This is a genomic window from Dictyoglomus sp. DH (assembly GCF_055181375.1).
The window spans coordinates 1786935-1894323 of the sequence record NZ_CM143706.1 but is presented as its reverse complement, the minus strand read 5'-3'; the positions used below and the strand labels follow the sequence as shown (position 1 = coordinate 1894323).

Sequence of the window (107389 nt, the reverse complement as noted above, 5' to 3'; positions counted from 1 at the left end):
GAGAGAGTTTCTCCTTGTAATTCTTTTTAAGATACAAATGTAATTTTAGCAAATATACCCTTAATATACAAATTGATAAAATTTTTTCTATGATATATAACAATTAGTTTTTATCTTAATCTGAAAAATGGCAATTTAAAGGGTAAGAGTTAAAAATAATGTGGTTTTTAATCCTTTATTATTATATAATTGAATTATGGATTTGAAGGAATTTCTTAAAAGGGTCCCTATATTTTCAGATTTTTCTGAAGAAGAATTAAATAAGCTATTAGAGATAGCTAAGAAAAAAGATTTTAAAAAAGACACTGTCATCTTCCAAAAGGACGAAACGGGTAATTTCTTCTTTTTGATATGTTCTGGAAAGATAAAGGTTATTTTAGAAACAGAGGAAGGTAAAGAAGGAATTCTTTCTATTCTTTATCCTACTGAGTTTTTTGGAGAGATGTCTCTTCTTGATGGTGAGCCAAGGTCTGCTACTGTAGTGGCTTTAGAAGATACATCGGTAATGATAATAAATCGAGAAGATTTCTTAAATCTACTTTATAATCATCCTCAAATAGCTCTTAAGATATTGAGAACTCTCTCTTTAAGATTGAGAAAGGCTAATAGGCAGATTGAAACTCTAATGTTTCTTGATGCTCCAGGTAGAATAGCAAGAGTGATAATTGATATAGCAATGGAAAGAGGTCATCCTATAAAGGATGGAATACTTATTGATTTAGATTTTACAAGACAAGAACTTGGAAATATTGTGGGTATTTCTCGAGAAACAGCAATTAGGGTGCTTAAATCTTTTGAAGATGAGGGTATAATTGATATAAAGAAAAATCATATTCTTATAAGAGATGTCTCTAAGCTTAGAGAAAAAATATATTAATCAGGAATGGTAGAGTATCAACTCATAGTAGAAAATAAGGATGAAATTGATAGAATAGATAAGTATTTAGTTAAAAAAGTTCATCTTTCCCGTTCTCAGATTCAAGTTCTTATAGATGAAGGTTATGTAAAGGTTAATGGATTTATAGTTAAAAGCAGTTATAAGGTTAAGCCTGGAGATATTATTAATGTGATAATTCCTCCTCCTGAAAATACTGAAATTATACCTAAGGATATACCCATTCAGATAATTTACGAGGATAATGATCTTTTGGTTATAAATAAGCCACGAGGAATGGTTGTGCATCCTGCCCATGGTCATTATCAAGATACCCTTGTAAATGCTCTTTTGTATAGGGTAAAAGATCTTTCAGGAATAGGAGGAGAACTAAGGCCTGGAATAGTGCATAGATTAGATAAAGATACGACAGGACTTTTAGTGGTAGCTAAGAATGATTTTTCTCATCAGAAATTATCTGAGCAATTAAAGAATAGAACTCTAAAAAGGCTATATTGGGCTTTATGTGAGGGGGAGATTCCTTGGGATGAAAAAAGGGTAGAACTTCCAATGGCAAGGCATCCAGTTTACAGAAAGAAAATGGCTATAGTTTATAATGGTAAGATATCTATTACTAATTTTAAAGTTTTAGAAAGGTTTAAGGGATATACTTTGGTATCTGCAAGTTTAGAGACAGGAAGAACTCATCAAGTTAGATTACATTTATCCCATTTGGGCTTTCCAATTGTAGGTGATGAGACTTATGGTAGGATTGATAAGAGATTTGGTGTGAAAGGTCAGCTTCTTCATGCAAAGGAGATTTCTTTCATACACCCACGAACGTATGAAAGAATGAGTTTTTCTGTCCCTTTACCATCTGACTTTGAAAGAGTCCTTAAACTCTTGAGACAAAAATATTAAGGCTTCTTCAGGTTTGGCAAAAATGGTTTTTTCATTTTTATATATTACAAAACCTGGCTTAGCTCCTTTAGGTTTTTGCAAATATCTTCTGAAGGTATAATCAACAGGTACATAGGTGGAATTTCTTCCTTTACTAAAGTAGGCAGCTAAAGCTCCTGCTTCATATAAAGTGCTATCTGGAACTTCCTTATCTTGAGCCTTGATTATCACATGAGCACCTGGAATTCCTCTGGCATGTAACCATATATCTTCAGGCTTTGCTAAATTAAAAGTTATATAATCATTTTGTTTATTGTTCTTACCGACATAAATTTCAAAACCATCGGAGCTTATAAATTTGTAAGGTTCCGATTTTTTGATTTTCTTTTGGCTTTTCTCTTTCTTTTCTTTTATATATCCTTCCTTTTCAAGTTCCTCTTCTATTTCCATTAGTTCTGAGAGGGAATTTGCATTTTCAATAGAAAATTCAATAGAATTTAGATAAAACAATTCTTCCTCTAATTTACTTTTATAATCTTTCAAAATAGAGATTCCTCTTTTAAGTTTTTTATATTTTTTAAAATATTTTTGGGCGTTTTCAATAGCAGATAGACTTGGATCTAATTCTATTTCTATATATTCATTAGGATTATAGGGATTAAGAAAGGTTACTTTTTCAAGCCCCTTTCTTATTGAGCTTTGGTTAAGAATAAGAATTTCTCCTTTTATTTTAAAGATTTCTGAATCTTCGCCTTCTTTTATTTGAGAATCTAACTCTTTTATTTTTTCCTCAACCTTTTCTATATTGGTTTTTATAATTTCCAACAATCTATTTTTTTTCTGAGTGAATAATGCTTTTTCAAAGGCATAAGAATATATATAGTCTACCAATTTATAGACCTTATCAAACTCTTTTTTCTCTAAATCTTCATACTCTTTGAGGGGAAAAAGGGAGAAAGTAATAGGTTCACCATTTATTAGATAGGCTGTAGGTTTGAATTCTCTTCGTAATATTTTTTCTTTGATATTTAAAAGTCTTTCTTTTAATATATTCTTCTCTGTTAGAGTAAGTATATTTGCCATCTTATTTCCTATATCTTCTATAATTTCATTTACTATATGAGGATTCATATGGGATATTTCTTTTAGTATGAGATCTCTTATTGGGATGTCCTTATTTAGAAGACTCTCAAGTTTGTCTTCTGTTAATTCTGAGATAGGTATCTTTATGCTTTTAGGGGGATAAATATAGTTTGCTCCAGGTATGACTTCTCGAAATCTGTTTATCTCACTTGGAACATGTTTTATGGCATCTATTATTATATTATTCTCATTTACCAGTATGAGATTACTATATTTTCCCATAAGTTCTAATATTACCTTTTTACTTTCTTCAGGAAAGGTTTTAATCTTAAATTCTATAATTCTTTCTTGGGGTATTAGGTAATAATCTAAGATTCTTCCCCCCTCCAAATGTTTTCTTAAAAGCATAGAAAAGGAGGGAGGTTTTGATGGGTATGGGAAATTTTTTCTGGTTAACTGTATTCTATATAATTGGGGATGAACAGAGAGAACTAAATTATATCTTCCATTATGAGGAGAATAAATTTCCCAAAATATGTCAGTGCTTCCTATCTGATATATTTTTTCAATGATAGAATCAATTATTATATCTTTTGTCTCCTCATAAAAAACTTCTAATGTTAGTAGATCAAAGCTTACTTTTAAGTTCATTTTTTATTTAGGTGCATTAGCAAGAATCTTTTCTATTTCGTCTAAAACATCAGGAGATAAAGTAATGTCACCTGCTTTTAATGTTTCTTTAAGTTGTTCAGGTCTTGTGGCACCTACTATAGCGGAAGTTATTTCAGGTCTTCTTAATATCCAAGCTAAAGCAAGCTGGGACATAGTTATTCCTATTTCTTGGGCTAATTTTGTTAATTTTCTAACTTTTTCTATATTTTCTTCATTTAGTTCATTCTTAAGCCAATCGCTCCATTCTGCTCTGCTTCCTGCAGGGATTCCATTATTATATTTTCCAGTTAATATTCCTTGGGCAAGAGGAGAAAATACTGTAATACCTATTCCGTGTTTTGCACATGTGGGTATGATTTCTGGCTCTATATGTCTATCCAGCATATTGTAGCGAGGTTGTTCTACTTGAGGTAAGTAAGCATTGTATTTAATGGCAGTACCTACTGCACTTTCAATTTGGGCAGCTGTCCATACACTGGTTCCCCAATATAATATTTTACCTTGATGAACAAGATCATCCATAGCTCTTAAAACTTCATCGATGGGAGTTTCAGGGTCAAATCGGTGACAGAAATATAGGTCTAAATAGTCTACTCCAAGTCTTTTTAGAGATCCATCTATAGATTCCATAATGTGCTTTCTTGATAGTCCCCGATCATTAATATTATCACTCATAGGCCAGTATACTTTACTGGAGATAACAAGATCTTGTCTTCTAAAGTCCTTTAATATTTTACCAACTACTCTTTCTGCTTCTCCTCTTGCGTATACATCTGCAAGATCTATAAAATTTACACCATTATCTATCGCTGTATATATACATTCCCTTGTACGGTCATAATCTACCTTCTCTCCAAAGGTAAGCCATGCTCCAAGTCCAATTACGCTTAACTTTATTCCTGCTCTACCTAATTTTCTATATTGCATTTTTGATAACCTCCTATTATGAATTTTTTATTTCTAAAATTTCTCCATTTTCGGTTTCTTTTAAAAGTATACTCCAGTTTGGTGAAAACTCAATATGTAGTCTCATTAAGTTGGGACATTTTGTTCCTAATACATCTTTGTATAGATCATATTTTATAATCTGATCCGTTTCCCCAAATTCAGGATTTGCTTCTTCCTTAGGTCTTATTCTTACATCTATGATTTCTCCACATCTTTTACATTTTACTGATACAATGAAACTTTGAGATAGAGTGGTTGTGGAAGAGAAAAGTTTTTTAAGCCAATTAAACATTTCTCAAAGACCTCCATTTTTATTCAGATTTTTCATATTTCTATTTTAACATTAACAAAGATATTATTGACAAATTAAACAGATTGTTGTTAAATTATAGTAGAATTATTTTCAATGAGGAACTAATAGAAAGGAAATTAGTATTTATGGTATTTATAAGGACAGGAAGAGGCGGTAGAGCGAATCAGCAAAGGGAAGTTAATAAAACTATAGTTTTAAATGCTTTTTTGAGATGTAGAAATATCTCTCGTACAGAACTTGCCAGAAGGTTTAGTCTTAGTAAAAGTACAATTACAAGGCTTATAAACAGTCTTATTTCTGAAGGAATGATTGTAGAGATTCAACCTTATGTAACCAAGAGGATTGGTAGAAGGGCTATAATGTTAGGGTTAAATCCTGATTATCGGAATGTTATAGCTATAAAAGTAGGTGTTACTCATTCTACCATTGCAAGGGTTGATTTCTCTATGAAAATAAGGTCTGTAAAAAGTTTTGTAACGCCCAAAAATCCTAATGAGTTTATAGATAAAGTAGTTCAATATACAAAGGAGCTGTTCCCTGATGGTCTTGGTAAGACTCACGCTATGGGTATAGGAATTCCTGGAATAGTGGATAATACTTTTAAGAATGTAGTAGTAGCTCCCAATATTAATTGGAGGAATTTACCCCTTGGAGATATGATAACAGAAAGATTCAGAAGGGAATTTTCTGTTGATATTACTGTGAAAATGGATAATGAGGCAAATATGGCAGTGGTTGCAGAAGGAATGTTGGGGGAAAGAATAGAATTATCTGATGCAAATATTGTGTACATATTTATAGGAGAAGGTGTTGGAACAGGACTAATATTAGAGGGGAAACTCTATCGTGGGAAGGCAAATACAGCAGGTGAATTTGGGCATATGACAGTAAGTAGGGATGGAATAAAGTGTAAATGTGGAAATTTGGGATGTTGGGAGAGATATGCATCTTTGGGAAGTGATAATGCGAAAAGAGCTGGATTTGATCTTGAAAAAGAATTTGCAAAGATTCAAGATGAGAAAGTTTTAGATTCTTATATTGAGGATATAAGTATTGGAATAATAAATATAATAAATGGTCTTAATCCTGATGTAATTATCCTAGGTGGTCCACTTATAAAGAACGATACAAAGGAGATTTGGGAAAATATAAGACAGAAACTGGTTGATATAGTAAGGCGGAAAAGTATAACTGAAGATGCTGGCAAAGTTAAGATAGAGCTCACTTCTTTCCTGGAATATCCTGCAGAGCTTATTGGAGCAGGTATTTGGGCTTTCTGGGATATATTTGAAGGGCCTGTACTCTCAACTGTGTAAGATAATGTATATTTAAACTCCACAAAAAAAAGGAGGTGTCTATCCTAATATCCTTTATCCTTAGATTCTAAAATTCTATTTGGGGGGAGGTTTTATTATGTATCGTAAAATTTTAAGTCTTTTGTTAATCTTTTTAGTATTATTGACTTTTACATCCATTGCTCAATCAAAAGGTAAATTAGAAATTTTTAGTTGGTGGACTGCAGGAGGAGAGGCTGAGGGACTTCAGGCTTTGATTGAAATTTTCCAAAGAAAGTATCCTGGTGTAGAGATTATTAACGCTACAGTGGCAGGAGGAGCTGGTGCAAATGCAAAGGCAGTTCTTAAGACAAGAATGTTGGGTGGAGATCCACCAGACACATTCCAAGTTCATGCAGGTCATGAGTTAATAGATACATGGGTAAAAACAGGGTTTATGGAGCCTATAACCTTTCTCTATAAGCAAGAAGGTTGGGAGAAGGTAATGCCAAAAGGTATACTTGATATTGTGTCTTACAATGGGCAGTATTGGTCTGTGCCAGTAAATATTCATAGAGCTAATGTATTATGGTATAACAAAAAGATTTTTACAGAGAACAATTTAACTCCACCTAAGACTTTTGGCGAGTTCTTTAAAGTAGCAGAAGCATTGAAGAGTAAAGGAATTACACCTTTTGCTCTTGGAACAAAAGATGGATGGGAAGCTGCTCATATATTTGAGACTGTATTGATTGGAAAACTTGGTGCTGAGGGATATAAGGGATTATGGAATGGAAAAACAAAGTGGTCCGATCCTAAGGTGACTGATGCTTTAGAAACCTTTAAGAAAATGTTAAGTTATGTAAATTCTGACCACTCAGCAAGGACATGGGATGAGGCTTGTGCATTAATTGTAGATGGTTCTGCAGCTATGACTATCATGGGAGATTGGGCTGTCGGTTATTTCTATGCTAAGGGATTTGAAGATTTTGGATGGGTTCTTGCTCCTGGTAATGCTGGAATTTTTGACGCTTTATCTGATAGTTTTGGACTTCCAAAAGGAGCTAAAAATAGAAATAATGTTATAGCCTTCTTGAAAGTTCTTGGATCAAAAGAAGGACAAGAAGCTTTTAACCTTAAGAAAGGATCTATTCCAGCAAGAACAGATGTTGATAAATCTAAATTCCCAGCTTATCAGAGATCTTGTATGGATGATTGGTTAAAGCATAAGATAGTTCCAAGCGTAATGCATGGTGCAGCCGCCTCTGAAGGATGGGTAACAGAATTTAAGGATGTGATTTCCCTCTTTGTGGTAAGGCCAGATGTAAAGACTACTCAGAAGGCTCTTGTTAATGTGGCTATTAAAAATGGAGTAAAACAATAAGAGAGTTTTTAAGGGGGAGAGTTTTACTCTCCCCCTTGACAACTTTTAAGGGTGGTGAAGATATTGCAAAAGGATAAATTGTATTCTTTTCTTTTTATTCTTCCATCAATCATATTGATAGCTATTTTTGTGTATTTTTTTATTTTTTGGACTGGATTTATTTCTCTTACTGATTGGAATGATATATTCCCAAGTTTTAATATCATTGGATTGAAAAATTATATAGAACTTTTTCAGAATTTTCGTTTTCAAATATCTATGAAAAATACACTGGTTTTTACAGCTCTATTTCTTATATCATCTTTAATTTTAGGTTTTCTCCTTGCCATCTTTTTAGATCAAAGGATAAAAGAAGAAAACGTATTTAGAAATATTTATCTATTCCCCATGGCTATATCTTTTGTAGTAACAGGTGTTGTTTGGAGATGGATATTAAATCCTGGTACTATAAATAATCCTATTGGGCTAAACCAAATCTTGGATAAAATTGGGCTTTCTTTCTTAAAAAGTGGCTGGTACACAGATCCCAAAATAGGAATAAAAGCTGTAGTTATTGCTGCAGTATGGCAAATGTCAGGATATGTAATGGCTATGTATTTAGCTGGAATGAGAGGAATTCCAAATGAATTATTTGAGGCAGCTCAGGTAGATGGAGCTAACATGTGGCAAGTTTATCGATATATTGTTTTACCTCTCTTGAGGCCAGTAACCTTGGGTGCCATAATAGTTTTAGGCCATATATCTTTAAAAATTTTTGATTTGGTTGTTGCAATGACAGGTTCTGGAGCAGGTTTTTCTTGTGATGTTCCTGCTTTATTCATGTATGATACTACCTTTAGAGGGAATCATTTTGCGCAAGGGGCAAGTATAGCAATAATTCTTCTTTTAATGGTGGGGGTTTTGATTATTCCTTATCTAAGATATAGCCTCAAATCGGAGGTTAAAAGATAATGAGATTAGGAAGATTATTAATATATTTTTTCCTTATACTTTTTGCAATCTTTTACTTGACACCCGTATATGTGCTTGTAGTTACAAGTCTAAAAAGTTTTGTAGAAGTTGATCTTAAGACCATGTGGAGACTTCCCAAAACTATTAGTTTTGAAAGTTTTATACAGGCATGGAAAGGAGATCCAAAGAGAGGACTTAGGGGGCTTGCACAGAATTTTATGAATAGTGTGTATTTGGTTATTCCTGCTACTATTCTTTCTGCCTTCTTGGGTTCTATGAATGGTTATGTACTTACAAAATGGAGATTTAAAGGAGCAGATATAATTTTTCCTTTGCTTTTATTTGGTATGTTCATACCTTATCAAAGTATTCTTATACCTTTAGTGCAGGTATTACAGAAGATAAAACTTTATAGTACTATTCCAGGTCTTATTTTTGTGCATATAGTATATGGTATTCCAATAACTACCCTTATTTTTAGAAACTATTACTTTACTATTCCTTCTGAACTAATAGAAGCTGCTAAAATAGACGGAGCTGATTTTATTGGTATTTATAGGAGAATTATTCTTCCTGTTTCCATGCCTGCATTTGCTGTGGTTATGATATGGCAATTTACTTCCATATGGAATGATTTCTTATTTGGACTTGTAGTTGCCCCTAATCCTTCTGTTCAGCCTATTACAGTAGCTTTGAATAATCTTGCAGGGAGTTATTTTGTACAATGGAATATTCAGATGGCAGGTGCTTTAATAACAGCTTTGCCCCCTCTTTTAGTATATATATTTCTTGGTAGATATTTTATGCGAGGCTTGCTATCAGGCTCTTTGTCAGGTGTTTAATAAGAAAGGGAGGAGCCTTTAATATAAAAGCTCCCCCTTTTATTTATCTATTTTTAAAATATGCTTCTGTAATATATCTCTTCATCATCCTATGCGTATTGAAGTATGAGGCTAAATTAGAGATAGAGTTTTTCATGATTTTAATCCAATCATCGCAATGATGATAATAGGTTGGTAAAATTATATATTCAAGCTTATTATATAAATCATCAATTTCTTCTTGAACATGATTTTCTAAGCTTTTTTCCTCCAATGGTGAGGGACCAATGGACCAACCAGTATATCCTTCTACATGGCCTTCTATCCACCAGCCATCCAGTACACTAAAGTTAATTACACCATTATGAGCAGCCTTCATTCCACTGGTGCCAGAAGCTTCTAATGGTCTTTGGGGGGTGTTTAACCATACATCTACACCTGCTACAATCTTTTTAGCCATGTCCATATTATAGTCTTGTAAATATACGATTTTGATATCTCTTTCTAATTCTTTGATGTATTCATATATTTCTTTAATTAGTTTTTTACCTTCTATATCTTTGGGATGAGCTTTACCAGCATAAACAATCTGAATAGGTCCTTTTCTTTTTACCTTTTTAAGTCTATTAATGTCAGAAAATAAAAGGTGAGGTCTTTTATATGCTGTAGCTCTTCTTGCAAAACCTATTGTTAACACGTTTTCTTCAAATTTTACTCCTGTTTGGGCATATATATAATCTATAAGATCCCTTTTAGCTCGTTGATGGGCAAGCCAAATTTCCTCGCTTGGAATAAATTGGGCTCTTGTAAGAAGTTCGGGTTCAGTTGCCCATCCTGGAATATATTTGTCGAAAAGTTCTCGAAATGGAGTAGAAGTCCAAGTAAAGGAATGAACTCCGTTAGTTATGGCATATATTCTATGGCCAGGGAACATGGAAAGAGATATTTCTTGATGCCTTTTTGCAACACCATTTACATATCCGGAAAGATTTAAAGCAAGAAGAGTCATATTAAGAACATTTTCTCCTGCGAATTTTTTAATTAAATCTATAGAGATATAATTTCCCAAAATTTTTGAAACAAGATCATATGTAAATTTATCATGTCCAGCCTCTACAGGAGTATGGGTTGTAAAAATACATTTCTCCTTGACATTCTCTACTACTTCTTCTAAGGATTTACCATTATTTAATTCATCTTTTAAAAGTTCTAAGGTGAGAAGAGCAGAATGTCCTTCATTTAAATGATATTTTCTAATTCTAAGTCCTAACTCTTTTAATACTTTTGCTCCTCCTATTCCCAATACTATTTCTTGCTTTAGACGGTAAGATAGATCGCCACCATATAGGATATCAGTAATAGTTTTATCTTCTTCAGAATTTTCTGGTAGATTGGTATCTAAGAATATGACAGGTACAACATGTCCGTGAATAGACTTCCAATAGTATACCCAAGGTTGAATATATACTTTTCTACCTTCAATTTCAACAAAGGTTTTAATTGGAAGAGGAGACATATATTTTTCTGGATCCCAGGTAGCTGGTTGTTCTATTTGAGTACCATCTTCTTCTATTACTTGTTTAAAATATCCTTTTCTGCTTATCTGAGTAACCCCAATAAATGGAATGTTTAGATCAGCAGCTGTTCTTACTGTATCGCCTGCTAGAACACCTAAGCCTCCACTGTATGTTGGTATATCAGAAGTTAAAGCTATTTCCATAGAAAAGTAGGCAATAACCTCTTCTTTTTTTAAACGGTCAAATATGGCTGTATTCAATCTCTCATACCTCCCTTTTTTTGTTTTAAATTCTTCTTAATAATATAACAAAAATCATGCGACTTCAAATAGATAAAATTAAACGAATATTAGAAGATAACAGGTTTTATTAATTCTTAACACATGTTAGTTATATATAAAATATTTTACTTTTAGTAAAATATGATAAAATTAATAGATCTTAATATTGAAAAATATAAAATTTTATTTTATAATTATTAAAAATCTATATTAATAAATGGAGGTATAAGGAATATGGATGATGAATTAAAAAGAATTTTAAAACTTTTAGAAGAAGGAAAAATAAAGGCTGATGAAGCTGAGAAACTTATTGAGGCTCTTGAGGAAAGGAAAGAATCAAAGAGGAAGGATAAATTTGGGTTTGTTAATATAGGAGAGATTGTAACCGATGCTTTAACTTCTGCTTTTTCCATCATACCGGGCGTTATAGTAAATAGTATGAAGGGAATAAAGCATGTAGATGAGGAATATGAATGGTCAGAGGATAAACCACTATTTTTAGAGATTACAGCAGGTGATTTAGAGGTAGATGTTTGGCAAGAAGAAAAGATAAGGATAAGGGGAGAAGGTGTATTCATTTTAGAAGATAATTTGTTTAAATTTTCTGCAGGAGATTTTAATTTGAATTTACCAAAATTAAACACGGTTAAGATGAAAGTTTCCGCAGGAGATGTAAAGGGAAAATTAGTTGCGAAGGAAAGTGAGATTCTCATAAAAATGGGTGATGGTGATTTATATATAGAGAGTGAGAAATTTAGGGCTGAGGTAAATATGGGAGATTTGGATATTGTCTTTGCTAAAGCTCCCTCTCAAGGAGAATTAATTTGTAATACTGGAGATATGTCCATAGTACTTCCTGATGATTTTGATGGAAAATTAGTAGTAAAAGTTACGATGGGTGAAGCATCTGTCGAAAGAAGGCCAGATATGATTGTGAAAGGTGATACATATATATATGGGAATGGTGAGAAATCAGAAATTATTATAAGATGTTCAATGGGTAATATAAATATTAAATGAATTTATTATCCTAATACTCCCCTAAGGAGATTTTGATTTTTACAAGTTAATAAGTTATACTAAACAAAATTTTTATACCTTAGGGGAGGATTTTTAGTTATGGATGTCATTAAATTAGATGGTGAATGGGAGTTTAGAAATACAAAAGAGAGAAAATGGCTTAAAGCTAAAGTACCAGGTTGTGTTCACTTAGATTTAATGGATAATAATTTAATACCAGATCCTTTTGTGGGGGAAAATGAACTTAAGGTTCAATGGGTAGAGGAAGAAGATTGGATATATAGGAAAAAATTTAATATAGATAAGGATTTCTTAAAGCATTCTGCTATAGAATTGGAATTTGAAGGAATTGATACTTTTTCTGAAGTTTATCTCAATGGGAAGAAAATAGGAGAAACAGATAATATGTTTATTCCTTGGTGTTTTGATGTAAAAAATATATTAGTAGAGGGGGAAAATCTTCTTGAAGTGAAGCTTTTGTCACCTACAAAAACGCTTAAAGAAAGAGCAGATAATTATCCATATAAACTTCATGGGGGAGATTTTTCTCCCCGAGTTTTTGGTAGAAAGGCTCAATATTCCTTTGGATGGGACTGGGGACCAAGACTTGCTACTTCAGGTTTGTGGAAATCAGTAAAAATAAAGGGTTGGGATAAAGCGAGAATTTTAGATGTATGGGTTCCTTTGAGGAATTTAGGTAATCCTGCCCATATAAATCTGGAGCTTGATATAGAGCTTCAACAAGCTATGAGTGTAGATGTAGCGTTTAGGATCTCACATAAAAAGCCTGTTTTGGAACAAAGATTAAGATTTACTCTCCCAGAAGGAAGAGTATTTTTAAAGATACCATTAATTATAAAAGATCCTAAACTTTGGTATCCGCAAGGATATGGTGAACAGAACTTGTATAAAATACAACTGATTCTTTTGGATGAGAAAGGTGAGGTTTTAGATAAAATAGAGGAAACTTTTGGAATAAGAAAAGTAGAGCTATATACAAAAGAAGACGAAAAAGGTGAATCTTTTATTTTCAAAGTAAATGATGTACCCATCTTTGCTAAGGGGGCAAATTGGATACCAGCGGATAGTTTTCTTCCAAGATTAAGAGAAGAAGATTATAGATTTCTTCTAACAAAAGCTAAAGAAATGGGAACTAATATGCTTAGAGTTTGGGGTGGTGGAATATATGAAAATGATATATTTTACGACTTGTGTGATGAACTTGGCATAATGGTTTGGCAAGATTTTATGTTTGCATGTGCGGAATATCCAGATGATGAGAAATTTTTAGAAGAAGTACAGAGGGAAGCAGAATTTGTTGTTAAAAGATTAAGAAATCATCCTTCTATTGTTTTATGGTGTGGTAATAATGAGAATAATTGGGGCTATGTAGCAAAATGGTGGGGTGAAAGAGATAAGTTCTGGGGAGAAGAGATATATAGTAAAGTTTTGCCAGATGTATGTGCCAGACTTGATTTAACAAGGCCATATTGGCCAAGTAGTCCTTATGGTGGAAGGTATCCAAATAGTGAGGAGGCTGGAGATAGACATAACTGGGATATATGGCATGGATGGAAAGACTTTAAAGAGTATCTTAAAGATAATTCCAGATTTGTAAGTGAGTTTGGAATGCAGGCTCCTCCTGTTTCAGAGACTATTAGAAAGTTTATTACTTCTGAGAAAGAATATCATCCTCAAAGTAGGGAAATGGAATTTCATAACAAGGCTTATGAGGGTACAGAAAGAATTATAAGGTATATTTCTGGTTATTTTAAAATTACATCTGATATGGATGATTACATATATCTTTCTCAAATCATCCAAGGATTAGCGTTAAAAACAGGAATAGAACACTGGAGAAATAATAAGTTCCATACTGCAGGAGCACTGATATGGCAACTTAACGATTGTTGGCCAGTAGTGAGTTGGAGCATAATTGATTATTATAAAAACTTGAAACCTTCTTACTATTTTGTAAAAAGGTCTTTTAAGGATCTGAAAGTAAATATAGAACCAAGAGACGGTAAACTTTTAATCTTTGTAGTTAATGATACCTTGCAACATTTTGAAGGTAAAATAGAATATGCATTTAGTACTTTTAAGGGAAAAAGAAGAGGTAAGAAGGAAACTACTCTTGAACTTTCTCCTAATACATCTCTAAATGCTATAACAGTTCCTTTGGAAGAGGTAGATAAATATGGAGAATTTTTCTATGTACAACTTTTTGATGAAAAGGGTAACTTAGTAGATCAGAACGAATATTTCTTTGTTCCATTTAAACATTTAGAACTCCCTAAGGCAGAAGTTATTTATACTATAGAGGAGCTTGACAAAGAAATATATAGAGTACTTTTGGAAAGTGATTTCATTGCTTTATTTGTAGCATTGGAACTTCCAAATGCGGAATGGGAAGATAATTATTTTACTATTTATCCAAAAGATAAATATGAGGTAATTTTTAGAGCTCCCTATACTCTTAAAGAGATAGAAGAAAATTTAAAAATTAAAGGATTGAATTTAAAAAAGGTAAGAAAGGCTTAATTTACAAATAGGACAGAAATTATAGCTTTTTCTATCGGTGTCTGATATAGAATTAGAAAAATGCATGACACACTCTGGGTTTGGACAATGGGAGAGACCCAGAGTGTGTCCAAGTTCATGGACTGACTCTTTTAAAGTGCGGATATATAAAATTTCTCGATTTTTCGGTAATCTGTAGAAACTATTATCTAATCGTGCTATACTTACTAAGGCTTCTTTTCCATTAAGTTTTGCTTGCCCAAATATAAAATTAAGTCCATGGGTATATAAATCCACATTTGTTATTCCAAGGACCCTAAAACTGTCGGGTATCTTTAATTTGGTAAGTATGTCAAGAAAAGGTAAAGAAAGATATTGATTTCTTTCAGGATTATAAGTATTGCTGGGAATAGGTAAGTTAAAGTATGTTTTTACAGGAAAAGGAATAATCTTAGGAAGATTTGCTGAAAGGAAGTCTAAAATATCTTTATCTATATTATCAAAAGGAACCAAATATATAAATTTTTCCATTTTTTATAAAGAGGGAGAGGAATTACTCTCCCTCTTTTTATTTTTATTCATATTTTATTCCATCTTCTTTTAGAAAATCAATTATCTCATCCACATATGCAAAGGCAAGAGCAACTACTGTATCTGCACCGCCATAATAGATGGCAAGCCTACCTGTGTCAGCATCACATAAGGATGCACAAGGAAATGCTACATTAGGTACATCTCCTACACATTCATAATATTCTTGAGGGGAAAGTAGATAAGAACGAGCTCTATATTTTACTTTCCATGGTTTTTCTAAATCTAAAAGGGCAGCACTAAAGCTATATACATAACCATTACAAGAAAGTAATACTCCATGATAGATTAAGAGCCAACCCTCACTAGTTTCTATAGGAGTAGGACCTGCTCCTATTTTAAGGGATTGCCATCCAGTAAGTCCTGCTGACATAACAAATCTATGACAACCCCAATGGATCATGTCTGGACTCTCGCTATAGAATATATCCCCAAAAGGTGTATGACCTCTGTCAGAAGGTCTGCTTAACATAGCATATTTGCCATTTATTTTTCTTGGAAAAAGTACTCCATTTCTATTGTAAGGTAAGAAGGCATTTTCTAATTGATAAAATTCCTTAAAATCAAAGGTATATCCTACCCCTATGGTTGGTCCATGATAACCATTACACCATGTAATATAATATCGATCTTCAATAAAAGTAACTCTTGGATCATATTTGTATTCACTTACTAATGGATCCTTAGTTTCTTGTATGAAGTTAATAGGTTCTTCTTCAATAGTCCAATTAATTCCGTCATCGCTAAATCCAGCGTGCAAGTTCATTGATCTTGCTTTGTCGTCAACTCTAAAAACTCCTGCAAATTTTCCATTGAATGTAACTACTGCACTGTTAAATATGCTGTTTGCTCTTTTAATATGGTTCCTTTTGATGATGGGATTCTTAGAATATCTCCACACTACATCATTACAACCTTTTGGGCGTTCTTCCCAGGGTAAATTTGGAATCTTTTCTCCAATAATTTGGACTTTACCCATAATTTAAAGCCTCCTTTTTTTCTATTTATGTTAACTTAGATGTTCTATTAAGTCAATAAATATCAGTGAAAATAGTAACATAAAAAATGGGATTTTGATAGTTGAAATTAATAATAAATTAGATTTAATTTATGGGGATAATAATAAAAAATTGGCTCCTCGGGCAGGATTCGAACCTGCAACCCGCCGGTTAACAGCCGGCCGCTCTACCGTTGAGCTACCGAGGAGCGAATAAGTTATTGTTGTAAAAAATTATATAAAAAACTTTTTGGAAAATCAAGTACTATATATTTTTTTTAATTATTACCCTCTTTTCAAAAACTTTTTGCTTTAGTAATATATCAAGGGTTATATATAGACTTTTAAAGAAGGAGGATAAGAGATGCAAGAACTGTTATTTCCTAAAGGATTTTTATGGGGAGCTGCAACAGCGTCTTATCAGATAGAGGGGGCTTGGAATGAGGATGGAAAAGGAGAAAGTACTTGGGATAGGTTTTCTCATACTCCAGGTACTATTTATCAGAATCAGAATGGAGATGTGGCGTGTGATCATTATCATCTGTGGGAGAAAGATGTGGATTTAATGAGTTATATTGGGCTTAAGGCTTATAGATTCTCCATTTCGTGGCCAAGAATTTTTCCAGAAGGAAAAGGGAAGGTGAATCCAAAAGGTATAGCCTTTTATGATAAGCTTATTGATAGACTTCTCGAGAAAGGAATAAAACCTGCTATAACTTTGTATCACTGGGATTTACCTCAAACTCTTGAGGATATTGGTGGTTGGTTAAATAGAGATGTTGCAAAATACTTTTCTGAGTATGCTTCTTTTTTGTTCTATAAATTTGGTGATAGGGTTGATTTATGGATTACACTAAATGAGCCTTGGGTAAATGCATTCTTGGGTTATGGTTGGGGTGTACATGCTCCAGGGAAAAGAGATATGAAAGGGGCATTTATTGCAAGCCATAACTTTCTTTTAGCTCATGGTTATGCTGTCCAGATTTATAAAGAAGAAGGATATAAAGGAAGTATCGGTATAACTATTAATGTTGCTCCTGTATACCCTGAGAAAGATACAGAGGAGAATTTAATAGCTGTAGAAAGGCATGATGCTTTTTCAAATAGATGGTTTTTAGATCCTATTTTCAAAAAGTCTTATCCTGAAAGTGCTTGGAAGGTTTTAGAGAAAACACCTTGGGTTTTTAAAGTTGAAGAAAGAGATTTTGATATTATATCTCAACCTATAGATTTTATTGGAATTAATTATTATACCAGAAGTATTGTAAAAGCAAATTCTGAAGATCCTTATACAGGAATAAGTAGGGTTCAAGGTGATGGTGAAGTTACTGCTATGAACTGGGAAATATATCCTGATGGGCTTTATGACATTTTAGTTCAGCTATATAGTAGTTATAAAATTCCAATTTACATTACTGAAAATGGGGCAGCCTTTGATGATATCTTGCAGAATGGTAAAGTTAATGATATTAAGAGAGTTAATTATTTGAGAGAACATATTAAGAGAGCTTATTTTGCTATCAGAGATGGTGTAGATTTAAGGGGATATTTTGTATGGTCTTTAATGGATAATTTTGAATGGGGGCATGGATTTAGTAAGAGGTTTGGAATTATATATGTTAATTATGAAAATCAGGAAAGAATATTAAAAGAAAGTGCTTATTTTTATAAAAGGATAATTGATCGAAATGGATTAGAAGATTAGCAAGTTAAAAGCCCTTTCTCAGAAAAGAGTAAGTTGATTTTTAGAAGAGGAAGGGCTTTTTCCATTTATAAGAATGAAATTTTTGCACTTTTCTATTGAAACTCCTATTTTCTTTAATTCTTTTAAATCTTTTATCTTATTTTCTCTTCTTGCTTTGATTATTCTTGAAGCAAAGACTGGACCTATTCCAGGAATTCTTATGAGTTTATCATATGGTGCAGAGTTTATCTCTATAGGGAAAAATTCAGGATGATTTTTAGCCCATATTGCTTTAGGATCTTCATCCGGAGGTAAATTTCCATTCTCATTAAACACAAGTTCTTCTATATCAAAACCATATTTTCTTATTAGAAAATCAGCCTCATATAGTCTTACTTCTCTCCAAGTAGAAGTAGGTGGAAGGTCGGATAAAGGAGTAAGGGGAATAGGCTGAAAAGCGCTAAAATAGGCTCTCGATAAATGATAATTTTTATAGAGATTGAAGGTAAGGTTGAGAATTTCTTTGTCCCTTTCTTGTGATGCACCAACTACAAATTGAGTTGTAATACCTGCTTTTGGCCTTAACCCCTTTTTATATAATTCTTTTAAAGTTTCCAATTTTTGAAGAAGAAAATTAAAATTCTTTTCAGGCGCAATTTCTTTTAGATATTTTTCTGATGGGGCTTCCAAATTTATAGAAATTCGATCTGCATATTTTATAGCGGTCTCTATATACTCTAAAGAAGATTCTGGAAGTATTTTTAAATGAATATATCCTTTAAAATTGTGAACTTCTCTAAGTATTTCTACCGATTTTAGCATTTGTTCCATAGTATATTTAGGTGATTTAGTTATTGCGGAACTTAAAAATAATCCATCTACCAAATTCTTTCTATGAAGTTCTAAGAATAATCTAACAAGCTCATCTGCTGTAAGAGTTATTCTTTGAAATGGTCTATTAGCTCTGTTAGCACAATAATAGCAGTTATGAATACAATCATTTGAGAGTAAAATTTTTAAAAGTCTTACTGTCTTTCCATCAGGAAGAACTGTAGGATAGATCCAACCGCTTATGGATGGCTTTCTTTTTATGGCTTCTTGAGAACATAAAAAGGACCCACATAGATCGAACTTTGCTGATTCTGCTAATATTTCGATTTTATCGCTTATATGCATTTTGTCATCTATGAGGGTCCTTTTTTAAAATAAAAAAATATCAATTAAGCCTTTTTAAGTTCTTTTAAAAGTAGCTTTAGCCTTTCCTTTTTCCTTTTTTCTCTTGCCTTTCTTCTTTTCCTCTTAAGTATTACCCTCCATTGTTTTCCCATTTCTTTCACCCCTGCTATAAGTTTAGTTTTATCAAATGATATTATATCAAAATACTACTTTTTAAAAAGATCTATTATTTTATCCCAAAGATTTTTCTCTTCTTCTTTTTTCTCAATTATTAGGATTGGCTCTTCATTAGGTTTTGCCATAAAAAGTTTTTCTCTTGCAATTTTCTCTATTATATATGGATCATCTGTATTGTAAGCTATCTCTCTTAATTCTTTAACTTTTTTTTCAAGGACTGATTTTCTTTGATAAAGTTCCTTTAGTTTTTGGGAATAAGTTATATAATCTCTAATCCCCATATATATAGATGGGCTTAGATATAGAAAAAAAAGAACTAAAAGTATTTTGCTTATAGGATTTCTTTTCTTTCTGTCCTTTTTAAGATATTCTTGCCACCCCACGGTATATTACTCCTCTTTCAGGGTCTATAGTTATAATCTCATTATCTCTTAATTTTTCAAAGAGATTTTTGGCTCCAACTATTATACCTAATCCCTTACTTCTCCATGGGATTAATGATGGTGGAATTTTTTCATCTTCAATAACAAGACCGACTAATTTGTCAAAGAGAGGTTCTATCTCAAGATCATAAGACTTTATCAGTAATATAGCTCCATCTATCTCTTTACTAAGAGCTTCCTTAGGGTTTTGAGCTAATATAACCTTGGCGGTTTTGGAATCTCCACCAAGTCCATGTCCTTGTCCTATGATATCACTTATTACATGTACCTTTATAAGATTTGTCATACCAGAGATTCCCATGGGTATACCAGCAGTGATTACAACTGTGTCTCCTCTTTTAACATATTCTTTTTGAAGAAGTAACTTTGTAGATTTTTCAAACATTTCATCAGTAGTGTAAAAAATCTCAGTTAAAAGTGGAATTACACCCCAAGATAGGTTGAGTCTTCTTCTTACTTCAGAAAAGTGGGTAATGGCAAATATGGGAGCATTGGGTCTATATTTTGATATTTGTCTTGCTGTAAAACCACTATGAGTAGCTGTTACAATTGCTGAAGCTTTTATTTCTTTGGCTATTTGGCATGTGGAGAAGGTTATAGCTTTAGTTATAGTAGTATTACAATCTGTTTCTTTTAAGAAATCGTCATATGGAAAGCTTTCTTCAACTTTCTTTGCAATTTTATCCATCATTTTTACGCTTTCTATGGGATATTTACCCATTGCAGTTTCGTTTGATAACATAATAGCATCTGTACCGTCTAATATGGCATTTGCCACATCACTTACTTCTGCCCTTGTGGGAGTAGGATTACTTACCATAGATATTAACATCTGGGTGGCTGTAATTACAGGTTTTCCTGCTAATCTTGTTTCCTTTATTATTCTTTTTTGAATTAAGGGAACCTCCTCATTTGAAATCTCTATTGCCAAATCTCCTCTTGCTACCATTATAGCATCTGCTACTTCTAATATTTCTTTAAAATTATTTACTGCTTCTCTTTTTTCAATTTTGGCTATTACAGGAATTTTGGCATCATGTAATTCAAGGAATTCTTTTAACTCTATTATATCTGAAGCTCTTTGCACAAAGGACAATGCAATGTAGTCTACCTTGTTTTCTATGCCAAATATGGTATCTTTTTTATCCTTCTCTGTAAGAGGGGAAACTCTTAATTTAGAGTCTGGGAAATTAACTCCTTTTCTTTCTGAAAGATAACCCCCATGAATAATTCCACATACTAATTTGTCTTCTTTTTTATCCACAACTTTCAATTCTATAAGTCCATCATCTATAAGTATTCTATCTCCAATATTCACATCCTCTAATAGATAGGGGTAGTTAACATAAAGAATTTTCTCGTTGCCTATAGTTTCCTTAGGAGTAAGATAGATTTCTTCTCCATCTTTGATAAATATTTTGTCCTTTTCTAATTCTCCTATCCTTATTTTAGGTCCTTGAAGGTCTTGAATAATAGGAATTGGTTTGTCTAATTCTTCTGAAAATTTTCTTATAAGTCTTATTCTTTCTCCATGGACATTATAATCTCCATGGGAGAAGTTTAATCTTGCCACATCCATTCCTGCTCTAATAAGTTCCTTTAATACTTCTTCTTTTTCACTGGCAGGACCTATTGTACATACTATTTTGGTCTTTCTAAACAACTTTTTTCCCTCCTTTGTTTAATATATATTTTAGTATTATCTGAGAGCGCTCCTTCTAATCCAATCTCAAAACCATCTTCATTAACAACAATATACTCCCCATCTATGCATTTTTTATAGATATCCATGTCATAAGAAATCAGGGCATGCTTTACTTGCATGCCCTGAAATACTTCTATCAATTTATTATTTACAAAAACCTTAATCTTTTCTTTCAAATTACTTTATAATTATACTCCTTCCTTCCACCTTTGGATTTATAGGAGAATGTTTTTTCAAGTATTCTACAAAAACATCTCTTAACATATCTCCGTAGATAATATTTTTGCCTCTTGTGAAAGCTGTAAACTTGTCTCCACCCGCAGCAAGAAAATCATTGGTTACTACTCTATAAACCTTGTTTAAATCTAAGGGGTCATTCCCAACAAAGACCTCTATCACCCTTGATCCTATAGGCCTTGTCATATTATATTTTACTCTAATTCCTGAAGTTTGTAAAATACCCTTTTCTAAAGTAGCGCTTTGTTCTAAAAGATCTAATATGTCTTTTCCGGTTAGATCCATTGTTACCAGTACATTATCAAAGGGAAGTAGAGTATATACTTGTTCCATTGTTATTTTACCCTTAGGGATATCTGTTCTTATGCCACCGCTATTTTGGAATGCAATTTGGGCATTACTTGCTTCTAACATTGCATCACATATTACATTACCTACGTTTGATTCTTCATTATAATTTCTTACAAGATCCACAAGAGTTTCCCCTACAATTTTCGAAAATTCTTCTTTAAGTTGAGCATTATATTTGTCAATTATTTCGGCTACAACAGGATCATATTTATCCTCGGGTCCCGCAAAAACAGTTTTTAGTTCTTTTTCTTTTGTAAAACCTAAAATTAAACCAGTTTCAGGTTGTACTTTTAAATCTAAAACCCCTAAATATATACCATTGTATCCTGCTTGTACAATAATTGTTCCTCTAACTATTACAGGATCTGTAACTACTGTATGGCTATGTCCTCCTACTATTACATCAATTCCAGGAACCTTTTCTGCAAGAGCTTTGTCTGCATCATAACCTAAGTGGGATAATACTATTATTAAATTGGCTCCTTGGTTTTTTACTTCCCTAATTAAATTAGGGAGTACTTTTTCAGGTTCTATAAAAGTTAAATCTTTAACATAATCAGGTTTTACTATATAAGCAGTTTCAGTAGTTGTAAGTCCTATTATTGCAATTTTAAAACCTTTTCTCTCAATAATGATATAGGGTTTAACATTTGGAAGATATGTTTCATCTTTTAATATATTTCCCGCTAAAAAGGGAAAATTGGAGGATTTTATCCATTGTTGCAGAGTATCTTGTCCCCAATCAAATTCATGATTTCCAATGGTCATGGCATCAAACTTAAGATAATTCATTATTTTAATAACGGGTTCTCCTTTAAATATATTTGATATAGGAGTACCTTGGAACATATCTCCAGCAGAAAGAAGTATGGTGCCTTCTGGATTCTTAGCTCTTTCTTCGTTTATCATATAGGCTAAATAGGCTCCGCCACCTACTGGAATTTTCTCACTAATGCTTTTCACAATGTATGGTAGAAGTCTTCCATGAAAATCATTGATGTGGAGTATCTTTATATCTATTAAATTGGAAGTTTGGGAGAAAGAGAGACTAATAAGAAGAAATAAAATCAACAGGAGAAGGAGAGTTTTTTTTAAATACCTCATTGTTTTTTAATCCTCCTTTAGAAAGATTATGTTTTAATTATATCATAAATCTTATAAATATGAAAATCCCAAGTGAAATTCCACTTTTCATTATATACTTGTAAACTTTATTCCAATCAGCATTAAAATATTCCCTTGTAAGAACTAAACAAAGATGCATAGGAGATACCATTACTCCTAGATATCCGCTTAAGAATGCCAATAAGATGTATTTTAATGGATTAACATATGGAAGCATTCCCACTAATATTGGAAAGCTAATTCCAATAGAAGCAGAGGTAACTCCAGTTAATATGCCAACTATAAAGGGTATCAAAAAGAAAATAAGAGGGGTTGGAATGAAAGAAAAGTTAAGTAAATAGGCAATATCTGATACTGCTCCTGTAACTTCTAACATTTTTTTGAAGATCATTACCCCTAATATCAAGATTAGATTCTGTGGTTTTATTGAAGTCTTTAATGTATTAAAAATTTGGTGTGTATCAAAACGAAATATGACAAAAAGCAAAATAACAATTCCTAAAAGAACATATAAAAGATCAAAATGAAGAAAGATTACAGCAAAGATTAATATCAAAATAGGTAGGAAGGAGATTATAAAATCTTTAATGGGATTTTGAGAAATTGATATACCTTGGTTTTCTAAATTTTGATCTTGAGCTTGTTCTAAGGAATCGATCTCTTTAGAAGGCATTTTATAAAAGGAAAAAAGTAAACCTATAGCAAGTACGAATAATCCATATGGTAATGCTTCTTTTACAAGAATGTTTATAGGAGTTTGGGTTAGAGCTGAAACCAATATAATTCCTGGATATATAGGTAGAAATGGTTCCCATATATGCCTAAGCCAATAATTTATATAGCTTTTTCTTTCAGGTTCTAAATTATCATTGTCTGTTGATTCTTCTATGAAAGGTGCAGAAAAAAGAGCTCCGCCTACAGATGGAAGAAGGCCCATTATGATTGGCATGGATATCAAACGAATTTTATCGTCTTTAATCAAAGTTTTTAGCGAATTAACCATTTTTTTTAATACTTCTTTTTCTTTTAATATGGATTCAAATACTGCTATGAGATATAGGATTAAAAGAAGACTAATAGTATTCCAGTCTTTAACTGCTTCAAAAAAGGATTTTAAAATAGTATTTATGGATAGGCCAAAGCTTATACCCATAATTATGCTTCCACCTAAAAGTGCCCAATGAAGAGGGAATTTTTTGGATATTAATACTACAATAATACCAAAAATAATGGTTACCTTTAAGAGAGCTATCATCTTATATCACCCCTATCCATAAGTTTAATGTGATAAGAGAAATTAATGTGGAATAAATTATTACATGGGAGGCAAAAACAGAGTCCAAATCAAATTGTAAAGCAAGCACTAAGGCTGTTAGCATGGATGGCATAGCAGATTCTAATACAGTGACTTTATAGGGTACATCGGTTATTCCTAATACTCTTGAAAAGATTAAAGCAAGAAAGGGAAATAAAAGAAGTTTTAAGGTAATACCTGAGATAATACCTAATGTGGATTTATTGTTTTTTTGTGGTTTTGAAAAGGATAAACCTAAAAGAAACATCATGAGTGGTGTTGTGGCTTTTCCTAATATGGAAAGACTATCAATTAAAAAATCAGGAAGTTTATAGGGAGAAAGTATAAATCCTAAAATTAATCCCCATAAAGGGGGATTATTTACTACTTTTTTTATTGTAAAGTTAAGATTTACTTTCTGAACACTTAGCAAACTTATCAAGATAATACCTATTGTGTATATAAAAATAATCATACCCAATTGATCATAAATGATAGCAACAGTTAAACCTTGATTTCCATAAAGTTTCTCCATAATAGGATATCCAAGAAAGGTTACATTACCACCCACACTTACAAGAAAAAGGCTTCCAATAGTTTTTTTGTTTAGATTTAATCCAAAACCTATAAGTAGAGCAAGAATACCAGTTATGATACTAACTATCCATTCTACAATTACTACTTTATATAATGAAATTTGTGGGGGGTTAGTGTAGATAGAATAAAATACTAAAGCAGGTAAAGAAAAGTTGTATACGAATTTTGAAAATATTTCTCTATCTTCTTCTCTAAATATCTTATATTTAGAGATAAATCCTAAAAAACTAATTAAAATCAGAGTTATTAATGTTTTTGACATTTTTCTTGGGATCCTCCACTTTATATACGAAATATAGAATATTTATTATTCCTAAAATGAGTAAGCAATGAAAAAGAAAGTAATATCCTTTTGTATCTGCGACTTTTCCTGCCCAAATAGGAGCTATAAAGGAAAAAGGTGCAAAAATAAGGTTGATAGATCCTAAATAAAGTTCTCTTCTTTGGGAAGGAGAAAGATCAAGTATGAAGGCTAAATCTCCAACATAGAAAGCACTATTTATAATTCCGATAAAAATATAAACCATATAGAAAGAAATTATATTATTTGCAGTTAAGAGAAGAATAAGAGATATTATTGTTGAAATTCTTCCCAAAAGGAGGGTTATCTTGTGACCAAATTTATCTCCTATGGGGCCTATGATAAAGGATGAAAGAGCTTGAGAAATTAAAAGGATACCTGTAAAATCTGCAACTATCTTATCTGGAATTTTAAATTGTTTTACAGAAAATACTGACACAAAACTGATGAAGGATAACGAAAAGGTGTTTAGAATTCTTGAGATTGTATAATTTCTAAAATTTTTATCTTTAAAGACTATCTTTATACTTTTGATATACTCAGTGAGGGATGTATCTTGAACTTCATTTTCGTCAGGTTCCTCTCTGGTCAAAGATAGGAAAACGAAGGATATTAATAGAGCTATTCCAGCACAAAGGAAAGAATAGCCAAAGTTTATTGGAAATTGATAGGTGGAAAGGAAATATCTCGCTAAAAAAGCACCTCCAATCCCCATTATAGCTCCTAAACCATTTCCCATTGCGAAAAAGGTTCCTCTTTTACTTGGATGTATTACCTTACTTATCATGCTCATCCAAGGAGGTCCTAAAAATCCCATTGAAAATGTTGCAATGGCAAGTAAAAATAATGACAGATATAAAGAAAGTTTTGGAAAAGGAGATGCTAAAAAGAAGGCTATAAAAGACATAAAAAGATATGGAAGTCTTTCTCCCATGGTTACTTTTAATACTAATTCTATTTTTCTTTTATATCTTTCTGAAGCTCTTGCACCTAATATGGCTGGAATTGCCCATCCTAAGTTTGCAATTGCAGGAATTAATCCAATCTCAAGATTTCCAGCACCTAAATTCTTGGCAAATAAGGGTAAGAGGGTCTGAATAGAACCAAAGGTCATTCCCAAATTAAAGAATGCATTATCTATGGCATTGACTATAAAGTTCCAGCTATAATCCTTTTCTCTTAGACTCATAGCTTTTATAATATCAAATTTTTAATCTTCAGATAAGACTAATATTAAATGAAAAATTTAATGTATAATTTAAAATCAAGAAAATAATTATTTGTTGGGAGGATCACTTTTATGGGATATATGAAGGGAAGAGATCTACTTTCTATTTTGGATGTTTCAAAAGAAGAAATGGAGTATATATTTTCTCTTGCTAAAAGTTTGAAAAGTGATTTTCTTTCTGGAAAAAAACAGCATGATTATCTGAAAGGAAAAACAGTAGCCTTATTTTTTGAAAAACCATCTACCAGGACAAGAATATCTTTCGAGGTAGGGGTATATCAATTAGGAGGCTATCCTCTTTATCTTAATGCTCAAGATATGCAAATAAAGAGAGGAGAAACAATTTCTGATACAGCGAGGGTACTTGAAAGATATGTGGATGGTATAATGGCAAGAGTTTATCGACATTCAACTTTAGAAGAATTAGCAAAATGGTCTAATATACCGGTGATAAACGGGCTTTCTGATTTGGAACATCCATGTCAAGTTATTTCTGATTACTATACTATTTTTGAAAAAAAAGGATATAAAAAATTAAAGATAGTTTATCTTGGAGATGGGAATAATGTGGCTAATTCATTAATTTTGGCAGGAGCTCTTTTAGGTATGGAGATAGTATGCTCATCTCCGAAAGAATATTATCCTCCTTTAGAGGTTATAAGAAAGGCTGAGGAGTTGGCTGTGAAAACAGGTGGAAGTGTGAAAATTATAGAAGATCCTAAAGAAGCAGTGAAAAATGCTGATGTTTTATATACAGATGTATGGGTAAGTATGGGACAAGAGGAAGAAAAAGAGTTGAGGAGAGAGGTTTTTCCTCCATATCAGTTAAACAAAGATCTTGTTAGTTTGGCAAAAGATGATGTTATAGTAATGCATTGTCTTCCTGCCCATAGAGGTGAAGAGATTACAGATGATGTTATGGATGGGGAACATTCGGTGGTTTTTGATCAAGCAGAAAATAGATTACACGTACAGAAAGCTATCTTGGCATTGTTTATTTGATGCTTTTTGAAAATTCATTTTTAGTGTAAAATATTTCTATGAGAAGGGTTTTCATTAAGATAGGTATACTTTTAGTATTCTTTGTATTACTCTTAGGTTTGTCCTCTTTAACCTTTTTTAAGGTATGGGAGAAACAAACTATAGATCTAAGATTTCATATTAGGGGAGAGACAAAACCCTCAGAAGATATTGTTATTGTTGGTATAGATGATAACTCAATTGAGGGTATTGGAAATTGGCCTTGGGAAAGATCTATTCATGGTAGATTTCTTGAAGTTCTAAAAAAAGAAAATCCTAAACTTGTAGTTTTCGATATTTTGTTTGATACTAAAACAGCTAAGGATACCATGTTTGCTAAAAGCTTGAAATCCTTTAAGAAAGTTGTTTTATCTAGTTATTTATATACTTATTTTGATAAAAGACTTAATATAAGTCTACTTTCTCTAAAAGAACCGGTAGATATAATAAAGGAAGCTTCTCTTGCTACGGGTTATAGTAATGTATTAATAGATGAAGATAATAAGGTTAGAAGGGCAAGACCTTATGAAGTAAATGAGACAGGTGTTAGATACTATTCATTCCCGCTTTTGGTTTATGGAATAGTTAGAAATGAATTTCCATATAAATATATTTATAAATTACCTGATTTCTTTTATATAAATTTTAGGGGTGGAGAAGGATCATTTAGATATTTTTCCTATATAGACGTTTTAAATGGGAGATTCACTCCTAATACTTTTAAGAATAAGATTGTTTTTGTGGGAGCTGTATCTCCTATGTTAAAGGACATTTTTCTCCATCCTTTTTCAGGATATCTATCTCCTTCTGGAAAATCATATTCATATATGCCGGGTGTAGAAATCCATGCTAATATTCTTGATAATTTGTTAAATGATGATTATTTTAAAACCCTAATTTCCCCTTTAATTCTAATAATTAATTTTCTTTCTGTATTTTTTACAGGTATTTTTTTAGGTAAAAAGATGGTTTTGAATGTTTTTATAACTATCTTTCTTATCTTATTATATTTTGGACTTTCTTATTATTTGTTCTTGAAACATATTATAGCTCCTGTGGTTTCTCCTTCTCTTGGGACGGTATTGGGTTTTTTAGGAAATTTGGTATATCAGAGTATACTGCCTAAGGAAAGATTAGAAGGAATTACTATTAAGAAAAGATATAAAATATTGAAAAAACTAGGATCTGGGGGTATGGCTTCAGTTTATTTGGCAAAAGATTTAGTTACTAAGAAAGATGTTGCTATAAAAATTCTTCATCCCCAATATGCAGAAGATAAAGAGGTTTTAGAAAGATTTTATAGAGAAATACAAGTATGTAAAGATCTTGATCATCCTAGTATCGTTAAGGTGCTTGATCACGGGAAAGAGGATGATTATGTATTTATGGTAATGGAATATGTGTCAGGAAAAGATTTGAAGAAAATTATGGAGGAGAAAGGTCCTATACCTGTGGATTTAGCAGTGGAAATTATAAAGAAGGTAGCTTGTGCTCTTTCCTATGCAAATTCAAAAAATATCGTACATAGAGATATAAAACCTCAAAATATTATGATAACTAATGATGGTAAAGTAAAACTCATGGATTTTGGAATTGCCCGAATAGGTGGACTTGCTACATTAACCCAAACAGGTATTTTTATGGGTACTCCTCAGTATGCATCTCCAGAACAGTTAGAAGGTAAAAAAGTAGATATTAGATCTGATATATTTTCCTTAGGAATAGTTTTTTATGAAATGTTAACTGGATTATTACCTTATGCTGAGGAAACAACTATTTCTCTTATGTTAAAAAGATATCAAGAAGAGTTAGCAGATGTAAGGAGTATCAATCCCAATATACCTGAGGGAATATCTATGATTATTAAAAAAATGACTGCCCGTTTTCCAGAATTTAGATATCAAACCCCAGAAGAATTAATTGATGACCTCAATAGAGGTTATCCTTTACATCCTTATGAAGAGAAAAATATTTCATCTTCAGATACAATTATAAGAAGGGATAAAGATAAAAAAGATAATTAGAGGCATTTAAATACTAAGACCACATCTCCTAATTGTATGATGTCTCCATCGTGTAAAAGTTCCTTATTAACTTTTAATCCATTTACCATTGTTCCATTAGCACTTCCCAAATCTTCTATAAAATATTTATCCTCACTTCTTATTATTTTTGCATGAAATCTTGATACTGTGGGATTAACTATTACAATGTCATTTTCCCTTTCTCTTCCAATAGTTGTTTCGTCTTTAATAATTTTAAAGTCTTTACCTCTATCTTCTCCATGTTTTATGATTAAATATGCCCAGTTTATAGGAAGAAGTGTAGCATCCATTTTCATAGTATTAGAAGTGCCAGTTATTATATCATTTTTACCCATCTTTTGGATATTGATTTTCCCTTTTTCCTTTCTTCTCAAATAAATATCATATATTAATAGGGCAATAAAGATTACTAATAAAATAATCAAAAAAATATTCAATATCCTTCCCCCTTTCTTTAAATCTTTTTTGTTGATTATATAAGAAAAATCGAAAATTGGCAATGATTGTTAAAGTTTATTAAAAGAATGCATAAAATTGCATTTTTATGGTATAATTTTTCAAAATTGATTGGGAGGTATATGGTTATGAGTAAAGACAAAGTAGTGCTTGCATATTCTGGAGGATTAGATACCTCTGTGGCCATAAGATGGCTTATGCAAAAATATTCATTAGATGTAATAACTTTGACAGTAGATATTGGGCAGGGAATAGATTTGGAAGAAATAAAGAAAAAGGCTGAAAATTTAGGGGTAAAGAAGGCTTATGTTCTTGATTTAAAAGAAGAATTTGTAAATGATTATATAATTCCTGCTATAAAAGCTAATGCAATGTACGAAGGGGTTTATCCTCTTGCCACAGCTCTATCAAGACCTCTTATTGCTAAATATTTAGTTAAAGTAGCAAAGGAAAATGGAGCAAAGTATGTGGCTCATGGGTGTACTGGGAAAGGAAATGATCAGGTTAGAATAGATCTCGGGGTGAAGGCATTAGCACCAGATTTAGAAATTATTGCTCCAGTAAGGGAATGGAATTTTTCGAGAGAAGAAGAGATTGATTATGCAATAGAGAATAATATACCTATACCTGTTTCAAGAAAAAGTCCTTTTAGTATTGATGAGAATTTGTGGGGAAGAAGTATAGAGGGTGGAATTTTAGAAGATCCATGGCAGGAGCCTCCAGAGGAAATTTATCAATGGACAAAATTAAAGAATGAAGAACCATCTTATATTGAAATTACTTTTGAAGAAGGAATCCCTGTAGAATTAAATGGTGAAAGAAAAAATTTATTGCAAATAATAGGAAATTTGAATGAGATCGTTGGTTCATATGGGATAGGAAGAATAGACCATATTGAAAATAGACTTGTGGGAATCAAATCTAGGGAAATTTATGAGGCACCCTCTGCGGTGGTAATAATAAAGGCCCATGAAGCTTTAGAAGATATGGTGTTACCAAGAGAACTTGCACATTTTAAGAAGATTCTTGAGGGGAAATATGCTGAACTTGTATATTATGGCCTTTGGTTTGATCCTTTTAGAGAAGCTATTCAGGCCTTTATGGATAAAACTCAAGAAAGAGTCACAGGAAAAGTAAGGATAAAGCTTATGCCTTGGAATTTTTCTATAGTAGGAAGAATGTCTCCTTACTCTTTGTATGATCATGGGCTTGCTACTTATGATAAAGGAAGTACCTTTTCAACTGAGTCAGCAGTAGGTTTTATAAAACTTTTTGGACTTCAAAATTATCTATATGCATTAAGGGGAAACCAAAATGATTAGAGTAGGTATTGTAGGTGCTTCTGGATATGTAGGACAAGAGCTTACTCGGATCTTATTGAAACATGGGAAAGTAGAAAAAATCTATCTTTTTACTGATCATTTTGATAGTGCTGATATATTTAGAAGTGACAAGTTAATAATAAGGGAAAGAAAAGATTACCAAGAATATGTGGATGATTTAGATTTATTCTTTTTTGCCCTTGGAAATGGGGAGCTTTTAAAAATTTTATCAGAAAGTAGAGTTCCAGAAAGATTCATAGATTTAAGTGCGGATTTTAGATTTAAAAATCCTTATGAGTATGAGAGAATTTATGGTATAAAACATACATTACCTAATGTATTAGAGGAAGTTGTATATGGACTTCCAGAGATTTTTAGAAAAGAAATAAAAAAGGCAAAATATATTGCAAATCCTGGGTGTTATCCTACTGCTTCTATTTTAGGGATATATCCATTGATTAAGGAAGGAAAGACTTTTGGATCTGCAATTATAGATGCAAAATCTGGGATTTCAGGAGCAGGTAGAAAACCTTCTGATAAAAATATATATGGAAATATTGCAGAAAATTTTCAGGCTTATTCTATTCTAAATCATAGGCATCTGCCTGAAATAGAGAATGTGATTAAAGAATTTGGTTATATAAAAGTTTTATTTGTACCTCAACTTTTACCAACCTTTAGAGGTATATTTGCTTCCATATATGTACCTTTAAATGAAGAGATATCTTCTGAAGATCTTTTTGAAATGTACACGAATATATATAAAAATGAACCTTTTGTTAAAGTTCTTCCTCCTTTTACTTCCCCAGAAATTAAGAAAGTAAGAGGGACGAATTGGGTATTTATAAGTGCTCAAGTAGATAAGAATACTAAAAATGCATTAATATTTGTGGCTATAGATAATTTGATAAAGGGAGCTGCGGGACAAGCAGTACAAAACATGAATATTATGTTTGGTTTTTCAGAGGAAGAAGGACTTGATTTTTTACCTTTATATCCATAGATTAAGGAGAGATAAATATGGTATGGAAATTTGATGAAATTTATATAACTGATATAAATGGTGTAAAAGCAGCAGTTGTATCCTGTGGCTTAAAAGAAAATAATAAATTGGATCTTGCTCTAATTGTGCTTGATAAACCAGTTTTTGCTGAAGCTATGTTTACTAAAAATACTGTTAAGGCTGCTCCTATTATTGTTTCTAAGAGGCATTTAGAAAAGTATGGCATGATCCAAGCAATTGTTATAAATAGTGGGCAGGCAAATGCATGTACTGGAGAAAAAGGAATAAAGGATGCAGAGATGATGGCAGAAAGAGTTGCCCAAAATTTAGGTATTGATAAGGAATTAGTTTTTGTGGCATCTACAGGTAAAATAGGAGCATATCTGGAAATGGATAAGATAGTTAGTGGAATTGATTTGGCATGTAAGGTTTTATCTAAGAATTCAGGAAGAGAAGTGGCCGAAGCAATTATGACTACTGACACTTTTCCCAAAATGTCATCTGTTAAATATGGTGATGTAATAATATCTGGAATAGCAAAAGGAGCAGGTATGATTCATCCTGAAATGGCAACCATGTTGGTTTTTATAGGCACAAATGCTAAATTAGGAAAAGAGGCTATGAAGAAAGTTCTTAGAAGAGGTGTAGATAAATCATTTCATCAGATAAGTGTAGATGGATGTACCAGCACAAATGATACGATTCTTTTTTTTGCTACTTCAGAAAAGGAAATTAAAGAGAATATTTTTCAAAAAGGATTTGACATGTTAACTGAAGATTTGGCAAAGATGATAGCAAAAGATGGCGAAGGGGCTACTAAATTGATTGAGGTTAGAATTGAAAAGGCGGAAAGTTTGAAAAAAGCAAGGGTTTTAGCAAGAGCTGTTATTACTTCTAATTTAGTAAAAGCTGCTTTTGCTGGTGGGGATGATAATTGGGGTAGAATATTAGCAAGTATTGGTCAAACGGGATATAACATCGATTTAGGCGAGATAGAGCTTTATATTGGCGAATATTTAGTTTTTGCAAAAAATGAACCTTTAAGGTATAATTCTCAGGAAGTCAAAAATTATTTAAAGAATAGGGAAGTTATGGTGCGTATAGTATTAAATGAAGGTAGATATAATGCAGTTTCATGGGGCTCAGATTTGACGGAGGAATATGTAAAAATAAATGCATATTATAGGACATGAGGTGGAAAAATGGAAGATAGATTTTTTCCTGTTTATAAAAGGTTTAAGCCTGTCTTTGTAAGAGGTGAAGGTATTTGGCTTTTTGATAGCAACGGAAATAAGTATCTGGATTTAAGTAGTGGTATTGGAGTTAATGCTTTAGGACATGCCCATCCTCATATAGTTGAAAAGGTCAAAAATCAGATAGAAAAATTAGCTCATGTATCAAATCTATTTTATAATTTACCGCAGTTTGAACTTTTGGAAAGACTTGCCTCCCTTACAAAAAGGGAGGCATTTTTTTTATCTAATAGTGGCGCTGAGGCTGTTGAGGCAAGTATTAAATTGGCTCGTAAGTTTTTCCAGGGTAGAAAGTGGAAGATTATAAGTATGCAAAATTCTTTTCATGGTAGAACATATGGTGCTTTATCCGCCACTGGACAAAAGAAATATCATGAGGGTTTTGAACCTTTAGTACCTGGATTTACTTATGTCCCTTTTAATAATATAGAGGTATTAGAGGAAGCTATAGATGAAGAAACATGTGCTATTATATTGGAACCTATACAAGGTGAGGGCGGTGTTTATCCAGCTGACAAGGAATATCTTAAAAGGGTAAGAGAGATAACTAAGGAAAAAGGAATTCTTCTTATCCTTGATGAGATTCAGACTGGAATAGGAAGAACAGGATATTTTCTGGCTGAGGAGTTTTATGAGATACAAGCAGATATAATTCTTCTTGCAAAAGCTTTAGGGGGAGGACTTCCATTAGGGGCTGTTTGTACCACTAAAGATATAGCAAGTGCTATGACTCCTGGCAGTCATGGAACTACTATGGGAGGAAATTTAGTTGCTTGTTCTGCTGGAATTGCAGTACTGGATACTATTGGCAATGAGAAATTTTTAAGGGAGGTTAGGGAGAAGGGGTCCTATCTTCAAGGAAAACTTCTGGAGTTAAAAAATGAATCTCCATTGATAGTAGATATAAGAGGTATGGGGTTAATGTGGGGTATGGAGTTAAAGATTAAAGTAAGAGATATTTTGGAGGAATTAATTGAGAAAGGTGTAGTAGCCTTATCCGCAGGTGAAAATGTACTAAGACTACTGCCTCCTCTTATCATAGAAAGAGAAGAAATAGATTATGGCATTTCAAAAATAAGAGAAGTTTTATTAAAGAGGAGTGAAAACTTATGAGCAAAGAGGCAATTCTTGTTTTGGAAACAGGCCATAGTTTTATTGGAGAAAGTTTTGGATATAAAGGAGAAACAGTAGGTGAGATAGTTTTTAATACCAGCATGGTAGGATATCCCCAAGTACTTACTGATCCATCATATGCTAATCAAATAATAGTCTTTTCCTATCCTTTAATAGGAAATTATGGAATAGATTCTGAAAGATTGGAAAGTAATAAGATTCATTGTGCAGGTGTTGTTGCAAGAGAATTTAATGATTATAAATTTCATTGGAATAGTGATAAATCCTTAGAGGAATTTTTAATAGAAAATAGGATAATTGGTATCCACAAAATAGATACAAGGGCTATAGTTCGTGAAATAAGGAAATTTGGCACTATGAAAGCTATTATTTCTACCAAAGAGAAAGATCCCTTTATATTAGTTAAAAAGCTTGGTGTTTATGATTTTAATTATTTAGATCTTGTAAGAAGGGTTACTACTACAGTTTCTTACGAAATAAATGAGGACGGAGATAAGAAAATTGCCCTGATAGATTTTGGAGTAAAAAGAGGCATAATAAGAGAGCTTCTAAAGTATAATTTAAGAATAAAAGTTTTTCCAGCATGGGCATCCTTTGAAGATATTAAAAGCTATAATCCAGATGGAATAGTTCTTTCAAATGGTCCTGGGGATCCTTCCAATGTTCCATATGTACAAGAGACTATAAGGAGAATATTAAAACTGGAAAGACCGATTCTTGGTATATGCCTTGGAATTCAACTTCTTTCATTAAGTGTGGGGGCTCGAACCTATAAATTAAAATTTGGACATAGAGGAGCTAATCATCCTGTTTATCATGTGGACTCTGGAAGGACTTTTATAACTTCTCAGAATCATAGTTATGCTGTTGATGATAGAACTCTACCACCAGGTTTTGAAGTAAATTACTATAATCTTAATGATAATACGGTGGAAGGAATAAAGCATGATTCCTATCCTTTAATAGCTGTACAGTTCCATCCTGAGGCATCTCCTGGTCCATGGGATACAAAATATATTTTTGATGATTTTTACAATCTAATTTCATAGAGAGGTGAAAGAGATTGTCTAAAAAGTATAAAAAAGTACTTGTGATTGGTTCAGGACCAATAGTTATTGGTCAAGCTGCAGAATTTGATTATTCAGGTACTCAAGCTTGTAGAGCTTTAAAAGAAGAAGGGATTGAAGTAGTACTTATAAATTCTAATCCCGCAACAATCATGACAGATTGGGAAATGGCAGATAGGATCTATATAGAACCCATTACTGCTGAAGTGGTAGAAAGAATTATTGAAAAAGAAAGACCAGATGGTATAATTGCTACTCTTGGTGGACAAACAGGCTTGAATTTAGCAATGGAACTTGCATCTAAAGGGATTATTGAGAGATATGGAATTCCTCTTTTAGGGTGCTCGTTAGAATCTATAAGTATGGCAGAGGATAGAGAACTTTTTAGAAAGAGGATGGAAGAGATTGGTGAACCTGTTTTACCAAGTATTGTTGTAAGATCTATGGATGAAGGAAGAAAAGCTTTAGAGCTTATCGGCCTTCCTTTAGTGATAAGGCCAGCTTATACCTTAGGAGGTACTGGTGGGGGAATTGTAGAAACAGAGGAAGAATTTGAAAAAGCGTTATTGAGAAGTTTAAAGTTGAGCCCTGTAAGTCAAGCCCTTCTTGAAAAAAGTGTGGTAGGTTGGAAAGAAATAGAATTTGAAGTAATGAGAGATAGAAAAGGAAATGTAATAACAGTATGTAGTATGGAAAATGTTGATCCTATGGGAATTCATACTGGTGATAGTATTGTTGTAGCACCTACTCAGACTCTTAATGATATAGAATATCAAATGCTTAGGAGTGCTTCTTTGAAAATTATAACAGCTTTGAAGATTGAAGGTGGATGCAATATTCAATTTGCTTTAAATCCATATAAAAGGGAATACTTTGTGATTGAGGTTAACCCAAGAGTAAGCAGATCGTCGGCATTAGCTTCAAAAGCAACAGGTTTTCCTATAGCCAGAATTACAGCTAAGATTGCTATTGGAAAAACCTTGGATGAAATTAAAAATCCAGTAACTGGAGAAACTTACGCAGCTTTTGAACCTACATTAGATTATGTGGTAGTTAAAATTCCAAAATGGGGATTTGAAAAATTTAAAGTTAAGTATAGGAAACTTGGAACACAGATGCAAGCTACTGGTGAGGTCATGGCTCTTGGTAGAACTTTTGAAGAGGCTTTACTTAAAGCTTTGAGGTCCTTAGAAGTCGAAGCGGGATTATTTGATAGAAGATTTTCTTATATGTCAGATGAAGAGGTAATACATGGATTGAAAAATGCGGATGATAGAAGATTATTCCTTATAGCTGAAGGATTTATGAGAGGTTATTCCATAGAAGAAGTTTATGATCTAACTAAAATTGATAAATTTTTCTTAACAAAAATTTATAACCTTATAGAAATATCCAAAATATATAAAGATAAATCTCTTAATGAAATTTCACCTGAAGAGTTAAAGAGTCTGAAAAAGATTGGATTTGGAGATTATGATTTGTCATGTTTCCTTAAGGCTACAAAAGAAGATATTTTCGCCTATAGAAGACTTCATAAAATCTTTCCAGTATATAAGATCGTAGATACCTGTGCTGCCGAATTTTCTGCTAATACTCCCTATTACTACTCTACATATGAAGATGAGAACGAAGCTCAGAAAAATCCACAAAGGTCAGTAGTGGTCATAGGTAGTGGACCTATAAGAATAGGACAGGGAATAGAATTTGACTATTGTACAGTCCATGCAGTTAAGGCAATAAAAGAAGAGGGACTTGTTTCTATAATGATTAACAATAATCCTGAGACGTTAAGTACAGATTTTGATATGTCTGATAGACTTTATTTTGAACCTCTTACAAGTGAAGATGTGACTAATATTATGGAACAGGAAGAACCTCTTGGATTTATCTCCCAATTTGGAGGACAGACAGCTATAAACTTATCTAAGAATCTGGAAAAAAGAGGGTTTTATCTACTTGGTACTTCTCAAAAGAGTATTGATTTGGCAGAAGATAGAGAAAAATTTGATAGATTTTTAAGGATGAATAAAATACCACGACCTAAAGGATTTTATATAAGAAGCTTAGAAGAGGCAAAAGAGGTAATAAAAGAGATTGGTTTTCCTGTATTATTGAGGCCTTCATATGTTTTGGGTGGTAGGGCAATGATAATTGTAAAAGATATGGAAACTTTGGAAAGTTATTTTAAAAGAAGGGATATAATTCTTCCCTTATGGATGGATCAGTTTATTGTTGGTAAGGAAGCAGAGGTTGACATACTCTGTGATGGCAAGGAGGTTTTTATTCCGGGAGTTATGGAGCATATTGAGAGGGCAGGAATTCATTCTGGAGATAGTACCGCTGTTTTTCCACCTTATTCTCTATCAAATGAAATAATAGATACTATAGTGGATTACTCTACTAAAATAGCTTTAGGACTTGAAGTTAAAGGACTTTTAAATATTCAATATGTGATCTCTGATAAGACAAACGAAGTATATGTTTTAGAAGCAAATCCAAGAGCATCAAGGACTGTACCCTATTTAAGTAAAGCATTAAAACTTCCTTTAGTTAAATACGCAACTAAAATTGCTTTAGGATACACCATAAGAGAGCTTGGCTTAAAACCTGGCCTTTATCCGAAACCAAATTATTATGCTATTAAGGCTCCTGTATTTTCCTTTACCAAGATTAAGGGTGCTGAAGTAGAACTTGGTCCCGAAATGAGATCTACAGGTGAAGTTATGGGAATAGATTATGAATGGGCTAAAGCTCTTTATAAGGCTCTTTATGCCAGTGGTATTAAAATTCCAATAAATGGAGGGAAAATATTTGTAACCTCTGTTTTCTCAGCCCCATGGGAAAAACTAATTTTAAAGGGTTATAAACTTTATTCTCTTGAAGATAAAGAAGGATTTATAAAAGTGAATTTCAAGGATGATGAAATGTCTACCCTTGCATCTTACGAATTCGACCTTGTTATTGCTATAGAAGATAAGGATAAAGGTTGGAGAAGAGCTTGTTATGATATTGGGTTGCCATGTATTGTTACAGAGGATATGTTTAATGCTGTTATAAAAATGCTTGATGAATTTGGAGATTTGGATGTAGATTGTAGAGCTGTTCAAGATTTTTATAAGGAGAAAGTATGGCTCTCTGGGGAAGCCGTTGGAGAAAATCATTAGATAAAGCTGTGGAAGAATTTACTTATTCTTTGGATTTTGATAAAAGGCTATTTAAAGTTGATTTAATTGGTACTTTAGCCCATGTATTAATGCTTAATAAAATTGGTCTAATAACAAATTGGGAGATAAAAGTTTTAGTAGAGGAAATTAAAAATCTTTATGAATTTTTAAAAGATGATATTGATAATATAAAGGATAGTGAAGATATTCATACGTATGTAGAAGAAAATCTAACTCAAAAAATCGGTGATATAGCCAAAAAGATACACTCTGGAAGGAGTAGAAATGATCAAGTTGCGTTAGATTTGAGGCTTTACTTAAGAGAAGAAGCATATGAACTTTCTCAATTGATCTTGAAGATTAGAGAAAATCTTTTATATATAGCGGAGAAATATATAGATTTTCCTATACCTGGTTATACTCATCTACAAGAAGCACAGCCAGTCTCTATAGGGCACTATTTTTTGGCTTATGATTCAATGTTTGCAAGAGACTTAGAAAGATTGGGTGAACTTTATAAAAGATTGGATGTAATGCCTCTTGGATCTGGAGCTTTAGCAGGAAGTAATCTACCACTTGATAGATATTATGTAGCAGAAATTTTAGGGTTTTCAGAAGTATCAGATAATAGTATGGATTCGGTGGCTGATAGGGATTTTGTAGCCGATTTTATATATTTTTCATCTCTTGTTTTTACTCACCTATCTAAGCTTTCTGAAGAGATTGTTATATGGTCTACACAAGAATTTTCTTTTATTAGACTTCCAGAAGAATACTCCACAGGTAGTAGTATGATGCCTCACAAAAGAAATCCTGATGTAGCTGAACTTACCCGTGGAAAGACAGGGAAGATTATAGGTAACCTTGTGAATATTCTAACTATTTTGAAGGCTTTACCCTTAAGTTATAATAGAGATCTCCAGGAAGATAAACCTGCAGTTTTTTTAGTGATAGACGAATTAAAATTGGCATTAAAAGTATGGAGTAATTTTATATTGAATTTAGAATTTAATATGGATAGAATAGAAAAGATTTTAAGAAATGATTTTCTCTATGCAACTGATATAGCAGAATATTTAGTCTTAAAAGGGATGCCCTTTAGGGATGCTCATAAAACGGTGGGAGAAGTAGTAAAGTATTGTGAAGATAATTCAAAGAGTTTTAAGGAACTTAGTATAGATGAATGGAAAAATTTTTCTCCCCTTTTTGACGAAGAAATTTTTAAATTATTAAATCCAGAAGAAAGTATAAAATCTAAGAAAACATGGGGAAGTCCTAATCCATCATTAAATAGAGATGTAATAAAAAAGAAAAGACAGTCTATAGAAGATCAAAAATTAAAATGGGAGCTTATAAAAGATAAACTGCCAACTATAGACAAGATTATTGAGAAAATTAATTTATAACATCTTTAATAGGTATAAGGTCTTCATATTTATAAAGTATACTCATAGCTTCGTTCTCAGCTTCAATGTTCGATTCAATAACTCCTGCTAAGGGATTTAAACCTCCAATAATTACTAAACCTATAGATCCTTGGGTTACTGGAATACCAAATAGCTCTTGATTTGGTTTTCCCAAATAGATTTTACCTTTTATTCCAAGATCTCTTATTTCTTCTATAACTTTTTCAGCCTCATCTCTTGCTGTATTTGGGAGTTCTCTAAATGTTGCAAGTACTTTGCCTTCTCCCTTTTTTACTGTAGATAATATAGATGTCATCCTACTTTTAATAAATACTTCTAAAGGGTCTAAAGTAGAACCATTATAATTTATGGCTTCTAAAAATCTTACTGGTTCATGATTTTTAACTTCTAATACTCCACCAAATTTAGCATCCAAAGGAATGCCTCTTTTTAATAAAATTCCATGTATTGTTACACTGCATACTGTACCAACAATTACCTTTTTTTCTGGAACAATTATACCAGGGGTAATTTCTTCTTCCTCTTTGTCAAAGATGATTATTTTGTCACTTACTCCATATCCTTTTTTAAGGATTTCTTTTATAATTTGAAGGGATTTTTTGAGGTCTTTTTTATTGATTATAGATAAGTTTAAAATTACATTGCCTTTTCCATTTTTATCTAAGGTTACTTGATAAGCTAAATTTAGAATTTTACTAATAATAAATCCTAACTTATCCGCAACTAAAGCTTTTTTGATTTCTTCTCTACCTTTATCTGTTATGATTCTTCCTTTTTTACCCGATACTTTTGTTAAACCTCTCTCATCCATTATCTTTAGGTGATACCTAACTGCTCTTTCAGATAGTTCTATGCCTTTTTCTACTAATTTTTTAGATATAGTGTTAGCTCCTACAGGTTCTGTATAGTTATTTAATATTTCAAGAATTGCCACTAATTTTCTTTCTATATCTTTATTCATCTCTTATCTTTAATGGATATATGGTGAGGGAGGAAAGAATAAATCCCAATCTTCATCTTGCTTTAGCCAACCTTCTTGCATAAGAAACTTTTTTGTAGCTAAAGCAAGAAATTGAGCAAGTAGGAGGTAATCATCATCATCTATATCTCCATTAAGCTCATCTTTCAACCTTTCAGAGAGTTCTAAACGATCTACATAACTCTCTAAAGCTGTATAATAAAAAGTTATCAATTTTTCTTCCCAATCAAAGTTTATTTTAGGATTCTTCTTCAATATTAATCCTCCCTAAAATTAGTCTTTTTTAAGATTTATCTGTACAGAAGGATCTTCTAATACCCATCTTAATAAAGCAATCATCTTTTGAGCTGTTTCTCTTCTTATATACTCAGGCCCAAAGCTATCTAATAATTTAGAATGCTTGTAATTACTTAGCTCTTGAATTAGCTGTCTTATTTCTTCTGGTTTTCTCATAATCTTTTCAACCTCCTATACGATATTTCCTTTAGTATTTCTCGAATAGTTTAACATAGATTAATGTATTAGGCAAGTTATGTTAGAATTTGAATAGTAAAAAAAGAAAGGGGGGAAAGATTTTATGGAATTAGTATGGTCAACAAGTAATATTTGGAATTTGTCCTTAGAAGAGGTTTTGTTTTTAGGAAAAGATTTTTCAAGATATGTAATATTAGATATAGGAAAAATTAAAGATTTCTTAAAAGAGAAGAGCATTGATGATTTGAGAAATTTGCTTCATGAATATGATTTAAGACCGCTTATGATTATTCATGATGAAAATGTGGGAGAGAAATTTGATGAGAAGAAGATTAAAGAGATTTTAGTTTTGTCTCATCGTTTAAACATACCTTATTTTTTTATTAATTCAGATATAAAACCTGAAAATCTTAGTTTTATTGTTGCCATGGAAGTTTTTAAAAGGAATTTGGAAAGATTGAAGGAGATAGTTGATATTCCATTAGTGATTAAAAATAACTTTTATGGTATTGTAAATACATTTGGAAAAGCATATAAATTAACAAGAAGTATAGATAATGTTTTCTTGTATTTTGATATATTTCATTATTATTTGTCTGGTGAAGAGCTTGATGTTTTTGCAAATAAAGATCTCTCTTTAGTTAAGTTTATACTCTTAAAAGATGCAGAAAATGTTCCGAGATATTATTTAAGAGAGCATCAACAACTCTTTCCTGGAGATGGTGTTATACCCATTGTTCAGATTTTTAGCTACCTAAGGGAAGGGGGTTTTGATGGATATGTGGTACCAGAGATAAGAAGACGTGAGTATGATAAAATGCAACCAAAAGATTTTGTGAATATTTTATTTGAAAAGTCCAGAAATATATTGAGTAACATTTAGTTTTTATGTAAAAAATTTTCACCATATAATCTATTGACTAAATATCTTCTCATGTATTATTATTTAAATGTAGTATTTAGAAATATTTTTGATTATGAAGAAAAATTTCTTCTGAGGTGTTTAAAATGGAAAATAATGTTTTGGAAAAAATAAAGGAGAAAAAACATTTATTTAGAGAGTCGGAGGAAAAAGTTGCTAATTATATATTGACTCGCTGGCAAGAAGTTTTGCACCTTCCAATTACAGAATTGGCTGAAAGAATTGGGGTTAGCGAGGCTACTATAGTAAGAATGTGTAAAAAGATGGGGTTTAGAGGTTTCCAGGAATTAAAAATAGCATTGGCTATGGATAAGATTCAACCTATAAAGACAGTACATCAGGCTGTTCAGGAAGGGGATGATTTGGAAACAATTTTAAAGAAGATTTTTTCAGCAAATATAAGGGCCATGGAAGCTACTTTGAATGTATTATCTGTAAATGAACTTGAAAGAGCTATTGATGCTCTTTGTAATGCAAGGCAAATTCAAATATATGGGGTTGGTGGCTCTGGTCCTGTTGCCCTTGATGCTCAGCACAAGTTCATGAAAACAGGTATTCCTACAGTAGCATATATAGATAGTCATATGATGGCTATGTCTGCTAGTATTTTAGAACCTCAGGATGTAGCTATTGGAATATCAGCATCTGGTAGTAGTAAAGATATAGTGGAAGCACTGGCATTAGCAAAAGAAAGAGGTGCTACAACTATAGGGATCACACACTATGCTAAAACCCCTATGGATAGAGTTATAGATATTAAATTATCTGTATCCTCTGAAGAGACTTTCTATAGAACTGAGAGTACTTCTGCTAGAATTGCTCAACTTTCAATAATAGATACTCTTTATATTGGTGTTGCTATAAAAAGATTAGATAAGACTATAGAAAACTTGAAGCTTACTCGAGAGGCAATAGTTCCTAAGAGATTTTAAAAGAAAGGAGCGAGGCGTTTGAGATTTAAAGTACTTATTACTCCAAGAAGCTTTGAATATATAAAAGATAAGTTTTGGAAATTGTTAAAAGATGCAGAGATAGAAATTGTCGTAAATCCCTATGGAAGGGTTATTAGAGAGGATGAAATGGTAGAGCTTATTAAAAATATGGATGGTATTATTGTTGGTATAGATCCAATAACAAAAAAAGTAATTGATAATGCAAGAAAATTAAAGGTCATTTCAAAATATGGAGTTGGTGTTGATAATATAGATTTGGAGGCAGCAAAAGAGAGAAATATTGTTGTTACAAATACTCCCAATGCTAATAGTAATGCAGTGGCAGAGTTAACTGTAGGTTTAATTATCTCTGTATTAAGAAACATTCCCCTTTCTGATAGTAGGGTAAGGGAAAAGAAATGGGATAGATTCATAGGGTATGAATTATATGGAAAAACCCTTGGAGTAATAGGTACAGGAAGTATAGGGAAAAGGGTTATAAAGTTATTAAGAGGCTTTGATTTAAATATCCTTTGTTATGATAAGTTTCCAGACTATGAATGGGCAGAGAAAGAAAATGTTAAATATGTGGATTTCGATGAATTATTGAAGAAGTCAGATATTATAACTATTCATATTCCATTAACAGAGGAAACCAGATATTTAATCTCTGGGAGAGAACTATCGTTAATGAAGAAAACAGCAATAATAATAAATACATCAAGAGGAGGAATAATAAATGAAGAAGATCTTTACAAATTTCTAAAAGAAAGGAAAATATATGGAGCTGGATTGGATGTACTTGAAGATGAACCCCCTCAGAATTCACCTCTTATTGAACTGGATAATGTAGTAATTACATCACATATTGGGGCACATACACAAGAATCAATAGAGAATATGACGTTTATGGCAATTGATAATCTTATTTCAGTATTGAAGGGTAAAGAACCTAAATTTAGGGTTTGCTAAATTATGAGAATTGGGGGTGGGAATGGAAACGCAAAATCATTGGGATTCTTAAAATTACAATAAAATTTTAGTTTTTAAGTTAAAAAAATATTACAGGGAGGTAAGTAAAAAATGAGAAGGTTTGTAGTGTTGTTTGCTTTAGTTTTATTGATATTAGTAGTGCCACTCTTTGCTCAAGCTCCCAAATATGTTTTAAAGTTTAATCATGTTCTTTCTCCTCTGGATCCATATCATGAAGGATTCTTAAGATGGGCAAAAGCAGTAGAAGAGAGAACAAAAGGTGGTTTAAAGATAGAAGTATATCATAGTGCTCAACTTGGTGTAGAAGAGGATATATTAGAACAGATTAGACAAGGAGCTAATGTAGGTCAAAATACTGATGCTGCAAGAATGGCTATGTATCTACCAGAGATCGGAGTTATGAATTGTCCATATTTTGTAGATTCTGTAGATGAAGTAGCAAAACTCAAGAAGATGCCAACAGTACATAATTGGTTGAAGACTCTGGAAGAAAAGTATGGCTTTAAGGTACTATCTTTTACTTGGGTGCAAGGCTTTAGGCATTTTATGACAAATAAACCTGTTAAGAAGCCTGAAGATCTCAAAGGCTTAAGAATTAGGACTCCTGGTACTCCTGTTTGGCAAGAATCTATTCGTGCTCTTGGAGCAACTCCTGTTGCACTTGCTTTTGGTGATGTATATCCTGCTCTTCAACAGAAGGCTATTGATGGAGTAGAATTGGTTTATAATAATATACCTGGAATGAGACTTTATGAGGTTTTGAAGTATGTTAATGAAACAAGACATATTCTCCTTATAAATTTTGAGGTGGTAAGTGCAAAATGGTTTAGAAGTTTACCTCCTACGTATCAAAAGATTCTTGAAGAAGAATGCGATAAAGCAGGATTGGAAACTACAAAAGTGGTATTCCAGAAGGAAGAGGACGTAAAGAGATTAATTCAAGAAAAAGGAATGATTATAGTTCCTATGAAAGATATTGATCTTGATGCCTTTAAAAAGGCTGGGGAAAAAGCATATGAAGTATTGAAAGTTAAGGAAGTAAAAGAAAGAATCTGGAAAGAGTTGAGAAAGAAGTAATAGTATAAATTAAAGTTAATATATGGGGAGCCTTTATAGGCTCCCCATAAGTTTGTTTGATAAGGGAGGAAGATTAAATGAGGAAAGTATATGAAATTTTAGGAAAAGTAGAAGAATTTATTTCAGGAATTTTTTTAGTAGCTATAGTCACACTGGTATTTATTGGTGGAGTGGCAAGGTTTCTTCATAATCCTATTTATTGGGCAAATCCTCTTGCAAGTTTTCTATTTGCGTGGGCTGCTATATTAGCAATGGATACTGCTTATAGACAGGATAAACTTATGAATGTAGATTTTTTGTTGAAAAAATTTTCAAAGAGAGTTCAAGGTTATATAAAAATATTTAACTATTTAGTGATTTCTGGTTTTTTAATATACCTAGTTATATTTGGTGTCAGACTGTCTTTTATACAGAGATATAGGACTTTTGAAGGGATGTATGGTTTTAGTTATATGTGGGCTACTTTAAGTATTCCTTGTGGGGCTATTTTCCTTTTAATAACCACTTTAGTAAAGATTATTGATGAAATAAAAGGTTTACAAAATAGGAGGAAATAAACATGCTATTAGTTATCATATTTTTCTTTCTATTCATGCTTCTTGGTATGCCGGTAGTTTTCGCTATAGCTATTTCAGGATTTTTATTCTTTTTACAACATCCTGAAATTCCAATTACTACACCAATTCAGCAACCTCTTTCTCAAACTATAAATTTTGCACTTCTTGCAATTCCCTTGTTCATAACAGCAGGAAACATGATGAATAAGACAGGTATAACAAAGAGATTAATAGATCTATCCGTGATTTTAGTAGGACACTTAAGAGGTGGTCTTGCTCAGGTAACTTGTGTCCTTTCTGCTTTAATGGGTGGTGTATCCGGTTCTGCCATAGCTGATGCTGCTATGGAAGCTCGTATGCTTGGTCCAGAGATGATAAGAAGGGGCCTTCCTAAGGGATATGCAGCAGGAGCATTAGTTTATTCTTCATTAGAAGTGCCAACGATTCCGCCCAGTATTGGATTAGTACTTTTTGGAACTATTGCTCAGGTTTCAATAGGTAGACTTTTTGCGGGAGGAATAGTGCCAGGTCTTTTAATAATGGTATATCTTATGATAACAGTCGCAATTACAGCTAAAATTAGAAATTTTGCTCCTTTAAGGGAAAAGAGACCTTCTGCTAAGGAAGTAGCCACAGGTTTTCTAAAGAGTATATGGGCAATTCTTTTCCCTATCATATTACTTGTAGGACTTAGGGGAGGATTTTTTACTCCTTCTGAGATAGGAGCTCTTTGTGTAGTATATGCGGTATTAGTTGGACTTTTAGCTTATAGAGAACTTAATCTTGATAATTTCGTAGAAGCCTTGAAAAGTTCTGTTACTGATATAGGAGCTACCATGTCCTTAATTGCTTTTTCAAGTATTTTTTCTTATGGTATAGTATGGGAAAGAATCCCAGAATTAATATCAAACTTTATTTTAGGGATAACTAATAATCCTTTTGTGTTCCTTCTTATTTTAATTGTAATTCTTCTTATAGCTGGATCTTTTATTGATGCAACTGTTCTTATATTAATGCTAACATCAATATTTTTCCCAATAGCAATAAAGCTTGGAATTGATCCAATACATTTTGGTCTTATATTTGTAATTACTTGTGCAATTGGTAATTTTACACCACCTGTAGGAGCAGCTATGTATGCTGTATGTACAATATTAAATGTCTCCTTAGAAGAATATTTAAAAGAATCATGGCCATTTCTTGTGGCTATTGTTATTGCTATTATGACTATAATTTTATTCCCAGGTTTAGTATTGTTTATTCCTAACTTAATATTTGGAAAATAGGAGGGATATATTATGAATTTTAAAGATAAGGTTGTTCTTATTACTGGTGCAGGTTCTGGTATTGGAAGAAAAACTGCCATTGTGTTTGCTGAAAGAGGAGCAAAAGTTGCTGTAAATGATATATCTGAGGATAGAGGAGCTGAAACGGTAAAGATTATAAAAGATCAAGGGGGAGAAGCTATTTTTATTTTAGGGGATGTATCATCGCCAAAGGATGCCCAAAGGATTATTAAAGAGGTAGTAAATACATTTGGAAAAATTGATATTTTAGTTAACAATGCTGGACTTGTGGTCTATGGAAAGGTGGAAGATACCTCGGAAGAAGATTTTGATAAAACTATGCTTGTAAACGTAAAAGGACCATTTTTCTTATCCAAATATGCTGTTATGGAAATGAAAAAACAAGGTGGAGGAGTTATTGTTAATGTTTCTTCAGAGGTTGCTCTAAGGGCAATTCCAGAGAGGTGTGCCTACAGTGTTTCTAAAGGTGCAATTCTTGCTTTTACAAAATCACTTGCGATTGATTATGCAAGAGATAATATTAGGGTAAATGCGGTATGTCCTGGAACAACTTTTACTCAAGGACTTGCTGAAAGATTACAGAAATTGCCAAATGCTGATGAGGTTCTTAAACAAATGTCTGAAAGAAGACCGATAGGAAGACTTGGAAAGGAGGAAGAGATTGCTTTTGCAATACTTTTTGCCGCTTGTGAAGAAGCAGGGTATATGACTGGAAGTATAATTTCTATTGATGGTGGTTTTACTGCTTAAGGGAGGAGATCTTAGGATCTCCTCCTTTGTTTTTTGAAGATTTTTTGAAATAGATATCTTAATTTTTCATTCTTTCGAAATCATAAAGAGACATCCATAGTATTGAAAATTTTTTGCATTTTTATTTAAAATGAGTTATAATAATTTCCTGAAAATCAGACTAAATTGATAGGAATAAAGGAGGTAATATTGATGAATAGGAGGGAAATTAGAGATGGGATATACTATGTGGGGGCTCAGGATTGGAATAGAACCCTATTTGATGCCCTTATCCCATTACCAGATGGTACAAGTTATAATGCTTATTTGGTTGTAGGAAGAGAAAAGATAGCATTAATTGATACTGTAGATCCATCAAAAAAAGATATCCTTTTTGAATATTTAAAGGATGTCAATCATATAGATTATGTTATATCTCAGCATGCTGAACAAGACCATTCTGGGAGTATCCCTTTTGTATTGCAAAAATATCCATCAGCAAAAGTAGTAACAAATCCAAAAGGTAAAGAGCTACTTATGAGTCATTTACATATACCTGAAGACAAATTTATTACTGTAAATGACGGTGAAACATTATCCTTAGGAAATAAGACATTAAAATTTATTTATGCTCCTTGGGTTCATTGGCCTGAAACTTTTGTATCTTACCTTTTAGAAGATAAAATTCTTTTTACATGTGATTTATTTGGTTCTCATTTGGCTACATCAGATCTTTTTGTGGAGGATGAAAGTTTAGTATATGAGGCTGCAAAAAGATATTATGCAGAGATTATGATGCCTTTTAGAAGTATAATTCAGAAAAATTTAGAAAAGATTAAGGATCTTATTATAGATATCATAGCTCCAAGTCACGGTCCAGTTTATAAAAACCCATCCTTTATAATAGAGGCTTATAAAGATTGGATAAGCGATAATCCAAAGAATTTGGTTGTGGTTCCATATATTTCTATGCATGATAGTACAAAGATTATGATAGATTATTTTGTAAATAGATTGATTGAAAAAGGAATAAAAGTACAAATTTTTGACCTTACTGTAGCAGATATTGGAAAGATTGCCATGTCTTTAGTTGACGCATCTACTTTAGTTATAGGTACTCCTACAGTACTTGCTGGACCTCATCCTAAGGTATTTTATGTAACCTATCTTGCTAATATTTTAAAGCCAAAGGTAAAGTTTGTCACCGTAATTGGTTCTTATGGATGGGGTGGTAGGACTCTTGATATCATAAAGAGTAACTTAACAAATCTTAGTGTAGAATTAATGGATCCAGTTTTAGTAAAAGGACTTCCTAAATTAGAAGATTTTAGATTACTTGATGAACTTGCTCAAAAGATTTTTAACAAGCATAAAGAAGTAGGAGTATTATAAAGAGAGGGAGAGAGCTATTTCTCTCCCTCTTTTTTAATTATCTCCTCATTCATACTTCCTGTTCTATATCCTTCTAAGTCTAAAGTTATATATTTATAACCAAGGTTTTTCAATTCTTTTATAATTTTATCCTTTAAACTTATTATTAAATCAAAGTCTTTTTCTTCAATTTCTATTCTTACTATATTATTATGATCTCTCACTCTTATTTGTTTGAATCCTAAACTTCTTATAAATTCCTCTGATAATTCAATCCTTTTGAGTCTTTCTTTTTCTATTTTCTCTCCATAGGGTATTCGGGTTGCAAGACAAGCAAGAGATGGTTTATCATAGGTTGGTAAGCCAAACATTTGGGAAAGTTTTCTTATTTCATCTTTTGTTAACCCTACTTCTAAGAGAGGACTTCTAATTCCCAGTTCTTTTATAGCCAATCTTCCAGGTCTGTAATCTTTAAGATCATCTGCATTACTTCCTTCAATTACGTAATCTATTTTGTGTTCTTTGGATATTTCTAATATTTTTTTAAAGTTTATTTTTTTACATATGTAACATCTTTCTGGAGGGTTATTTATGAATTCTGGGTTTTGAAGAATACTGTCATCTTCTATAGTTATGTGTTTAACCCCTAATGTTTCTGCTATTTTTTTGGCTTCTTCCATCTCCTTTTTAGGAAATAATGGAGAAACTAAGGTTACTGCTAATACATTGTCTTTTAATACATCTTTTGATATCTTTAAAAGAAATGTACTATCTACTCCACCAGAATATGCAACTGTGACTTCACCTAAATCTTTTAATAGAGATCTTAATTTTTCTAATTTTTCTTCCATATTGTATCCTCCTTAGTGTTTTTCCTTAAATAGTATACTAAAAAGGTACAAATTGTGGAATAAAATATTAAAAATAAAAACAATATATGATATAATTTTAAAAAATTATATAGTTATTAAAAAGGCAAGTATGATAAAGCGTTTTGGTGTTTCTATTGAAAAAGATTTATTAAAAGCCTTTGACAAGATTATTGAGGAAAAGGGCTATAATAGCAGATCAGAGGCAATAAGAGATATTATAAGGGATTATATAGTAAGAGAGAAATGGAATGTAAAGAGAGAGAAGGTAGTAGGAAGTATAAGCTTGGTATATGAGCACGATGTATATGGTCTGGCAGATAAACTTACTGATATCCAACATCATTATCATGATGTGATAATTTCTACGTTGCACATACATTTTGATGAGAAAAATTGTTTAGAAGTGATATTAGTAAGAGGAAGAGTAGAAAAGATAAAGAAGCTATATGATGAGCTTTCTTCATTAAAGTGGGTAAGACATACCAATATTTCAATAACTGATATTATTTAATTTTTTTTGTTTTTATGGTAACATTTTTTTTAAAATTAATGTTACGGAGGTGACTAAATAATGCATATACCTGATGGATATTTGGGACCTCAAACATATAGTAGTATGTTTGCTGTTATGGTACCTTTATGGGCAAAGGCTTATTCTTCTATGAAGAAAAAAGTAAAGGAAGAAACTATTCCCTTAATTGCTGTAGGAGCTGCTTTCTCTTTTGTTATAATGATGTTTAATATTCCTATTCCTGGTGGTACTACAGGACATGCTGTAGGAAGTGTACTACTTTCTATACTTTTTGGACCTTGGACAGCTCTTATACTTACCTCTATTGTACTTATTATTCAGGCTTTAATCTTTGGAGATGGTGGTATTACAGCAATTGGAGCTAACTGTTTTAATATGGCTTTTGCTATGCCTTTTATTGGATACTATATTTACAGGTTAATAAAGGGTAAGAGTCCCATATCTTCTAAAAGATCTCTTATAGGTGCAGGAATTGGAGCTTATATAGGTCTAAATGTAGCTGCATTGTTGACAGCTTTAGAACTTGGAGTTCAGCCAATTATATCTAAGGATTCTCAAGGATTACCTTTATACTGTCCTTATCCTTTAAAAGTTACAATTCCTGCTATGATGATAGAGCATTTATTATTGTTTGGAATAGTAGAAGCTGTAGTTACTGTTTTAGTACTATATTATCTTGTTAAGACTGGTATTATAAAGGAGGAAAGTTATCATGGATAAAACAAAAAAGCTATTTATTGGTATTTTTATACTTGTTCTTCTTTCTCCTTTAGGTATTTTATTACCTTACTTTTTTAAAGCTGGATCTGCTTGGGGGGAGTGGGGACCTGATGAACTTAAGGAAATGATTGGGTATGTTCCAAAGGGTCTTGAAAGACTTTCTTCTTTTTGGAATCCTATCTTTCCGGATTATAATCTTAAAAGTTGGATTGAAAAGGGACTTTTTTATGAGATCTTAGGATATTTAATTACTGGGTTGATAGGTGTTGCTATTGTAATTGTTGTAACATATCTTATAATCATAGTTAATAAGAAAATATAGGAATAAATGAGTAATTATGTTGATAAAACTATATTAGAACTAAGTAGATTCTTAGAGGACACTCTAACCTTTAAGAAGGTAGAGTGTCCTTATTTTTGTAAGAAAATTTCAGAAAAAGCAAGATTTTTTTCTGTTATGATATCAATCATATTCATAACACTTTTTAAAAGTTTATATATGCTTTTATTCTTTAATACTTTGATACTTATCTTACTTCTTTTAATAAATATGAACTTAAAAGATTTTTATAAAAGAGTACTATCCTTGGGATTATTATTTTCTTTTATAATAGTTCTTCCATATGTTTTTTTTAATCCTTCAACTTTTTCTTTTGGTTTTTATGAGGATGGCTTAGTGGTGGCTTTAAGATTTTTTCTAAGAATATTAGCATCTATATCTCTAATACAACTCTTACTATTTACTAGTTCTTGGGTTGAGATTATAAAAGGCTTAAGAAGTCTTTTTGTTCCATCGCTTATAATATATATTATTACCATAACTTATCGATATATCTTTTTACTGGTTACTTTAGCTTTAGAAATGTTTTTGGCTAAGAAAAGTAGAATGATAAATTATAAATTAAGAAGAGAATATGCTTGGATTGGTGGTAGTATGTCTCTTTTATTTTTAAAATCTCAAGAACTTATGAAAGAAGTATCTCAGGGAATGATTTCAAGGGGTATAAGTAAGAACCTTAAAATCCACATGGATAATAGACTAAAAAAGGGGGATTATATTTTTGTGAGTATACTGATTATATTTTTGAGTGTTTTGTTATGGATGGATCAATTTTTAAGTTAGAAAATGTAAGTTATTACTATACAAAAGAAAAAAAAGCCTTAAATTCTATAAGTTTAGAAATAAAAAAACAAGAAAAAGTAGCAATTTTAGGACCTAATGGTGCTGGGAAGACTACCCTTTTGAAAGTGTTGGATGCTCTTTTATTTCCTCAGGAAGGTAAATTTTATTTTTGTGGAGAAGAGATAAATAAGGATCATTTTGAAGATTCAGAATTTAACTATAAATTTAGAAAATCAGTAGTACTTCTTTTTCAAAACATAGATGCCCAATTATTTTTACCCACTGTGAGGGAGGAACTTTCCTTTGGACTTATACAACTGGGATTTAGGGAAGAAGAGATAGAAAGGAAAATATTACAAATTTCGGATTTATTTCGTATATCCCATCTTTTAGAACGTTCTCCCTTTCAATTAAGTGAAGGAGAAAAGAAGAAGGTTGCTTTAGCGTCTCTTTTGATCATTGATCCAGAGATTATTTTATTAGATGAGCCTACGAATGGACTTGATCCAAGAAGTGTAAGAGAATTTATAGAAATAATTCAAAAATTTCAACATAATGGTAAAACTGTTATTACTGCTACTCATGATTTAAATACTGCCATTAAAATTGCAGATAAGTTTTATGTGATGGGAGAGGAGAAAAATATATTAAGAGTGGGAAATTATGAGGATATCTTTTTAGATGAGGATTTTCTTAGATTTGCTAATTTGATATAGATCCTATTTTATAAAAACATAATTGTGATATAATTTTTTTCTATGAAAATAAAAGATTTCTTTACAACTTATTTTGTAGAGGATGTAGAGCTTAAAAGAAGCTTAAATTTAGTAATTCTTGGAGTATGCTTTGGTATAGTATTTTTTAACGTAACAACAGGAGCTCCTATTGCTGGTTTTGCAAAGGAACTTGGTTTTGGAGATCTACTTTATGGTTTTATGTTGGCTATGCCAGTTTTAGGTGGGGCTATACAACTCTTTGCATCTTATGTTTTAGAAAGAACAAAAAAGAGGAAGCTAATCTTCTTTTTAGGCGGATTTATTCAGAGAATACCTTGGCTTTTTATTCCCATATTACCCTTCTTTATATCTGACAAAAATCTTTTGTTTACTTTAATTGTTTTTCTTTTAGCGATTACTGCTGTTGGAGGGGCATTTATTAACGTAAGTTTTATGTCCTGGATGGGAGACTTGGTTCCTATTGAGATAAGGGGAAGATTCTTTAGTCATAGGAGTATGCTTGCAACCTTTGTTTCTTTTATTAGTGGGCTTGGTATTGGATGGTTTTTAGATAGGGTCCATGGCTTGATAGGTTTTGCTATAGTTTTTATTTTTGCTACTATTTTAGGGCTTTTGGATATTTGTTGCTTTTTCTGGGTATATGATCCCCCTATGAAAAAATCTGATTTTTCTCAAGTCAATTTTAGAAAGATGATGAAAAGTGTTATAAAAGATTCAAGGTTTTCCAATTTTCTCTTATTTGCCGTTTTTTGGAATATGGCATTAAATATTTCTGCTCCATATTTTAATATATACATGATTAAATATCTCAAGATGAGTTATTTTGAAATAGCCCTTTATGTTCAGATTGTAAGTAATGTAATTACTATTCTTTCAGTCAGAATGTTGGGAAGATTAATTGATAGATTTGGAAACAAACCAGTTCTTATTATAAGCACATTAGTTGTAAGCTTCTTGCCCTATATATGGTGTTTTACAACACCAAATAATTGGCTCTTTTTTGTAATATTAGTTCAAATATTTGCAGGTACTTTTTGGCCAGGAATTGATTTAACTTTTAATAATTTGGCTCTTTATCTTTCTCCTAATGAAAATAGGTCTTTTTATATTGCTGTTTTAAACTTTTTTGTAGGAATAGTTAATGCCTTATCTTTTATTTTTGGAGGATATATTATAGAATATGTGGCTCCACCAATAGTAGCCTTTATTAATAATGTTACGGGATTACACCTTGTGGAATATCATTTAATATTTATATTGTCAGGGGTTTTAAGATTTACATTTTCAAGAATATTTTTACCAAGGATGCATGAGGAAAGATCTAAGCCTGTAGAAGAGCTTAAAAACCATATTGTAAAAAAGATTAAGAATAAGATTGGGGTGTTCTAAAACACATTAGTCCCAAATTATAATAAAATTAAAAATTAAGAATAAATGAAGAGAAATGATAAGGTCAAAGTATTCTTCTTGTAAAATGCTTCAATTAGTAAAAGAACTTTTGAGGGAAAACACAATTTTTAACTTCAAAAAATATCCAAATAGGTATGGACATAGGTACCAGTATAAAGAAATAAGTAAAGATAAAGTATTAGATGAAGAGATAGGGATAAAAAGAATTTGGGCTGCCCTCATCATCCTTGGTATAATTAAAAAACTTAATGTTCCCTTTTTCAGATCTCCCAACTATATCCAAGGATGGAGGGACAGCCTATGATAGGATATCATGAAATGAGAAAATTGTCACCTGAAAAAGCAAGAGAGCTTTTGAGAATTGTATTTGAAAAGAATAACCACAATTTCTCTAAAACTGCTAAAATTTTAGGTATATCAAGAAAAACTGTAAGAAGAGCTATAAATGGTCCTCTCTCTGATATCTCAAGAAAACCTAAATGTTCCCCTAATAAAACTCCTCCTCATTTTGAAGAATTAATCATTAAAGAGGCTAAAAGAACTGATTTCAGGTATAGAAGACTTAAATCTTTTTTGGAAAGAAAATTCTCTTTGTCTTTCTCTGAGAATACTATTAAGGCTATTCTAAAGAGGAATGGTATATCAAAAGAAAAAGAGGAAAAAGTCAGGAAGACATCTTTATGATTATGAAGTTCTTACCCCTTTCAGAGAACTTCAACTTGATACTAAACATCTTCATGATAAATCTTCCCTTCCTGATGGTGTCTATGAGCATATGAAAAAAATATAATCTTCCTAAGTACGAATGGAATATTATTGATTGTTGCACAAGAGCAAGGTTTACTGCTTATTCCTATGAGCTTAACTCTACTTTTGGTTTCTCCTTTATTGTTTTTGTTATTCTATGGCTAAGAGCTCATAATGTGAGAGGAAGAATTAGAATAAGACTTGATAATGGAGTGGAGTTTTGTATGGGAAGTGATAGAAAATTGAGAGAGTGGAATGAATATTTAGGATTACTTGGAGTAGAGCTTGATCCAATACCAAGAGGTGCAAAATATCTTCTTGGAATTGTTGAGAATTCACATAGGCAAGATGATGAGTATTTCTTAGGGATACATGCAGAAAGATGTAAAAACAAAGAGGAATTTCTGAGAAAGGCTGAGAGATGGCAGGATACTTGGAACTTCTTTAGACCAAGCTTTGGTATAGGTATGAATAGAAAGACTCCTTTTGAGAAGTTATCTTCTTTTCCTGTTATACTTTTAGAGGACTTATTAAGAGCTGCAGGGCTTTTTACCAAGATGTTATCTGACTTCCTTAAAAGTGGTACCTATGTCCCTACCAAGTGCCCCCATATTATATGGATAGAGAATTCTTAAAAGCAAAAGTTCCATCTCTTGCTGACATGACAAGAAAAGCTTTAGAAATATTAAATAGAAATGAAAATGGATTCTTTATAATGATTGAAGGTGGAAAAATAGATTGGGCAAATCATGGACATGATCCTGCAAATGCGATTTGGGAAGTCTATGAATTTAATGAAGCAATAAAAGTAGCTTTAGAATTCTTAGAAGAAAATCCAGATACTTTAATAGTCATCACTGCAGATCATGAGACAGGAGGGATTGGACTTTCCACTGGAAAATATGAAATTTCTCCTGATGTTCTAAAGAAGCAGAAAGTCTCTACAAATGTACTTGCAGAACTCGTGAAAGGGAAGAGTGATGAAGAGATAAAGAAGATTTTTGAGGAGTATGTAGGAATTTCTGATCTTAAACCTGATGAGATAGAAAAGATTAAGAAAGCAGATGCAACTCTAATTGGAGATGTAATTTCTGCAAGAGCTCAAATTGGATGGACTACAACATCTCACTCCGGTGGAAGTGTCCCTGTATATGCCTTTGGAGAGGGAGCAGAGGTCTTTACAGGAGTTTATGATAATACCGATATAGCAAAGAAGATTGCAGATCTTGCAGGATACATCCTTTTAAAAAATATGATATATAAGGTTGATGTAACCTTTGGTGTATTAGTAAAGATAGGGGAGAGAGTGGAAAAAGGAGATAAATTAGGACTATCTTCAGAATTGAAAGAGATAATTTCTGAAGAAGAGGGAATTGTAAAAAATATAATCTTTGATGGACAGGAACATGTATTTATAATTGAAATTGATTAAAAGGAGGAGCATTTAGCTCCTCCTTCAGATAATTTCTTGAATAATTGTGAAAAGAACTTATTATGAATAAAAAAGATTTGGATTTTCCTTTTTTATCTCAGGAAAAGATAAATTACTCAAAGCTTAGGATCCTTTTTCCTTATATTAAGGAGCATATAAGAACTTTTATTATTGCAAGTTTGTTTCTTTTAATTACATCTTTAATTGCGACTCCCATTCCATATATTTCTAAAATTATTTTTGACAATGTATTCTTGAGAAATAAAGATATTAGATTTTTTGGTTATCTTGTAGTAATTTCTGCGATATTACACATAGGAAGGACCATTTTTTCAGGGATATCAAGTTATTATTTTGCAAAGGTAAGCCAAGAAGTATTAACAAGTCTAAAGAGTGATTTATTTAGAAAGATTTTAAAGCTACCTTTTAGATTTTATGATGAGGCTCAGACAGGATATATATTGGCAAGAATAGGAGAAGTGGAAGGTCTTGGTCTTTTCTTTTCATCTACGGTGATAAATCAGATGATAAGATTTTTTGAGTTTATATTTGCCCTTTTAATGCTAATGTATCTTAATTTAAAATTGACTTTTTATGCAATCTCCATACTTCCAGCTTATTATGTAGTTATAAAGGCATTTTCTATGGGATTAGTATCAGCGACAAAGGATGTTCTTGAGGGATCAGCAAATGTTATGGGAAAGATACAAGAAAGAGTTTCAGGAGTAGAGGTTGTGAGGCTATTTGGGACTGAGGAAAGGGAAGCTGAAGAGGTAAAAAAGGAATTTAAAGGTCTTGCCAGGAAGAATTTATTACAAAGTATATTTTTTACCATTTTTGGTGAGTTAAATTTTGTTATTATCGCTTTAGGTGGTCTTTTAATTTTATGGGTAGGAGGGATGGATATAATAAAGGGTTCTTTTACGATTGGAAGCTATTTAGCTTTTGTAGGATACCTGCAAAAGCTTTATGGTCCAATTCAAAGTATGGCTACATTTAGTTTATCTTTGTATCCAGCTTTTGTTTCTCTTCAAAGAGTATCAGAGATATTAGAAGCGGAGAGAGAGAAGGAAGGGGATATAGAGCTTAAAAATTTAATAGGAGACATACAATTTAAGAATATTTCTTTTTCTTACGATGGAGAGAGGAGAGTTTTAGAAGGGATAGATTTACACATAAAACCAGGGGAGAAGGTAGTGATTTTAGGACCCAATGGATCTGGAAAAAGTACCTTAATAAAGTTACTTTTAGGGATGTATGACCCTTTAGAGGGAGAAATTATAATAGACGGAATAGATATAAAGGACATAAAACTGTCATCTCTTAGAGAAAAAATTGGTATTGTTTCTCAAAATGTATTTTTATTTAACGAAACTGTGAGAAACAATGTAGCCTATGCGATACCACAAGTGAAGGATGAAGAAATCATTAATCTTTTAAAGACAGCAGAGCTTTATGATATTTTTATGGAAGGATTTAAAGATGGGCTTAACACGATAATAGGAGAGAGAGGAGCAAAGATATCAGGTGGACAAAAGAAAATAATAGCCTTTTTAAGGGCTGTACTAAAGAAGCCACATGTTTTAATACTTGATGAAGCCACATCGGAAGTTGATATGACAGTTGAGAGAAAGATTTATGAATATATAGAGAAGTTTATGAGAGATAAGACATGCATAATCATATCCCATAGAGAGATACCTTGGGAAATAATTGATAAAGTGGTTTATCTTGAGAAGGGGAGAATAATTAAAGTGGAGTTAATCAACAAAAATTGCTAATTTTGTTCATCTTAATAATTATTTTTTGAAATTTTTTTCTTTTCTTTTTATCAAAAGAAAAGAAAGAGAGAAAGGAAGGAATTTTCTGTAGTTTATAAGTTTCGATGAAGTTATTCAAACCATTTGATATTAGTGGAATATCCAATTCCCATTTTCTATTGTATCTAACATAATTTCTTACAAAGATATCAATAATTTCTCTATCTTTCTCAGGGAGGGATAAGTAGAAATTAATAAATTTACTTCTATTTTTGGGAGAAAGGTTATTAAGGAAACTTTCAGCAAGGGTTCTTCTTGCTAAGAGGAAAGGATGAATGTCTTTTCCCATAAAAGAGATAAATCTTTTAATTTCCCATTTATTTTTAAATTCTGAGAAGAAGTTTTTCCAACTTTTTGAAAAAAGTTCAAAGAGTATTAAAACATTTTTGGTAAGATATGGAAAAATTTTCTTTCTATTAAAAAGTGATATAAAGGATGAGATGAACAAAATAATTTTAGTTTCATCTGAAAGTTCATAGAAATGAAATTGGAAAGTCATATTAATAGAGGTTATATAAAAATATATGGAAAGAGTAATTAAAATTTTTAAAAATATTTCTGGTTCTATGAGCTTAAAGAAGCATCCAATATTTGTAAAGATTATAGCTTATTTTATAAATTTTCTTAGTTCATTTGTAAAGATATATTAAAAGGCTTATAATAATTGGTTTTTCTAAGTTTATTCTCCCCTATCCATAAAATAAGATAATTTTTATTGGGTAGGGGAGAGTAATACAGTAAAAACCCAAAAAGTAATTAGTTCATGTTTTTTTTTAATTTTTTTGGAGATACATTAGGAGTTATAATTAATTTCAGAACTTATAATATAAGGAGGAGATCTAATATGAATTATAAAGAGACTCCTATGGGTATTCAAAAAGGAATTGCTCTTATTGCCCATGATAATAAGAAAAATGAGCTTTTAGAATGGGTAAGATTTAATCAAGGTACATTATCAAAATATATATTATATGCTACAGGAACGACTGGTGAGATTTTAGAAAAAGAATTGGGTTTAAAGATTATAAGATTTTTTAGTGGACCTTTAGGGGGTGATCAGCAAATTGGAGCAAAAATTGCAGAAGGAGAGATTGATTTTCTTATATTTTTCTGGGATCCTTTGGAGCCCTTACCTCATGATCCCGATGTTAAAGCTCTTTTACGAATAGCTGTGGTATGGAATATCCCTATAGCATCAAATAGATCTACAGCTGATTTTTTGATTTCATCTTCTCTTATGGATAGAGAATACAAAAGATTAGTGCCTGATTATTCAGATTACCTGAAACATAAAATCTAATTATTAAGGAGAGATATTAATTTTAGAAAGGCAATCCTAAAAATCTAAATTAAAAGAATTTTTCTTTCTTTTATTGTTTTTATAGGATGATTTGCCTAAATATTTTTTGATGTTATTTAATTTCTGAATTTTATTTAAATCAATCTAAGAATCTCTTTAGAAATTTCTGGAATTATTTCTAAGAAATTTTTATAATTTTTATAGACTTTCTTTGGGTCAATCTTTATATATTCATGGACAAGAATATTTCTAAAGCTTCCCATACCCTTAATTTTTGAATAAACTTCTTGAGATATTATACCTTTCCCAAAAATTTCCTTTAATATATCCTCATAGGTATTAGGATATATTTTATATTGTGAAGCTAAAATATGATTACCAATGTCTAATATTATGTTTATCCCTGCTAAAAGTCCTCTTTCAATAGTCCATCTAATTGATAGATTATTTATGAACTCTTCTTCTTCAATATCTTTGTATTTAAGAAGTTCTCCATAAATATTATTTAGCTCTATTAAGTTTTCTTTTATTAGGTTTTTATCAAAGGTCATATGCTTTTTTAATTAGTTCAATTTGTTTTTTTCTTAAATTTTCAAGATCTTGACATCTTCTAAGAATATTCATTTCATATTCATTTTCTATTTTTGTATTTTCTTTAAAAATGATTTCTCCATTCTTTATGATGTGTAGAGCAATAAATGGGGAAACTTGGGATAAGTCTATAAGGTCTATTCTTTGGGTGTTAAGGAGTTCCTTTATATCTTCAAGTAATAAAAAATAGTCTCCTTCAAGAATTACTGCAATATCTATATCTTCAGGATTTTCTTCTTTTAAAATAGATCCAAAAAGGTATGCAATCTTTACTTTATTCTTAATAAATGTGTCCTTTAGATTGTTTAATTTTTCTTTTATATCCTTTGACAAAGAAGGATAATTTTTATACTTCTCCTTAACACCCATTTTTCTCTCTACTTAATTTTCTTTTATTTTAACATGTTTTATCTATTCAATAAAAACATACTTACATAAAGCCCTTCTCCATGTGGTATAGTAGCACTTAAAAGTAATCCAGTGTTAGGTTCATATTCGTATTGAGCAATAGGATATCCTCCAATATTAACTTGAGTTAATATTCCCCCATATTGCCCCCTTCCTACTATATCCCAAGAAAATCCGATTTGGGATATGCTAATAATTGAATTTTGTCTAAGAAGTTGAGGGTTTATATAATATGGTCCTAAGTAGTAATTTCCTATTGCTTGCTTTCTTACTTGTCCTTGAACATCAATCAAAAATAAAGTACCTGAAGAGGATAATACTGCATATCTGCCCATTCCAAGGGGAGCACTCATACCTTGATAACCTTGGAATAAACTTACAGATGAATAAAATTGATAAGTAGGAGATAATTTAACAGCTGAAGGAGGACTGGTAATTTGAGGAATGTTAATATTATATGCTCCTACTAACTGGAGCTCAACCGCTGTAGATGAGCTTAATCCTTGCTTTTCTAATATAGATATCTTTTGTACTATTCCTTTGTTATCAAAGATGGATAAAATTCTTTCCATAGATTGATAATCAGAAGCCTCTATAAGAAAATAGTATAGATTATTTCCATAAGGTCCAAATTCATATTTTAGACCAGGAGGAAGACCAGCTGCTTTTACTTTTTTAACATAATCTTGCGCCTCTTGGGGATCAATAAAAATCTTACCATTAAGAAGTTCTATTGATAAATTAAAAGATGGATAACCAGAAGATATGCTTTGAGTAATGAGAAAGCTTATTCCGTAGACATTTGGCTTGTCAATATTAGTAACAACATAAATATAGTATCCTTGAGCTGCACCACCAGAAAAATCCTCTCCTATTCTGGTACCTGAACCCATATTTGTTTGATACACGAAGGTAACTCCAGGCTTTACCCAGGAAGGTATTTTAGTAAAATTAGGTTGAGGATTTTCAAACTGTCCCCATGATTGAGAGAATATTACAAGATAGAATAATAGAAGAATAAATAATAATTTAAGTCTCATATTTATCCTCCTTTCCTATCTTTCTGATTTTTTAACTTAAATAATTATAAAACAATTAAATATAAATTTAAGTGATTTGTATCACATTTTGTAATATTAGTTATTTTCTATTTTGGGATGATTAGAAAAATAAAATGTTGTTATAAAAGGATATAGTAGTATTTTCTTACGAATTATCCTTTTATTACTCCTAAAAAAGCTCCTCTTTTCATAAAATTGAGAGTGTAAGAGTAGAAAATTATCATTGGAATAGTAGATAGCATGGATATAGCAGAGATTTTTCTCCATTCCACTTTAAACTCAGAAAGATAGCCTACCATAAGCACAGGAAGAGTAGTAGTATGAGTTCGAGTAAGAATTAATGAGTATAAATATTCAGTATAGCTTGACATAAAGGCTAATATTGAAACAGCAATAAGTCCTGGCAATACATTAGGAAGGACAACTTTTAGAAGGATCTGAAAGGGAGAAGCTCCATCAACAAGAGTTGATTCCTCTATTTCTAAAGGAACCATATCAAAAAAACCTTTTAAATACCAGATACTTGTAGGGATTATCCACATAGAATGACTAATTCCTACCCCCAAATAGGTATCCACTAATTTTAATTTTGCCATTAAGTAAAATATAGGGAAGGCAAGAGCAATCCAAGGAAATAATCTAAAGAATAAAAATAAATAATATAAAAATTTATAAAGCTTATTTTGTGATCTGGAAAAAGCATAAGCAGAAGGAATAGATGTAAAAATAGAGAGAAAAGTTGCAAAAAATGCAATGATAAGAGAATTTAAAATAGTATTCCAGACCTCTTTGTCCTTTAAGGCATCTATATAGTTATTTAAAGTTATTTCTTTGGGAAATCCCAACTTAGTAGGAAGTTCAAAACCAGAAAGAGAAATAATTAAGGAATAAAATATAGGAAATGATGCCCATCCTAAGATAATAAGAACAATAAAAAAAATAAAAAATGTTCTAAAAGGACTCATCCTTTTTGCCTCCTTAATATGAGAAGGGTAATTACAAATGTCACTATAACATTAATAATTCCCCATGCGGATCCCATACCATAATCATATTGTAAGAAAGAAACTTTAAAAGTAGCAACTGGAAGAGTAGTAGAAGAAGTTCCAGGTCCTCCTTGAGTCATTATCCAAATTAAAGAAAAACTTCTGATAACATCAATAAGTCTTAAAAGTGCTACTAATAATATTATAGGATAGACCATAGGCAAAATAATATACCTTACTTTTTGCCAATAGGAAGCTCCATCTACCTCTGTTGCTTCCAATGGTTCTGTATCTAAACTTTCCAATCGTGCTAATATTATTAAATAAGACATAGGAGTCCCATACCATGCATTTGCAATAGATACTGCAGGAAGAACAGTTTTAGGATTAGCAAGCCAAATTTCTCTTGATAAATGTAAAAATTCCATTATATGATTAATTAAACCAAAAGGTTCACTATACATTAAAGCCCAAAGAATTGCAGTTGAGGAGGGGATAAAAATCATGGGTAAACTGAAAAGACTTCTGAAAATTTTATATCCCAAAAAACTTTTATAGGTAGGGAGGGCAGCTAGTGTTGCTAAAAATAGAGGGATAAAAGTAGATATTATAACCCATATAAAAGTATTGTTAGCAGTTTGAATAAAAATGTTACTTTTAAAAATTTTTATATAGTTTGCAAGACCAACAAATTTATTGGTATGTCTTATAATGGAATAGTCAAGAAAACTAAAATATAAAGTTAAAAGTATAGGATATACAAAAAATATAACCATAACTAAGAGAGCAGGAAGAATAAAAAGATTATAATGCCAACGAAATATCTTCACTGGCTACCCTCCTTATTTTAGCATTTTTACTTCATAATCTCATTAAATCTTTCAATTAACCTATCCACCATTTGTTTAGGAGTATAGGTTCCAACAACCATATTTTGAGCTTCCTCTATAAAGGCGGTAATTAATTGAGGACCTTGTTTTACAAATCCTAATATTGGAGGTACGCTATAAGGGAGACTTTCAACTAATCTCAGAAATAAGATTTGACAAATAATTTTAAAGGAGTATAATTAAAGGATAAAATTTTTTAGGAGGTACGTGAAATTGGTTAAGACACTGTATGTAGGAAACCTATCATGGCAGACCACAGAGGATGATCTGCGAGGACTTTTTGCAAAAGAAGGGGATATACAAAGTATTAGGTTGATAACTGACCGTAATACTGGAAGATCCAAAGGATTTGCTTTTGTAGAAACATCAGAAGATGTGGCTCAAAAGTTAATTGAATCTTACAATGGTCTTGAGTTTGACGGAAGAAAGATCATTGTAAGTGAAGCAAAGCCAAGAGAAGATCGTAGAACTTCCAATAGGTCTCACAATCGTAGATTTTAAATTATTAGCTGGTAATTTAAAAAAGAACAAAACCCTTGCTATTTATGGCAGGGGTTTTTGTTTTATAGTATAATTAACACTATGAATACTAAGAAAATCTTTTATAATGATCCAAATATTGTAAATTGGGAAAGCAAAGTTATTGATATTAAAAAGGAAAACAACTTTTTTATTCTTTCCCTCTCTGAAACCATTTTTTATCCAGAAGGTGGAGGACAACCTTGTGATAAGGGGGAAATTAGGTCAGATAATTGGATTCTTTTAGTTTCCCACGTATGGGAAGAAGATGGTAAAATTTGGCACAAAGGCATTTTAAAGGGTAAAAGAGAACCTTTAATTGATGAAAAGGTTGAGTTATATGTAGATATTGATCTTCGTAGAGAATACATGGAGCAACATACAGCCCAACATCTTCTTTCTGCTTTAATAGAAAAGAATTACTCATTGGAGACTACTGGTTTTCAGATTTTAAAAGACCATACAAAAATTGAGATACCATATAGAGGATTTGATCCTAAGGGTTTTGTGAATGAGATAGAGAGTATAGTGAATAGGTACATAAAAGAAAATATTTCTGTGGAAGTATATTGGAAGGATGAAGATATTCGTATAGTAGAAATAGTAGGCCTTGATGTGAATCCTTGTGGGGGACTTCATGTGAATAGATTAGGAGAAATAGGATTATTTAAAATAATAGATTTTTACAAGAAGAACAATGATTTATGGAGAGTGGAATTTGTGGCTGGTTCAAGAATCTTGAAAAGATTAAGTATAAGGGAAGAAGAATATAAGTATATTAAAGAGAAATTAGGAAATCCTGATATTTATGACAGTATTAGCAAGTTATTGACCAAATTAGAAACTCTTGAAAAAGATAATAAAAGATTGAGGGAAAGGATAAACAAGTATATAGCAAAAGAACTCATAGATTTGGCTAAGAATAAAGAAAATGTAAGAATAATCTTAAATATTTTAGAGGAGGATATAAATACAATTAAGTTTGTTGTTCAAGAGATAATGAAAGAAAATGGTATTTTGGGGGCAATCTTTAATTTACAAGGGCAAGGAATAATTTTTAGAAGTCCTGATGTATTATCAGATCTTTTTGATAGAATTTTGGAAAAGTTAACAGAGATAGGATGGAAAGGAGGTAGAGGCGATTACTTTTTGCAGGGAAAGGTTGAAGATTCAGAAAAAGCTATTAATTATATAAAATCTTTTTTATAAATGAATACTTTGTCTCTTATTCCTTTAGCCATATATAATGCGTTATCTGCAAGTGTTAATAATTCTTTGGGATTTTCTGTGTGAATAGGAAAATTTGCTATACCTATACTTAATGTTCCTATTCTTTTTTCTATATCAATTGGAATTATATGCTTTTCAGTATTCCATTTTACTCTCATTTTTTCTCCTACGTTATAGGCTGATACTAAATCAGTTTCAGGTAATATACAAGCAAATTCTTCTCCTCCTAATCTTCCTATGCTATCAATAGAACGAGTATTTCTTAGAAGAAAAAGGGCAACTTCTTTTAAAAATGAATCTCCCACTATATGACCATATAGGTCATTTATGTTTTTAAAATGATCTATATCAATAAAGAGTATACTTAAAGGATGTTTAAACCTTTGAGCTCTTTTTATTTCATTTTCAAGGATTTCATCAAATTTTCTTTTGTTAAAGACACCTGTCAAAGGATCAATTGTTGATAATTTTTCAGTGTATTCATATAAAAGGGTATTTTCTAAAGCTATTGTAAGATGGTATAAGATAGAGATAAAGGTATCTTGTAAATCTTCAGAAGTTATCATAGAGATACTTATAAAACCATAAAGTCTTTCACTTGTTCTTAATGGAATTAATACATAGTCTTCAGGTATATTTTTACAAAAGAATTTAAGGTCATGATATGTAAATAGTTTGTTGTCTTTTAGGAATATTAGCATATCAAATATTTCTTTTGCCTCATCCTTATTCAAGATTTGCAAATTTTGATATAGATCTTCTCTTGTTAAAGAGTTTTCAAGATATATATCATAGATTTTTACTGGAAACTCAGGATTATAAAATTTAAGTATGACGTTAATCACATCTATAGATTTTTTAGAGAGATTAAATTCAGAGATAAATTTAAGTAGTAAGTTCAAATATTTTTCTTGATTTTTTATTGTTTCCTCTTGAGTAATTATGATATTCCTTAAAGAGCTTTCAAAATCAAAGATTTTTCTTGAGAGATCACCTATTTCATCCTTTTTATTAAAAAATTTGTCCCTATTTAGGTTTAAGAGATTATCCTGAGAAAGGCTTTGGGCTAATTCTTCTAATGGTTTTACATATGTATGTTTCATGGAGTAATAAAATAACAAGAGGAAAAAAATTTGTAGTGCTATAAGGGGAATTGAGAAGGAAATAGTAGATTTTAAAAATCTTTCTTCAAAGGGATTAGTATCAAAGCTGAGAATTAGCTTTGAATTTTTGCTCTTACTTGAATATATATAGTAATACTTATGATTTTTCATATCAAGAATTGAACCTTTGTCTTTAATCAATATATCTTCAGGTAACCCTTCAAAATCAGTATTTAGGCTAATTTCTATACTATTAGGATTTTCTTGAACTATAATTCCCTCAATATTACCAAGATAAAAATTTTTTTCAAAAATTCTTCCAGTAAGAATATCTTTTGGATCCTTTTCAATTCTATCCATATATGTAGTTACATATTTTTCTATCTCTTTATTAAAAATCAATAAATATTCGTGTTTTATAATGCTTATAAATATTATCTCTATAAGAATAAAAAATATGAGAGATATTCCCGCGTAGAATAAAAAGATTTTATTTTTTAATTTCATTCCCTCTTTAAAATATCCCCTTCCCTTTAATCGTCACGCTTTAGTTTCAAAAATATAATTTTCAATACTAGTTTATATCATAAATATTATGTATTTTTCAATAAATTATTTTCAAGGTTTTTATTTCAAAAGGTTTAACTTTTATTTCTAAGATCTGATTTTTCAAGTTTAATTCACTATATTCTTTCTCTAAAAGATTTGTTTCATATATCTTTTTTACTGGAAAATTAAATTTGAAATTAATGATTTCTTCTTTGCCTAAATATTCTGCAAATCTTAATATCAATCCTTTGTGATCTTCTGATTGTTTTAAAGCACCAATAATTATGTTATTTTTATCCCAGCTTAAAATAGATACATCTTCAATTGAAAAATTACCTATTATAGGAATAAGGGTTTTATTCAATTCTTCAGCTTCTTTCAAAGTCTTTTCTCCAAGAGTTCCTTTGTGGGGTAGAATGGAATAAGTAAAGTTATGGTTTCCAAGATCAGCGGTATAATCTGGGGAAAAAGGTGATCTTAATAAAGTTATTCCTATAATATTTTCATTAACGCTATGTCCGTATTTTCCATTGTTTAATATGCTCACTCCCAAATCTCCTTGTGATAGATCTATAAATCTGTGTACTGGTATTTCAAATTGGGCTATTTCCCATGAAGTATTTTTATGAGTAGGTTTTGTATATGTCCCATAGGGGACTTCATAGGTTACAAATGGTGATAGTAGATCAAATGGGAAATATGCTCTTAACATTACTCTTTTTTCATTCCATTTTATTTCTGTTTCTATGTCTATTCTTTGTGAGAATGAATGGAGGGTATAGTATTGAATTATTTCCGAATTTCTATACTTTCTTATTACTTTAATTTTTCCTCTTAATGGGCCTCTTTCAGTTAATTCAATTTTTTCTGCTGTAATTACCTCACCATATTTCTCATACTCTAATGGGATATCCCAAGCTTCCCAGTTTCTTGGTCTATCAGGGTAGGCAATAATTATATTTCCTTTATCAACAAAGAGATTTTTATTTTTCTCTTTATATAGTACTTGGAAAGAGCCATCTTCATATACTTTCAGTCTTATTAATGAGTTTTCTAAGACATTATTATAAGCTTGAAGATCAGTATTATATGGTAAATTATTATTTTCTTTTTTAATATTTAAAGTAATTAAACTTAAGGGTGGTATGGTTATATTTTTTGAATAAAGGAATACTCCTTTATCTGTTTTTTGAATTGGTATCTCTGTATCTTTATAATGAAGTCCTTCCATATCTTTCATTTCTAATTCTGTTTTTAATTCTTGAGGGAAAGAGGTAGGATTATAGATAATAATTTTCTTTTGAGAACTATCTTCTTTAATATCTAATTTAGCATCTAATATTTCTTTTAGCTCTTTTTCAGTATCCTCATAAACTTCTTTTATTGAAGATCCGGGTAGTATATCATGAAATTCATTTCTTAATAGCTTTTCCCAGAGTTGAGTGAGCTTTTCATAAGGGTATGGTAGATCTTTTACAATGTTTAAGATAACAGATAGACTTTCGAGAGTGAAAAGGTAATTTTCTGCTAATCTGTGAAGTTTTTTGGTTCTTCCTTGGGTTGTAAAGGTCCCCCTGTGGAGTTCAAGATATAGATCTCCATAATATACAGGAAGTTTTTCTTTAGATATCTCTTCAAGAAATTTTATAGGATTTTCAAATTTTATATCTGGAATAAATGGTAAATCTTTCATTATATTTAATCTTTCTATCATTTCATAAGTAGGTCCACCACCACCATCACCATATCCAAAAGTATAGATCATTCTTTCTGATAAATTTCTCTGTTGATAATTTCTATAATTTTCTATAATTTCTTTTATTTCTGTTGATCCATTATAGCCACCATATCTGGCATATATATGAGCAATTATTCTAGTTCCATCAATCCCTTTCCAAAGGAATAAATCATAAGGAAATAGATTAGTTTCGTTCCATGAAAGTTTTGTGGTTACAAAATATTCAATATCTGATTTTTTAAGAATTTGAGGTAAATTAGGATTGAAACCAAAGGTATCTGGAAGCCATGCTATTTTACATGTTTTTTGAAATTCTTTTTCAAAAAATTTTTGGGCATATAAAAACTGTCTTACTAAAGATTCCCCAGAAGGAAGCTGACAATCGCTTTCTACCCACATTCCTCCTTCTACTATCCATTGTTCTTTCATAACTTTTTCTTTTATCTTTTGGAAAAGGAAAATGTTATTTTCTTTTATATCTTTATAGATTTGGGCACTACTTTGTAAGAATTTGAAATTCGGATAAAGATCCATAAGTTGAAGGATGGTGGAAAAAGTTCTTTGAGCTTTTCTTATAGTTTCTTCTCTTGGCCAAAGCCAAGCATAATCTATATGAGAATGTCCTACAGCATAGTATTCTCCTATATTTGGATATTTCTTTTTTAGGTTTCTGACTCTTTTGAGAGCTTCATAAGCTTGTGATATTATTTCTTCTTTTAGCTCATAAGGTATAGGGGCTTCTGTTTTTGAAAATTCTGGCATGCTCCATAAATTTTTCAAAATATCCATGGTAAATTTTGTGTTTTGAATTTTTTCCAAGAATTTTTCATTACTACTTATCAGTTTTATCTTTCCAAGGGTTTCTTCAAGTATAAGCTCTAATTCTTGTTGTAGATCTTGGTTTATATTCTCTAAATAAAGGGCAAATTCTCTTATAATACTGAAAATAAGCCATGCTTTATAGATTTCTTCATCTTTTTGAAATATGAAGGCTTCTTTGAGTACTGGATTATATTGGTGTTGGCCAAACAATCCCTTAGGTACAGTTTCAATAAGTAAATCTAATTGATCATAATAGGGTATTTTATGTTCCTTGTGATATTGATTTATACCAGCATATGGTGTATCATTTATAAATAGAAAGGCTTCCCCACCTACATCTAAAAAGATGTAGAGGGAGGATTTTTCAAAATCTTTTGGAAGACTTATTTTCTTTCTGAAATAAATAGGGAGAGATATTTTTTTCCATCTCTCCCCTAATTTAATAATCTCTAAATCTTTATCATTTAATTTTTCTTTAGAATCAGTAAAATACCATTCATCAAGTATGAACTTGTTAATTATTGAATAGGCATATATTTCATCAAGCCAAAAATTCCATTGCTCTAAGAGGTATTTTCTCATAGTTCTAATTTAATAGTAATTTCTGATGGATAGCCTTGTTTTATAAGTTCTTCTCTTATCTCATTAACTGCTTTTACCATATTTTCCATTTTTGCTTTTGCTTCTTCCCAGGTTCTTGTCTTTAATCCACAATCAGGATCTATGAATACTTGTTCAGGGCGAAAATACTTTAGGGCTTCTCTTATTCTTTGCTTTATCTCATCTACACTCTCTATTCTATGGGTATGGACATCTATAACTCCAACTGCAATATATTTATCGGGTGGAAATCCTGCATTTTCTATAATGGGATAAAGTTTGTCTGCATTATTTGTAAATTCTAAATCAAATTGGTGTACAGGGAAATTTATTATTTCTTTCCATATAGGTCTGAAATCTCCATAACATATATGAGTAATTATAAAGCTTCGTAAACCTCTGGTAGAAACTTGAAAGGCTTCTTTTGCTATATGGATTTCTTCAGGATGGGTAGGGACAGCAGGTTCATCAATCTGTACAAATAAGGCTCCAGCCTTCTCTAAATCTAATGCTTCTTGATTTATTACTTCTGCAAGATCTAAAACTAAATCTCTTTTATTTTCATAATATTCATTAAAGGACCAATCTGCTATTGTATATGGCCCTGTTAACATTCCTTTTACAGGCTTTTTAGTTAGACTTTGGGCAAACTTAAACATATCTACTGTTATGGGTTTTGTTCTTTTAATTTTACCTATTACAATTGGTTTTTTATAGTATCTGTTTCCGTATGATCTGACAAGACCACTTATAGTAAAGCCTTCTAAATTTTCTGCAAAATACGTGGCCATATCTCCTCTTTCCATTTCTCCATGTACTAATATGTCTACGCCTATTTCTTCTTGCATTTTAATAACCTCTTCTGTAGCCTTGAGCTCCAACTCGTGAAGAGTAGAGTAGGGAATTTGACCTTTTGAGTATTGATTTCTTGCTTTGACAAGGTAATCTGGTTTGGGAAAACTACCAACACTTGTTGTAGGGAGTATGGGAAGTTTTACTTCTTTCATTTTTTCTCACCTCTTACTAAATTTACTCCTTTAGCTAAATTTATCAATTTTTCATATGCTCTTTCTCTTGGAAGATATTCAAGCCCAGCACTTGGGTTAATATAGAGATTTTCATCTTTAATGTAGTTTAATACCTGTTTTATTAATTGGGCGATTTGATCAGGAGTTTCTAATTTTGTATTTCTTGCATCAACTATGCCATAGCCTAAGCCAATATTTTTAGGAAAATCTTTTAATATTTCAAAATTCTCTTTTCTTGATACAAAATCTATTCCAAATATATCAATTGGTAAATCTTTTATTCTATCTTTTAAAGGTAAAACTGAATGGAAGTATGTATATATAGCTAATTTCCCTGAAAAATATTTTCTAATTTCTTTGTATATTTCTAGGAGAAGATCAAAATCTTCTGGATAGTATTGAATAGAAGGTTCGTTAAACTGGAGATATTTAACCTTATTTTCTTCTAATAACTTTACTTCTTCAATTAATGCTTTTGCATATGCTTTTGTTAACTTCTCTAAATCCTTATAATACTCATCTCTACTTAATCTTGCAAGAGTGTAGGGACCTGTTAGGACTGCCTTAACAGGAATATTACCTGCCCACTCTTGAGCTTTTTTCCAATCATTAAGTATGATAGGTTCTCTCCATTTTATTTCGTCTTTTATAATTGGTTGTCTATAGTAGGTATTATTATCAAAATATCTAAATAGTCCTCCTATTTCGATACCATCAAGTTTTTTAGCTATATAACTTTGTCCATCCTCCCATCTTATCTGACCATCTGTAATAAGCTCTACTCCTGCCCTTATTTGTTCTTCAATTACTTCTTTTGTTACTTCATCAAAAATTTTCTCTAATTCTTCCTTTGTAATCTTTCCTTGATCATAAGCATGAATTGCTTTCCTTAATTTTGGTTCTCTTGGGGGATTTGGTATTTTAGGATAATGATCTACAACCGTAATTATCATCTTTAAACCTCCTTACTATTAATTATCTTCATATATATCTTTTAATACTGCTCCCTGACTTGCAGATGTTACTAAAGCAGCATAACGTCTTAAGTAGCTAAATTCAATCTCTCTTTTAATAGGTTTCCATTCTTTCTTTCTTTCTTCTAATTCTTCTTGAGATAATTTCACATTTATTTTTCTATTTGGTATATCTATTTCAATAATATCTCCATCTTTAAGGAGAGCTATAGGTCCACCCTCGGCAGCTTCAGGGGATACATGTCCTATAGCTGCTCCTCTGCTTCCTCCTGAAAATCTACCGTCGGTTATTAAAGCCACATCTTCATCAAGTCCCATTCCTGCTAATGCAGAAGTAGGGCTTAACATCTCTCTCATTCCAGGTCCTCCTTTTGGACCTTCATATCTTATGATTACCACATCACCTTTATTGATTTTGCCTGCATAAATCTCTTTTATGGCTTCTTCCTCACTATTGAATACTCTTGCAGGTCCTTGGTGTTTTAACATCTTATGACTTACCGCAGATTTTTTAACTACCGCACCTTCTGGGGCTAAATTTCCATATAGTATGGAAAGTCCACCATCAGGGGCATATGGATTTTCTAAGGATCTTATCACATTTCTATCTCTAATAACTGCAGATTCTGCAATTTCTCCAATAGTTTTACCTGAAACTGTTATGGCATTGGGATGTAATAGATTACCCTTTAAAAGTTCTTTCATTACTGCTGGTATTCCTCCTGCCTCATGTAAATCTTGAATATGTTGAGAGGATGCAGGACTTAATTTACATATATTGGGTGTCTTTTCACTAATTTTTTGGAAAGTATCAAGAGGTAAATCTATTTTTGCCTCTTTTGCAATTGCTAATAGATGTAAAACTGTATTGGTGGAACCTCCCAAAGCCATATCTACAGCAATAGCATTTTCAAAGGCTTCTTTTGTTAATATATCTCTTGCTTTTATTCCTGCTTTTACTAATTCCACTATTCTCTTCCCAGCTTCTTTTGATAATCTTTTTCTTAATCCATCAAAAGCAGCAGGTAAAGTACCATTAAAAGGTAAAGCTATGCCAAGAGCTTCAGATAGACAATTCATAGTGTTTGCAGTAAACATTCCAGAGCAGGAACCACATCCTGGACAGGCATATTGTTCTAAGTCAAGCAAGTCTTCTTCTTTTAAATTTCCTGCCTTTACTTGTCCTATACCTTCAAAAATACTAATTAAATCTACATCTTTACCTTGCCATCTTCCAGCAAGCATAGGTCCACCACTTAAAATAATAGAAGGTAGGTTTAATCTTGCTGCAGCCATAAGCATTCCGGGTACAATCTTGTCACAGTTGGTTATAAGTATAATTCCATCTAACTGGTAGGCTTCTACCATAGCTTCTATTGAATCTGCTATTAATTCTCTGCTGGCGAGAGAATACTTCATACCTTTATGTCCCATTGCAATACCATCGCATATACCAATAACTCTGAATTCCATTGGGGTTCCGCCAGCCTCTAAAATTCCATATTTTACTGCTTGGGTAATCATATCTAAATGGATATGTCCTGGTATCATTTCATTTCCTGAGTTAACAACTCCAATAAGAGGTTTTTCTAATTCATCCTTAGTATATCCCATTGCGTAGAAAAGAGATCTATGTGGTGCTCTTTCTATACCTTTCTTTACTGCATCACTTCTCATTTCTTCTACCTCCTAAAATAACCTTTTGATAATGCTAACAATAGAAAGTTAAGATTGTCAATAGTTTATAGACACATTTGTAAAATTTTATAAACATCCTCTTTTGTTAATTTTTTTGTATTACCAATAGGTCCAAATTGAGTTGCTTTTTCTGACATTTCTTCAAGTTTTTCATCATTTATTCCTACCTTTGAAAGTTTTGTGGGTACACCTATACTTTCGTAGAAATCAATTAATCTTTCAATCCCTTTTAACCCTACTTCAAAATCATCATCTCCTGTTATACCCCAAACATTTCTTGCAAAATTAGCGAATTTGTGAGGTATCACATCTAATACATATTTCATCCAATGAGGAAAGACAATAGCAAGACCTAAGCCATGGGGTATATCATATATGGCAGATATAGCATGTTCAATAGAATGGGTTGCCCAGTCTTGTTCTTTACCAACACCAATTATTCCATTTAGGGCATTTGTACCGCACCATAGTATGGTTGCTCTTGAGTTGAGATCTTCTGGATTTTCAATAATTTTGGGGGTTGTTTCTATTACAGTTTTCATTATTGCTTCTGCAAATCTATCTTGTAAAATAGCATCATCAACCCTATCAAAATATTGTTCAAATACATGAGAGAGGATATCTACAATACCATAAAGGGTATGGTTAAGAGGAACGGAAGCAGTATTTTTAGGATCTAATATAGAGAATTTGGGATAAATATAAGGACTTGAAATGGCTAATTTTTCTTGAGTTTCTAAATTGGATATTACTGCATTTCCATTCATTTCTGATCCTGTAGCTGCAAGGGTAAGTATTACACCAATAGGTATTGTAGGTTTTATAGGCTTCCTATACTTAAATAGATCCCAAACATCTCCTTCATAGGTTAAACCTGCAGCTATAGCTTTAGCAGTGTCGATAACACTACCACCACCAACAGCTAAGAGTAGATCAATATTATTCTCTCTTACCATATTTATTCCTTTTCTTACTAAGTCTACTCTTGGATTTGGTTTAACTCCCTCCAACTCAAAAATTTCTAAGCCCTCTTCCTTTAGGCGTTTGACAACTCTATCATAAAGTCCTATTTTTTTTACACTTCCTTGTCCTATTACAAGAAGAATTCTTTTTCCATAATTTTTTGCTTCTTTTCCTACATCCTCAGTGGTATCTACTCCAAATATAATTTTTGTAGGATTATGAAAAACAAAATTTCTCATTTTTAGTCCTCCTTTCGGTTTAAGATTTTAGAAAATTATATTCCTTAAAGATAAAATTTACAATCTAAAATAATTTTCAAATATTTAATCTATTTCGCCTTTTTCAAGAAGATCAACAAAGATATCTGCAATCTCGGGATCAAATTGTCTTCCAGCATTCTTTTTAATCTCTTTTATAATTTCTTTTTTAGAAAGAGCCTTTCTATATGGTCTATCTGATTTCATAGCGGAATAAGCATCAACAACTGCTAAAATCCTTGCTAAGAGGGGAATATCTTTTCCTTGAAGACTTTGTGGATATCCTTTCCCATCATACCTTTCATGATGATAAAGAACTGCTTGTAGAAGTTTCTCCATTTTTGGTAATTGGTTGAGGATTAGATAACCGAGTCTTGGATGTTCTTTTATAATTTTCCACTCTTCCTCTGTTAATTGTCCGGGTTTTTTGAGTATCTCAGAGGGTATGCCTATTTTGCCTATATCATGTAATTTACCTGCGATTTCAAGAATTTCAAGATCTTCTTTGGAAAGTCCTAATTTTTCACCAATTTTTTTAGCATATTTTGAAACATCAAGGGAATGGGTAAAAGTATAGTTATCTTTATTATCAATAGCATTTATGAGACCTAAGAATATATCAAATTTAGGTATTTCTTCTTTTAGAGGAGTAATATCAGAGGAAGAAAGTAGAGCGAATCTTCCTCCTCCAGAAGTTTTTGCCTTATACATGGCAGTATCTGCTAATGTAAGGAGTTTTTCGGGTTCCAATGTATCAAAGGGGTATGATGCTATACCAATACTTATATTTAATGGTATTTTATTATTTTGTGGAGTTAATATTGGTATATTTTTAAGATTATTTAATATTCTTTCTGCCAACCTTTTTGCACCTTCTATGGGGGTTTCGGGTAGAATAATAGCGAATTCGTCTCCTCCATATCTCCCTAAAATATCTACTTTTCTACAGGATTTTTTCAATATACTCGCCACCGTTTTTAGTACTTCATCTCCAAAGGTATGTCCATATGTGTCATTAAAGAGTTTAAAGTTATCAATGTCTAATATCATCACAGAAAGAGGACGATTATATCTTTGAGCCCTTGTTAATTCTTTCTGGAATGTTTCTTCTAAAGCTCTTCTGTTTAATATACCTGTTAGAGGATCTGTGGTTGCAAGTTTTTTGGTTTCCTCAAATAGTTTAGCATTTTCTAAGGCTATTGCTATGAAACTTGATAAAGTTGAAAGTAGTCTAATAGTATGTTCGTTATATGCATCTATTTGGTGATGTTTTAAAATAACGACTCCTATTACTCTATCTCCTATGGTTATAGGTATTCCTAAGAAAACTTTATTCTTTTTGGTTTTGCTTTTCTTTAAAAAATACTTTTTGGTTTCTATAATTTTTAAAATTCTCTTTCTATCATTAGCTGTTAACTCATCTCCTTCTTTTATGTTTATTTTTTTTGCTACAATCTCAAAGCTACAGTTATCATCTTCTTGTTTGCAGTTTACTATATAAAGAGCGTCAAAATCAGTAAGTTTTGATATTTCTTTTATGATTAAATCCCAAAGGAGTTCAACTTCAAGGGCAGATGTTATTTTTTTACCAATGTCGTTAAGTATAGAAAGTTCTTTTATGTGACTTTCTAATCTTTTTTCATACTCTTCTCTTTCTTTAAATATGATTGCACCTTGTAATGCTGCACTAAGCTGTGCTCTTAAAAGTTCATAAACTATACCTTTTGAGGGTCCTACTTCAAAAAGGGAATATCCTATAGAGTTCTCTTTGTAAAATAGAGGAGATACAATATAGTTTGCTCTGTAAGAAGGTAAAAATTTATCAGGAATAATCTGGTATATATCGAAAGATTCATTAGTTATGATTTCTTTTCCATCCTTATATCCTAAGGTTAAAATTCTCTCTTTTAAAGGATTTTTTGAATCCTTATACTCAACAATATAAAAACTTCTTATTCCTAAGTTGATAATACTATTTTTTGCTTGCTCTAATATTTCTCTCTTTTCAAAACTTGATGTTAAGCTTATTCCTATTTGAGTAAGGTAATTCATCCTTTCTTCCGTTTTATAACTTCTGTAACCTTGGAATCTTTCGGAAAAATCACTTATTAACACTCTTGCTTGATGCAAGAGATTTTCTGCATAGTGAAGAGTTTCATCATCTAAATAGTAGAATAAAAACTTTCTTAATAAAGATATGTAATCTTGAAATATACCTGTGTTTCTTCCTTCTTGTTCTTCCTCTTTTAAAATCCAGTTTAAAGTTGATATAAATATTTTAAAACTTCTTTCTTTTAGATTTTCAATAAAAGCATAGTATATTTTTTCTAATCTTTCTAATGTTTTTGAATCTAATTGGGATAAGTTTCTTAATAAGTATTCTGTAAATTTATCTTTTAATTTTTCTAGATTTATATAATCTAATTTTGTAAATTCTTTATCTATATCAACTTTTGCCTTTTCTATAGCAGAATATGTACATCCACATGAGTCTCTTATAACAAATTTTGTGGGAAAGCAAATCTTTTCAGGTACCTTTTCACCCGATAAGAGTTTAAGAAGATACTCTATGCTTTTCCATCCCATTTCATATAGAGGTTGAGATACTGTTGTTAGTGGTGGGGTAATAAATTTTGCTCCTTCTATATCATCAAATCCTGTAATTTTTATATCTTCTGGTAGATGATATCCTCTTTCTTTCAACTCTTCTATTGCTCCTATGGCTATATCATCATCAGAACACACGATGACATCTAAATCTATTTTATGTTTAGAGAATTGTTTAATAGCCTCTCTGCCAGAATTGTAAGAAAATTCTCCATAAAAAATGTAATTATAATTAATGGGAATTTTATATCTATTTAGAGTGTTGATAAAGGTTTCATATCTTATTTTAGCATCATCATTATTTAAAGGACCTGTAATAAATCCAAATTTCCTGTATCCATGATCCTCAATAAGGTGTACTAAAAGTTCTTCAAACCCTAATACATTGTCTATAATTATGCTTGGAATACTTTTTATTTCAGTACCTATGCTGATTGTTGGTATAATTTGAGAATATCTATAGCAAAACTCTTCTAATATATATTTGGAAACATATCCACTAAGAACTGAAGTTAATATTACTAAACCATCAACGTTGTTCTTGTTTATAATTTTGTAAATAATATTTCCCATTCTCTCTTTTTCGTTGGGTGTATTTAAATGTTTTCCAGCAAAACATAAGATATCTAAATTGTAGTTTTCTCCAGCTGAAAATACTCCTTCTAAAATGCCCCATTGATAATTATAGAGATTATCTACTATTACTCCTATTTTCTTTCTATTCATCAAAGTTCCCCCTTAAAACTAATTATAGAATATTGCTTACCCCCTAAACTTTTTGCTTCATACATAGCCAAATCTGCAAAATTTATAAGCTTTTCAAGCTCTATTGTGGTATCTGGGTATGATGCAATACCTATACTTATACTAAGACAAATTTTATCATTATTGGGAGAAAAAAGCTCTATTTTATCCACATTTTTGATTAGTTTATTTGCCACTTTAATTGTATTTTTTAAATTTGTCTCAGGAAGAATAATGATAAATTCATCCCCACCATATCTTCCCACAATATCCACTTTTCTACAAGATTCTCTCAATATTTTGCCCACTGTTTTTAATACTTCATCTCCAAAGCTATGTCCAAAGGTATCATTTACCATTTTGAAATTGTCCAAATCTATAACCATAACAGATAAAGGACGATTATATCGTTTAGATCTTTCAATTTCTCTTTGTAGAATCTCATCTAATGCCCTCCTATTAGGTAGGCTAGTTAATGGATCAGTAATAGCTAATTTTTTTAATTCTTCGATTATCAAAGCGCCTTTAATACCGCCACTTATTTCTGCTCTGAGTATCTCATAGATTACTCCCTTTTTAGGCCCATATTCAAATACTATATATCCCAAATGGTCATTTTCAACAAAGAGAGGTTCGAGGACAAGATTTAATCTCCTTTTAGGTAGTAAAGATTCTGGTATAATTTCTTCTATATCAAATATGCCTTTTTCTTTTGTTTTTATATTTCCATCTACTACCGATAGAATATTTTTGACTTTTTTATAGTTTGAATCTTTTTGATACATAAATATATAGAAAGTATTTAAATCTATCTCTGGTAATCTATAGCTTACCCTATTTAAAATTTCATCCATTTGAAAAGTAGATAGAAGATCAGCTCCAATATATCCTAAATGGTCAATTAAATCATTGGTTTTGAAAATCTCGTATTTTAATTTTTTTTCTTTATAATCTTTTAAGACATTAATTGATTGTAAAATGAGGTTTTTGGCTTTTTGATAAAGAGAATTTTCAATATGCATATCAATAAAAGAATTAATATTATTAAAAGTTTCTTCCAATAACTCAATATCTACATTATTATTTAACAATAAACTTTCTATTTCGGTAATAAAGTTTTCTTCTCTTTCGATAATACTATTATAAAATTCTTTTATTATATTTTCTATCCATTTAATATTTTGAGGATTTTTGGTTTCTATATTTGAAATCAAATATTTATTTAATAGAGAATAAAAATCCTCTTTATCCTTTTTGAGATCAAAAATTTTCGACCAAACTTTTTCTTCTTTTTTTGATAGTCTAATATAAAATCTTTTACAACCACAAGACTCACGGATTATCATTTTTGTAGGTATTTCTACTTTTTTAGGAATTTCTTTTCCTAAAATAAGAGAATGACACATTTCTAAAGCTTTTTTTCCTAATTCTGATAAATTTTGTTCCACCGTAGATAAAGATGGTTCTACAAAAGTGGACTCCAATATATTATCAAATCCTGTAATGGCAATTTCATTTGGTACTTTTATCTTTCTTCTTTTAAGTTCTTCAAGACCTGCTATTGCCATGTTATCATTGGAAAAAACAATGACATCAGGTTTTATTTTCCTTTCATCTAAGAAGGTTCTTATAGCGTATATCCCTTGAGGTGTGGTGAAATCACTTTCATAGACATATTCTTGCTTTATTTCTATATTATATTTTTTTAAGGTATCATAAAAAGTCTTATTTCTAATTTGAGATTCTTCGTTATTTATAGGTCCAGCCACATATGCAATACTTCTATATCGGTGATCTTCTATCAAATGAATAAGAAGGTCATTGAAACCTTTTCTGTTGTCGCTTATTACACATGGTATTTCTTCTGTTTCTAATCCTAAACTTACGACGGGTAATTGAGGATAAAATCTTTTGTAAAATTTAATTATTTCTTCTTTTGGTAAATTGAATCCAACGACAAGTCCTAATATTATTAGTCCATCTATATTCTTCTTAGATATTAAGTCATAAATCCTATTTCTTCTTTGACTTTCAATATTGTTTGGATTTAGATCTCCCCCTACAAAGACATGAATATCAGTATTAGATTTTTCTGCTTCAGATAAAATTCCTGATAGAATTTTCATCTGATAGCCTTCATATAAATAGTTTACAATTACCCCTATCTTTTTTCGCATTAGCTTCTCCTATAGTTAATATTGTTAACAATTTATTATACTACTTTTATAAAATTTTTTAAAAGACCTAAAAAATAATATAATGTAAGAATAGTAAATCTATCTCTGATAAATAAGGAGTAGAGAATAGCTTTTTCTATATCTTCTTTTTTTATGTTCCAATCTTCTATATCCAATGAGAATCTGATTTTTTTAAATCCATCTATTATTTCTCGTTTCTTTTTAGAAAGGTTTTCAGCAAGAGATTTAATATCATCTTGATGGAGTTTTATTTTTTCAATGAGGCTTTTTCTGAACTCAACGTTATTAAACATTTCTATTCTTTCTATATTTTCTTCTATTATTCTATTATGTATTTTGGGAAAATTTTCTTCTATCTCTTTTCTCCATTCCTTTATATCTATTTCATAATCTACATATTGATCCATTTTTTCAAAGTCAAATTCTAATATGAATTCATATAATTTAATCACGTAAAAGGTAGCTATTCCTACTTTTATTCCATGAAATAGATCATATCCTAAAAACTCTAAATAATGGGCAATATGATGCTCTGCTCCTGAAGCTGGACGAGAGTTTCCTACCTTTGTCATTAATTCTCCTGATTTTACAAGACCCTCAAACAATGGTTTAATAAAATCATTTTTGTCTATACTTTTTAGCGTATCTTCACAAGCTTTTAACATTTCTTCTGCTACATTTGTATCTAAAGGTTCATCTAAAAGAATGTGAGCAAGCTTCCAATCTGAAAGAGCTGTATATTTCCCCATTAAGTCTCCAAAACCTGCTTTTATAAGTAAATAGGGGGCATTTTTAAGTATTTCTAAATTTGCAAATATAAGCTCAGGGGGTTTTGCTGGTAAAGTGGTTTTGATTCCATCTATGGTTAGTGCGGCAACTGAAGATGCATATCCATCCATAGATGGGGCTGTTGGTACAGATATAAATTTTAGATGTTGTTTATAACTTACGAATCTTGCTATATCTGTTATACTTCCCGAACCTACTGAGATGATTACATTGTCGTCATTGGTGTTTATGATTAATTTACAAATGTGTTTTTCGTCTGCATGAGTATTATATGGTAAAACAAGCAGTTTTGAGTTGTCACCAAGATTTCTATAGATATCTTTCCCGCATACTTCATAAGTATTTTCGTCACAAAGAATTAATGGGATTTCCTTTTGTTTTTTTATATAATCTAAGAGATTGGAAAAATCATTGTCCCATATAAGCATTTTCTCCTTACCTCCTTTTATTATAAATGGTATAATTCTTTTAATATTTAGTCAAAATAGTATTAAGATATGGCAGAAAATATAATAACAAACATATTTATCATATTTCTGGGATATTTTATAAAGAAAATAAAAATACTTCCTTCCGAGGCAGGATCAACTTTAAGTAGATTCGTAATATATATTACACTTCCCGCTACTATTCTTAAAGTATTTTTAACATCTTATATAAGCCATGATATCTTTTTTTTGCCTTTTATTTCATTTTCTTTTGGAATAGTCGTATTTATAATTGGTTTTATTTTTTTAAGAAATAAGAAATTAGATAATAATTTGAGATGGACTTTGCTTATTGGTATCTGTGGGTATAATGTGGGGCTTTTTTCTTATCCTTTTATAAGAAGTTTTTACGGAGATGAGGGACTTTTATATATGGCCATGTTTGATATAGGAAACTCTTTTATAGTTTTTGGATTATCATATGCTTTGTCTATTCTCTCAGAGGGAAATTGGTCTCTTTCTGAAGTTAAAAATGTGATTAAGAAGGTGTTATTATTTTTTCCATTGGATGTATATTTTGTATCTCTCGTTTTAAATCTATTGAAAGTAAATTTTCCTTCAATTTTTATTTCCATATTAAATTATTTATCTTTATCTAATTTTACGCTTGCCCTTTTTACAATCGGTTATTTTCTTGATTTTAAATTGGATAAGAAAGAGATAGAGGCTTTATTTTATGGCCTTGTTATAAGATTTATACCTGGAATATTATTTGCTATTTTTTTGAGGGGATTTTTAGAGGATTCTCTATTTATTAGGATTATTTCCTTGGGAGTTTTGTTACCAGCACCTTTAGTAGTTGTAATTTATTCAAATGAAATGGGATTAAATTCAAGATTTGCCTCTTTATATGTTTCTTTAACCATATTAATTGGAACTTTCTTCCTTATAATTTTTAAATAAAAAAATAGCTCAAAGGGGGATGTCTATATGAAATTTACAATTATAGGTTCAGGAAGTATAAGATTTTCAATGCAGATTATAGGTGATATTGCAAAGACCCCAAATTTTCATGGTTCTACCATATCATTGGTTGATATTCACGAGGAAAGATTAAAAGCCTCTTATATTTTAGCAAAGAAATATGTAGAAGAGCTTGGAGTGGATTTAAATTTTGAGAAGACAGCAAAGCTTGAAGAGGGTATAGAAGGAGCAGATTTTGTTATAAATACAGCAAATCCTTTTCCAAAAGAACATGATGATGGTTTTGTAAAGTACGATATTGTTACAAAGATTGGCGAGAAGCATGGTTATTATAGGGGTATTGATAGTCAGGAATTGAATATGGTATCTACTTACACTTATGTTTTAATTTCTTATTACGATATGAAATTGGCCCTTGACATAGCTAATAATATAAAGAAATATGCACCATCTGCTTGGCTTTTGCAGACAGCAAATCCAGTATTTGAAATAACACAGCTTTTAACGCGCGTTACAGATATAAAGGTTGTAGGTATATGTCACGGTTTTAATGGAGTTTTTGAAGTATTCAATACTCTTGGTCTTGATACTAAGGATGTAGAATGGCAGGTTGCTGGTGTGAATCATGGTATATTTTTGAATAGATTTTTATATAAGGGAGAGAATGCTTATCATCTTCTTGATAAATGGATGGAAGAAAAATTATCGAAGTGGGAACCTAAGAATCCTTGGGATTTACAGATGAGTCCAGCGTCTCTTGATATGTATAAGTTTTATGGGATGCTGCCCATTGGTGATACATGTAGAAATGGTACTTGGAAATACAATTATAATCTTGAAACTAAAAAAAGATGGTATGGTAAATTTGGAGGCATAGATAATGAGGTTGAAAGGCATAAATTTCATGAACAATTGAGATTTGGGAGAAGAAGAATGATTGAATTGGCCAATGAAGTTGAGAAAAGTAGAGATATTAAACTTCTTAAACTTTGGCCTGAAATATTTAATAAAGATAAATTAAGCGGTGAACAACATATTCACTTTATGAATGGTATAACTTTTGGAGATAAAAAGAGGTTAATTTTAAATGTTCCAAATAATGGGACTATCTCAGGAATACCTGATGATGTGATAGTAGAGGTGCCTGTATGGGTGGATAAAGAGGGAATACACTATGAAAAAATAGATCCGGATTTGACTCAAAGAATAAAAATATTTTATTTATTACCAAGAATTCTACGAATGGAATGGGTCCTTGAAGGTTTTTTATCAAGAGATATTAAAGTTCTTGAGGAGATATTAGTGAGAGATCCAAGAACAAAATCTTATGAGCAGGTAAAAGAGGTTTTAAATGAAATATTGGATCAATCTTTTAATTATGAATTAAAAGAATATTTAAACTATTGAGGTATTTTGTTTATTAATTTTTTTTAGTAAAATTATTAGTAAAAATATAGAAGGAGGTGTGTTTTATGGGAAAATATGCTATAGGGCTTGATTATGGTACTAACTCTGTTAGAGCTTTAGTGGTTGATATCAATACAGGAGAAGAATTAGGGTCTTACGTTTTTAATTATGAACATGGAGAGGCAGGAATTATTCTCGATCCTAAAAATCCCAATGTGGCAAGACAGCACCCAGCGGATTATATAAAGGGCTTGGAGGTTTCTATAGAGGGGGCTCTCATAGAGGCTGAAAAAAATAATAAAGAATTCAAAAGAGAAGATGTTATAGGAATAGGAATTGATACCACTGGTAGTACACCACTTCCAGTAGATAGAGAGGGAATACCATTAGCTTTTTACGATGAGTTTAAAGATAATATTAACGCTTTAGCATGGCTTTGGAAGGACCATTCCAGTTATGAAGAGGCTGAGGAAATCACGAGATTAGCTAACGAGGGAGGATATCCTTACCTGAGAAAGTATGGAGGAGTATATTCATCGGAATGGTTCTTTTCAAAGATTCTTCACTGTTTACGGGTAGACCCTAAGGTTTTTGATTCTGCTTATACATGGGTAGAGATATGTGATTTTATACCAGGAGTGCTTACAGGTAAACAGAAACCAGAGGAAATAAAGAGGAGCGTATGTGCAGCAGGTCATAAGGCTATGTATAATCCTGAATGGGGTGGACTTCCAAGCAAAGAGTTTTTAGGAAAATTACACCCAAGGCTTGCTGATTTAAGAGACAGACTTTATGATAAAGCTTATACTTCTGATATACCATTTGGTACTATTTCTCCCTATTATGCAGAAAAATTTAGACTAAGGGGAGATGTGGTAGTAGCAGTTGGTGCTTTTGATGCACACATGGGAGGAGTTGGAGCAGGTATAAAGCCAGGTATTCTTGTAAAGGTTATAGGTACTTCTACATGTGATATGATGGTTGTTCCTAACACTGAGAAAATTCCTGATATACCAGGTCTATGTGGTATTGTAGATGGATCTATACTTCCTGGATATTATGGATTGGAGGCTGGACAATCGGCAGTAGGTGATATATTTAACTGGTTTGTTAAATACTTAACTCCAAGAGAATATTTTGGAGAGGAAGCCCGAAGTAAGGATCTTCATCAATTGTTGACTGAGCATGCTCAAAGATTAAAGACTGGAGAAAGTGGGCTTTTAGCCCTTGATTGGAATAATGGTAATAGGACTGTTCTTGTGGATGCAAAACTAACAGGGCTTCTTATAGGACAGACTTTACATACCCGTCCTGAAGAAATATATAGAGCATTGATTGAAGCTACAGCTTTTGGGGCGAGAGTGATTATGGAAAGATTTGAAGAATATGGAGTAAAAGTAAATGAAGTTATAGCTTGTGGGGGAATTCCTGAAAAGAATCCTTTTATAATGCAGATTTATGCTGATGTTTTAGGTAAAACTATAAAAATATCTTACTCTTCTCAGACTCCGGCTCTTGGGGCTGCCATATTTGGGACAGTTGCAGCGGGGTATGAGAGAAGTGGCTATAGAAATGTGGAAGAAGCCCAGAAAGCTATTTGTAGAGTGAAGGACGTAGTTTATAATCCAAGGAAAGAAGATAGAGAGATATATAATAGATTATATAATCTTTATAAAGAATTACATGACATATTTGGTACAAAAGAAGCATCCTATAACCTATATCATGTTATGAAAGATCTTATTGAAATAAGAGATAAAGTTAAAGGAGTAAAGTAATACTTTATGATATAATACCATTTAATGGGAGATATATATGGATATAATGAATTTTTGAAAAATGAGATTAAAAGAGGGGGATATGTGGGGTATATGTGCTCATATATCCCCCCTGAGATTATTCACGCTTCAGGTTTCAAACCACTATTATTAACTTATGATTCTTTGTATCCAGAGAGAGTAGATTCTTATTTTCCTAAATACTTTTGTCCATATCTTAAAAATATAAGTGAATTTCTTTTAAGGGAAGATATAACCCTTGAAAAAGTAGTTGTTACAGATAGCTGTGATTCTTCAAAGAGAATTTATGAATGTTGGAAAGAATTGGGAATAGTTAAAGATGCATATTTTTTAAAAATTCCCTTTGATAGGAGAGAAGAAGATGTATTATATTTCTCTGAAGAATTGAGAGATCTTTATAAGAATTTTTTAAATGGAAAATCTGAAGATAAAATATTAGAAAGTGTTTCTTATTTTAATAATTTAAGAGAAAAAATAATTTGCCACTCAAATAGTTGTTCATTCTTATCTTACTTCTATATTTCTTCTGGAGAGGCTTATATAGAAAAGGAAAAAGATTATGAATATAGAATAAAAGTTTACCTATTAGCTTCTATGATTCCAGTTAGTTTTATCGATTACTTAGAACAATTTGGGATTAAGGTGGAATATATTGACTCATGTTTTGGTAATAAAAATCTGGAAAGGATAGAATCTTATAAAGATGATCCTTATTATAATATTTCTTTTCATTATCTTAATAAAATGTCTTGTATAAGAGATCTGAGTTTAAATAAAAGGTTAGAAAAAATTTTTGTTATAAAGGATAAAATAGATGGTGTAATAATTTACACTCTAAAATATTGTGATCCTATCATATATCATGGAGGTTTATTGAAGAAATTTCTAAAAGAGAATAATATACCGACTCTTATCATTGACGATGATTATACCCTTTCTTCCAAAGAACAAATTAGGACACGTATAGAAGCTTTTATGGAGATGTTATATGAACATAGAGAAAATAATACATGAAAAAAATGACCTATTAAAAAAGCTATTAAATTTTAGTCCAGTATTTTGGGGAGCAGAAGCATTTGTACTTAAAAGATATAAAAATGAGCATGTTACAAAGGTTTCTTATCTTTATGCTATAGATTTGGTACGTTCTATCTATAGTAATAAGAAAAAAGTAGTAATGGTAAATATTTTCACACCAACAGAAATTTTCTATGCTTTAGATTTGTATCCATTACTTCCTGAGGTAGCATCTGGTTTTCTAGGGGCTATGGGTTTAATAAGGAGGCCCCTTCAAGAGAGCGAAGAAGTTGTGAGTGCAGCAGATGTATGTAGTGTGCACAGGGGAATTATAGGTTTGGCAAAACTTAATATTTTCCCTAATCCTGATTATCTTGTAACTTATACTAAACCATGTCATTCTCCTATATATTCTTTTAATATTATTAGCAGATTAAAAGGAGGAGAACTTCTTGTCCTAGATTCTTACGATAAAATAGATCACTTAGCTGAAAATCTTGAGGAATTATATTATTACATGTCTAAAAGGTTGAATATAAAAGATGCAAATGATAAATTAAAAAAGACTATACACCTTTCTAATGAAGCATATAAATATTTTGAAGAGGTTAAAGAACTAAGGAGTGATCATACTGTTATGGATGGCAAAGATTTTCTTGATTTTGCAGCTATGATTTTTTCATCCTTTGGTTCTAAGCATGGGGTTCTATTTTTTAAAACTTTAAGAGACGAGATAAAGAGGAGAATAGAAGAAGGTAAAGAATTAAAACCTAAAATTAGATTATATTGGATGCATCTTGGCCCTTATTTTAAAACCGATTTCTTTTTGTGGATGAGAGAAAAAGGAGCTTATATTGTATTTGAAGAATCCACATCTATATCTTGGGAGATTTTAGATGAAAATAATCCCTTTGAATCGTTAGCCAAAAAAATGCTTAATCTTAAGGCTTTTTCTACTTTAGAGGAGAAATTTAAATTGGGTACAGAGAATGTAAATAAATATAAGGCTGATGGCATAATAATTTTTAATCAATGGGGTTGTAGACAAGGATCAGTACCCTCTTATTTATTAAGAAGAAAATTTATGGAAGAGGGTATTCCTACAATAGTTATAGACGGAGATCTAATTGATGAAACTAATTTTCCGAAAGAGCAAATAAAAACACGTTTGGAGGCTTTTTTTGAGGTGATATCATGAATTACTACTTAGGTGTTGATATTGGATCTACAACTACTAAGATTGTTTTAATATCTGATAGGGGTTTTGATAAAACTGAGATTATTGATTATGGTATACAGGAGACTGGTCCAGATGGAAATAAAACGGCATTGGGGCTTATAAATGACATATTGGATAAGCATGGTATAAGAATGGAAGAGATAAAAAGTATTGTGGCAACAGGATATGGAAGGGTAAAGGTTAATTTTACGGATAAGACTAAGACAGAGATATCTTGTCATGCTAAAGGAGTAAGTTTTATTTTCCCAAATGCAAGAACAATAATAGATATTGGAGGACAAGATTCTAAAGTTATAAAAGTAGGAAAAAATGGGGTAGTTGTTGATTTTGTTATGAATGATAAATGTGCTGCAGGAACTGGGAGATTTTTAGAGATTATGGCAAAAGTTCTTCAGGAAGATCTAAAAAATTTTGGACATATTCACAATATGGTTTCTGATTATATTGAGATAACTAATATATGTACTGTTTTTGCTGAGTCGGAAGTAATAACACTGATTACAGAAGGTATTGAAAAAGAAAAAATAATAAAAGGCTTAAATTATTCAGCGGCCAAAAGGGCATTATCATTAGCAAAAAGGGCAGGTGTAGATAAAGATATAGTTATGAGTGGTGGTGTGGCTAAAAACAAGGGTGTAGTTCAAGCTCTTGAAAATTTACTTGGGTTAAATGTGTATGTTCCTGAAGAACCACAAATAATGGGAGCATTAGGAGCTGCACTTTTTGCCAGAGAAATGTAATTTCCTTTATCTTATAGGGGCTGGTCCAGTAGATTTTCTCACTACAAGGTATGTGTGAATATAAGATACTACTTTTTCTCCCTTTTCAATGAGTCTCAATATTAGTTCAGCTGCTTTAGAGCCTACTTCTTGTTGAGGAAAAACCACAGTAGTAAGAGGAGGGTTTACATAGGAAGCCATCATAATATCATCTAATCCTACAATGGATATATCATCTGGTATTTTTAAGCCTTGATTTTGAGCTTCTCTTAAAGCTCCTATTGCCATCATATCGTTGGAAGCAAAAACTGCTGTTGGTCTTGGATCTAGCTTTAGTATTTTCCTCATAGCTTCTTCTCCACTTCTCATTTTAAAATCTCCCTCAAATATTCTATCCTCTGGTAAATCAATATGGTATCTTTTAAGAGCCATTTTAAAAGCCCTAAGCCTCGCTTGAGCAGTTTCTAAATCTAATGGTCCTGTTATTATAGCAATATCTGTATGACCTAAATTAACTAAGTGAGTTACTGCTTCAGATATTCCTGACTGAAAATCTACTAAAAGTCCGCTTACATCTAATCCCTCAATATTTCTATCAAAAACTACTACCGGAATTCTATTAAGCTTGAGAAGTTCTATAACTGAATCATCTAATCTATTTGTCATTATAATTACACCATCAACATTTCTATCAATAAATCTTTTTATAGAAGTACATCCAAGGTCTGGATCATAGTCTGTATTACATAAAAATAAGCTGTATCCATGCTTTAAGAGTACATTTTCTACTCCAATCACTACAGCAGGATAGAAAGGATTTGTTACATCACTTATAACTAAACCTATTGTATATGTTTTTTTACATTCTCTTTCTGGAGCATAACCTAATTCTTGGGCTATTTTCAATATCTTCATTTTAGTTTCTGGATTTAATGAACCCTTATTATTAAGAGCAAAGGATACAGCTGAGATAGAAACCCCAGCTGCTTTAGCTATATCTTTAAGTTTTACTTTCTTTTTTATCTCCTCTTGTTTCATGGTAATCCCTTTTGTTGAATTAATAAAATTTTATTTTAAACTATACTATTTTTTTTCTTTTTAGTCAACATTTACTCTTGACTTTAAGAAATTTTAAGTTTATATTATTTAGTAAAAGTTTTAGTGAAAAATAAAGATGTATAGTAAGATGAATGTAAAGTTAAAATTTTTTAAGGGTAAGATTTTGATGCAATTAACGTTAATATGAATATAGATATTTTTTAAAATTTTGGTGGTTTCTTTGTTCAAGTTTAATTTTATAAGAGTATGGATGTTTAAATTACAATAATAGCATATATAGACAATGTAAAGTTATTAATATACTTTATTCCGGAAAGGTTTCCATAAATTAGTATAAAAGGAGGTAAAAAATGAGATTTAAAAAAATAATGTTGTTACTTTCTATATGTATGCTTTTAATGTTGAGTATAGAATTAGGGTCTGAAAATATCGATACATTAGAAGTTGATACTTCAAAAAGAGGAATAGAAATTAGTCCTATATTATATGGAGTTTTTTTTGAAGACATTAATTACGCTGGTGACGGAGGATTATATGCGGAGCTAATTCAAAATAGATCATTTGAATTTCCTACCCCTTTACATAGTTGGTCTATAAATTCGTTGGGTAAAGATAAAGCTGGATATATTATTGAAAAGAATAATCCTATAAGTTCTAAAAACCCCACATATTTACGAATTGTTATAAGTAGTATTGATAAAGGAGTACTTATTTCTAACCAAGGATATCATGGTATTACTGTAAAAAAGGGAGAAAATTATAGAGTTGCTCTTTATGCCAGAAGTCCAGATGATAGTATAAAAAATATTTTATTTGAAGTATCGGATAGGAAAGGTAATATTGGATTTAGAGGAATTATAGAAGGAATCGGAAAAAATTGGCAAAAATATGAAAAAACAGTAACTTGTGAGAATGAGATAGAAGATGGAAGGTTTGTAATTACTGTTAATCACAAAGGAATATTAGATTTGGATTTTATATCTTTATTCCCTCAAAACACATGGAAAGGTAGAAAAAACGGTCTTAGATATGATTTAGCAAAGTTAGTTGCAGATCTGAAGCCTTCCTTTGTTAGATTTCCAGGGGGATGTTTAGTACAAGGAAGAACAATGGCTGATGCTTATCGTTGGAAGAAGACTATTGGTGATCCATCTGAGAGACCTACAATACCAAACTTTTGGGGATATTACCAGAGTTTAGGTTTAGGATTTTATGAATATTTTTTATTTTGTGAAGATATAGGAGCGGAACCTGTGCCTGTTATAAATTGTGGTATGGCTTTTCAAGGAAGTGGCCCAAATGATATGGTTCCTTTGGATAAACTTGATGAGTATATACAAGATGCTTTAGATTTAATAGAATTTGCCAATGGTTCGGTAAATACAAAATGGGGAGCTATAAGAGCTCAACTTGGGCATCCTGAACCTTTTAATATGAAATTTATAGAGATAGGAAATGAGCAGTGGGGATACTATTATTATGTGAGATATGAGAAGTTTTATGATGCTATAAAGAGAAAATACCCCAATATAAATGTAATTTTTGGGGTAGGTCCTTCTCCAAGTGGTAAAATTTTTGATGATGGGTGGAATTGGGTTAAGAGTAAAGGAAAAGCAGATTTAGTGGATGAGCATTATTATATGGCACCTGATTGGTTCTTATCTAATACTGATAGATATGCCAACTATGATAAAAATTATAAAGTGTTTGTAGGAGAATATGCTGCCCATGGGAAAGGAAGAAGAAATAATTTAGAGTCTGCATTATCAGAAGCCGCATATCTTATAAATATTGAGAAATATTCGGATGTAGTAAAAATGATTTCTTATGCACCTCTATTTGGAAAAGAAGGAGCAAGTCAATGGCAACCAAATCTTATATGGTTTGATAATAAATCTTCGTATGCTACACCTAATTATTATGTAATTAAGATGCTAAATGACAATAGAGGGAAATATATCTTACCTATGAATTTAAATATTCAAGCAGATCCTTCTAAAATGAATATTACAGGAATGATAGGATTAGGATCTTGGCAAACAGCAGTTGAATATAAAGATTTAACAATAATAGATAATATTACTCGAAGCGTACTTTATGAGGATAATTTTAAAGATACTATGAAAAATTGGATTGTTTTTAGAGGTATATGGACACAAAGGAATGGTGTATTCTCTCAATCTACTCTTTCTGAGAATTGTTTCACTATAACAGGAAATAAAGAATGGAAAAATTATACTATTCATGTAAAGGCAAAGAAAAATTCTGGGAGAGAAGGATTCCTTATAATGTTTGGTGTAAAAGATTTTGATAATTTCTACTGGTGGAATATAGGAGGTTGGGGAAATTCTTATACTGCAATAGAAAAATCTGTAAATGGTATAAAAAGTATAGTAGGAAATTCAGCTAATATTAGAGTGATAGAAGATAAATGGTATGATATCAAGATCGAAGTAAATGGGAATAGAATTCGTTGTTACCTTGACGGAGTATTGGTTCACGATGTAGAGGACGAAATGGAAAAGAAAGAAATTTATGCTAGTGCTGTGGAGGATACAAATGGAGATGTAGTATTAAAGGTGGTTAATATTTCAGAAGAAAATAAAAAGCTTAATATTTCTTTAAAAGGAATTTCTAAAAAGGCTATATTACCTGTTGCAGAGGTAATTGTTTTAACTTCTAATGATTTAAAAGATGAAAATTCTATGGATAATCCTAAAAAGATTTTCCCTCAAATTATGACCTTTAGTGGAGTTGGAGATAATTTTGTTTACGAATTTCCTAAGTATTCTTTGACTATTATTAGGATAAAGAAAAAATAAGTTTGTTAATTCATATTGAGGGGGATTTTGTAATCCCCCTTATCTTCCTATTGACTATTTAAAAGTATGGGGTTAAAATTTAAATAAAAATTTTATTAACAAAGATTATAAAATGATATAGTTTTTATTGAAAATTTTATTTTTATATGTATATGGAAACCTTTCCAGAAATTGAATAACAGGGGGAGGTGATATTTGAAAGATTTTTCAATTCTATGGTGTTTATAAAAGATATAGTTTTAAAATTAAATATTAATTTAAAGGGGGTTTTAAAGATGAAAAAAGCAATAAGTGTATTAGGAGTTTTAGTTATGTTGTTGCTGATTGCAGGATGTAATAAAACAGGAGAAACATCTTTACAACAAATTCAACAGATACCACAAAGGCTTGAACTTCCCAAAGGATTAGTGGCTTATTATCCTTTTGATGGAGATTTAAGAGACGCTAATGGTTTGTTAGGAGAGGGTAAAGTTATTGGTCCTAAAGTTGATCAAACAGGTGGACAAGTAAGTTTTGGAGATGGAGTTGTTGGTAAGGCATTAGTTTTAGATGGAAATTCTGGAGTTTTACTTTATGAAGGGTCTATAGAAACATATGAATATTCTATAGCTCTTTGGATTTACCCTGAGGAATTAAACTATTACACTACCGCGTTTTTTGCAGCTGTAAATTCTGATACTTGGATAAGTATTGTCCCCGGAGGTCATTCATTATTTGAAGGAAGAGCTGGTTTTTGGTCTGGAAGTGCATGGTTTGATGGTTGGACAGATGTTAAATTTGAGGTTGGGAAATGGTATCACTTTGTCGTTACAGTAGATAATGGATTAGTTAAAGTATATATAAATGGAGAAAAAAGATTTGAAGGTAAGAAAGTACAAGATTTATTTAGAGGAGATAAAGTTGTGGTAACTTTAGGAGTAAATTGGTGGGATCTACCCTTTAAAGGTAAAATTGATGAACTAAGAATTTATAATAAGGTTCTAACTGATGAAGAGGTAAGAGAGCTTGCAAGTTTAGGAAAGTAGATTTTTGTAGATGAAGGGGGAATTAAGTGTATGAGAAAGATAGTTAGCTTAATAATTATAACTTTATTAATAGTTTTTTTATCAGGTTGTAGTAAACCCATAACAACATCTTCTGCAGTATTGTTGGCCCATTATAAATTTGAGGAAGATTTAAGTGACTCTGTAGGAAACTATGGTGAAGGACAAGTTTGTGGAGGTAAAGTAGGTGAACCTGGAGGTAATATTACTTACACTGTAGGAATTGATGGAAAAGCGGTTTATTTAGATGGGGCTTCTGGAATACTATTGCCTAATAATTTAATATCTACTTATCAATATAGTATATCGCTTTGGTTAAATGCAGAGACCCTTTCCTATTTTACCCCAGTCTTTTTTGGTGCAGTTAAGAAAGATGTACCAAATGAATGGTTAAGTATAATTCCAGGTGGACATGCTTTATATAATCCTCCAAGTCAACTTGCGGTATGGTCAAATTATAATAATGGACAGGAATGGTATGATGGTAAGATAGAATATACATTAGAAACAGATAGATGGTACCATATTGCAGTAACAGTAAACAATGGTAATATTAAGATATATATAAATGGTGAAAAGAAATTTGATAGTGGTGGTTTTCCAGATCTTTTCACAGGAAAAGATGCTCTTTTTGCTTTAGGAGTAAACTACTGGGATTCACCTTTTAAAGGAGTAATTGACGATTTAAGAGTTTACAATGGTGTTCTAACTGATTCTGAGGTTTTGTCTCTTGCCACAAAACAATAAATATGTTTTTTACATGAGGTAGGAGGGGTTACTAAGCTTCTCCTACCTCATTTTTATATTGAAAAATTTTTAAAAATATAGTATAAATTTTACTAAAAAAAGAGGGAGATTAAAGTGAGACATGTTACAATAAGAGATGTTGCAAAATTGGCTGGTGTTGGAATTGCTACAGCTTCCAGGGCCCTTAATAATAGAGGGGAGGTTAGTCCAGCTACAAGAAAAAGGGTTCTGGAGGCTGCACAAAAATTAGGGTATGTACCTAATTCTCTTGCCAGAGGTCTTTTATCTGGAAAAACAAAAAAAATTGGAGTAATTATTACTACTATATTAAATCCATTTTATGCTAATTTAGTAAGTGGTATAGAAAGCATTCTGGTATCAAGAGGGTATAATTTAATTTTATATAACTCCAACGAGGATCCCAAAAAAGAGAAAGAAGCAATTCTTTCATTAATAGGACAGAGAGTAGATGGCATTATATTAGCTCCTATTGAATATGAATCTCAAAATGTAAAATATCTTTGTGAGAATCAGATACCTTTTGTATTAGTGGCAAGAAGAACAGCTGATGAAAATACAAACTATGTAGTTTGTGATGATTTCTTAGTGGGAAAAATGGCCACAGAACATTTGATAGAAAGAGGGTATAGAAAGATTTTTTTTCTTAACTCATGGAGAAACTCTAGTGCAAAATTAAGGTTAGAAGGATATAAAACTGCTTTAAGAGAGGCAGGTTTATTGATTAATCCGAAACTTATTTATTCTTTACATCCAAATTCAGATTTAAAAGTTATTATAGAGAATATTTTTTCTTTGAAAACAAGACCAACTGCTATTTTCTGCTTTTGTGATTCTATAGCTGTAGAAGTTATGAAAATTTTAAAAAATATGAAACTTAGAATACCTGATGATGTTGCTATAGTGGGATGTGATAATTTAGATTATACGGAGTTATTAAATCCGTCTCTTACAACTATTGATATATCAAAGTATGATATGGGTGTAAAAGCAGCAGAAGCTCTTTTAGAGATCTTAAATACTGAAAATGCTGAGAAACATTTATTTCAAAAGGTTTTTAAACCTAAGTTGGTGGTAAGAGAATCTACTTAAAATATAAGGAGGTTGTAATGTTATGAAAAAGGCTAAGGTTATATTGGATAAAGATTTTACGATTTCAGAAGTAGATAAAAGGATTTATGGGTCTTTTATTGAACATTTAGGAAGAGCTATATATACAGGGATTTATGAGCCTGGTCATCCTCAGGCCGATGAACAAGGATTTAGAAAAGATGTTATTGAGTTAGTAAAGGTCCTTAAAACTCCAATTATAAGATATCCTGGAGGCAACTTTGTTTCAGGATACAATTGGGAAGATGGTGTGGGACCAAAAGAGCAAAGACCTAAAAGACTTGAGCTTGCTTGGAGAAGTATAGAACCAAATGAGGTTGGGATAAATGAATTTGTAGATTGGACTAAGAAGGTTGGCTCTGAAGTAATGATGGCGGTAAATTTAGGGACTCGTGGTATTGATGAAGCACGAAATTTAGTAGAATATTGTAATTTTCCTGGAGGTACATTTTATAGTGATTTAAGGAAGAAGCATGGTTATCCAGAACCTCATAAAATAAAAGTTTGGAATCTTGGGAATGAAATGGATGGGGAATGGCAGATAGGACACAAATTACCTCATGAATATGGAAGATTGGCAAGAGAAGTAGCAAAAGTTATGAGGCAGGTTGATCCAAACATAGAACTTGTTGTATGTGGAAGTTCAGGTCCTGGTATGCCTACTTTCCCAGAATGGGAGAGAATTGTCCTTGAACATACATATGATGTGGTGGATTATGTATCTTTACATTACTATGCTAATTTTCCAAGTGGTCCTGAGTTTATTGAGTTACCTAATAATCCAGATTTAGCAAGTTTTATGGCAAAGAATTTAGATATGGATAGATTTATTAAGACTGTAGTATCCACAATAGAATATGTAAAGGCTGTTAAAAGAGCTAAGAAAGATATTTATATATCTTTTGATGAATGGAATGTGTGGTATCATTCATTTAATAAAGATAGAAAAATTGAACCATGGCAGATAGCACCGCCTCTTCTTGAGGAAGATTATAATTTTGCTGATGCTATACTTGTGGGATGTATGATCATAACACTTTTAAGACATGCTGATAGAGTTAAAATTGCATGTTTAGCTCAATTGGTTAATGTGTTGGCTCCTATAATGACAGTTAAAGGTGGTATAGCATATAGACAGACTATTTATTATCCTTTCTTGCATGCTTCAAATTATGGACATGGAATAGTTCTAAATCCCAAGATAGATTCTCCTAAATATGATTCAAGGCTTTACACAGATGTGCCTGTTATAGAAACTATTGCAACATACGATGAAGAAGAAGATACGATAAATATATTTGCAGTTAATAGAGATGCAAAGGAAGATTTGTTGGTAGAGTATAACTTGAAGGGGTTTGAAAAATTTATAGTACTTGAGAATATAGTATATGAAAACAATGATCCTTTTGAAGGAAATACCCCTGAAAATCCTGATAAGGTTGTACCTCATTTAGCAGATAATGCCAAGGTTAACAATAATATTCTTGAGGTTTTACTTCCAAGATTGTCTTGGAACGTTATTAGATTGAAAAAGATAAATTGATGAAAAGGGGTAGTTAATATGCTGTTACCCAAGTTAAGAAAAGAAGTATATGAGATGAATATGGAACTTCCTAAAAATGGTCTTGTTGTTATGACAAGTGGAAATGTAAGTGGAAGAGATTTTGAGACAGGATATATAGTCATAAAACCAAGCGGAGTAAAATATGAAGATTTAACACCAGAAAAGATGGTAGTGGTAGATATTGAAGGAAATATTGTGGAAGGAGATTTAAAACCTTCAGTAGATACTCTTTCACATCTTGTGGTTTATAAAGGCCGTAAAGATATAGGTGGTATTGTTCATACTCATTCACCCTATGCTACAAGCTTTGCATTATTAGGTAAACCTATTCCTGTTTATCTTACTTCTCATGCAGATTATTTTGGTGAAGAAATACCTGTTGCGAGATATGCTTCTCCATTACCATTAGAAGATGTAGGTAATGCGTTATTAGAAGTAATAAATAAAGAGGATAGACCAGAATGGGTAAAGAAGCACTTACCTTTTGTACCAGTAGTGCTTTTAAAAAGTCATGGTGTTTTTACTTTTGGAAGGACACCATCGGAAGCCCTGAAATATGCTGTGATGGTAGAAGAAATTGCTAAGACTTGTTATTTGGCTTTAACAATAGGTAAACTTGATCTCCTTCCTAAGGAAGAGATTGAAAAATGGTTTAAAAGGTTTCATGAGGTTTATGGACAAAAATAAAATAAGGAGGTGATTTTTTTGAAAAATGTTCCTGAAGTGAAACTTGGTATAGTAGCTGTAAGTAGAGATTGTTTTCCTATTGAGCTTTCTCGTAATAGAAAAAATAAAGTAATTGAGGAATGTAATAAAAAAGAAATACCGATAATAAATGTGGAAACAATAATAGAAAACGAAAATGATACTGTTAAAGTATTAAATGAAATTAAAGAAAAAGGGATAAATGCTTTGGTAATTTATCTTGGAAATTTTGGTCCTGAAGGTCCTACATCTCTGCTTGCTCAAAATTTTGATGGGCCTGTTATGGTATGTGCAGCTGGAGAGGAAACGGGTAAAGATTTATTCAATGGTAGAGGAGATGCTTACTGTGGTTTTCTAAGTTTATGTTATAACCTTGGTCTAAGAAATGTAAAAGCTTATATACCACATTATCCTGTGGGTTTACCTTCAGAAATTGCAGAAATGATAAAGGATTTTATACCAATAGCAAGAACTATTCTTGCTTTAAAGAAATTAAAGATCTTCTCTTTTGGTCCAAGACCTCAAGATTTTGTTACAATGCACACACCTATAAAACCCCTATATGATATAGGTATATCTATAATGGAGAATAGTGAATTAGATCTCTACGATGTATATAAGCGAGCTGAAAACGACCCAAGAATTCCTGAAGTGATGGAAGATATGGCTAAAGAGCTTGGAACTGGAAATAAATATCCAGAATTGCTAAGAAAATTAGCTCAATATGAAATTGCATTAATTGATTTTATGGAGAAAAACTTAGGTGCTTCTGAATTTGGTATATTTGCAAATAAGTGTTGGCCGGCCTTTGAGAAATATTTTGGTTTTGTTCCTTGTTATATAAATTCAAGACTTGCAACAAGAGGAATCCCTGTTGCTTGCGAGGTTGATGTTTATGGTGCACTTAGTGAATATATTGTTTATACTACCAGTGAGATGCCAGCTACTCTTTTAGATGTAAATAATACTGTACCTTATGATATTATGGAAGAGCAAAAAGATAAAATGAAAGATTATAAACCTACAGATCTATTCATGGGATTTCATTGTGGAAACACTCCTTCTTGTTGTCTTATTGATTATTCTATGAGATATCAATTGATTATGCATAGATTAATGGAGCCAGATAAGGAGCCTAATATTACCAGAGGTACTTTAGAAGGAAGATTAAGACCTGGTGAAATGCTCATATTTAGGTTACATGCAACTCCTGATGCAAGATTAATCTCATATGTTGCTGAAGGAGAAATTCTTGATATGGATCCAAGATCTTTTGGTAGCATAGGTGTTTTTGCAATTAGAGAGATGGGAAGATTCTATAGATATGTGATGTTAGAAAAGAAATTTCCTCATCACACTGCAGTTGGTTTTAAGCATGTTGCAAGATATATTTATGAGGTGCTGAAACTACTTGGTATAGAGGAAATTTATTATAATTTAGGACCCAATGAAAGATATCCTCATGAAAATCCTTTTTTAAAATAGAGTGAGATAAGGTTCTAAAGGGGAGCATCAATATGTGCTCCCCTTTTTGATGAGCTATATGAAAACCTTTTCGGTTAGGATTAATGTGTTAAATATAAGAAAGAAATTTAGATAAATAAAGGATTTTAAAATTTATACTTGACATTTATGTTTTTGGTTGATAAAATTTTTAATGAAAATTTTATTAAAGTATGGGAGGTGACCTCTGTGAAAAAGAGTCTTCCACTAAGTATCCTTTTGATTCTTCTTCTGTTTATTCTCAATATTTCTTCATCGCAAACCAAAGTTCAAATTACTTTTATGACCCCATTAAGTGGTGCTGATGGAGCATATATGGACCAAATAATACAGAATTTCAACAAGGAAAATCCTGATGTAAATGTGGTCCACATGGTTGTAGGTAGTTCAGTTGAATATAAGCAAAAGTTATCGACTGGTTTAGCTACCAAGTCTGCCCCACAGGTTCTTCTTATTAGAAAGTTTGATTTACCAATGTATCTTAATCAAATGAAGGGATTCACATTAGGAGAATTAGCAAAATACGGAGTGAATATAAAAGATGTATACCCTAATTTATTGGAAGGTTTAGTTAAAGATAACAAGTATTATGGAATACCACTTGATGTATGGATTTTTTACATGGCATACAACAAAGCAAATTTCAAAAAAGCAGGGCTTGACCCTGAGAGGCCTCCAAGAACAAAGGATGAGTTTATTAAGGCAATGGAGGCTTTAAAGAAAATAACACCAAAAGGATTAACACCTTACTATGAAAATCCTACATGGGCTTGGATATTTGTTCATTTTCTCTGGCAATTTGGTGGAGATCTTTTGACTCCTGATTTTAAGAAGCCAGCATTTAAAGATGCAGCTGTTCAAACCCTTAAATTCCTTATGGATCTCCAAGAAAGAGGTATTTTCCCAAAAGCTGCTGTAGATCCTGGTCCACCATTCCAATCAGGTCAAACTTCTGTCTTAATTACTGGAATATGGACTATAAACCCATGGTTGCAGGCTCTTGGAAAGGATTTTGGGTATGCCCCATGTCCACAAGTGGGTACTAAAAAAGCAGTATTTGGTGGTTCCCATATTATAGCTTTGCCTGAAGTTATGGTTCAAGATTCTAAGATATATCAAGCTTCAATGAGATGGGTAAAATATTTATGGGATCATGCTCTTGATTGGTATGCAGCAGGGCAAACTCCTTCAAGAAGGTCTATAGCTACTTCTGATGAATTAAAGAAGAAACTACCCCATATATATGTGGTTGCACAGCAATTACCATATGTAAAAACATTTCAATTCTTCCCTTACATTTCTGAAGTATTAGATGAAATAGCAGTCTATTTAGAGGATGTTCTTATAACAAGAAAATTAACTCCTGAGCAAGCAATGGAAAGAGCTGAAAAAGCTGTGCAGAGGATTCTTGATGATTATTGGTCAACAGCAAGGTAAATATATAAGGGAGAGATATGAAATGGCTACTATGAAACTGAAAATTTTTTCTAATAAAGTGTGGTGGGAGCTTGGGAACTGGGGGTTCCTGCTCCCCCACTTTTTCTTTTTTGTTTTGTTTATTATTATTCCACTTATCTCAAATATACAGATAAGTTTTTATAATTGGAATCTTTTAGGACAAAAAACTTTTGTGGGGTTTCAGAATTTTGTGCGTATTTGGACAGATGATAGATTTTGGCTTGCAGTAAAAAATACAGTAATTTTTGCAGTTGTTAGTATACCGTTAGTAATTATAGTTGCTATGATTATTGCCTTAATACTTAACCAAAAGATTTATGGTAAATTATGGTTATTAATAGCTTTTGTTTCTCCCACATTCTTTGGTTCTGTTGGTATCCTTACAACTTGGAAATGGATATATGCATCTTATCCAACAGGTCTTCTAAATTATTATCTTACAAAATTTGGTATTCTTAGTGAAGCTATTTCTTGGTTTGAGACTCCTGCCAGAGCATGGCTTTGTATAATTATAACCACTGTATGGTGGATTGTTGGATTCAGTGTTTTACTATATCTTGGTGCTTTACAAAGAATACCTCCTGAGCAATATGAGGCTGCAAAAATTGACGGGGCTGGTCCTTGGAGAATTTTCTGGAATGTAACTCTTCCTTGGATGAGAAATGTACTCTTTTTTGATGTTGTAAGACAAGTACTTTTAGCGTTCGGATTATTTGACCAGGTTTATTTCTTTACTGGAGGTGGACCTGCAGGAAGTACAAGGACAATGGTTTATTATCTCTATTTAATTGGTTTTACTCGTCAAGAATTAGGACAGGCTGCTGCTATTTCATGGTATATATTTGCAATTGTGTTAATTTTTGCTTTGATTCAACTTTTTATGCTTACTAAGACAATTAGAAGTGCAGAGGAGTGAAATTATGCAAGAAAAAAACTGGCTGAAACTCTTAAAGAGTAATAAAGAACTACAAAGAATAGTATTATCAATTATACTTTGGATAATTGCTGCTATTTGGTATATTCCTATTTTTTGGATGTTATCTACATCCTTGAAATCTTCGCAAGTTGCTATAACTGAGAATCCTCCAAGATGGATCCCTCAAGAACCTACCCTTGAAAATTATAAGATCGTATTTTCACCTGCCAGTGGTATAAGTGTAATGAGGGGGATAATAAACAGCTTCTTTGTGGCAATTATTTCAACCTTTTTGGGTCTTGTTATAGCTACTCCAGCTGCTTATGCTTTATCAAGATTAAGATTTAGAGGAAAAAATGCAATTTTTTGGAGCTATGTAGCTATTCTTGCTTTTCCTGGGGTATTATTTTTGGTGCCTCAATATTTTATTATTCATAGATTAGGGCTTATGGATAATTATTTGGCATTGATATTGCCCGGTCTTGGAAGTACTTTTGGAGTATTTTTGTTAAGACAGTATATGTTAGGTATTCCAAGAGAATTGGAGGATGCAGCTTGGATTGATGGTTGTTCCAGATTAAGATTTTTAGTTACTGTTGTTTTGCCTTATGTTAAGCCAGCTTTAACTACTTTAGCCTTAATGTCCTTTTTAGGATCTTGGAATAGTTTCTTATGGCCTTTACTTGTATTGAACTCTCCTGAAAAATTAACTCTTCCCATAGCATTGGTAAGGTTTAGTGCGGGTTGGGGAGATCCTTTTAGAGGAATTGGACCTTTAATGGCAGGAGCTTTTGTATCAGTAGCTCCAACTTTAATTATATTTATTGTTTTCCATAAGTATCTAATGCAAGGAATCTCTTTAAGTGCAGGTGAGAAATGATATGATAAAGAAGATAATATTGATAGCTATTTTGTTATTAATTATATCCTGTAAAAATGTTTATACTCAGAGTATTTTATATCCTCCTGAACCACCAAAAATAGAGTTATTTGATGCTTCTATTGTAAATGATGAAAAGAAATGGTCTATTAATAATGTTCATGACCCTTCCATAATTAAGGCTCATAATGGTTGGTACTATATTTACTCTACTGATGTAAAAGCTTATGGAATTCCAAGACCTGGAATTCAGATAAGAAAATCAAAAGATCTTATAAATTGGCAGTTTGTAGGATATGTTTTTGACAATGATAAATATGTTTTTAAAGGTATCCCTCAAGAAGCCTTTGAATGGAGCAGAGCTTCTACTTTATGGGCTCCTGATGTAAAATTCTTTAATAATAAGTACTATCTTTATTATTCTGCATCTACTTTTGGAAAGAATCAATCATATATTGGATTAGCAACATCTCCTAATCCAGAAGGACCATGGAAGGATGAAGGCTTAGTTATAAAATCTAAGCAAGGTGATCCTGTTAATGCTATTGACCCATGTCTAATTTTTGATGAAAATGGAGATACATGGCTTTCTTATGGATCTTTTTGGACAGGTATATATTTGATTAAAATTGATAAAAGAAATGGAAAACCAGCAGAAAAGGGCTTTGGTGTAAATATAGCAAGGAGAAAAGGAACAGTTTCTGGTGCAATTGAAGGTTCTTATATAATTTATAATCCTAAATTCAAGAAATATTATCTATTTGTGTCTTACGATTCTTTATCTTTAGATTATAATGTGAGGGTTGCAAGATCTGATAGAATTACAGGACCTTATTTGGATTATAATGGTAATGTTATGACCGATTTAACACTTCCTCCTAATGAGGTGGGTACTAAGATACTTGGTGGTTATAAATTTAAGAATGATGATGGTTGGATAGCACCAGGTCATAATTCAGTACTTGTGGATGGTGATGACTGGTATATAGTACATCATGCTAGGCCTGCTTTAAATAAGAATTGGATGTATTTACATATTAGGAGAATTATATGGACAGATGATGGATGGCCGGTAGTATTACCTGAAAGGTATGCAGGAGAGAAAATTCAAGAAATTCCTCAAAGTTTAATAATAGGTGTCTGGGAGAGAATTGTATTGGATCCTTATGTAAAAATACAAGCAGAATCACAAGAGATAAATCTTTTAAATAATGGATATGTAGAAGGTGATAATAAAAGAGGAATTTGGGAATTTTTGTCTCCTAATACTTTAAAAATTAAATGGGTAGTGGATGAAAGACAACAAAAATATGAATCAGAGACTGTAAAAATTTTACCAGCATGGGATTTTGAAAATTGGAAACCTACTCTTGTTTTTACTGGTTTAAGTGGAAAAGGTATAGCAATTTGGGGAAAAAAGATTAAATAGCTTTTTGAAATAAACTATCTAAGGGACTATCCTTTATTTTTAATTTATGAATAAGGATAGTCCCTTTTTTGTTTAAAAAGATTTTTATTGTTATAATATAAGTAAATTGGGTGAATAAATAAGGAAAATTAGGAGGATTTTAGAGATATGAAACTAAAAGAAATATACGAACTTTTTGTTAAACTTGGTATGGAGAATGATCCGAGAGGATGGGATAAGGTTCAAGAGATTTTAGAGAGAGCAAAAAAAGACTATGAGAAAATGGATGAAAAAAGTAAAAATAAATTTGACAAAGAAAAGTTATTTAACCCTTATGCAGATACAAGAATCTTAAATGGGGATATTGAAAGGGAAGTAAAGAGAGTCCTTGTAGGAATTGATATTGATACTTCAGAAATTCTTTTAGCAAAAGAGCTTGAAAGAAATGGTATTAAGATAGATTTAGTGATTTCTCATCATCCTGCTGGTCCAGCTTATGCAAATTTTTATGAGGTTATGCATTTACAAGAGGATTTACTCTCTAAAATTGGTGTACCTATTAACTATGCAGAAGGTGTCATGTATCCCAGAATATTAGAAGTAGAAAGAAAAGTTATGCCAGCTAACCATAATAAAAGTGTAGATGCAGCAAGATTGCTAAATATCCCTTTCATGTGTTGTCATACTCCTGCAGATAATTGTGTAGCTACTTATCTTCAGAAAATATTTGATTTGAGAACTCCGTATGATTTACAAGAAGTTTTAGATATACTTGAGGAAATACCAGAATATCGAGAGGCAGGAAGAAGAAATAATCCTCCTAAAATCCTTGTTGGTAATCCTAAAAATAGAGCAGGAAAGATTTTTGTGGATATGACTGGAGGAACGGAAGGTCCTGTAGATATAATTTCTAAACTATCAGAGGTAGGAGTAGGAACGATAGTAGGGATGCATATGAGTGATGAACATAGGAAAGAGGCTGAAAAATATCATATAAATGTGGTTATTGCAGGGCATATGGCTTCTGATTCATTAGGTATGAATATTCTTATGGATTACTTAGAGAGAAATGGTATTGAGATTTTAAATTGTGCAGGCTTTATTAGAGTTTCGAGGGTGAATGGTAATGAAGGAAAAAATTAAAGTTAATATAGTTTCAGAAGCTCAAGCTTGGAAGGTAGAAGGTCAAGGGGTTTATACAGCTACTCTTGTTCTTATGGAAGCTTTGAAAAAAAGAAATGATGTGGAAGTATATTTAAATGGAAGTGGATTATATGATATAGCTCATTTACATACTCCGGGCCCATATGCAGTAAGTAAGGGACTTCTTACTGGTAAAAGGCTTGTAATATCAGCTCATGTAGTTCCTGAATCAGTTTTAGGAAGTTTAGTTTTAGCTAATGTTTGGCTTCCCTTTTTTACCCTCTACCTTAAAAATTACTATAATTTAGCTGATGTGGTTGTAGCAGTAGCTCCAAGAGTAAAAAGGGATTTAGAGGAGATAGGAGTAAAGGCTCCTATTGTCTTTGTCCCTAATCCTGTAAATTTAGAAAGATTTTATCCAGATTTAAAATTAAGAGAAGAGGGTAGAAAAAGATTAGGTATTAATAACAAAGATTTTATGGCTATTTGTTCTGGTCAGTTACAACCTCGAAAAGGTGTAGATACTTTTATTGAGGTGGCCAAAAGTTTGCCATATATAAAATTTGTATGGGTAGGAGGACAGCCCTTCTCAGTTTTAACAGCTGGTTACATGGAGATGAATGAAAAGATAAAGACTGCTCCTTCTAATGTTATCTTTACTGGACTTGTACCCTATGAAGATATGCCCTTGTATTTGAATGCAGCTGATATATTCTTTTTCCCATCTTTTCAAGAGAATTTTCCAATGGCTGTCTTGGAAGCTGCATCTTGTGGTTTACCCTTACTTCTTAGGGACAATGTGGAATATAAAGAACCGTATAAAGATAAGTATATTCCAGCCAAAAATGATGAAGAGTTTAGAAATTATATTGTAAAATTATTTGAAGATAATAGCTTTAGAGAAGAATATAAGAAGAAAGCTTTAATGCTTGCTCATGAATATAGTACAGATAATGTAGCCCAAATGATGATGGATGTTTACAGAGAAGTTTTAAAAAATCCTCCAAGAATGCGTAGAGATTACATTACCTTAGAACCTTTTAGGGAGGAATGGAGGAAAATATTTCGTAATGTAAAATATAAAGATATTTCCCATTCCTCCCTACGTAGGAGATCAATCTTGAAGAAGACCGAAGATAAAATTTACTAATAATTTCTTTTCTTCTGAAGCCAACTGATTTAAGGATGTTATATAATCATCAATACTTTTTTTAACACTACTTTCTGGAATTAATTTATATAGATTCTTTGTATAACTCATTAGTAAGAAAGGTA

General features: G+C 31.6%; 93 protein-coding genes, 1 tRNA gene and 1 pseudogene (1 of these 95 running past the window's edge). 58 read left to right on the top strand and 37 right to left on the bottom strand.

Annotation, left to right across the window (positions count from 1 at the left end; translation table 11 throughout):
- Positions 1–196 precede the first annotated feature (196 nt).
- Both ACY3JJ_RS09415 and ACY3JJ_RS09410 read left to right on the top strand, forming a co-directional pair.
- Positions 197–877 (top strand): Crp/Fnr family transcriptional regulator, encoded by a 681-nt coding sequence (locus tag ACY3JJ_RS09415; protein ID WP_463091774.1) that lies wholly within the window; start codon positions 197–199, stop codon positions 875–877.
- Positions 878–883: 6 nt separating this feature from the next.
- Positions 884–1795: an RluA family pseudouridine synthase gene (locus ACY3JJ_RS09410; protein ID WP_463091773.1), complete on the top strand. Its 912-nt coding sequence runs from the start codon at positions 884–886 to the stop codon at positions 1793–1795.
- Here ACY3JJ_RS09410 and ACY3JJ_RS09405 read toward each other — a convergent pair.
- The 3 genes from ACY3JJ_RS09405 to ACY3JJ_RS09395 are packed head-to-tail and all read right to left on the bottom strand — an operon-like array spanning position 1745 to position 4769.
- Positions 1745–3508: an Rqc2 family fibronectin-binding protein gene (locus ACY3JJ_RS09405; protein WP_463091772.1), complete on the bottom strand. Its 1764-nt coding sequence runs from the start codon at positions 3506–3508 to the stop codon at positions 1745–1747. The genes ACY3JJ_RS09410 and ACY3JJ_RS09405 overlap by 51 nt on opposite strands.
- Before the next feature lie 3 nt (positions 3509–3511).
- Positions 3512–4456, bottom strand: a complete 945-nt coding sequence (locus tag ACY3JJ_RS09400; protein WP_463091771.1) for an aldo/keto reductase family protein — start codon at positions 4454–4456, stop codon at positions 3512–3514.
- A gap of 16 nt (positions 4457–4472) precedes the next feature.
- Positions 4473–4769 (bottom strand): hypothetical protein, encoded by a 297-nt coding sequence (locus ACY3JJ_RS09395; protein WP_463091770.1) that lies wholly within the window; start codon positions 4767–4769, stop codon positions 4473–4475.
- 146 nt (positions 4770–4915) lie between these two features.
- Here ACY3JJ_RS09395 and ACY3JJ_RS09390 point away from each other — a divergent pair, with 146 nt between their 5' ends.
- The 4 genes from ACY3JJ_RS09390 to ACY3JJ_RS09375 all read left to right on the top strand — a co-directional run bounded on the left by ACY3JJ_RS09390 (position 4916) and on the right by ACY3JJ_RS09375 (position 9241).
- Positions 4916–6106, top strand: coding sequence for an ROK family transcriptional regulator (locus ACY3JJ_RS09390; RefSeq protein WP_463091769.1), 1191 nt, complete (start codon positions 4916–4918; stop codon positions 6104–6106).
- A 97-nt stretch (positions 6107–6203) separates the two neighbouring features.
- Complete coding sequence (locus ACY3JJ_RS09385) at positions 6204–7448, top strand: ABC transporter substrate-binding protein (protein WP_463091768.1); 1245 nt, start codon at positions 6204–6206, stop codon at positions 7446–7448.
- A gap of 63 nt (positions 7449–7511) precedes the next feature.
- Entirely contained in the window at positions 7512–8399 is an 888-nt protein-coding gene (locus tag ACY3JJ_RS09380) for a carbohydrate ABC transporter permease (protein ID WP_463091767.1), read from the top strand.
- Positions 8399–9241: a carbohydrate ABC transporter permease gene (locus ACY3JJ_RS09375; RefSeq protein WP_463091766.1), complete on the top strand. Its 843-nt coding sequence runs from the start codon at positions 8399–8401 to the stop codon at positions 9239–9241. The genes ACY3JJ_RS09380 and ACY3JJ_RS09375 overlap by 1 nt, the downstream gene beginning before the upstream one ends.
- A 43-nt stretch (positions 9242–9284) precedes the next feature.
- On the opposite strand, the gene glgP is transcribed toward ACY3JJ_RS09375, so the two are convergent.
- Entirely contained in the window at positions 9285–10997 is a 1713-nt protein-coding gene (gene glgP, locus ACY3JJ_RS09370) for an alpha-glucan family phosphorylase (RefSeq protein WP_463091765.1), read from the bottom strand.
- A 255-nt stretch (positions 10998–11252) separates the two neighbouring features.
- On the opposite strand from glgP, the gene ACY3JJ_RS09365 reads away from it, so the two are divergent.
- On the top strand, positions 11253–12038 hold the full coding sequence (locus tag ACY3JJ_RS09365) for an SHOCT-like domain-containing protein (RefSeq protein WP_463091764.1): 786 nt from the start codon (positions 11253–11255) through the stop codon (positions 12036–12038).
- A 99-nt stretch (positions 12039–12137) separates the two neighbouring features.
- On the top strand, positions 12138–14579 hold the full coding sequence (locus ACY3JJ_RS09360; RefSeq protein ID WP_463091763.1) for a beta-mannosidase: 2442 nt from the start codon (positions 12138–12140) through the stop codon (positions 14577–14579).
- On the opposite strand, the gene ACY3JJ_RS09355 is transcribed toward ACY3JJ_RS09360, so the two are convergent.
- The 3 genes from ACY3JJ_RS09355 to ACY3JJ_RS09345 form a co-directional block, all read right to left on the bottom strand.
- Entirely contained in the window at positions 14556–15089 is a 534-nt protein-coding gene (locus tag ACY3JJ_RS09355; RefSeq protein WP_463091762.1) for an archaemetzincin family Zn-dependent metalloprotease, read from the bottom strand. The genes ACY3JJ_RS09360 and ACY3JJ_RS09355 overlap by 24 nt on opposite strands.
- Before the next feature lie 43 nt (positions 15090–15132).
- Complete coding sequence (locus ACY3JJ_RS09350) at positions 15133–16128, bottom strand: glycoside hydrolase family 130 protein (protein ID WP_463091761.1); 996 nt, start codon at positions 16126–16128, stop codon at positions 15133–15135.
- A gap of 152 nt (positions 16129–16280) precedes the next feature.
- Positions 16281–16355, bottom strand: a tRNA-Asn gene (locus tag ACY3JJ_RS09345).
- A gap of 155 nt (positions 16356–16510) precedes the next feature.
- Between ACY3JJ_RS09345 and ACY3JJ_RS09340 the strand changes: the two genes are divergently transcribed.
- The gene (locus ACY3JJ_RS09340; RefSeq protein ID WP_463091760.1) at positions 16511–17851 is read left to right on the top strand and encodes a GH1 family beta-glucosidase; all 1341 of its coding nucleotides are present in this window, start codon (positions 16511–16513) and stop codon (positions 17849–17851) included.
- 18 nt (positions 17852–17869) lie between these two features.
- Here ACY3JJ_RS09340 and ACY3JJ_RS09335 read toward each other — a convergent pair whose 3' ends face one another.
- From ACY3JJ_RS09335 to ACY3JJ_RS09300, 8 genes are all read right to left on the bottom strand, one after another.
- Entirely contained in the window at positions 17870–19006 is a 1137-nt protein-coding gene (locus tag ACY3JJ_RS09335; protein ID WP_463091759.1) for a putative DNA modification/repair radical SAM protein, read from the bottom strand.
- Positions 19007–19212: 206 nt separating this feature from the next.
- On the bottom strand, positions 19213–19566 hold the full coding sequence (locus ACY3JJ_RS09330) for an FtsB family cell division protein (RefSeq protein WP_463082725.1): 354 nt from the start codon (positions 19564–19566) through the stop codon (positions 19213–19215).
- Complete coding sequence (gene pyk, locus ACY3JJ_RS09325; protein WP_463091758.1) at positions 19544–21289, bottom strand: pyruvate kinase; 1746 nt, start codon at positions 21287–21289, stop codon at positions 19544–19546. Before pyk ends, ACY3JJ_RS09330 begins: the two co-directional genes overlap by 23 nt.
- A complete protein-coding gene (locus tag ACY3JJ_RS09320; protein ID WP_463091757.1) occupies positions 21268–21507 on the bottom strand; it encodes a hypothetical protein in 240 nt (79 codons plus the stop codon). The genes pyk and ACY3JJ_RS09320 overlap by 22 nt, the downstream gene beginning before the upstream one ends.
- A gap of 1 nt (position 21508) precedes the next feature.
- Positions 21509–23023 (bottom strand): bifunctional metallophosphatase/5'-nucleotidase, encoded by a 1515-nt coding sequence (locus tag ACY3JJ_RS09315; RefSeq protein WP_463091756.1) that lies wholly within the window; start codon positions 23021–23023, stop codon positions 21509–21511.
- Positions 23024–23060: 37 nt separating this feature from the next.
- Positions 23061–24299, bottom strand: a complete 1239-nt coding sequence (locus ACY3JJ_RS09310; protein WP_463091755.1) for a DUF401 family protein — start codon at positions 24297–24299, stop codon at positions 23061–23063.
- A 1-nt stretch (position 24300) separates the two neighbouring features.
- Positions 24301–25197, bottom strand: coding sequence for an AEC family transporter (locus tag ACY3JJ_RS09305; protein WP_463091754.1), 897 nt, complete (start codon positions 25195–25197; stop codon positions 24301–24303).
- Positions 25163–26425, bottom strand: coding sequence for an MFS transporter (locus ACY3JJ_RS09300; RefSeq protein WP_463091753.1), 1263 nt, complete (start codon positions 26423–26425; stop codon positions 25163–25165). Before ACY3JJ_RS09300 ends, ACY3JJ_RS09305 begins: the two co-directional genes overlap by 35 nt.
- Before the next feature lie 111 nt (positions 26426–26536).
- On the opposite strand from ACY3JJ_RS09300, the gene argF reads away from it, so the two are divergent.
- Both argF and ACY3JJ_RS09290 read left to right on the top strand, forming a co-directional pair.
- Positions 26537–27466, top strand: coding sequence for an ornithine carbamoyltransferase (gene argF, locus ACY3JJ_RS09295; protein ID WP_463091752.1), 930 nt, complete (start codon positions 26537–26539; stop codon positions 27464–27466).
- A gap of 38 nt (positions 27467–27504) precedes the next feature.
- Positions 27505–29508: a protein kinase domain-containing protein gene (locus ACY3JJ_RS09290; RefSeq protein WP_463091751.1), complete on the top strand. Its 2004-nt coding sequence runs from the start codon at positions 27505–27507 to the stop codon at positions 29506–29508.
- On the opposite strand, the gene ACY3JJ_RS09285 is transcribed toward ACY3JJ_RS09290, so the two are convergent.
- The gene (locus ACY3JJ_RS09285; RefSeq protein ID WP_463091750.1) at positions 29505–29966 is read right to left on the bottom strand and encodes an FHA domain-containing protein; all 462 of its coding nucleotides are present in this window, start codon (positions 29964–29966) and stop codon (positions 29505–29507) included. The two genes, ACY3JJ_RS09290 and ACY3JJ_RS09285, sit on opposite strands and share 4 nt — an antisense overlap.
- Before the next feature lie 147 nt (positions 29967–30113).
- On the opposite strand from ACY3JJ_RS09285, the gene ACY3JJ_RS09280 reads away from it, so the two are divergent.
- From ACY3JJ_RS09280 to argH, 7 genes are read left to right on the top strand one after another with little or no spacing between them, the layout of a single operon-like run.
- Positions 30114–31307 (top strand): argininosuccinate synthase, encoded by a 1194-nt coding sequence (locus ACY3JJ_RS09280; RefSeq protein ID WP_463091749.1) that lies wholly within the window; start codon positions 30114–30116, stop codon positions 31305–31307.
- The gene (gene argC, locus ACY3JJ_RS09275; RefSeq protein WP_463091748.1) at positions 31300–32310 is read left to right on the top strand and encodes an N-acetyl-gamma-glutamyl-phosphate reductase; all 1011 of its coding nucleotides are present in this window, start codon (positions 31300–31302) and stop codon (positions 32308–32310) included. The genes ACY3JJ_RS09280 and argC overlap by 8 nt, the downstream gene beginning before the upstream one ends.
- A gap of 17 nt (positions 32311–32327) precedes the next feature.
- Positions 32328–33503, top strand: a complete 1176-nt coding sequence (gene argJ, locus ACY3JJ_RS09270) for a bifunctional glutamate N-acetyltransferase/amino-acid acetyltransferase ArgJ (RefSeq protein ID WP_463091747.1) — start codon at positions 32328–32330, stop codon at positions 33501–33503.
- Positions 33504–33512: 9 nt separating this feature from the next.
- The gene (locus ACY3JJ_RS09265; RefSeq protein WP_463091746.1) at positions 33513–34676 is read left to right on the top strand and encodes an aspartate aminotransferase family protein; all 1164 of its coding nucleotides are present in this window, start codon (positions 33513–33515) and stop codon (positions 34674–34676) included.
- Positions 34673–35746: a glutamine-hydrolyzing carbamoyl-phosphate synthase small subunit gene (gene carA / locus ACY3JJ_RS09260; protein ID WP_463091745.1), complete on the top strand. Its 1074-nt coding sequence runs from the start codon at positions 34673–34675 to the stop codon at positions 35744–35746. The genes ACY3JJ_RS09265 and carA overlap by 4 nt, the downstream gene beginning before the upstream one ends.
- Before the next feature lie 14 nt (positions 35747–35760).
- Complete coding sequence (gene carB, locus ACY3JJ_RS09255) at positions 35761–38928, top strand: carbamoyl-phosphate synthase (glutamine-hydrolyzing) large subunit (RefSeq protein WP_463091744.1); 3168 nt, start codon at positions 35761–35763, stop codon at positions 38926–38928.
- Entirely contained in the window at positions 38892–40334 is a 1443-nt protein-coding gene (argH, locus tag ACY3JJ_RS09250; RefSeq protein ID WP_463091743.1) for an argininosuccinate lyase, read from the top strand. The genes carB and argH overlap by 37 nt, the downstream gene beginning before the upstream one ends.
- On the opposite strand, the gene ACY3JJ_RS09245 is transcribed toward argH, so the two are convergent.
- From ACY3JJ_RS09245 to ACY3JJ_RS09235, 3 genes are read right to left on the bottom strand one after another with little or no spacing between them, the layout of a single operon-like run.
- Entirely contained in the window at positions 40324–41316 is a 993-nt protein-coding gene (locus ACY3JJ_RS09245; RefSeq protein WP_463091742.1) for a DUF128 domain-containing protein, read from the bottom strand. The genes argH and ACY3JJ_RS09245 overlap by 11 nt on opposite strands.
- A gap of 9 nt (positions 41317–41325) precedes the next feature.
- Entirely contained in the window at positions 41326–41589 is a 264-nt protein-coding gene (locus ACY3JJ_RS09240; protein WP_463091741.1) for a hypothetical protein, read from the bottom strand.
- 18 nt (positions 41590–41607) lie between these two features.
- Positions 41608–41787 carry a hypothetical protein gene (locus ACY3JJ_RS09235; RefSeq protein WP_148806048.1) on the bottom strand — a complete coding sequence of 60 codons (180 nt, stop codon included), beginning with the start codon at positions 41785–41787 and terminating at the stop codon, positions 41608–41610.
- 124 nt (positions 41788–41911) lie between these two features.
- Here ACY3JJ_RS09235 and ACY3JJ_RS09230 point away from each other — a divergent pair, with 124 nt between their 5' ends.
- The 8 genes from ACY3JJ_RS09230 to ACY3JJ_RS09195 all read left to right on the top strand — a co-directional run bounded on the left by ACY3JJ_RS09230 (position 41912) and on the right by ACY3JJ_RS09195 (position 49717).
- On the top strand, positions 41912–42691 hold the full coding sequence (locus tag ACY3JJ_RS09230; protein ID WP_463091740.1) for a sugar phosphate isomerase/epimerase family protein: 780 nt from the start codon (positions 41912–41914) through the stop codon (positions 42689–42691).
- 125 nt (positions 42692–42816) lie between these two features.
- Positions 42817–43662: a MurR/RpiR family transcriptional regulator gene (locus ACY3JJ_RS09225; RefSeq protein ID WP_463091739.1), complete on the top strand. Its 846-nt coding sequence runs from the start codon at positions 42817–42819 to the stop codon at positions 43660–43662.
- Positions 43663–43680: 18 nt separating this feature from the next.
- Positions 43681–44634, top strand: a complete 954-nt coding sequence (locus tag ACY3JJ_RS09220; protein WP_463091738.1) for a phosphoglycerate dehydrogenase — start codon at positions 43681–43683, stop codon at positions 44632–44634.
- Between the two features lie 111 nt (positions 44635–44745).
- Entirely contained in the window at positions 44746–45732 is a 987-nt protein-coding gene (locus ACY3JJ_RS09215) for a C4-dicarboxylate TRAP transporter substrate-binding protein (protein ID WP_463091737.1), read from the top strand.
- A 77-nt stretch (positions 45733–45809) separates the two neighbouring features.
- Positions 45810–46289 (top strand): TRAP transporter small permease, encoded by a 480-nt coding sequence (locus tag ACY3JJ_RS09210; RefSeq protein WP_463091736.1) that lies wholly within the window; start codon positions 45810–45812, stop codon positions 46287–46289.
- A gap of 2 nt (positions 46290–46291) precedes the next feature.
- A complete protein-coding gene (locus tag ACY3JJ_RS09205) occupies positions 46292–47575 on the top strand; it encodes a TRAP transporter large permease (protein ID WP_463091735.1) in 1284 nt (427 codons plus the stop codon).
- Between the two features lie 12 nt (positions 47576–47587).
- Positions 47588–48346, top strand: coding sequence for an SDR family NAD(P)-dependent oxidoreductase (locus tag ACY3JJ_RS09200; RefSeq protein ID WP_463091734.1), 759 nt, complete (start codon positions 47588–47590; stop codon positions 48344–48346).
- A gap of 192 nt (positions 48347–48538) precedes the next feature.
- Complete coding sequence (locus ACY3JJ_RS09195; protein WP_463091733.1) at positions 48539–49717, top strand: FprA family A-type flavoprotein; 1179 nt, start codon at positions 48539–48541, stop codon at positions 49715–49717.
- Positions 49718–49731: 14 nt separating this feature from the next.
- Here ACY3JJ_RS09195 and larE read toward each other — a convergent pair whose 3' ends face one another.
- Entirely contained in the window at positions 49732–50547 is an 816-nt protein-coding gene (gene larE, locus ACY3JJ_RS09190; protein WP_463091732.1) for an ATP-dependent sacrificial sulfur transferase LarE, read from the bottom strand.
- A gap of 130 nt (positions 50548–50677) precedes the next feature.
- Between larE and nikR the strand changes: the two genes are divergently transcribed.
- The 10 genes and pseudogenes from nikR to ACY3JJ_RS09140 all read left to right on the top strand — a co-directional run bounded on the left by nikR (position 50678) and on the right by ACY3JJ_RS09140 (position 59050).
- Positions 50678–51079 carry a nickel-responsive transcriptional regulator NikR gene (gene nikR, locus ACY3JJ_RS09185; protein ID WP_463091731.1) on the top strand — a complete coding sequence of 134 codons (402 nt, stop codon included), beginning with the start codon at positions 50678–50680 and terminating at the stop codon, positions 51077–51079.
- 60 nt (positions 51080–51139) lie between these two features.
- Positions 51140–51820, top strand: coding sequence for a cobalt transporter CbiM (gene cbiM / locus ACY3JJ_RS09180; RefSeq protein WP_463091730.1), 681 nt, complete (start codon positions 51140–51142; stop codon positions 51818–51820).
- On the top strand, positions 51813–52142 hold the full coding sequence (locus tag ACY3JJ_RS09175; RefSeq protein WP_463091729.1) for a PDGLE domain-containing protein: 330 nt from the start codon (positions 51813–51815) through the stop codon (positions 52140–52142). Before cbiM ends, ACY3JJ_RS09175 begins: the two co-directional genes overlap by 8 nt.
- A gap of 6 nt (positions 52143–52148) precedes the next feature.
- The gene (gene cbiQ / locus ACY3JJ_RS09170) at positions 52149–52943 is read left to right on the top strand and encodes a cobalt ECF transporter T component CbiQ (protein ID WP_463091728.1); all 795 of its coding nucleotides are present in this window, start codon (positions 52149–52151) and stop codon (positions 52941–52943) included.
- Complete coding sequence (locus ACY3JJ_RS09165; RefSeq protein WP_463091727.1) at positions 52919–53659, top strand: energy-coupling factor ABC transporter ATP-binding protein; 741 nt, start codon at positions 52919–52921, stop codon at positions 53657–53659. The genes cbiQ and ACY3JJ_RS09165 overlap by 25 nt, the downstream gene beginning before the upstream one ends.
- A gap of 42 nt (positions 53660–53701) precedes the next feature.
- A complete protein-coding gene (locus ACY3JJ_RS09160; RefSeq protein WP_463091726.1) occupies positions 53702–55069 on the top strand; it encodes an MFS transporter in 1368 nt (455 codons plus the stop codon).
- 55 nt (positions 55070–55124) lie between these two features.
- Positions 55125–55394 (top strand): hypothetical protein, encoded by a 270-nt coding sequence (locus tag ACY3JJ_RS09155; RefSeq protein WP_463091725.1) that lies wholly within the window; start codon positions 55125–55127, stop codon positions 55392–55394.
- A pseudogene (locus ACY3JJ_RS09150) lies at positions 55376–56472 on the top strand (helix-turn-helix domain-containing protein). Before ACY3JJ_RS09155 ends, ACY3JJ_RS09150 begins: the two are co-directional and overlap by 19 nt.
- Positions 56454–57269 carry an alkaline phosphatase gene (locus ACY3JJ_RS09145; RefSeq protein WP_463091724.1) on the top strand — a complete coding sequence of 272 codons (816 nt, stop codon included), beginning with the start codon at positions 56454–56456 and terminating at the stop codon, positions 57267–57269. Before ACY3JJ_RS09150 ends, ACY3JJ_RS09145 begins: the two are co-directional and overlap by 19 nt.
- Before the next feature lie 62 nt (positions 57270–57331).
- On the top strand, positions 57332–59050 hold the full coding sequence (locus ACY3JJ_RS09140) for an ABC transporter ATP-binding protein (RefSeq protein ID WP_463091723.1): 1719 nt from the start codon (positions 57332–57334) through the stop codon (positions 59048–59050).
- Here ACY3JJ_RS09140 and ACY3JJ_RS09135 read toward each other — a convergent pair.
- Positions 59034–59588, bottom strand: coding sequence for a hypothetical protein (locus ACY3JJ_RS09135; protein ID WP_463091722.1), 555 nt, complete (start codon positions 59586–59588; stop codon positions 59034–59036). The genes ACY3JJ_RS09140 and ACY3JJ_RS09135 overlap by 17 nt on opposite strands.
- 345 nt (positions 59589–59933) lie before the next feature.
- Between ACY3JJ_RS09135 and ACY3JJ_RS09130 the strand changes: the two genes are divergently transcribed.
- Positions 59934–60389: a methylglyoxal synthase gene (locus tag ACY3JJ_RS09130; protein WP_463091721.1), complete on the top strand. Its 456-nt coding sequence runs from the start codon at positions 59934–59936 to the stop codon at positions 60387–60389.
- Between the two features lie 134 nt (positions 60390–60523).
- Here ACY3JJ_RS09130 and hepT read toward each other — a convergent pair whose 3' ends face one another.
- The 5 genes from hepT to ACY3JJ_RS09105 all read right to left on the bottom strand — a co-directional run bounded on the left by hepT (position 60524) and on the right by ACY3JJ_RS09105 (position 64265).
- Entirely contained in the window at positions 60524–60940 is a 417-nt protein-coding gene (gene hepT / locus ACY3JJ_RS09125) for a type VII toxin-antitoxin system HepT family RNase toxin (protein ID WP_463091720.1), read from the bottom strand.
- On the bottom strand, positions 60930–61349 hold the full coding sequence (gene mntA / locus ACY3JJ_RS09120; RefSeq protein WP_463091719.1) for a type VII toxin-antitoxin system MntA family adenylyltransferase antitoxin: 420 nt from the start codon (positions 61347–61349) through the stop codon (positions 60930–60932). The genes hepT and mntA overlap by 11 nt, the downstream gene beginning before the upstream one ends.
- A gap of 38 nt (positions 61350–61387) precedes the next feature.
- Positions 61388–62428, bottom strand: a complete 1041-nt coding sequence (locus ACY3JJ_RS09115) for a hypothetical protein (protein WP_463091718.1) — start codon at positions 62426–62428, stop codon at positions 61388–61390.
- A gap of 173 nt (positions 62429–62601) precedes the next feature.
- Positions 62602–63414: a carbohydrate ABC transporter permease gene (locus tag ACY3JJ_RS09110; protein WP_463091717.1), complete on the bottom strand. Its 813-nt coding sequence runs from the start codon at positions 63412–63414 to the stop codon at positions 62602–62604.
- Positions 63411–64265: a carbohydrate ABC transporter permease gene (locus ACY3JJ_RS09105; protein WP_463091716.1), complete on the bottom strand. Its 855-nt coding sequence runs from the start codon at positions 64263–64265 to the stop codon at positions 63411–63413. The genes ACY3JJ_RS09110 and ACY3JJ_RS09105 overlap by 4 nt, the downstream gene beginning before the upstream one ends.
- Before the next feature lie 273 nt (positions 64266–64538).
- Between ACY3JJ_RS09105 and ACY3JJ_RS09100 the strand changes: the two genes are divergently transcribed.
- Positions 64539–64826, top strand: a complete 288-nt coding sequence (locus ACY3JJ_RS09100; protein WP_463083308.1) for an RNA recognition motif domain-containing protein — start codon at positions 64539–64541, stop codon at positions 64824–64826.
- Between the two features lie 81 nt (positions 64827–64907).
- A complete protein-coding gene (locus tag ACY3JJ_RS09095) occupies positions 64908–66053 on the top strand; it encodes an alanyl-tRNA editing protein (RefSeq protein WP_463091715.1) in 1146 nt (381 codons plus the stop codon).
- On the opposite strand, the gene ACY3JJ_RS09090 is transcribed toward ACY3JJ_RS09095, so the two are convergent.
- The 9 genes from ACY3JJ_RS09090 to ACY3JJ_RS09050 all read right to left on the bottom strand — a co-directional run bounded on the left by ACY3JJ_RS09090 (position 66032) and on the right by ACY3JJ_RS09050 (position 82572).
- Positions 66032–67684 carry a GGDEF domain-containing protein gene (locus ACY3JJ_RS09090; protein ID WP_463091714.1) on the bottom strand — a complete coding sequence of 551 codons (1653 nt, stop codon included), beginning with the start codon at positions 67682–67684 and terminating at the stop codon, positions 66032–66034. The genes ACY3JJ_RS09095 and ACY3JJ_RS09090 overlap by 22 nt on opposite strands.
- 97 nt (positions 67685–67781) lie before the next feature.
- Complete coding sequence (locus ACY3JJ_RS09085; RefSeq protein ID WP_463091713.1) at positions 67782–70868, bottom strand: alpha-mannosidase; 3087 nt, start codon at positions 70866–70868, stop codon at positions 67782–67784.
- Positions 70865–71893 (bottom strand): methionine synthase, encoded by a 1029-nt coding sequence (locus tag ACY3JJ_RS09080; RefSeq protein ID WP_463091712.1) that lies wholly within the window; start codon positions 71891–71893, stop codon positions 70865–70867. The genes ACY3JJ_RS09085 and ACY3JJ_RS09080 overlap by 4 nt, the downstream gene beginning before the upstream one ends.
- Positions 71890–72867: a methylcobamide--CoM methyltransferase gene (locus ACY3JJ_RS09075; RefSeq protein WP_463091711.1), complete on the bottom strand. Its 978-nt coding sequence runs from the start codon at positions 72865–72867 to the stop codon at positions 71890–71892. Before ACY3JJ_RS09075 ends, ACY3JJ_RS09080 begins: the two co-directional genes overlap by 4 nt.
- 18 nt (positions 72868–72885) lie before the next feature.
- Complete coding sequence (ilvD, locus tag ACY3JJ_RS09070) at positions 72886–74565, bottom strand: dihydroxy-acid dehydratase (RefSeq protein WP_463091710.1); 1680 nt, start codon at positions 74563–74565, stop codon at positions 72886–72888.
- Between the two features lie 65 nt (positions 74566–74630).
- The gene (locus tag ACY3JJ_RS09065; protein WP_463091709.1) at positions 74631–75788 is read right to left on the bottom strand and encodes an iron-containing alcohol dehydrogenase; all 1158 of its coding nucleotides are present in this window, start codon (positions 75786–75788) and stop codon (positions 74631–74633) included.
- A gap of 84 nt (positions 75789–75872) precedes the next feature.
- Complete coding sequence (locus tag ACY3JJ_RS09060) at positions 75873–79139, bottom strand: diguanylate cyclase (protein ID WP_463091708.1); 3267 nt, start codon at positions 79137–79139, stop codon at positions 75873–75875.
- On the bottom strand, positions 79139–81334 hold the full coding sequence (locus ACY3JJ_RS09055; RefSeq protein ID WP_463091707.1) for a diguanylate cyclase: 2196 nt from the start codon (positions 81332–81334) through the stop codon (positions 79139–79141). Before ACY3JJ_RS09055 ends, ACY3JJ_RS09060 begins: the two co-directional genes overlap by 1 nt.
- A 35-nt stretch (positions 81335–81369) precedes the next feature.
- Positions 81370–82572 carry an iron-containing alcohol dehydrogenase gene (locus tag ACY3JJ_RS09050; protein WP_463091706.1) on the bottom strand — a complete coding sequence of 401 codons (1203 nt, stop codon included), beginning with the start codon at positions 82570–82572 and terminating at the stop codon, positions 81370–81372.
- A 69-nt stretch (positions 82573–82641) separates the two neighbouring features.
- On the opposite strand from ACY3JJ_RS09050, the gene ACY3JJ_RS09045 reads away from it, so the two are divergent.
- From ACY3JJ_RS09045 to ACY3JJ_RS09020, 6 genes are all read left to right on the top strand, one after another.
- On the top strand, positions 82642–83535 hold the full coding sequence (locus ACY3JJ_RS09045; RefSeq protein ID WP_463091705.1) for an AEC family transporter: 894 nt from the start codon (positions 82642–82644) through the stop codon (positions 83533–83535).
- A gap of 27 nt (positions 83536–83562) precedes the next feature.
- Positions 83563–84963, top strand: coding sequence for an alpha-glucosidase AglA (gene aglA, locus ACY3JJ_RS09040; protein ID WP_463091704.1), 1401 nt, complete (start codon positions 83563–83565; stop codon positions 84961–84963).
- Positions 84964–85028: 65 nt separating this feature from the next.
- A complete protein-coding gene (locus ACY3JJ_RS09035) occupies positions 85029–86741 on the top strand; it encodes a ribulokinase (protein WP_463091703.1) in 1713 nt (570 codons plus the stop codon).
- Positions 86742–86765: 24 nt separating this feature from the next.
- Positions 86766–87776, top strand: a complete 1011-nt coding sequence (locus tag ACY3JJ_RS09030; protein WP_463091702.1) for a 2-hydroxyacyl-CoA dehydratase family protein — start codon at positions 86766–86768, stop codon at positions 87774–87776.
- Positions 87751–88977 (top strand): 2-hydroxyacyl-CoA dehydratase subunit D, encoded by a 1227-nt coding sequence (locus tag ACY3JJ_RS09025; RefSeq protein ID WP_463091701.1) that lies wholly within the window; start codon positions 87751–87753, stop codon positions 88975–88977. Before ACY3JJ_RS09030 ends, ACY3JJ_RS09025 begins: the two co-directional genes overlap by 26 nt.
- Positions 88974–89759 (top strand): acyl-CoA dehydratase activase, encoded by a 786-nt coding sequence (locus tag ACY3JJ_RS09020; RefSeq protein ID WP_463091700.1) that lies wholly within the window; start codon positions 88974–88976, stop codon positions 89757–89759. Before ACY3JJ_RS09025 ends, ACY3JJ_RS09020 begins: the two co-directional genes overlap by 4 nt.
- A 6-nt stretch (positions 89760–89765) precedes the next feature.
- On the opposite strand, the gene ACY3JJ_RS09015 is transcribed toward ACY3JJ_RS09020, so the two are convergent.
- Positions 89766–90776, bottom strand: a complete 1011-nt coding sequence (locus ACY3JJ_RS09015; protein WP_463091699.1) for a LacI family DNA-binding transcriptional regulator — start codon at positions 90774–90776, stop codon at positions 89766–89768.
- A 371-nt stretch (positions 90777–91147) separates the two neighbouring features.
- Here ACY3JJ_RS09015 and ACY3JJ_RS09010 point away from each other — a divergent pair, with 371 nt between their 5' ends.
- The 13 genes from ACY3JJ_RS09010 to ACY3JJ_RS08950 all read left to right on the top strand — a co-directional run bounded on the left by ACY3JJ_RS09010 (position 91148) and on the right by ACY3JJ_RS08950 (position 107264).
- Complete coding sequence (locus tag ACY3JJ_RS09010) at positions 91148–93619, top strand: alpha-L-arabinofuranosidase C-terminal domain-containing protein (RefSeq protein ID WP_463091698.1); 2472 nt, start codon at positions 91148–91150, stop codon at positions 93617–93619.
- 275 nt (positions 93620–93894) lie between these two features.
- The gene (locus tag ACY3JJ_RS09005) at positions 93895–94644 is read left to right on the top strand and encodes a LamG domain-containing protein (RefSeq protein ID WP_463091697.1); all 750 of its coding nucleotides are present in this window, start codon (positions 93895–93897) and stop codon (positions 94642–94644) included.
- A gap of 30 nt (positions 94645–94674) precedes the next feature.
- Positions 94675–95409, top strand: a complete 735-nt coding sequence (locus tag ACY3JJ_RS09000) for a LamG domain-containing protein (RefSeq protein ID WP_463091696.1) — start codon at positions 94675–94677, stop codon at positions 95407–95409.
- A gap of 114 nt (positions 95410–95523) precedes the next feature.
- Positions 95524–96519: a LacI family DNA-binding transcriptional regulator gene (locus ACY3JJ_RS08995; protein WP_463091695.1), complete on the top strand. Its 996-nt coding sequence runs from the start codon at positions 95524–95526 to the stop codon at positions 96517–96519.
- A 22-nt stretch (positions 96520–96541) separates the two neighbouring features.
- Positions 96542–98080: an arabinosylfuranosidase ArfA gene (gene arfA, locus ACY3JJ_RS08990; RefSeq protein WP_463091694.1), complete on the top strand. Its 1539-nt coding sequence runs from the start codon at positions 96542–96544 to the stop codon at positions 98078–98080.
- 18 nt (positions 98081–98098) lie between these two features.
- Entirely contained in the window at positions 98099–98788 is a 690-nt protein-coding gene (locus tag ACY3JJ_RS08985) for an L-ribulose-5-phosphate 4-epimerase (protein ID WP_463091693.1), read from the top strand.
- 18 nt (positions 98789–98806) lie between these two features.
- Positions 98807–100291, top strand: coding sequence for an L-fucose/L-arabinose isomerase family protein (locus ACY3JJ_RS08980; protein ID WP_463091692.1), 1485 nt, complete (start codon positions 98807–98809; stop codon positions 100289–100291).
- 207 nt (positions 100292–100498) lie between these two features.
- Positions 100499–101746, top strand: a complete 1248-nt coding sequence (locus tag ACY3JJ_RS08975; protein WP_463091691.1) for an extracellular solute-binding protein — start codon at positions 100499–100501, stop codon at positions 101744–101746.
- 31 nt (positions 101747–101777) lie between these two features.
- Positions 101778–102683: a carbohydrate ABC transporter permease gene (locus tag ACY3JJ_RS08970; RefSeq protein WP_463083612.1), complete on the top strand. Its 906-nt coding sequence runs from the start codon at positions 101778–101780 to the stop codon at positions 102681–102683.
- A gap of 4 nt (positions 102684–102687) precedes the next feature.
- Positions 102688–103563, top strand: coding sequence for a carbohydrate ABC transporter permease (locus tag ACY3JJ_RS08965; RefSeq protein ID WP_463091690.1), 876 nt, complete (start codon positions 102688–102690; stop codon positions 103561–103563).
- A gap of 1 nt (position 103564) precedes the next feature.
- Positions 103565–104992: a family 43 glycosylhydrolase gene (locus ACY3JJ_RS08960; protein ID WP_463091689.1), complete on the top strand. Its 1428-nt coding sequence runs from the start codon at positions 103565–103567 to the stop codon at positions 104990–104992.
- A gap of 147 nt (positions 104993–105139) precedes the next feature.
- A complete protein-coding gene (locus ACY3JJ_RS08955) occupies positions 105140–106114 on the top strand; it encodes an NGG1p interacting factor NIF3 (RefSeq protein WP_463091688.1) in 975 nt (324 codons plus the stop codon).
- Complete coding sequence (locus ACY3JJ_RS08950; RefSeq protein WP_463083337.1) at positions 106098–107264, top strand: glycosyltransferase family 4 protein; 1167 nt, start codon at positions 106098–106100, stop codon at positions 107262–107264. The genes ACY3JJ_RS08955 and ACY3JJ_RS08950 overlap by 17 nt, the downstream gene beginning before the upstream one ends.
- Here ACY3JJ_RS08950 and ACY3JJ_RS08945 read toward each other — a convergent pair.
- Positions 107229–107389 carry the 3' portion of a helix-turn-helix domain-containing protein gene (locus ACY3JJ_RS08945; RefSeq protein ID WP_463091687.1) on the bottom strand. The gene runs 427 nt beyond the window's last position, so the window shows 161 of its 588 coding nt (coding positions 428–588); the start codon falls outside the window, past its right edge; its stop codon occupies positions 107229–107231. The genes ACY3JJ_RS08950 and ACY3JJ_RS08945 overlap by 36 nt on opposite strands.

Bases quoted from the DNA above. Each gene is read 5' to 3' on its own strand.
- ACY3JJ_RS09095 (WP_463091715.1), top strand. From the start codon at position 64,908: ATGAATACTAAGAAAATCTTTTATAATGATCCAAATATTGTAAATTGG.
- ACY3JJ_RS09175 (WP_463091729.1), top strand. From the start codon at position 51,813: ATGGATAAAACAAAAAAGCTATTTATTGGTATTTTTATACTTGTTCTT.
- ilvD (WP_463091710.1), bottom strand. From the start codon at position 74,565: ATGAGAAGTGATGCAGTAAAGAAAGGTATAGAAAGAGCACCACATAGA.
- ACY3JJ_RS08965 (WP_463091690.1), top strand. From the start codon at position 102,688: ATGCAAGAAAAAAACTGGCTGAAACTCTTAAAGAGTAATAAAGAACTA.
- ACY3JJ_RS09395 (WP_463091770.1), bottom strand. From the start codon at position 4,769: ATGTTTAATTGGCTTAAAAAACTTTTCTCTTCCACAACCACTCTATCT.
- ACY3JJ_RS09160 (WP_463091726.1), top strand. From the start codon at position 53,702: ATGAAAATAAAAGATTTCTTTACAACTTATTTTGTAGAGGATGTAGAG.
- ACY3JJ_RS09035 (WP_463091703.1), top strand. From the start codon at position 85,029: ATGGGAAAATATGCTATAGGGCTTGATTATGGTACTAACTCTGTTAGA.
- hepT (WP_463091720.1), bottom strand. From the start codon at position 60,940: ATGACCTTTGATAAAAACCTAATAAAAGAAAACTTAATAGAGCTAAAT.
- ACY3JJ_RS09400 (WP_463091771.1), bottom strand. From the start codon at position 4,456: ATGCAATATAGAAAATTAGGTAGAGCAGGAATAAAGTTAAGCGTAATT.
- ACY3JJ_RS08950 (WP_463083337.1), top strand. From the start codon at position 106,098: ATGAAGGAAAAAATTAAAGTTAATATAGTTTCAGAAGCTCAAGCTTGG.
- ACY3JJ_RS09210 (WP_463091736.1), top strand. From the start codon at position 45,810: ATGAGGAAAGTATATGAAATTTTAGGAAAAGTAGAAGAATTTATTTCA.
- ACY3JJ_RS09020 (WP_463091700.1), top strand. From the start codon at position 88,974: ATGAATTACTACTTAGGTGTTGATATTGGATCTACAACTACTAAGATT.
- ACY3JJ_RS08985 (WP_463091693.1), top strand. From the start codon at position 98,099: ATGCTGTTACCCAAGTTAAGAAAAGAAGTATATGAGATGAATATGGAA.
- ACY3JJ_RS09010 (WP_463091698.1), top strand. From the start codon at position 91,148: ATGAGATTTAAAAAAATAATGTTGTTACTTTCTATATGTATGCTTTTA.
- ACY3JJ_RS09015 (WP_463091699.1), bottom strand. From the start codon at position 90,776: ATGAAACAAGAGGAGATAAAAAAGAAAGTAAAACTTAAAGATATAGCT.
- ACY3JJ_RS09415 (WP_463091774.1), top strand. From the start codon at position 197: ATGGATTTGAAGGAATTTCTTAAAAGGGTCCCTATATTTTCAGATTTT.
- ACY3JJ_RS09315 (WP_463091756.1), bottom strand. From the start codon at position 23,023: ATGAGGTATTTAAAAAAAACTCTCCTTCTCCTGTTGATTTTATTTCTT.
- ACY3JJ_RS09145 (WP_463091724.1), top strand. From the start codon at position 56,454: ATGGATAGAGAATTCTTAAAAGCAAAAGTTCCATCTCTTGCTGACATG.
- ACY3JJ_RS09205 (WP_463091735.1), top strand. From the start codon at position 46,292: ATGCTATTAGTTATCATATTTTTCTTTCTATTCATGCTTCTTGGTATG.
- ACY3JJ_RS09115 (WP_463091718.1), bottom strand. From the start codon at position 62,428: ATGAGACTTAAATTATTATTTATTCTTCTATTATTCTATCTTGTAATA.
- ACY3JJ_RS09050 (WP_463091706.1), bottom strand. From the start codon at position 82,572: ATGCTTATATGGGACAATGATTTTTCCAATCTCTTAGATTATATAAAA.
- ACY3JJ_RS09155 (WP_463091725.1), top strand. From the start codon at position 55,125: ATGATAAGGTCAAAGTATTCTTCTTGTAAAATGCTTCAATTAGTAAAA.
- carA (WP_463091745.1), top strand. From the start codon at position 34,673: ATGAGCAAAGAGGCAATTCTTGTTTTGGAAACAGGCCATAGTTTTATT.
- ACY3JJ_RS09265 (WP_463091746.1), top strand. From the start codon at position 33,513: ATGGAAGATAGATTTTTTCCTGTTTATAAAAGGTTTAAGCCTGTCTTT.
- ACY3JJ_RS09135 (WP_463091722.1), bottom strand. From the start codon at position 59,588: ATGACTTTCCAATTTCATTTCTATGAACTTTCAGATGAAACTAAAATT.
- ACY3JJ_RS09215 (WP_463091737.1), top strand. From the start codon at position 44,746: ATGAGAAGGTTTGTAGTGTTGTTTGCTTTAGTTTTATTGATATTAGTA.
- ACY3JJ_RS09030 (WP_463091702.1), top strand. From the start codon at position 86,766: ATGGGAGATATATATGGATATAATGAATTTTTGAAAAATGAGATTAAA.
- ACY3JJ_RS09055 (WP_463091707.1), bottom strand. From the start codon at position 81,334: ATGCGAAAAAAGATAGGGGTAATTGTAAACTATTTATATGAAGGCTAT.
- ACY3JJ_RS09080 (WP_463091712.1), bottom strand. From the start codon at position 71,893: ATGAAAGAAGTAAAACTTCCCATACTCCCTACAACAAGTGTTGGTAGT.
- ACY3JJ_RS09355 (WP_463091762.1), bottom strand. From the start codon at position 15,089: ATGGAAAAATTTATATATTTGGTTCCTTTTGATAATATAGATAAAGAT.
- ACY3JJ_RS09085 (WP_463091713.1), bottom strand. From the start codon at position 70,868: ATGAGAAAATACCTCTTAGAGCAATGGAATTTTTGGCTTGATGAAATA.
- ACY3JJ_RS09110 (WP_463091717.1), bottom strand. From the start codon at position 63,414: ATGAGTCCTTTTAGAACATTTTTTATTTTTTTTATTGTTCTTATTATC.
- ACY3JJ_RS09385 (WP_463091768.1), top strand. From the start codon at position 6,204: ATGTATCGTAAAATTTTAAGTCTTTTGTTAATCTTTTTAGTATTATTG.
- cbiM (WP_463091730.1), top strand. From the start codon at position 51,140: ATGCATATACCTGATGGATATTTGGGACCTCAAACATATAGTAGTATG.
- ACY3JJ_RS08970 (WP_463083612.1), top strand. From the start codon at position 101,778: ATGAAACTGAAAATTTTTTCTAATAAAGTGTGGTGGGAGCTTGGGAAC.
- ACY3JJ_RS09300 (WP_463091753.1), bottom strand. From the start codon at position 26,425: ATGAGTCTAAGAGAAAAGGATTATAGCTGGAACTTTATAGTCAATGCC.
- argF (WP_463091752.1), top strand. From the start codon at position 26,537: ATGGGATATATGAAGGGAAGAGATCTACTTTCTATTTTGGATGTTTCA.
- ACY3JJ_RS09005 (WP_463091697.1), top strand. From the start codon at position 93,895: ATGAAAAAAGCAATAAGTGTATTAGGAGTTTTAGTTATGTTGTTGCTG.
- ACY3JJ_RS09230 (WP_463091740.1), top strand. From the start codon at position 41,912: ATGGAATTAGTATGGTCAACAAGTAATATTTGGAATTTGTCCTTAGAA.
- ACY3JJ_RS09060 (WP_463091708.1), bottom strand. From the start codon at position 79,139: ATGAATAGAAAGAAAATAGGAGTAATAGTAGATAATCTCTATAATTAT.
- ACY3JJ_RS09165 (WP_463091727.1), top strand. From the start codon at position 52,919: ATGGATGGATCAATTTTTAAGTTAGAAAATGTAAGTTATTACTATACA.
- argJ (WP_463091747.1), top strand. From the start codon at position 32,328: ATGGTATGGAAATTTGATGAAATTTATATAACTGATATAAATGGTGTA.
- cbiQ (WP_463091728.1), top strand. From the start codon at position 52,149: ATGAGTAATTATGTTGATAAAACTATATTAGAACTAAGTAGATTCTTA.
- ACY3JJ_RS09130 (WP_463091721.1), top strand. From the start codon at position 59,934: ATGAATTATAAAGAGACTCCTATGGGTATTCAAAAAGGAATTGCTCTT.
- ACY3JJ_RS09375 (WP_463091766.1), top strand. From the start codon at position 8,399: ATGAGATTAGGAAGATTATTAATATATTTTTTCCTTATACTTTTTGCA.
- argC (WP_463091748.1), top strand. From the start codon at position 31,300: ATGATTAGAGTAGGTATTGTAGGTGCTTCTGGATATGTAGGACAAGAG.
- ACY3JJ_RS09195 (WP_463091733.1), top strand. From the start codon at position 48,539: ATGAATAGGAGGGAAATTAGAGATGGGATATACTATGTGGGGGCTCAG.
- ACY3JJ_RS09305 (WP_463091754.1), bottom strand. From the start codon at position 25,197: ATGTCAAAAACATTAATAACTCTGATTTTAATTAGTTTTTTAGGATTT.
- ACY3JJ_RS09310 (WP_463091755.1), bottom strand. From the start codon at position 24,299: ATGATAGCTCTCTTAAAGGTAACCATTATTTTTGGTATTATTGTAGTA.
- ACY3JJ_RS09405 (WP_463091772.1), bottom strand. From the start codon at position 3,508: ATGAACTTAAAAGTAAGCTTTGATCTACTAACATTAGAAGTTTTTTAT.
- ACY3JJ_RS09340 (WP_463091760.1), top strand. From the start codon at position 16,511: ATGCAAGAACTGTTATTTCCTAAAGGATTTTTATGGGGAGCTGCAACA.
- ACY3JJ_RS09065 (WP_463091709.1), bottom strand. From the start codon at position 75,788: ATGAGAAATTTTGTTTTTCATAATCCTACAAAAATTATATTTGGAGTA.
- ACY3JJ_RS09350 (WP_463091761.1), bottom strand. From the start codon at position 16,128: ATGGGTAAAGTCCAAATTATTGGAGAAAAGATTCCAAATTTACCCTGG.
- larE (WP_463091732.1), bottom strand. From the start codon at position 50,547: ATGGAAGAAAAATTAGAAAAATTAAGATCTCTATTAAAAGATTTAGGT.
- argH (WP_463091743.1), top strand. From the start codon at position 38,892: ATGGCTCTCTGGGGAAGCCGTTGGAGAAAATCATTAGATAAAGCTGTG.
- mntA (WP_463091719.1), bottom strand. From the start codon at position 61,349: ATGGGTGTTAAGGAGAAGTATAAAAATTATCCTTCTTTGTCAAAGGAT.
- ACY3JJ_RS09390 (WP_463091769.1), top strand. From the start codon at position 4,916: ATGGTATTTATAAGGACAGGAAGAGGCGGTAGAGCGAATCAGCAAAGG.
- ACY3JJ_RS09140 (WP_463091723.1), top strand. From the start codon at position 57,332: ATGAATAAAAAAGATTTGGATTTTCCTTTTTTATCTCAGGAAAAGATA.
- ACY3JJ_RS09245 (WP_463091742.1), bottom strand. From the start codon at position 41,316: ATGAATAAAGATATAGAAAGAAAATTAGTGGCAATTCTTGAAATATTA.
- ACY3JJ_RS09335 (WP_463091759.1), bottom strand. From the start codon at position 19,006: ATGCATATAAGCGATAAAATCGAAATATTAGCAGAATCAGCAAAGTTC.
- ACY3JJ_RS09225 (WP_463091739.1), top strand. From the start codon at position 42,817: ATGGAAAATAATGTTTTGGAAAAAATAAAGGAGAAAAAACATTTATTT.
- ACY3JJ_RS08960 (WP_463091689.1), top strand. From the start codon at position 103,565: ATGATAAAGAAGATAATATTGATAGCTATTTTGTTATTAATTATATCC.
- ACY3JJ_RS09075 (WP_463091711.1), bottom strand. From the start codon at position 72,867: ATGATAATTACGGTTGTAGATCATTATCCTAAAATACCAAATCCCCCA.
- ACY3JJ_RS09235 (WP_148806048.1), bottom strand. From the start codon at position 41,787: ATGAGAAAACCAGAAGAAATAAGACAGCTAATTCAAGAGCTAAGTAAT.
- ACY3JJ_RS09280 (WP_463091749.1), top strand. From the start codon at position 30,114: ATGAGTAAAGACAAAGTAGTGCTTGCATATTCTGGAGGATTAGATACC.
- ACY3JJ_RS09365 (WP_463091764.1), top strand. From the start codon at position 11,253: ATGGATGATGAATTAAAAAGAATTTTAAAACTTTTAGAAGAAGGAAAA.
- ACY3JJ_RS09045 (WP_463091705.1), top strand. From the start codon at position 82,642: ATGGCAGAAAATATAATAACAAACATATTTATCATATTTCTGGGATAT.
- ACY3JJ_RS08955 (WP_463091688.1), top strand. From the start codon at position 105,140: ATGAAACTAAAAGAAATATACGAACTTTTTGTTAAACTTGGTATGGAG.
- ACY3JJ_RS09290 (WP_463091751.1), top strand. From the start codon at position 27,505: ATGAGAAGGGTTTTCATTAAGATAGGTATACTTTTAGTATTCTTTGTA.
- aglA (WP_463091704.1), top strand. From the start codon at position 83,563: ATGAAATTTACAATTATAGGTTCAGGAAGTATAAGATTTTCAATGCAG.
- ACY3JJ_RS09090 (WP_463091714.1), bottom strand. From the start codon at position 67,684: ATGAAATTAAAAAATAAAATCTTTTTATTCTACGCGGGAATATCTCTC.
- arfA (WP_463091694.1), top strand. From the start codon at position 96,542: ATGAAAAAGGCTAAGGTTATATTGGATAAAGATTTTACGATTTCAGAA.
- ACY3JJ_RS09410 (WP_463091773.1), top strand. From the start codon at position 884: ATGGTAGAGTATCAACTCATAGTAGAAAATAAGGATGAAATTGATAGA.
- ACY3JJ_RS09025 (WP_463091701.1), top strand. From the start codon at position 87,751: ATGAACATAGAGAAAATAATACATGAAAAAAATGACCTATTAAAAAAG.
- ACY3JJ_RS09200 (WP_463091734.1), top strand. From the start codon at position 47,588: ATGAATTTTAAAGATAAGGTTGTTCTTATTACTGGTGCAGGTTCTGGT.
- nikR (WP_463091731.1), top strand. From the start codon at position 50,678: ATGATAAAGCGTTTTGGTGTTTCTATTGAAAAAGATTTATTAAAAGCC.
- ACY3JJ_RS09000 (WP_463091696.1), top strand. From the start codon at position 94,675: ATGAGAAAGATAGTTAGCTTAATAATTATAACTTTATTAATAGTTTTT.
- ACY3JJ_RS09360 (WP_463091763.1), top strand. From the start codon at position 12,138: ATGGATGTCATTAAATTAGATGGTGAATGGGAGTTTAGAAATACAAAA.